Source organism: Streptomyces sp. NPDC050658 (genome assembly GCF_044457025.1).
In the GTDB taxonomy this organism is placed as follows: domain Bacteria; phylum Actinomycetota; class Actinomycetes; order Streptomycetales; family Streptomycetaceae; genus Streptomyces.
The window spans coordinates 1-104054 of record NZ_JBITGM010000008.1; the positions used below are offsets into that span (position 1 = coordinate 1).

A 104054-nucleotide genomic window follows, 5' to 3' on the forward strand; every position below is an offset into this window, starting at 1 on the left:
AAACGCCCGGTTACATTCCGAACCCGGAAGCTAAGCCTCACAGCGCCGATGGTACTGCAGGGGGGACCCTGTGGGAGAGTAGGACGCCGCCGAACAATTTTTGGAGGACCCTTGGTCCCAGCGTCCACGCTGGGACCAAGGGTCCTTTTTTATTTGTCGAAGCGCGCCGACTACCGGGCTGCGCGAGAATGACTGCGGTACCGAAGACTAGGAGTCACCGATGTCCACCAACTCTCCCGACGAGCGACCGGAGCGCGAGCAGCGCCGCCGGGACGGTGGCGACCGGGGCGGATACCGCGGTGGCGCGCCGCGCCGGGACAACGACCGTGGCGACCGCAGTGGCGGTGGGCGTCCCTCGTACCGCCGCGATGAGCGTCCCTCTTCCGGCGGACCGCGCCGTGACGATCGTGACCGCGACCGTGGTGCGCCGCGTCGCGACAACGACCGCGGCGGAGACCGTGGTGGCTTCCGCCGTGACGACCGCCGCGATGACCGTGGCGGTGACCGCGGTGGGTTCCGGCGCGACGACCGGCGTGACGGTGACCGTGGTGGCTTCCGTCGCGATGACCGCCGTGACGACCGACGTGACGACCGGGGTGGGCGTCCTCCCTTCCGTCGTGACGACCGTTCGACTTCCGGCTTCCCGCGTCGTGACGACCGCCGTGACGGGGAACGTCCCTCGTTCCGTCGTGACGACCGTTCGACCTCTGGCTTCCCGCGTCGCGACGACCGACGTGACGACCGCCGGGATGACCGCGGTGGCGACCGCGGCGGGTTCCGTGGGCGTGATGACCGCCGTGACGACCGTGGTGGCTTCCGTGGGCGGGACGACCGCGGTGGTGACCGTGGTGGCTTCCGTCGCGATGACCGTCGCGATGACCGGCGTGACGATCGCGGTGGTGACCGTGGCGGAGACCGTGGTGGGTTCCGTCGTGACGACCGGCTCCGTCGTGACGGCGACCGTCCTGCCTTCCGTCGGGACGACCGCCGCGATGATCGTCGGGATGACCGCCGCGACGACCGCGGCGGCTTCCGGCGCGATGATCGTCGGGACGACCGCCGTGACGACCGTCGCGATGACCGCGGTGGTGACCGTGGTGGGTTCCGTCGTGACGACCGGCCCCGTCGTGACGGCGACCGTCCCGGCTTCCGCCGGGATGACCGTGGCGGCGACCGCGGTGGATACCGCGGGCGTGACGACCGTGGGCCGCGCCGGGACGACCGCGGTGGGCGCCCCGGTGGGTTCCGTGGGCGGGACGACCGTGGCGGCGACCGCGGTGGATACCGCGGGCGTGACGACCGGGACCGCGAGCCCATCCGGCGGCTGCCGATTCCGGAGGACGTCACCGGGTACGAGATCGACAAGGACGTACAGCAGGAGCTGCAGAGCCTTCCCAAGGGGCTCGCTGAGGACGTCGCCAAAAACCTGGTGATGGTCGCCAAGCTCATCGACGAGGACCCCGAGCAGGCCTACGGGTACTCGCGGGTCGCCCTGCGGCTCGCGTCCCGTGTCGCCGCGGTGCGCGAGGCGGCGGGCTTCGCCGCGTACGCGACGCAGAAGTACAGCGAGGCCCTCGCCGAGTTCCGGGCGGCGCGGCGGATGACCGGCAGTGTCGAGCTGTGGCCCGTCATGGCGGACTGCGAGCGCGGTCTCGGCCGGCCGGAGAAGGCGCTGGACATGGCCGGTGCGCCCGAGGTGCAGAAGCTGGACAAGGCCGGCCAGGTCGAGATGCGTCTCGTGGCCGCCGGTGCCCGGCGTGACATGGGGCAGCTCGAGGCCGCCATCGTCACCCTGCAGAGCCCCGAGCTCGCGTCGAACTCCGTGCAGCCGTGGACCGCGCGCCTGCGGTACGCGTACGCCGACGCGCTGCTCGCGGCGGGGCGTGAGGACGAGGCACGTGAGTGGTTCGCGAAGGCCGTCGAGTCCGACAAGGACGGCAGCACCGACGCGTCGGACCGGCTCGCCGAGCTGGACGGCGTCGAGTTCGTCGACGCGGAGGAACTCGAAGAGGTCGACGGGTCCGACGAGGACGCCGACGGCAGCGAGGGCGACGAGGGCGACGAGGGTGAGCACCGGCAGGGCTGAGTGCTGACGTAGCTGGTCATGACAATGGGCGGGACCCCGGTGGGGTCCCGCCCATTGTCATATCCGCGTGTGCCCCTGTGTCAGACGTCGAGGCTGCGCAGGACCAACCCCGACGCGGGCTTGGGGCCGAAGGACGTGGACTTGCGGGGCATCGTGACCCCCTGGCGGGCCAGGTCGCGGACGACCTCCTCGCGGACCGGATGCATCAGGATCGCCGTGCCGCCGTCGCGCTCCGCCTTCTCCACCGTCGCCGCCGTGTCATGGATGTACGCGATGTGCTCGGGGGCGTCGGGGATCTGCCAGATGTGGTCGAGGAGCGTCGAGTGCAGGACCGTCGCGTCGAGGGTGCGCCAGGCCTCGGGGTGGTCGGCGGGGATCGTACGCGAGAGGAGGCCGGGGGAGGGGCGGTCGATGAGGTGGTACGCGCCGTCGCCCGCCAGGAGGAAGGCGTTGCCCTCGGCCGCGGCCCGGGCCAGTGCGTCCAGGGCGTGCGGCAGCGGGCCCTCCATGGTGCGTACGCGGAAGGAGTCCGCGAGGGCGGCCAGGGCGTCCGCGACCGGGAGCCGGTGCAGATAGCGGTGGATGGCGCGGACCCGCAGCGGGTAGCGCGCGGTGTCGACGAGAAGGACCAGGCCGTAGTCCCACGGGCTGGGGGACGGGTGCTCGGAGCGCAACCGGAGGTTGGTGGCCCAGCGGTGGTGGCCGTCCGCGATCAGTGCCTGATGGCGGGCGAGATCTGTCTGGATCTCGGCTAGGTCGGCGGGGTCGGTGACCGCCCACAGACGGTGGCTGAAGCCGTCCTCCGTGGTCGTCGACAGGAGGGGCTTGTTCAGTACGGTGCGTTCGATGACCGCCGTCGCGCCTGTGGCGTTGCCGTCGGAGCGGTAGGTCAGGAGCAGTGGTTCGAGGTTGGCGCTGGTCGCGCGCATCAGGGCCGCGCGGTCCTCGACGACATGGGGCATGACGCCCTCGTGCGGCAGGACGATGCCGTCCGCCGCCTCCGAGAGGCGCAGGGCGCCGATGACGCCGCGCTGCAGGAGGTCGCCGTCGCGTTGTTCGTAGACGTAGAGGCTGGGCTCCGGGTCGGGCGCGAGGATGCCTTCGGAGAGCCAGGTCCGCAGAGTGTCCGCCGCTTGGTCGTTGCGGGCGGCGGGCGTGGTCGCCTGCGGGAGGATCAGCCGGACGATGTTGTGCGGGTCGGCGGACTCCAGGTGGAGCAGCCCGTCGGGCCGTACGACTACGTCGTACGGCGGGGATGTCACGGCGGCGATGCTGCCGACCCGTTCGGGGACGTACCGCACGCCTCGGAACGGGATCAGGTCCAAGCCGTGGTCGTCCGTGTCACCCGCTGTGTTCATCCCCGCATCGTATGTGTGTCAGTGGCATGAGCGATGATCGGGGGAGTGGGATCGAGCGAGGAGCGATGGGTAATGAGCCAGACCGTCAGGGCACGGCCCGAAGGCAGCCGAAGTGTGCTGAGCGAGGCGTATGACACGGCGCTGCTCGACCTGGACGGGGTGGTGTACGCGGGCGGGCACGCGATCGCGCACGCCGTGGAGTCGCTCGGGACGGCCCGCGCGGGCGGCATGCACCTGGCGTATGTGACGAACAACGCGCTGCGGACGCCGGACGCGGTCGCGGAGCATCTGACGGAGCTGGGCATTCCGACCGGGCCGGCGGATGTGATCACGTCGGCGCAGGCGGCCGCCCGTCTGGTGAGCGAGCAAGTCCCGGCGGGGTCGCGGGTGTTGGTGGTCGGCGGGGACGGGCTGCGGGTCGCGCTGCGGGAGCGGGGCCTGGAGCCGGTGGAGTCGGCGGACGACGATCCGGTGGCGGTCGTGCAGGGGTACGGCGGTCCTGACCTGGCCTGGGGGCGGTTCGCCGAGGCCTGTTACGCGATCGCGCGCGGGGTGCCGTGGTTCGCGTCCAACACGGACCTGACGATTCCGAGTGCGCGGGGCATCGCGCCCGGCAACGGCGCGGCGGTCGAGGTCGTGCGGATCGCCACGGGCGCCGAGCCGCAGGTGGCGGGCAAGCCGTTGCCGCCGATGCACCGGGAGACGATCCTGCGGACCGGTGCGGAGCGGCCGCTGGTCGTGGGGGACCGGCTCGACACGGACATCGAGGGCGCGTTCAACGGGGAGGTGGACTCGCTGCTCGTGCTGACCGGAGTGACGGACGGCGCGCAGCTTCTGGCGGCCCCGCCCGAGCACCGGCCAACGTACGTGGACGCGGATCTGCGCGGCATGCTGACCGGACAGCCCGAAGTGGCCCCGGTGGACGGCGGATTCGGCTGCGGCGGGTGGACGGCGTCGGCGCGGGGGGTCGAGCTGGTGCTCGACGGCGAAGGCGAGGTCCTCGACGGGCTGCGGGCGCTGTGTGCCGTGGCGTGGACGGACGCGGGGAACGGGGTGTGCACGCTGGACGGGGGGAAGGCGCTGTCGCGGCTGGGGGTGTAGCGCGGGCGCAGGCGCGTGAGGCCCTGCGGCGGGAGTGCCCAGGAGAGTGCTCCGGGAGGCAGGCCCGCCGCAGGGGAGTGGCCTCAGGCCGTCTCGTTGCGGTCGATCAGCTCGTCCGTGGTGGTGCCCCTGCGCCAGTAGCCGGAGAACGACACCTTCTTGCGGTCGATGCCGCGTTCGCCGACGAGGTGGCGGCGGACCGCCTTGACCGTGGCGGACTCGCCCGTGACCCAGGCGTACGGCGTGCCCGAGGGCAGCTCGGCGGCGCGGATCGCGGACGGCGTCGTGCCGATTTCCGTGAGCCAGGTGATCCGGGCGTCCGCCTTCGTCGGCAGCTCCTGCTGGTCCGCCGGGTCGTGGACCTCGATCCAGACGTGGGTCTCGATGCCCGGCGGGAGCGTCTCCAGGATGCCCGCCACGGCCGGCAGCGCCGACTCGTCGGCGGTCAGCAGGATCCAGTCGGTGTCCTGCGGCGGCCTGAAGTCGTACGCGCCGTTCTCCTCCTCGATCGGGGCGAGTACGCCGATCCGGTCGCCGGGCCGGGCGGACCGCGCCCAGCTGGTGGCGGGACCGTCAAAGGGCGAGGGCTCGGAGCCGTGCACGGCGAAGTCGACGATCAACTCGTCAGGGTCGCGGCGCAGTTCACGCGTGGTGTACGTGCGCATGATGCCGCGTACGTCGGGGTCGAGGGCGCACCAGTCGGCGTACCAATGGGCCGCGTCGCCCTTGCTGGTGTCGGGCATGACCGGGGCGTCCTGGCCGGGGTGCGGCAGGAACACCTTGATGCGCTGGTCGCGTCCGGCCGAGGCCATCCGGGCCAGGTCGGCGCCGCCGAGGGCCACGCGGATCATGGCGGGCGTGATGTGCTCGGCGCGCAGTACCCGCACGTCGAAGAAGTGGTACGGGGAATCGGTCATGACTTGAGCCTCTTGGACTTCTCGATGGCGGCGGCGAGCTGTTCGAGCACGGGGGCGAAACCGGCGTAGCTGTAGCGCTCCTCCATCGACCAGGGCACGGTCTGGCCGGCCTTGACGGCGGGGAGCAGCTCCCAAGTGGGCTTCTTCGCCAGTTCCTTGGCCGGCATCGCGCTCTCGCGGTTGTCGATCATGATCAGGTCGGCGTGGTACTTGTCGGCGTTCTCCCAGCTGAGGAACTCCCAGAAGCCCCACTTGTCGACCTTCTTGCCCTCGACGAACTCGATGCCGAGGTCCTTGAAGTAGTTCAGGTCGCAGTAGGAGTCCGGTACGGCGACGTAGAACTGTTCGGCGTCGCCGGTCATCGCGAGGACCTTCAGGCCGGGGTTGTCCTTCGCGGCCTTGCGCAGCCGCCGTTCGGCCTTGTCGAAGCGGGACTTGGCGGCCCGCACCTTCTCCGCCTGCAGGTCCCCGCCGAGTGACTCGGCGAGCTCGGTGTAGCGCTTCAGCGGTTCGAGCAGGGAGACGCGGGCGCCCTTGATGCCGACGGTGGGGGCGAGCGCCTCGATCTTCTTGGTGCTGTCCTCGGGCAGGAACCAGAGCAGCGGCGGCGGGAACATGTTGCTGATCAGGAGGTCGGGCTTGAGGGCCGCGTACTTCTCGATGTTGAACTGGTTGAAGGACTCGCCGAGGCTGGTCAGTTTGTCGACATCGAGCTCGCCCGCCTGCGGGTTGGGCTTGCCGTTCACCGGCTTGGAGGGGCCGAAGACGCCGGTGCACTCGACTCCGTAGTCGTGCAGCGCGGCCGCCGTGCTGATGTAGGCGACGATGTTCTTCGGGGTGTGGTCGACCTCGGCGGTTCTGCCGCGGTCGTCCTTGAATCTCCAGGTCTTGGAGCCGGAGTCCTTCTTCGCCGACTTCTTCTCGTCGCCGCAGGCGGCCAGCAGGGCGGTGAGGCCGATGGCGCCGCCGGAGGCGAGCAGGCCGCGGCGCGAGAGGGGACGGCGCGAGAGGGGACGGTGCGATTTCATCAGACGGCCTTCTTCGACTTGTCGACGGCTGCCGCGAGCCGCTCGATGAGCGGGGCGTAGCCGGCGTGACTGAACTGGGCCTCGTTGGACCAGGAGATGACCTGGTCCGCCTCGACCGCGGGGAGTTTGGCCCAGGTCGGCTTGGTCTTCTTCAGCTCGGCGGGCTGGAGGTTGCCGGTCCGCCGGTCGACGAGGACGAGGTCCGCGTCGTATCTGTCGGCGTTCTCCCAGCCGAGTTCCTCGAAGAAGCCGCCCTTGGCCGTGTTCTGGGGCGTGACGAATTCGATGCCGAGGTCGGCGTAGTGGCGCAGGTCGGTGAAGTCGGCGGGGTTGCCGACGTACAGCAGGTCGGCCTGTGCCGAGACGGCCATGACCTTGATGCCGCCGCGCGCCTTCGCCGACTTGGCGGATTGACGGAGCGTCTCCGATGCCGCCTCGAAGCGCTTCTTCGCCGCGGCGACCTTCTGTGCCCCGAGGTCGGCGCCGAGGGATTCGGCGAGTGCGGCGAAGCGGCCGATCGCCTGCGTCAGCGAGGTCTTGCCGGTGAGGATGCCGACGGTCGGGGCGAGCGAGGTGATCTTCTCGGTGGATTCCTCGGGGACGTACCAGAGAGCCGGCGACACGTTCATGGTGCTGACGAGCAGCTCGGGCCGCAGCTTCGCGTACTTCTCGATGCTGAACTGGCCCCAGGCGTTGCCGATGATCGTCACTTTGTCGACATCGATGTCGGCGGCCTGTACGTCGGGTTCGCCGTTCTTCAGCTTCGTCGGCCCGAAGACTCCCGTGCATTCGACGCCGAAGTCGTGCAGGGCCGCCGCCGCTCCGATGTAGGCGACGATCCGGCGCGGGGTCCGGGCCGCCTTCGCGGTCGTGCCGCGGTCGTCCTTGAAGCGCCAGCCGTCGCCCGACGGTTTCGCGCCACCGTCCTCGCCGCCGCCGCACGCCGAAATCAGCCCACCGGCCCCGATGGCCGCACCGGCACCGAGCAGACCGCGACGGGTCAGAGCGGGAGGTATCGGGCGGCGAGCATGCATAGATGGTGCTTCTCTCGTCGAAGTCGAGTGCGAGGGTAGGCTAACCTAACCAGGTGTTGGTCGACAGTCCCCCCGAAGCCAGCGCGGAGACCGCCCCCGCGCCACCCAGCCGCCGCGTCGCGATCCGCGCTGCGGGGCTCGTCGTCTCGGTCTGTGTGCTCGCGCTCGTCGTCGTGGCGAGCATCGCGGTCGGCGCCAAATCGATGTCCCTGGACCATGTCTGGCACGGTCTCTTCCAGGACACCGGTACGTACGACGATGTCGTCGTCGGAGAGCGGCTCTCGCGCACGCTGCTCGGACTGCTCGTCGGTGTGGCGCTCGGCCTCTCCGGCGCCGTCCTCCAGGCGCTGACCCGCAATCCGCTGGCCGACCCCGGACTGCTCGGCATCAACCTCGGCGCCTCGGCGGCCGTCGTCACCGCCATCAGCTTTCTCGGTGTCACCTCGCTGAGCGGCTATGTGTGGTTCGCCTTCCTCGGCGCGGCCGTCGTCGGCGCCCTCGTCTACGCGCTCGGCGGCACCCGCAACGCGACACCGGTGCGCCTCGCGCTCGCCGGAACCGCGCTCAGCGCCGCGCTCTACGGCTATCTGCAGGCCGTGATGATCAACGACAACGCGGCACTCAACAAGATGCGCTTCTGGACGGTCGGTTCACTCGCCTCGGCCAAGAACGAGACCATCCTCCAGGTGCTGCCCTTCCTCGTGGTCGGCATCCTGCTCGCGCTCGGCCTCGCCCGGCCGCTGAACGCGATGGCCATGGGAGATGACACCGCCCGCGCCCTCGGCGCCCATCTGGGCCGCACCCGCGCCCTGTCGATGGCCGCCGCGACCCTGCTCTGCGGAGCGGCGACCGCCGCCTGCGGGCCCATCGTCTTCGTCGGCCTGATGGTGCCGCACGTCGTGCGCTCCTTCACCGGCCCCGACATGCGCTGGATCCTGCCGTACGCGGCGATTCTCTCGCCGGTGCTGCTGCTCGGCGCCGATGTCATCGGCCGTATCGTCGCCCGGCCCGCGGAGCTCCAGGTCGGCATCATCACCGCGTTGATCGGCGCCCCGGTCTTCATCTTTCTCGTACGACGGCGGAGGCTGACCCAGCTGTGAAGGCGATACGCACCAGGGGCGGGCTCAGCTTCCGCCTCGACGTCCGCACGGCCGTGGTCGTCGTCGCGCTCCTCGTGGCGGCGCTCGCCGCGAGCGTCGTACTGATCGGCACCGGCGACTTCGACATCCCCACCGCCGACGTCATCCGCACCCTGCTCGGCAACGGCGACGCCGGGCAGGAGTTCATCATCAACGACCTGCGGCTGCCCCGCGTCCTGGTCGGACTCCTGGTGGGGGCCGCGCTCGGGCTCGGCGGCGCCATCTTCCAGTCCATCTCGCGCAATCCGCTGGGCAGTCCGGACATCCTCGGCCTCGGACAGGGCTCCACCGCCGGGGCGCTCGTCATGATCGTCCTCTTCCAGGGCAGCGCGGTGCAGGTCGCGGGCGGCGCGCTCGTCGGCGGTCTGGTCACCGGCGCCGCGATCTATCTGCTCGCCTGGAAGCAGGGCGTGCACGGGTTCCGGCTGGTCCTGGTCGGCATCGGGGTCTCCGCGTTCCTCGTCGCCGTCAACGGCTATCTGCTCACCAAGGCGGACCTCGTCGACGCGGCGCGCGCCGTCGTCTGGATGACCGGCTCCCTCAACGGCCGCGACTGGGAGCAGGTCTGGCCGCTGTTCTGGCTCTGCGTGATCCTGGTGCCGCTCGTCATGGCGTACGCCCGTCCGCTGCGGATGCTGGAGATGGGCGACGACGTCGGGTACGCCCTCGGGGTGCCCGTCGAGCGGACCCGCCTCGTCCTGATGGGCTCGGCCGTGCTGCTCACCGCGGCCGCGACCGCCGCCGCCGGTCCGGTCAGCTTCGTCGCGCTCACCGCGCCGCAGCTCGCCAGGCGGCTCACCCGCTCGCCGGGACCGAACCTGATGCCGGCCATGTGCATGGGCGCCACCCTGCTGATCGTCGCCGACTGGGCCTCCCAGCGGGCGTTCGGCGCCGACCAGCTCCCCGTGGGCGTGGTCACCGGCGTGCTCGGCGGCGGCTATCTGCTCTGGCTGCTCGTCATCGAGCGCAAGGCGGGGCGGATATGAGCAGCCGGACGACCACCCATCCCGAAAGCACCGACAGGCAGGAGCGTGCCGCAGTGAACCGGCTCGTCGCGGACGACGTGACCCTTGGCTACGACCAGCGCGTCATCGCGGAGAAGTTGTCCGTGGAGATACCCGACAACTCCTTCACGGTGATCGTCGGCCCGAACGCCTGCGGCAAGTCCACCCTGCTGCGCGCCCTGTCCCGGATGCTCAAGCCGTCCGCCGGCCGGGTCCTGCTCGACGGGAACGTCATCCAGTCGATGCCCGCGAAGAAGGTCGCGCGGACGCTGGGCCTGCTGCCCCAGTCGTCCATCGCGCCCGACGGGATCACCGTGGGCGACCTCGTGGCGCGCGGCCGCTATCCGCACCAGGGACTCCTGCGGCAGTGGTCCGCCGAGGACGAGCGGATCGTCGGCGAGTCGATGGCGTCGACCGGCGTCGCCGAACTGGCCGACCGCTATGTCGACGAACTCTCCGGCGGTCAGCGCCAGCGTGTCTGGATCGCGATGGCGCTCGCCCAGCAGACCCCGCTGCTGCTGCTCGACGAGCCGACCACCTATCTCGACATCCAGCACCAGATCGACGTACTCGACCTCTGTGCCGACCTCCACGAGGAGCAGGGCCGCACCCTCGTCGCCGTCCTGCACGACCTCAACCACGCGGCCCGGTACGCCACCCACCTCATCGCCCTGCGCGACGGCGAGGTCGTCGCCGAGGGCGCGCCGTCCGACATCGTCACGGCGGAACTGGTGCGGGACACCTTCGGGATGGACTGCCAGATCATCGACGACCCGGAGACGGGGACGCCGCTGGTGGTGCCGGCGGCGCGGCGGGGGCGGGCGAAGGCGGCGTCGACAGCCGGAGTGACTAAAGCAGCGACCTGAGGCGGAGCAGATCGCGCAGGCCCGCCTCCAGCTTGACCCGGCCGGAGCCCCAGGCCTTCGCGAAGTTCAGCTCGCCGTCCACCATCGCGACCAGATCGTCGCCGGACATGGCAAGGCGGATCTCGGCCTTCTCGCGCGGCGGGCCGGGGTGCCGGTCGAGCACCAAGATCCGGCCGTTCTCGAGACGCCCCGTGAACGTGACGTCGAGATCGGTGATGCGGCAGCTCAGCGAGCGATCGAGCGTGGCTGCGCCGCGCACGCCGCCCTCCGCGCCCGCCAGGTTGTCCGAGAGTCTGTCGAGCGCCGCACGGCACTCCTCGATCGTCGCCATCGTGATCGACGGTACCCCAGTGCTTCGCGGTAGCGTCGTGGCATGAACGACTCGTTGCCGGGCCCCGAGCAGCAGCTCGCGGAGCCCGAGGCCGAAGTGGCGCGGGCTGCGGACACCCCGCCCGAGGCGTACGACCCCGCGGGCCCCGCGCCCCTCGGCGTGGAGCGCACGCCGACCGGTGACCCGGCGGTGGACGCCCAGCTCCAGCGCCTCGGCGACGCCGACCACCTCGCCACGGACGGCCACATCGAGGTGTACGAGGATGTGCACCGGGGCCTGCGCGACACGCTGACCGCGCTCGACGCACGCCCCGGGCCGCCGGCGCCCCCGCCGTCGTCCCCGCACACCCCCTCGTACAACAGGAGCTGAACAGAACGTGGCAGGAGTGGCACGCCGCCGACTCGACGCCGAGCTGGTCCGTCGCAAGCTGGCGCGCTCGCGCGAGCACGCCAGCCAGCTGATCGCCGCCGGCCGGGTGACCGTCGACCGGAACACCGCGACCAAGCCCGCGACGCAGGTGGAGACCGCCGCCGCGATCGTGGTCGCGGCCGACGACAGCGACCCCGACTACGTCTCGCGCGGCGGCCACAAGCTGGCGGGCGCGTTCGCCGCGTTCGTGCCGCAGGGACTGGTCGTCGAGGGGCGGCGGGCGCTGGACGCGGGCGCCTCCACCGGGGGATTCACCGATGTGCTGCTGCGCGCCGGGGCGTCCGGCGTCGTCGCCGTGGACGTCGGCTACGGACAGCTCGCCTGGTCGCTGCAGAGCGACGACCGGGTCACCGTCAAGGACCGTACGAACGTACGCGAATTGACGCTCGACCTCATCGACGGCGTCCCCGTCGACCTGGTCGTCGGCGATCTCTCCTTCATCCCGCTCGGCCTGGTGCTGCCCGCGCTCGTACGGTGCGCGGCGCCGGACGCCGACCTGGTGCTCATGGTCAAGCCGCAGTTCGAGGTCGGCAAGGAGCGGCTCGGCAGCGGCGGGGTCGTGCGCAGCGCGGAACTGCGGGCCGACGCGGTGCGCACGGTGGCCCGGCAGGCCTGGGGGCTCGGCCTCGGCGTGTGTGGCGTGACTGCGAGCCCACTGCCCGGCCCTTCCGGAAATGTCGAGTACTTTCTGTGGCTGCGCGCCGGGGCGCCCGAACTCGACCCGGCGGACGTTGACCGTGCCGTGGCGGAGGGGCCCCGTTGACCCAGACCCGAGTGACCCAGATCCGATCGACCCAGAACGACGTGGACCGCGACCGAGCGACCGACGACCCGGCTCGCACGGTCTTCCTGCTCGCGCACACCGGGCGGCCCGCCGCCATCCGCAGCGCCGAGCTCGTCGTCCTGGGACTGCTGCGCAGCGGCATCGGCGTACGGGTCCTGGAGTCGGAGGCGGCCGATCTGCCGCTGCCGCCCGAGGTCGGCCTGGTCAAGGAGGCCACCCCCGAGTGCCTCGACGGCTGTGAGCTGCTCGTCGTGCTCGGCGGCGACGGGACGCTGCTGCGCGGCGCCGAGTTCGCCCGGGCCTCCGGGGTGCCGATGCTCGGCGTGAACCTGGGCCGGGTCGGCTTTCTCGCCGAGGCCGAGCGCGACGACCTCGACAAGGTCGTCGACCGCGTCGTCACCAAGGCGTACGAGGTCGAGGAGCGGATGACCATCGACGTCGTCGTGCGCAGCAACGGTGATGTCGTGCACCGCGACTGGGCGCTCAACGAGGCCGCCGTACAGAAGATGTCCGCCGAGCGGATGCTCGAGGTCGTCCTGGAGATCGACGGCCGTCCCGTCACCGGCTTCGGCTGCGACGGCATCGTCTGCGCCACCCCGACCGGCTCCACCGCGTACGCCTTCTCCGCGGGCGGGCCCGTGGTCTGGCCGGAGGTGGAGGCACTCCTGATGGTGCCGATCAGCGCCCACGCCCTGTTCGCCAAGCCGCTGGTGACCTCGCCGGACTCGGTGCTCGCCGTCGAGGTCCAGCAGCACACGCCGCACGGGGTCCTGTGGTGCGACGGCCGGCGGACCGTGGAACTGCCCTCGGGGGCGCGCGTGGAGGTGCGCAGGGGAGAGGTGCCGGTGCGGCTCGCCCGGCTGCACCATGCCTCCTTCACGGATCGACTTGTCGCCAAGTTCGCGTTGCCGGTGTCTGGGTGGCGAGGGGCGCCTCACTAGCGTTCCGCTGGGGGCGGCGTTGTGGTGCCCTGCGGCGCCGTCTTTCGGCTGCGGCGCCGTCGTGGCTGGTCGCGCAGTCCCCCGCGCCCCTTCGGAGCGCCCCGCGGCGGAGCCGCAGATGTCACAGCCCCGCGCCCCTTTGGGGCGCGGCTTCCCGGCTACGTCGCCTTCACCACGGATATCGCCCGGCGCCGCATCACCGACGCCACCGGAATCCCCGTGGCCAGCAGCGTCAGCAGCAGCGTGCCCGCCGCTGTCCCCGTCGGTATGGCCCACGGCAGGTACGGCAGCGACGAGCCGAACGCCGTGTTGAGGATCGGGGCCAGCGTGCCCAACGCGATGGCGGTGCCCAGCAGCAGTGCGGTGCCCGCCACTACCACCGCCTCCCAGGCGGCCATGGCCTTCACCTGGGTGCGTCCGCTGCCCACCACCCGCAGCAGGGCGATGTCGCGGCGGCGTTCGAAGGAGATCATGGCGAGGGTGTTCGCCGCGGCTATCGCGGCGAAGCCCGCGTACAGACTCGTGCCCACATAGTCGAGCCAGACCTCGCCCCGGCTGCCCGCCGAGCCGGTGTGGTGCCGAGCCGTCGTATGCATGCCGATCTTGGTGAGGCCGAAGCCCACGACCAGGACGAGCGGTACGACGGCCGCGGAGAAGCGGCGGGGCTGCGAGCGGACGTTGAGCATGGCGAGGCGGGCGCTCGGGCCGAACCGGCCCACCAGGGCGGAGACCAGCCAGGCCGCGGGGCCGATGATGCGCGGACCGAGCAGCCCGGCGCCGACGCAGAACAGGATCAGTACGAGGAAGGCTCCCTCGGCCGCCTCGTCCGCGGGCTGACGCGACAGCAGTACGGAGACGGCGCAGGCCCCCGCGACGGCGATCACCCCGAGGGGTGCGCGGAGGATGCCGAGGCCCTTGCGCCCCGTCGCCGCCTCGCCCAGCGCGCGGGCCGGGCGCAGCAGCGAGAACCGCAGGGCCGAGAGGAGCGCGGCGAGCGCCGTCGTCACCACGGCGACGCCCAGGCATATCGGCAGCGCGACCCAGCCGAAGCGGAAGCCCGCCTCGGCGGGGAGCAGCCCGTGCGTGACCATGCCGGCGTGCCACCAGCCGGCGAGGAAGCCGCCGAGGGCGAAGCCGACGAGTGCGGCCGGGATCGAGGCGGCGAGGGCTTGGACCGCGACCGCGCGGCGGATCTGGCGGGGCTTGGCGCCGATGGCACGGACCATCGCCAGCTCGCGGTGCTGCTGTGCGACGGCCGTGCCCATCGTCGACATGACGACGAATATCGACATGTAGATCGAACCGATCAGGAGGACGACGGCCATGTCCCCGACGCCGTTCTCGGCGATCTGTGCGCGGGCCCGCGCCGAAAGCCCGTCCGTGCCCGTCGTGCCCAGCATCATCGTCGACGCGCTCACCACCGTCGCCGCGAAGAGCGCGGCCACCGCCGTGCCCACGAACGCCGGTCGGTGCGCGCGCAGTGCCGCCTGTGCAAGTCCCGTTCCCATACAGATCAGGGTGGGGTGCTGGGTCCCCCGTGCACCAGGAGGCTGGCAGGAAGATCATGCGGGGGTAATCCCCCACCGGAATTCCCCCGGCCCTCCGGAATTCCCCCGGAATCCCACCCCCTGCGGGTGACAGCGTCCGTTCGGTCCGCCTTTGCCACCTGCGCCTTCGCCGAAGGAGGGCGGAAGGAGGCCAGGGCCCGTCGCACACCCGGCCCCTGACCTCGTAAGGTCGTGTCCGTGTTGGAGGAGATGCGGATACGGTCGCTCGGAGTCATCGACGACGCGGTGGTCGAGCTGTCACCGGGGTTCACCGCCGTGACCGGTGAGACCGGTGCGGGCAAGACGATGGTGGTCACCAGCCTCGGCCTGTTGCTCGGCGGGCGCGCGGATCCCGCCCTGGTGCGGATCGGCGCGAAGTCGGCGGTCGTGGAGGGGCGGATCGCCGTGCCCGAAGGCGCCTCGGCGGCCGTGCGCGCGGAGGAGGCGGGGGCCGAACTCGACGAGGGCGCGCTGCTGATCAGCCGTACGGTCTCGGCGGAGGGCCGCTCGCGGGCGCACCTCGGCGGCCGGTCGGTGCCGGTGGGGCTGCTGTCCGAGCTCGCCGACGACCTCGTCGCGGTGCACGGCCAGACCGACCAGCAGGGGCTGCTCAAGCCTGCCCGGCAGCGCGGCGCGCTCGACCGGTACGCGGGCGACGCGGTCACGGTGCCGCTCGCCAAGTACACGGCCGCGTACCGCAGGCTGCGGGCCGTGACGACCGAGGTCGACGAGATCACCACGCGGGCGCGCGAGCGGGCCCAGGAGGCCGATCTGCTGCGCTTCGGCCTCGACGAGGTCGCGGCCGTCGAGCCGCGCGCGGGCGAGGACACCGAACTGGCCGCCGAGGCCGAGCGGCTCGGCCACGCGGAGGCGCTCGCCTCCGCCGCCACGGCCGCGCACGCCGCGCTCGCGGGCAACCCCGAGGACCCGGAGGGCGTCGACGCCACCACGCTCGTGGCGGGCGCGCACCGGGCCCTGGAGGCGGTGCGCTCCCATGACCCCGCGCTGGCCGCGCTCGCCGAGCGGATCGGCGAGATCGGCATTCTGCTCGGTGACGTGGCGGGAGAACTCGCCGGTTACGCCGATGACCTCGACGCCGATCCGCTGCGGCTCGCGGCAGTGGAGGAACGGCGCGCCGCGCTCACCCAGCTGACCCGGAAGTACGGCGCCGACATCGACGCCGTACTCGCCTGGGCCGAGGAGGGCGCCGCGCGGCTCACCGAACTCGAGGGCGACGACGACCGCCTCGAGGAGCTGACCGCCGAGCGGGACGCGTTGCGGGGCGAACTGGCGGGACTCGCGCAGGAGTTGACCTCCGCGCGCGAGGAGGCGGCGTCCCGGTTCGCCGCCGCCGTCACCGCGGAGCTGGCCTCGCTGGCGATGCCGCACGCGCGCGTGACGATCGACATCACCGCCACGGAGGTGCCGGAAGGGGCCGACGGGGTCGTGGTCGGTGAGCGCACCGTCGCGTACGGGCCCTCCGGGGTCGACGAGGTCGAGCTGCTGCTCGCACCGCATCCCGGCGCGCCGCCCCGGCCCATCGCCAAGGGGGCGTCCGGCGGTGAGCTGTCGCGCGTGATGCTCGCGGTGGAGGTCGTCTTCGCGGGCACGGACCCGGTGCCGACGTATCTCTTCGACGAGGTCGACGCCGGTGTCGGTGGCAAGGCGGCGGTCGAGATCGGCCGCCGGCTCGCCAGGCTCGCCAAGTCGGCGCAGGTCGTGGTCGTGACGCATCTGCCGCAGGTGGCGGCGTTCGCCGACCGGCAGCTGCTGGTCGAGAAGACGAACGACGGGAGCGTCACGCGGTCCGGCGTGCTGGTCCTCGAGGGCGAGGACCGGGTGCGGGAGCTTTCGCGGATGCTGGCCGGCCAGGAGGACTCGGAGACCGCGCGGGCCCATGCGGAGGAGCTGTTGGCCGCGGCTAGGAGTGACGGGTAGGACGGGTAGGGGGGAGCGGGGCCGGGGGCGCCTTCGGCGGGCTTGTTTCCCCAAGCCCGTCCCTTCCCGAAGATTCCGGCCTCGCCGGCCGTGCAGTTGCCGTCGTCACCGGCTTCGCCGGGTTCATCACCGGCTTCGCCGGGTTCGTCCTCAAACGCCGGACGGGCCGAAAGATGCCGGCAAGTGGAGTGCATGGGCCCCCGCGTAGCGTGGCCCGCATGATCGCCCCCCGAATCACCGCCCTCCTCATCTCCGCCGCCGTCACCAGCGCCGCCACCGCCGCGCTCCGCTCCCGCACCCCCGGCGGCCCCGCCCGTTGGGAGCGGAAGAACTACGCGGGGCGGACCGTGGAGTTGTACGGCGGGGTCGGCGCCGCGCTGGGGGCCGCGGCCGGGGGTGCCGTGCTCGCCGCGAAGCCTCGTGCCGCCGCCGGTCTTGCCGTGCTCGCCGCCGGTGCCTGTGGGGCGTACGACGACAGGGCGGGGGAGGGCGACCCCCGCCGTGGGTTCCGCGCGCACCTGACCGCGCTCCGCGGCGGCGAAGTCACCACCGGGGCCGTGAAGTTGTTCGGCATCTCCGCGGCGGGCCTCGCCGCCGGTGCGCTGCTCAAGGAGCGGCCACTGGACAAGGTCCTCGCGGGAGTCGTCGTCGCCGGCACCGCGCACCTCGTCAACCTCGTGGACGTACGCCCTGGAAGGGCCGCCGGAGCGGTGCTCGCGCTGGGGGCGCCCGGTCTGCTGCGGAAGGGCTCCGCAGGGGTGCTCGCCGCGGCTTCCATGGGCGCGGCCGCCGCCGTGCTCCCGGAGGACCTGGGGGAGCGCGCGATGATCGGCGACGCGGGGGCGCACGCCCTGGGCGCGGCGCTCGGCACGGCCATCGTCGCGGGCAACGGCCGCGCGGGGCTCGCGGCGCACGCGGCTGGGCTCGTCGCCGCCGCGGTCTACGGGGAGAAGGCCAGCGCGGCCGCGGCCCTCGGCGGCTAGCCACGCCGGGCCGGCCGAAAGCCTTCCGCCCGGTGCGGCTCCGCTGCGAAGATGCCTGCGGCACAGGCCGTCCGCTGTGCCGAACCCCCGTTCTCCTCACCCATGTGGGTGATCCGCTCCAGGGAGTTGCCTGCCCGTGCGCGGAAGTGACCTTTCGGCGGTGCCGGAACGTCCGTACGGACTGGCATTCTTGGCGCAGCCCCCCGACGCCGACTCAGGAGCCCCGGCCACGTGAGCCACGTGAGCAGCCACTCACCGCACGGCCAGACGCCGCTGCACACCGTGCAAGTCCTCGGCGGCGGCAGCGCGGGCAGCAGCGCCCACGTCAGGTCGCTGGCCGCCGGCCTCGCCGCGCGGGGCGTGCGGGTCACGGTCTGCGCTCCCGCGGAGGCGGCCGCTGTGTACGACCTGACGGGCACGGGCGCCCGCCATGTCCACGTGCCCCGCCGCGGCGACCCGGCGTCCGTCGCCGCCCTGCGCGTGGCCTGCGCCGACGCCGATCTCGTGCACGCCCACGGAATGCACGCGGCCCTGCGCGCCGCGCTCGCGCTCACCGGCCGCCGTGTCCCGCTCGTCGTCACCTGGCACACCCGCGCGCACGCGGAAGGGGCGCGCGCCCACGTCCTGCGCGTCCTGGAGCGGCGCGTGGCCAAGGCCGCGGCCGTGGTCCTCGGCACCTCGTCCGACCTCGTCGACCGCGCCCGCCGCAGGGGCGCGCGCGACGCCAGGCTCGCCCCTGTCACGCTCCCCGCGCCCCGCGCGAAGGCGGCGGACAGCGCGGAGCCCGACGGCCCGCACCACAAGGCGCGTGCCGAACTCGGCGCCGTGGACCGGCCGTTGATCGTGGCGGTCGGCACACTGGAGCGCCACCGGGGCTACGACGTCCTGCTGGACGCCGCCCGCGCCTGGCGGCACCTCGACCCGCCGCCGCTCCTCGTCATCGCCGGAGAAGGTCCCGAGCGGGCGGAACTGAAGCGGCGTATCGAGGACGAGGGGCTGCCCGCGCGGCTCGTCGGACGGCGTGACGACGTGCCCGAGCTGCTCGCGGCGGCCGACCTCGTGGTGCTCCCCAGCAGCTGGGAGTCCCGCTCCGTCCTCGCCCAGGAAGCCCTGCACGCGCGCGTGCCGCTCGTCGCGACCGCGGTCGGCGGCATGCCCGAACTCGTCGGCGACGCGGCCGAACTCGTCCCGTACGGCGACGCGGAGGCCCTCGCCACGGCCGTGTCCCGCCTCCTCGCGGACCCCGAGCGCCGGGAGCGGCTGAAGGAGAAGGGCGCGGCGCAGGCGGCGACATGGCCGACCGAGGACGAGACGGTCGCCCAAGTCCTCAGCGTCTACGACGAATTGACGCAGCCCAGGACCATGTAGCACCGGCGATCACACGTCTTACGGCACATGCCTCCGCGCCCGCAGCGCCAGGCTCAGCGCAAGCACCGTCTGCGGGTCGTCCAGGTCGGTCCCCAGGAGTTCGCTGATCCGGGCCAGGCGGTTGTACAGCGTCTGGCGGTTCAGATGGAGTTCGCGGGCCGTCTCCGCCTTGCGGCCCGCATGCGCCAGATACGTCTGCAGCGTCGGCAGCAGCGGTGGCTTCGAGCGGCGGTCGTGGGTGCGCAGGGGGCCGATCGCGCGGTCCACGAAGGCGGCGAGCGCCGAGTCGTCGTGGTTGTGCAGGCGCCAGAGCAGCAGGTCGATGTCCAGGCGGCGGGCGTCGTACCAGGGGCGGTCGGACAGGCCCTGCGCCGCCGTCGCCGTCTCCGCCGCGTGCCGCAGGCCCGCCGACGCCGCCGCCCAGCCGCCCGCGACCCCGACCACCACGACCGGCGGCTGCGCCCCCGCCCGCTGCATCCCCGCCCGCTCCACGCCGGCCCGCAGCGCGGCGGCGACCCGGTCGGCCACCGGGGTGCGCTCCGACTCCGAGCGCAGGCCCAGGAGCAGCGGGACGCGGCCCTCGACCGGACGTACGCCGAGCAGGACGGGAACGCCCACCGCCGCAAGCTCCTCCGCCACCGCACGCGCGAGGACCGCCCAGCCGCCGCCCGGCGGCAGTCCGTCCGCGAGCCGCATCACCACCGGAAGCAGCGGGCTCTCGCCGGGCTTGAAGCCGAGCACCCGCGCCTGGGCGGGCGCGTCCTCGGCGGTGATACGTCCCTCCGCGAGGTCGGTCAGGAAGTCGCCGCGGCCGCGTGCCGCGAGCTCCTCCTCCTGCCGGGCCTGCATCAGGACCACCGCGAGCGACCCCGCGGCCCGCTCCGCCGCGATCCGGTGCACCGGGAGCAGCGCCGACTCCACGGCGAGCAGCACGAGCCTGGCCCGCACCGAGCCGGTGCCGGGACCGCCGCCCGGCACGTCGACGAGGACCGCGCCCGCGGGCGGACCGTCCTTGTGGCTGCCCCGCAGCCCCTCCCACACCTGGAGCGGATCGGCGCACTCGGTGCCCGACCCCGCGGCGTACAGGAGCTGTCCGTCCGCCGTCTCCAGGAAGACCGGGTTGCCGCTGAAGTCCGCGAGGACGCCCAGCACCTGCGGCACCCCGCCCCCGCCGAGCAGCGCCTCCGTACAGCGGCGATGGACCTCCTCGGCGCGCTGGAGCAGCGCGTAGTGGCCGTTGACGATCTCCGTGTGCACCTCTTCGGTGACCGTCACGAACGGCACCTCGCGGTGCAGCTGCACCAGGGGGAGACCGGCCGCGCGTGCCGTCTCCACGATCGCGGCCGGAAGGCGCGTGAAGCGCGGGCCCAGCTCGACGACGAGTGCCGCGATGCCGCGCTCGGCGAGCTTGCGGACGAAGGCGCGCTGCTCGGCGGGGCGCGCGCCGAGGCCGAGGCCCGTGGTCAGGAGCAGCTCGCCGCCCTTGAGCAGCGAGGCGATGTTCGGCACCTCGCCCGCGTGCACCCATCGCACCGTGCGCTGCAGCCGTTCCGTGCCGGCGACCACTTCCGGCAGCCCGCCGCGCAGCCCCGGAAGCTCCAGGGCACGCTGCACCGTGATGCCGCCCTGAGTGCCCTGTGTGCCCTGACTTTCCATGGGGCGGACGCTACCTGCGCATACGTTCCGGGAACATCTCCGGCCGGTTACGGGAGCGATCTGGCCGCCCCGGGCCCGACAACTCGTCGTCCCCGCAAGCCAATTGTGCGACCTCCTGTCGCTTGTGGCGTACGTCACTCCACGGCAGGGTGCCCGCCATGCCAGAGCACACGTCAGAGAAACCGAGCACACCCGAGGTCCACCGACTCAAGGCGAACTCCGTCGGGATCGTCGGCGTCGTCTTCATGGCGGTCGCCACGGCGGCGCCCATCACGGCGATGACCGGCAACCTGCCCATCGCCGTCGGCGCGGGCAACGGCACCGGCGCCCCCGCGGGCTATCTCTTCGCGACCCTCGTCCTGACGGTGTTCTCCGTCGGCTATGTCGCCATGGCCAAGCGGATCACCGCCGCGGGCGCCTTCTACGGCTATATCTCGCACGGCCTCGGCCGGATCGCGGGCATGGCGTCCGGGATGCTCGCCGTCCTCGCGTACGTCGTCTTCGAGGCGTCGATCGTCGGCGTCTTCGCGTACTTCGCCAAGACCACCGTCCATGACCAGCTGGGCGCCGACCTGCCGTGGATCCTGTACGCGGCCGCGATGCTCGCCGTCACCGCCGTCCTGTCGTACTTCGACATCAACCTCACCGCGAAGGCGCTCGGCGTGATGCTGATCGCCGAGATCGCGGTGCTCTTCGCCGTCGCCACCGCCGTACTGATCCAGGGCGGCGGCCCCGACGGCATCCCCGTCGAGCCGGTCAACCCGAAGAACGCCTTCACCGGCACATCGGCGGGCCTCGGCCTCTTCTTCGCCTTCTGGTCATGGGTCGGCTTCGAGTCGACGGCCATGTACGGGGAGGAGTCCCGCAACCCGAAGAAGGTCATCCCGCGCGCGACCCTCATCTCCGTCGTCGGCGTCGGCCTCTTCTACATCTACGTCTCCTGGATGACCATCGCGGGCAACGGCCTGAGCGGCGCCGTGAAGGTCTCGCAGTCCACCAGCCCGCTCGACCTGTTCTTCGATCCGGCGCACTCCTTCATCGGGACCTGGGCCGTCGACGCCTTCCAATGGCTCCTGATCACCGGTTCGTTCGCCTGCGGCATGGCCTTCCACCAGTGCGCGTCGCGTTATCTGTACGCCATCGGACGCGAGGGATTCCTGCACCGGGGCCTCGGCCGCACCCACCCCACGCACGGATCGCCGTACATCGCCTCCTACGTCCAGTCGGTGATCGCCGTGGCCCTGGTCGCCGTGTTCTGGCTCAGCGGCCAGGACCCGTACATCCACCTCTACACGCTGCTCGCGATCCTCGGCACGATGGCGATCCTCATCGTGCAGACCCTCTGCTCCTTCGCCGTCATCGGCTACTTCCGCAGGAACCATCCCGAGGACCGGCACTGGTTCAAGACCTTCCTCGCCCCGCTGCTCGGCGGCATCGGCATGATCGCCGTCGTCGTCCTGCTCGTGATCAACATGGACACGGCGGCGGGCACCGCCGCCGACTCGCTCTTCTTCAAGGCCATTCCCTGGATCGTCGGCCTCGTCTTCTTCGGAGGCCTCGGACTCGGCCTCTATCTGCGGGCCAAACAGCCCAGCCGCTACGAGATCATCGGCCGGATCGTCCTGGAGGACGCGGCCGAGCGCACATCCGACACAGAGCCATCGTCCGTCACCACCGTCTGAGGGGATCCCCGTGTCTCGTACGCACCCCATGCACGCGCTGAAGCGACTGGCAGCAGAGCACGGAGAGGCCCACCGCCTCGGCATCCCGGTGGCCGAAGTCCGCGGTGCCGCCGCCGCGGCGCCCGGCCGAAGAACGGTCCTCAAAGGGGCGGCGGGCCTCGCGATCGGCGCCGCAGGCCTTGCGGCGGCTCCCCGCGCCAGAGCCGCGACCGGCAAGGGCGCGCCCCGCGTCGCCGTCGTGGGCGCGGGAATCTCCGGCCTGACCGCCGCCCTCACCCTGCACGACGCGGGCCTGAACTGCACGCTCTACGAGGCCAATCCCGACCGCGTGGGCGGCCGCATGTGGACGCAGCGCGACCACTGGGCGTACGGCCAGACCTCCGAGATCGGCGGCGAGCTGATCGACACCAGTCACAAGAAGATCCTGGAGCTGTGCCGCCGCTTCAACCTCCCCGTGGAGGACTTCCTGGGCGGCGGACCCAATGGCGCCGAGGAGATCCTCTGGTTCAACGGCGCCTACTACCCGCGCGCCCAGGCCGACGAGGACTTCAAGGAGGTCTACCAGCTCCTGCGCCGCGACCTGTCGGAGGCCGGCGAGGTCTTCTGGAACCAGACCACGCCCACCGGCACCGCCCTCGACAACATGTCGACATACGAATGGATCGAGTCACGCGTCCCCGGCGGGCACGGCTCCCCGCTCGGCCGCTGGTTCGACGTCGCCTACAACGTCGAGTACGGCGCCGACACCACCGAACAGTCCGCGCTCGCCCTCGTCCTGCTGATGGGCTACCAGACCAATCCGGGCCACTTCAACATCTGGGGCCTGTCCGACGAGCGCTACCACATCACCGGAGGCAACGACCAACTCCCGCGTGCCATCGCCGACTTCCTGCCCGACGGCACCCTGCGCCCCGGCTGCGCCCTGACCGCCGTACGCGCCAACGCCGACGGCACCCAGACCCTCACCTACACCGAGGCGGGCGCCACCCGCACCGCCACCGCCGACCACACCATCCTGTGCCTCCCGCTGCCGGTCCTGAAGCAACTCGACCTCACCAAGGCCGGGTTGGACACCCGCATGACGAATCTGCTGCGGGACGCCCGGATGGGCCACTGCTCCAAGCTCAACATGCAGTTCCGGAGCCGACCGTGGCGCGGCACCGGCCCCTGGCCCGGCGTCAGCGCGGGCGACTGCTTCACCGACGCCGACTTCCAGCAGACCTGGGACACCACCAAGGTCCAGCCCGGCACCGGCGGCATCCTCATCCAGTACGGCGGCGGCACCCTCGCCGAGCAGCTGTCACCGGCGGGACCGTTCAACTTCGAGTCGGACCCCTACGTACGCGATCTCGCCACCCGCTACCTGGGGCAGATCGACCGGGTCTTCCCCGGCACGAAGGCCGCCTGGACGGGCAGGGCCCAGCTCTCCGCCTGGCACAAGAACCCCTACGCGCTCGGCGCCTACTCCTGCTGGCCCGTCGGCTATCTGCACCGCTACGCCGGCTACGAAGGCACGCCGCAGGGCAACCTGCACATCGGCGGCGAGCACTGTTCGTACGACTTCCAGGGGTTCATGGAGGGCGGCGCGACCGAAGGGGAGCGCGCCGCCCGTGAGGTGATCGGGAAGCTGGTGTAACTAGCCTCCGTACGCCCCCGAAGCCGTCAGCCGCAGTGCCGTGTCGATCAGCGGCACGTGGCTGAAGGCCTGCGGGAAGTTGCCGACCTGCCGCTGCAGCCGCGGATCCCACTCCTCGGCGAGCAGCCCCAGGTCGTTGCGGAGCGCGAGCAGCTTCTCGAAGAGCTTGCGGGCCTCGTCGACCCGGCCGATCATCGCCAGGTCGTCCGCCATCCAGAACGAACAGGCCAGGAAGGCGCCCTCGTCACCCTCCAGACCGTCCACACCCGCGTCCTCGCCCGAGGTCGGGTAGCGCAGGATGAAGCCGTCCGACGTCGAGAGCTCCCGCTGGATCGCCTCGATCGTGCCGATGACCCGCTTGTCGTCGGGGGGCAGGAAGCCCATCTGCGGGATCAGGAGCAGCGAGGCGTCCAGCTCCTTGGAGCCGTACGACTGCGTGAACGTGTTCCGCTCCTTGTCGTAGCCCTTCTCGCAGACGTCCCGGTGGATGTCGTCGCGCAGGTCGCGCCACTTCTCCAGCGGGCCGTCCGCGTCGCCGGACTCGATGAGCTTGATCGTGCGGTCGACGGCGACCCAGCACATCACCTTGGAGTGCACGAAGTGGCGGCGCGGCCCGCGTACCTCCCAGATGCCCTCGTCCGGCTGGTCCCAGTGCGTCTCCAGGTAGCGGATCAGCTTGAGCTGGAGCAGCGAGGCGTAGTCGTTGCGGGCCAGGCCCGTCATGTGCGCCAGGTGCAGGGCCTCGGTGACCTCGCCGTACACGTCGAGCTGGAGCTGGTGCGCCGCGCCGTTGCCCGCCCGGACCGGCGCCGAGTTCTCGTAGCCGGGCAGCCAGTCCAGCTCCGCCTCGCCCAGCTCGCGCTCGCCCGCGATGCCGTACATGATCTGCAGGTTCTCGGGGTCGCCCGCGACCGCGCGCAGCAGCCACTCGCGCCAGGCGCGGGCCTCCTCGCGATATCCGGTGCGCAGCAGCGAGGACAGCGTGATCGCCGCGTCGCGCAGCCAGGTGTAGCGGTAGTCCCAGTTGCGGGAGCCGCCGATGTCCTCGGGCAGCGAGGTGGTGGGCGCCGCGACGATGCCGCCGGTCGGCGCGTACGTCAGCGCCTTCAGCGTGATCAGCGAGCGGACCACGGCCTCGCGGTACGGACCGTGGTACGTGCAGTGCCCCACCCACTCGCGCCAGAACTCCTCGGTCGCCGCGAGGGCGCCCTCCGGGTCGGGCAGCGCGGGCGGCTGTTTGTGCGAGGGCTGCCACGAGATGGTGAACGCGATCCGGTCACCCGGCGCGACCGTGAAGTCCGAGTACGTCGTGAGGTCCTTGCCGAAGGTCGACGCCGGGGTGTCGAGCCACACCGAGTCGGGTCCCGCGACGGCCACCGTGCGCCCGTCGACCTTGTGCACCCAGGGCACCACACGCCCGTAGCTGAAGCGCATCCGCAGCGCGGACCGCATCGGCACCCGGCCGCTGACGCCCTCGACGATCCGCACCAGCTGCGGGGCGTCGCTGTCGCGCGGCGGCATGAAGTCCGTCACGCGGACCGTGCCGCGCGGGGTGTCCCACTCGGACTCCAGGATCAGCGAGTCGCCTCTGTAGGTGCGGCGCGCGGCGGCCGACGGCTGTGCGTCGGGGGAGTGCGCCGGCCCAAGGCGCCAGAAGCCGTGCTCCTCCGTGCCGAGCAGCCCGGCGAAGACGGCGTGGGAGTCGAAGCGGGGCAGGCACAGCCAGTCGACTGTGCCGTCCCGGCAGACCAGGGCAGCGGTCTGCATGTCTCCGATGAGTGCGTAGTCCTCGATGCGCCCGGCCACGTGCATCTCCAGTCAAACGGCCACGTCGCCCTCGGGGGGCGTTCGCTCTACGGTCAGAGGTTCGCTGTAAAACGAACTGCGCGAGCCTCATGTTCCTGGAGAACGGGCGGGGGTGATGCCGTTGGTCGGACGGCTCGGCAGCAAGTGTCCGAGCAGGATACGACGCACCCCGCTGATCTGCGCGCCGCTCCGGACAACGATGCTGCGCCGAACGGGTGAGCGCCAGGTGAGGCAGCCGTGAAGGGAGTGTCGGAGCGTGGCCGGAAGCAGCCTCGCCCCGTCGCTGATACCCTGGTAGCCCGTGAGCCGGTGGTCATTGAACCCCCGAACCGCAGCGACGGCACCTCCCCCGAATCCCCGGTGAGGGCGCCGGTACGCACCCTTCAGACCGCGACCACGGGAGCCCCCTCTTGGCCATGCAGCCAAAGTCCACGACGACCAAGCACATCTTCGTCACCGGGGGTGTCGCCTCTTCCCTCGGCAAGGGTCTGACTGCCTCGAGCCTGGGTGCGCTCCTCAAGGCGCGCGGCCTGCGCGTCACCATGCAGAAGCTCGACCCGTACCTGAACGTCGACCCCGGCACGATGAACCCCTTCCAGCACGGCGAGGTGTTCGTCACCAACGACGGCGCCGAGACCGACCTGGACATCGGCCACTACGAGCGCTTCCTCGACGTCGACCTCGACGGCTCCGCGAACGTGACCACCGGCCAGGTCTACTCCCAGGTGATCGCCAAAGAGCGGCGCGGCGAGTACCTCGGCGACACCGTCCAGGTCATCCCGCACATCACCAACGAGATCAAGCACCGCATCCGCCGCATGGCCACCGACGACGTGGACGTCGTCATCACCGAGGTCGGCGGCACGGTCGGCGACATCGAGTCGCTGCCGTTCCTGGAGACCGTCCGCCAGGTCCGCCACGAGGTCGGCCGCGACAACGTCTTCGTCGTGCACATCTCGCTGCTCCCGTACATCGGCCCGTCCGGCGAGCTGAAGACCAAGCCGACCCAGCACTCGGTCGCCGCCCTGCGCAACATCGGCATCCAGCCCGACGCGATCGTGCTGCGCGCCGACCGCGAGGTGCCCACCGCCATCAAGCGCAAGATCTCGCTGATGTGCGACGTGGACGAGGCCGCCGTGGTCGCCGCCATCGACGCCAAGTCGATCTACGACATCCCGAAGGTGCTGCACACCGAGGGCCTGGACGCCTACGTCGTGCGCAAGCTCGACCTGCCGTTCCGCGACGTCGACTGGACCCAGTGGGACGACCTGCTCGACCGTGTGCACAACCCGAGGCACGAGGTCACCGTCGCGCTGGTCGGCAAGTACATCGACCTGCCCGACGCCTACCTCTCCATCACCGAGGCCATGCGCGCCGGCGGCTTCGCCAACAAGGCCCGCGTCAAGGTCAAGTGGGTCACCTCGGACGACTGCAAGACCCCGGCGGGCGCCAAGAAGCAGCTCGCCGACTGCGACGCGATCCTGATCCCCGGCGGCTTCGGCGACCGCGGTGTCTCCGGCAAGGTCGGCGCGATCCAGTACGCCCGTGAGAACAAGGTGCCGCTGCTCGGCATCTGCCTCGGCCTGCAGTGCATCGTCATCGAGGCCGCCCGCAACCTCGCGGACATCCCCGACGCCAACTCCACCGAGTTCGACGCCGCCACGGCCCACCCGGTGATCTCCACCATGGCCGAGCAGCTCGACATCGTCGCCGGCGAGGGCGACATGGGCGGCACGATGCGCCTGGGCATGTACCCGGCGAAGCTCGCCGAGGGATCCATCGCGCGCGAGGTGTACGACGGCAAGGAGTACGTCGAGGAGCGCCACCGTCACCGCTACGAGGTGAACAACGCCTACCGCGCCGAGCTGGAGAAGAAGGCCGGACTGCAGTTCTCCGGCACCTCCCCGGACGGCAAGCTCGTCGAGTACGTCGAGTACCCGCGTGACGTCCACCCCTACCTGGTCGCCACCCAGGCGCACCCGGAGCTGCGCTCCCGCCCGACCCGCCCGCACCCGCTCTTCGCGGGCCTGGTGAAGGCGGCCGTCGAGCGCCAGCAGGGCGCGAAGAAGGCCAAGTAACACTCGGGTTGTACGGTTGCCGGGGTGCGCGTCTTTCGAGGCGCGTGCCCCGGTTTCTGTTTGTGTGCGTGTGGGAGGACAGGGCGACATGACGATCAAGGACACCGCCGAGGAGTGGCAGGTCACGGCGACACAGACCCCGTTCGTCGGCAACAAGACCTCCGTCCGCACCGACGACGTGGTCATGCCCGACGGGGCCGTCGTCCGCCGCGACTACCAGGTGCACCCCGGCTCGGTCGCCGTCCTGGCCCTGGACGACGCCGGTCGCGTCCTGGTCCTGAGCCAGTACCGCCACCCCGTACGCCACAAGCTCTGGGAGATCCCGGCCGGGCTGCTCGACATCCCCGGCGAGAACCCGCTGCACGCCGCCCAGCGCGAGCTCTACGAAGAGGCGCACGTCAAGGCCGAGGACTGGCGCGTCCTCACCGACGTCTACACCACGCCCGGCGGCTGCGACGAGGCCGTGCGCATCTTCCTCGCCCGCGATCTCTCCGAGGCCGAGGGCGAGCGCTTCGAGGTCGCCGAGGAAGAGATGGACATGGAGCTGGCGCGCGTACCGCTCGAAGAGCTCGTACGCGGAGTGCTCGCCGGAGAGCTGCACAACAACTGCCTCGTCGTGGGCGCCCTTTCGCTCAGCGCCGCGCTGAACGGCGACGGCATCGACGCGCTGCGCCCCGCCGACGCCCCGTGGCCCGCGCGCCCGTTCGAGGCCTGAGGGCTCTTTGTCGCAGAGTTCCCCCGTTCCGGTACGACGATCTACTGATCCGATCGGGCGACTTGTGCGCGCCGTGCGACGGGGGACGCGCCACGGCCTGAACTAGGCTCTGGAAGCGTCCCGACCGGAGTCCCGGCGGGTTCGCGCGCAGGCGGACGGAGCATGCCCCGTGACGGATCAAGCGGTCGACTCGGCGCTGGCCGGAACTTCCGGCAGCGGTCAATTCGTCGGCCGCCGCCGGGAGTTGAAGGAACTCCGCGCCGACATCGACCGCGCGGGACTCGACACCATCTCGGGCCGCAAGGCACCCCGCGCCCGCGTCCTGCTCATCGCGGGCCGGCCGGGCTCCGGCCGCACCGCCCTCGCCGAGGAACTCGCCCGGCAGGTCGCGGACGCCTACCCGGACGGGGTGCTCCGCGCCCGGCTCACCGAGCCCGACGGCACCCGCGTCCCCACCGAACGCACCGCGCGTGAACTCCTGGACGCCCTCGCCGTCGCCGCGCCCGCCGGCGCCGACGAGGACGAGCTGACCCAGGTGCTCCGCGAGGCCCTGGCCGACCGCCGCTGTCTGCTGCTGCTCGACGACGCGGCCGACGCCGAGCAGGTCGACCCGCTGCTCCCGGACACGCCCGAGTGCCTGGCCGTCGCCGTCTCCGAGGGGCCGCTCACCGGGATCCCGGACGTGCGGCCGTGCACGCTCGGCGGCCTCGACACCACCGCCGGGGTCGAACTGCTCTCCCGCGCGGCGGGCCCCGTGCGCGTCACCGTCGACCCGCGCTCCGCGGAGAGCCTTGTCGAGGCCTGCGCCGCGCACCCGGCGGCGCTCGTCCTCGCCGGCGGCTGGCTCTCCGTACGGCCCAAGGCGGCCCTCGCCGACCTGGCCAAGCAGGTGTACGACCGCCCCGAGGAGGGGTCGGCCCTTGCCCGCGTCTTCCAGCACTCGTACGCCTCGCTGCCGGGCCCCGCCGCGCGGATACTGCGCTTCCTCTCGCTGGCCCCCGCGGGCCACGTCGACCCGCACACCGCGTCCGCCCTGGCCGGCTGCTCCGTCTCGGCCGCCCGCGCCACCCTGGACGACTTCGTCGAGCTGGGCCTGGTCAGGGCCGTGCGCTCGCCGCTGCCGCAGTACGAGGTGCCGGCCTGTCTGGTGCCGCTGCTGCGCGCGCTCAGCGAGAGCCGGGACCGCCCCGCCGAGGTGCAGCTCGCGCGGGCCCGGATGCTGGAGCGGACGGTCCGTCTCCTTCAGTCCTGCCGGGCGATCACCGAGCCGGACGGCTCGGCCGCCCGCAAGAAGCTCGCGGGGCTGCCGCGCGCCCTGCGCTTCCCGAACGCGGGCGCCGCCGCCGACTGGCTGCGCATCCGGCAGCCCGCGCTGCTCGCCGCGGCCCGCCTCGCGGTGGCCGACGGGGATCTCGACACCCTGGCGCGGCGCCTGATGGCGGCCCTGACGCGGGCCCTGGTCGCCCACCGGGGCCCGGAGGACGCGGCCCCGGAGCTGTACGGCATCCATCAGCTGGTCCTCGGCGTCGCCGAGCGCAGGGAGCTGCACCGCGAGCAGGCCGCGGCGCTGCTGAATCTCGCCGACCTGGACGCCCGGACGGGACGTACACAGGAGGCGCTGGTGCGGTTTCGGGCAGCTTTGGATGCCGGACGCAGAGCAAATGACCCGTACGCGACCGGTCGCGCAATGGAATCCGTAGGTGGCGCGTACCAGGAAATGGGCGATTGGTCGCGGGCCTCGGACTGGTTCGGGCGGGCCCTCGCGCAGCGGCTGGCGCGGGACGAGCGCGCCGATGCGGCCCGGCTCTACGGCCGCATCGCCACGGCGCACACCTATGCGGGGCGCTACGGGGAGGCGCTGCGCAACTGGAGCTCGGCCGTCACCGGGTACCGCAAGTGCGGTGATGTGGCGGGCCAGGCAAGGGCGTTGAGCGAGCTGGCGCGGGTGCAGGAGTACGCGGGGCGGCCCGAGGAGTCGTTGCGTACCTGCCAGGAGGCGGTGGAGTGGGCGCGGCAGGCGGGGGACGTGCGGCTGCAGGCGGCGCTGCAGCTCAGGCTCGCGGACACCCTGGACCGGCTCGGCGACCCGGCCGCGGCCCGGCTGCACCGCGCGGCCGCCGAGCGCATGCTGGGAGGAGAGCTCGAGGAGGTCACAGGGCTTGCATCGAAGGACGGACCAGCGGGTTCCGCCTACGAAATCCGTAGCGCTTCCGCTGAAGATTGATGCATTGAAAGGCTAGACAGCGAGAAGTCCTTCATTAGACTGGCTCCGCCGCGTACTTCCGTGGTGTCTTCCGATGCGCCCTCTTGTGTATCGGTATGTAGTTCATTGCCCGAAAGATCCCTGAGCCAAGAGGACCGTGATCGACGTGAAGGTCGGCATCCCCCGCGAGGTCAAGAACAACGAGTTCCGGGTGGCCATCACCCCCGCCGGTGTGCACGAGCTGGTGCGCCACGGCCACCAGGTAGTCATCGAGCGGAACGCCGGTGTCGGCTCCTCCATCACGGACGAGGAGTACGTCTCGGCGGGCGCCCAGATCCTGGACACCGCGGACGAGGTCTGGGCCACGGCCGACCTCCTCCTGAAGGTCAAGGAGCCCATCGCGGAGGAGTACCACCGCCTCCGCAAGGACCAGACCCTCTTCACCTACCTGCACCTGGCCGCCTCCAAGGAGTGCACGGACGCGCTCCTGGAGTCCGGCACCACCGCCATCGCCTACGAGACGGTCGAGACCGCCAATCGCGCGCTCCCGCTGCTCGCCCCGATGTCCGAGGTCGCGGGCCGCCTGGCCCCGCAGGTCGGCGCGTACCACCTGATGGCCGCCCAGGGCGGTCGCGGTGTGCTGCCCGGCGGTGTCCCGGGCGTGGCGGCCGGCAAGGCCGTCGTCATCGGCGGTGGCGTCTCCGGCTGGAACGCCGCGCAGATCGCCATCGGCATGGGCTTCCACGTGACCCTGCTCGACAAGGACATCAACAAGCTCAAGGAGGCGGACAAGATCTTCGGCACGAAGATCCAGACCGTCGTCTCCAACGCCTTCGAGCTGGAGAAGGCCTGCCTCGACGCCGACCTCGTCATCGGTGCCGTCCTCATCCCGGGCGCCAAGGCCCCGAAGCTCGTCACCAACGAGCTGGTCTCGCGGATGAAGCCGGGAAGTGTCCTTGTCGACATCGCGATCGACCAGGGCGGCTGCTTCGAGGACTCGCACGCGACCACGCACGCCGAGCCGACCTTCCCGGTCCACAACTCGGTGTTCTACTGCGTCGCCAACATGCCCGGCGCGGTGCCCAACACCTCGACGTACGCGCTGACCAACGCCACGCTGCCGTACATCGTCGAGCTGGCGAACCGCGGCTGGGTCGAGGCGCTGCGCCGCGACCACGCCCTCGCCCTGGGCCTCAACACCCATGACGGCAAGGTCGTTTACAAGGAGGTCGCCGAGGCGCACGGTCTCGAGCACCTTGAGCTGGAGACGCTCCTCGGCTGAACCCGGAGCCGAAGCTGACCGCTTTCGTCAACGAAAGTCGTCAATCTCACGCCAGCGGCCGGACCTTGAGAGGGGTCCGGCCGTATGCGTATGTCCGCGGACTTGGTCAACTCGCCGTGAACGTAACCCTTTAACCGATTCGCCCACCCCGGAAATGTCGCGATGGCGTACCGCACGCCCTTGACATGGGGGCGTTCGATTGCCGACACATCGGGCCGGGTCCGGCGGATTGTGTTGCTGCGGACCGGTGACACGCCATAGAGTCGCCAACCGTCGGCATGGTGCCACGCTGACCTATCTAGAAGTTTCCTGGTCACCAAGGAGGTAAGACGACTTGTGAATGAGTCGACATTTGCTCCCGGGGGTGGTCAACCAGGAACGTCTGCGCGGGGCCAAGGACCCGTGGGGCTCGAGGCTGTCGGCTCCGTCGCTGTCCGCACCTTCGAAGCCCGCCAGGGAACCCAGTCGACGCTGACGACACCGTCTGCACCCCAGAGCATGGATGGCCATCACGTGAACGCCATGGCCGGCGACCGGAGTGGCGAGAACACCACCCACACCCAACTCGCCGACTACGAGGAACTGCCCCAGGGGCACTTCTACGACCCTGACGCCGAGTACGAGCCCGATCCCGAGTACGCGGCCACGCTCGCCCCGGACGCTGCCCGTCAGCGCCGTGAGCGCATCGGTCCCACGGGACGCCCGCTGCCGTACTTCCCGATCCCGGGCCCGCTGACCGACCACGGCCCCGCGAAGATCATCGCGATGTGCAACCAGAAGGGCGGCGTGGGCAAGACGACGTCGACCATCAACCTGGGTGCCGCGCTCGCGGAGTACGGACGCCGGGTCCTGCTCGTCGACTTCGACCCGCAGGGCGCCCTCTCGGTCGGCCTCGGGGTGAACCCGATGGAGCTGGACCTGACGGTCTACAACCTGCTCATGGAGCGGGGCATGTCGGCCGACGAGGTCCTCCTGAAGACCGCGGTCCCGAACATGGACCTGCTGCCGAGCAACATCGACCTGTCCGCCGCCGAAGTGCAGTTGGTGAGCGAGGTCGCCCGAGAGTCCACGCTGCAGCGGGCGTTGAAGCCGCTGATGCAGGACTACGACTACATCGTGATCGACTGTCAGCCCTCGCTCGGCCTGCTCACCGTGAACGCCCTGACGGCGGCTCACAAGGTGATCGTGCCGCTCGAGTGCGAGTTCTTCGCGCTGCGCGGTGTGGCCCTCCTGACGGAGACCATCGAGAAGGTCCAGGAGCGGCTCAACCCCGACCTGGAGCTGGACGGCATCCTCGCCACGATGTACGACTCCCGCACGGTGCACAGCCGTGAGGTGCTCGCGCGCGTGGTCGAGGCCTTCGACGATCACGTGTACCACACGGTGATCGGGCGGACCGTGCGCTTCCCGGAGACCACGGTCGCCGGTGAGCCGATCACGACGTACGCATCGAACTCCGTCGGCGCCGCCGCCTACCGTCAGCTCGCCAGGGAGGTGCTCGCCCGGTGTCACGCCGAGTGAGTCTGCCGGGGGCCGACGAACTGTTCCGTACGACCGGGGGGATGGCGCTTCAGGCGTCGTCGCCGCGCCGCCAGACGAACGGCGAGGCACGGGTGCCGGGGCCCGCGGGGGAGAGCGACGAGACCGCGGCCGGTGACTCCGCGGGGGGCCCGGCCGACGCGGACGGTGAGGCCGCCGAACACGGCGCCGCCGACGCGGAGTCGGGGGCCGGGGAATCCCGTACGCGCTCGGCTCCCGCGGAGGGCGAGAAGGCGCAGGGCGGTGCCCGTCCGGCCAACTCCTCCACCGCGCAGGCGCGGCGGCGGGCCCGTGCGGCCAACCGCCGGCCGAGCGGGCGTGAGCGGCACGACGAGAAGATCACCGTGTATGTGTCGGCCGAGGAGCTGATGGACCTCGAGCACGCCAGGCTCGTCCTGAGGGGTGAGCACGGTCTCGCGGTCGACCGGGGGCGGATCGTGCGGGAGGCGGTCGCCGTCGTCCTCGCCGATCTTGAGTCGCGTGGGGACGCGAGCATTCTCGTACGACGGCTTCGTGGGCGGTAGGGGTAGCCTTCCCGCACCGTGATGCCTCCGTACGAAGACTCTGCCCCGTCACCTCCTGGCCGCCGCCGGACTCTGGGGCGGGGCCCCGGTGCAGCTCCCGCCGATGATCCGGCTGCGGACCGCGGGGGGTTGTGCCCACCCGTTCCGCCCTGCGCAACGCCTGTCCACAACCCCGAACCGGCGGAGCCGGAACCTGAGCCCGAGCCCGACGACGGGCGGTTCAAGGTTCGGTTGGCCAACTTTGAAGGCCCCTTCGATCTGCTGCTTCAGCTGATCTCCAAGCACAAGCTGGACGTCACCGAAGTCGCACTGTCGAAGGTCACCGACGAGTTCATGGCGCACATCCGCGCCATGGGGCCCGACTGGGACCTCGACCAGACCACCGAGTTCCTCGTGGTCGCCGCCACGCTGCTCGACCTCAAGGCGGCGCGGCTGCTGCCCGCCGCCGAGGTCGAGGACGAGGCGGATCTCGCGCTCCTCGAAGCGCGGGACCTGCTCTTCGCACGACTCCTTCAGTACCGCGCGTACAAACAGATCGCGGACATCTTCAGCGGGCGGCTCGACGACGAGGCGCGGCGCTATCCGCGGACCGTGGGCCTGGAAGCCCATCACGCGGAGCTGTTGCCGGAAGTCGTCATCAGCATCGGCGCCGAGGGGTTCGCGCGGCTCGCCGTGAAGGCGATGCAGCCGCGCGCGAAGCCCCAGGTGTACGTCGACCACATCCATGCCCCGCTGGTCTCCGTGCAGGAGCAGGCCGGGGTGGTCGTGGCCCGGCTGCGGGAGCGGGGCGAGGCGAGCTTCCAGGTGCTGGTCGAGGACGCGGGGGACACCCTCACGGTCGTCGCCCGCTTCCTCGCGCTCCTGGAGCTGTACCGGGAGAAGGCCGTGGCACTGGACCAGGAGGACGCCCTGGGCGAGCTGATGGTGCGGTGGACCGGCGGGGACGGCGACGCGCAGCCGACCGTGACCGATGAATTCGACCGGGCCCCACAGACGCCGGACGAGACGACGAGCGAGGAGCAGACGGCATGAGCAGTCCCGCGGGAGACCTGGCCGGCGCCGTCGCCGACCTGGAGCTGCGGCCCGCCCTGGAGGCCGTCCTCATGGTCGTCGACGAACCGGCCACCGAGGAGCACCTCGCCAAGGTGCTCGACCGGCCGCGACGGCAGGTCGCCGAAGCGCTGCGGGAGCTGGCCGACGAGTACACGATCCAGAGGCGGGGCTTCGAGCTGCGGCTCGTGGCGGGCGGCTGGCGGTTCTACACGCGCCCCGAGTACGCGGCGGCGGTGGAGCGCTTCGTGCTCGACGGGCAGCAGGCCCGGCTCACCCAGGCGGCCCTGGAGACCCTCGCGGTCGTCGCGTACCGCCAGCCGGTCAGCCGTTCCCGCGTCTCCGCCGTGCGCGGGGTGAACTGCGACGGCGTGATGCGCACGCTTCTCCAGAGGGGTCTGGTGGAGGAGGCGGGCGCGGAACCCGAAACAGGTGCGATCCTGTACAGGACGACGAACTACTTTCTGGAGCGGATGGGCCTGCGCGGCCTTGACGAGCTCCCGGAGCTGGCGCCCTTCCTCCCCGAGGCGGACGCCATCGAGTCCGAGACGCTGGAAGGTGTCCCGTCGTTCGACCCGGACGCACCCGATGCGCCGGGGTACGAGTCCCCCCGGGACACAGCCGACTAGACGGAAATTTGATGCGAAGCAGCAGCGGCAGGAACAGCAGCGGAAACAACGGCGGGAGCCGTGGTGGCAACAGCGGCGGCCGCGGCGGGAGCAGCGGTGGCCGCGGTAACTACCGCGGTGCCGGTAACAACCGCGACGACAAGCAGGGCGGCAGCGGCCGCCCGAAGAAGCCGCGTCCGGAGGAGCGTCGTTACGACGTAGGTCCCGGCGGCACCCAGGACGGCCCGAAGTCGGGCCGCGGAGCCTCCGCGCGCGGCGGTGCCAAGGGCGGCCCCAAGCGTGGTCAGCAGTCCGGCGGCCGGTCGACTCCCTCGCGTTCGCGTGAGTACGAGACGCGGGCCGAGGAGCGCAACCGCGAGCGGTACGCGGGCAAGCCGAAGGTGAACCTGCCCAAGACCTTCCCGGGCGCCGAGCAGGAGGGCGAGCGGCTGCAGAAGGTGCTCGCCCGCGCGGGCTACGGCTCGCGCCGTGCCTGCGAGGAGCTGGTCGACCAGGCCCGCGTCGAGGTCAACGGCGAGATCGTCATGGAGCAGGGGCTGCGTGTCGACACCGACAAGGACGAGATCAAGGTCGACGGCCTGACGGTGGCCACGCAGTCGTACCAGTTCTTCTCGCTGAACAAGCCCGCCGGTGTCGTCTCCACCATGGAGGACACCGAGGGCCGGCAGTGCCTCGGCGACTACGTGACCAACCGCGAGACGCGGCTCTTCCACGTCGGGCGGCTCGACACGGAGACCGAGGGCGTCATCCTGCTCACCAACCACGGCGAGCTGGCGCACCGCCTCACGCACCCGAAGTACGGCGTGAAGAAGGTCTACCTCGCGCACATCGTCGGCCCGATCCCGCGTGACCTGGGCAAGCAGCTCAAGGACGGGATCCAGCTGGAGGACGGGTACGCGCGTGCGGACCACTTCCGGGTCGTCGAGCAGACCGGCAAGAACTACCTGGTCGAGGTGACCCTGCACGAGGGCCGCAAGCACATCGTGCGACGCATGCTGGCCGAGGCCGGGTTCCCGGTCGACAAGCTGGTGCGGGTGGCCTTCGGGCCGATCACCCTCGGCGACCAGAAGTCGGGGTGGCTGCGCAGGCTCTCCAACACGGAGGTCGGGATGCTGATGCAGGAGGTCGACCTCTAGGCCTCGTCAGGGGTTGTGACTGCCCGTCCATTCTCTTTATAGTCGTCATGACTATTAAGGGGGTGGGCGGGCATGTCCGTGTCCGGGACCTACGACAAGCACGCCTTCGAGCCGTTCGCCGTCACCGTCGACGTCGCCGTCTTCACCGTCCGCGAGGGCCGGCTGCACGTGCTGCTCGTCGAGCGCGGCCAGGAGCCGTACGCCGGACGCTGGGCGCTGCCCGGCGGATTCGTTCTCCCCGAGGAGTCCGCCGAGACCGCCGCGGGGCGTGAGCTCGCCGAGGAGACCGGACTCACCGACGCCGCCGGGCTCCACCTGGAGCAGCTGCGCACCTACAGCGAACCGGACCGCGACCCCCGAATGCGGGTCGTCTCCGTCGCCTTCGCCGCACTCGTGCCCGATCCGCCCTCCCGTCTCCCACCACCACCCTCAACCGAGGCCCTCCGGGCCGCCCCCTCGCTCGCAGTGCGCGGCGGCAGCGACGCCGCCCGCGCCGCATGGCTGCCGTACGGATCCGCGTACGGGCCGCTCGCCTTCGACCACGAGCGGATCCTCGCCGACGCCCATGACCGGGTGCGCGCCAAGCTCGAGTACACCGGCCTCGCCACCGCCTTCTGCCCGCCCGAGTTCACCCTCGGCGAGCTGCGGCAGGTCTACGAGACGGTGTGGGGCGTCGAGCTCGACCCGGCCAACTTCCGCCGCAAGGTCCTCGCCAGCCCCGGCTTCGTCGAGCGGATCGCGGGCGCCGCGCGCCTCACCGGCGGGCGCGGAAAGCCCGCCGCCCTCTACCGGGCGGGCGGCGCCACCGAGCTGCACCCGCCCCTGCTCCGCCCCACGTCCATGTCACCGGAAGGAAAGACCTCATGAAGCGCGCCGCCACCGGATCCCTCATAGGGCTCGCCCTCGGGGACGCGCTGGGCTTCCCGACCGAGTTCAACGACGTACCCTCGATCCTCGCCAAGTGCGGTCCCTGGCGGGAGATGGAGCTGCCCAGGCCCGCGATCGTCACCGACGACACCCAGATGACGCTCGCGCTCGGCCGTGCGCTCAAGGCCGCGTCCGCGCGCGGGATCTGCGGGCCCGAGCGGTTCGCGCACCTCGCCCGCCGGGAGTTCGTCGCCTGGAACATCTCGCCGGACAACAACCGGGCCCCCGGCAACACCTGCATCCGCGCCTGCGAACTGCTCGCCGACGAGGAGCGGCCCTGGCGGGACGCCAGCCAGCTGCACTCCAAGGGCTGCGGCGCCAATATGCGGGTCGCGCCGCTCGGCCTGATGCCGTGGCTGAGCCAGGACATGCGGGCCGGCGCCGCGCAGACCCAGTCCGCGCTCACCCACGGGCACCCCACCGCCCTCGCGGCGAGCGATCTCACGGCGTACGCGGTGAGACTGCTCGCCGAGGGCGCGGAACCGATGGGCCTGGTCGGGCTGCTCCGGTCGTACGCCCTGGACAACCGCACCCGGTACCGCGAGAACTGGCTCGGCGACCTGTGGACCCGCTCCCAGGACCCGAGCCCCGAGCACTTCATCGCGCGCGGCTGGGACGAGTGCCTCGCGGTCCTGGAACGGCTCGGGGCGGCGCTGAAGGACGCCAACCCGGAGACCGACCCCTGCCTCGCCACCGGCGCCGGCTGGATCGCCGAAGAGGCGCTCGCCACCGGCCTGCTGTGCTTCCTGATGTTCCCCGACGAGCCGCTCACCGCCCTGCGCCGGGCCGCCTGCAGCTCGGGCGACTCCGACTCGATCGCCTGCCTCGCCGGGGCGTTCGCGGGCGCCCACCTGGGCGCGGACGCGTGGCCGGCGCAGTGGGCGGAGCGGATCGAGTACCGGGAGGAGCTGCTGGAGCTCGGGGCGCTGTGGGACGGGAAGGCCGCCTAGGGGGCGGCTAGCCCAGCGTGATCGAATCCCCGGTGACCGTGATGTCCTGCGGGGGCAGCGGGCGCGGCGCCGGGCCGCCTGCCACCGAGGCGTCCGCGATGCGGTACTTGCTGCCGTGGCAGGGGCAGTTGATCGTGCCGTCCGCGACCTCGCCGACCGTGCAGCCCTGATGGGTGCAGACCGCGGAGAAGGCCTTGAAGTCGCCCTTCTCGGGCTGGGTCACGACGACCTTCTCGTCCTTGAAGACCTTGCCGCCGCCCACCGGGATCTCGGACGTCTTGGCCAGCTCGTCGGCCGCGGGCGGCTTCGGGGACTCCTCGCCGCCCGACTTCGACGCCGAGGCGGACGGCTGCTCCGACTTCGGCTCGCTCGACTCACTCGGCTCCGGCTCGGATCCCTCGTCGCCGTACTTGCTGCATCCGGCGGCCAGCGCGACCGCGCCGCCGGTGGCGAGGAGAGTGCGCCGGGTGGGGCGGGGGTCGCTCATGTCGTCACTCCGAACGTACGGAAGAACCACAGGGCCGACGTCAGCCAGATCACCGTGAGGACCGCGAAGACCAGGCCGCCGATCAGCGGGAGCAGCCAGTTTGGCAGTCGCTCCGAGCGGAGCAGCAGCATCTTCGCGCTGAACGCGCCGAAGAAGAAGCAGCCCAGGGCCGAATGCCACATCACCCGCGTCGAGTACGTCTGATAGCCGAGCGCGTAGAGGCAGTGCACCGCCACCGGCACCGACACCAGGAACGCGATCCGGCCCGACCAGCGGTGCAGGGCCGCCGACCAGGACGGGCCCGGCAGCCTTCCGTACACCATGGCCGCCGAGACGACCTGGACCAGCGCGAAGGCGAACGCCGTCGTGCCCAGCCAGGCCTTGACCGCGCTGGTGCTGCTGAACCCGGCGAGATTGAACGCCGTGCCCTCCGGGTCATGGGTCTTCCCGTACACCCCGAGGCCGACCGCGACCGCCGCGGCGACCAGGGCGGGCACGAGATAGCGGGCGGGGTGCGGGCGGCGGTGGTCGCCCGCCGCGGGGGGCGGGCCGAAGCCGCCGCCCTGGGTGGCGGCGTTCGGATCGACGCTCATGGCGGCTCCCTGGTCAGGGCAGTACGGGCCGGGCGGTGAGGCGTCCGCCGTCGAACGGCACGGCGCCGGTCTCCGGGTCCAGACGCGGGGCGGGACGCGGCTTTCCGTCGCTCTTGAGGATGCCGACCTGCTGTCCGTCGGGCAGGACGATCCAACCGCCGTCGATCTTCGCGCCGCGCACTTCGGTGGTCGCGCGGTACAGGCCCGACGGCTTGGTGGCCTTCTTCGCGGTGAAGTCCCAGGTCCGCTTGTCGATGTCGACGGTGCCGCGGACCTGGTCGCCGTCGAGGTCGCCGTCCAGCTTCGCGCCGTGCTTGCCGGTGAGCCGCATGGAGCCGTCGTCCTCGACGTCGCCCTTCAGCCAGGACTCGGTGTTCTTCCCGTCGCAGAAGTACGCGATGGCCTTGCCGTCCCGGACCGAGATGGAGACCGCGGAGGTGTCGTCGTCCGTGCGGCCCGCGTACTCGGCCTTGGCGGGCGGCTTCTCGGCGGGCTCCTTCGGCGTCGGCTCCTTGGAGGGGCTCGCGGCGGGCTCACTCGTGGCGGGCGCCGGGGAGGTGCTGCCGGACGAGCCCTCTCCGTACGACGTACTACCCGTACCCGTGGTCGCGTTGAGCGACAGCATGAACAGGGCGAGCAGCAGCCCCCCGAGAAGCGTGTAGAGCGGTCCCGAGCGCTTCATATGAGCCTCCCCCGAGGCGTGGGCCGTCCGGCTCCTCCATGCAAGCGGACCCGCGCCGCCCGCGTCCAGGGCTGAACGGTCACGGATCGGTCCAAGTGGCGACAGGGGGCGATTAGGGCGACATTGGCAGGGTCCGAGGCCCCGCCTCTCCACGGCGCGGGCCCGGCCACTCACTCGAAAGGCGCGACGATGGCGGGCAACGATCTGGGCAGCCTGCTCGGCGGACTGCTGGGCGGCGGACAGGGCGGTTCGGCCGGAGGCGGAGGCGGGGGCGGCAACATCCTCGGCTCGCTGCTGGGCGGACTGCTCGGCGGCGGCGGAAGCGGCGGTCAGGGCGGCAGTCCGCTGGGCGGCCTCCTGGACATGATCACGAAGTCGGGCATGGTCAGCCAGGACCAGCTCGACTCCTGGGTCGGGACGGGCGAGAACCGGCCACTGAGCCCGGACCAGGTCAAGCAGGCCGTACCCGACGCGACCCTGGACAAGGTCGCGGCCGACGCGGGTGTCAGCCGCGACGAGGCCGCCGACCAGATCGCGCAGCAGCTTCCCCAGGCCGTCGACAGGCTGACGCCCGAGGGCCAGGTCCCGACGGAATCGCTGGAGGACCTGATCAGGCAGCAGCAGCTCTGATCCCCCAGGCTCCCGGCAGAGCACGCGGCGTCCGTCTCGGCAGGCGGGCGCCGCGCACTCGTCCCCGGGGCCCTGACTACGCTTGTCCGTACAGCGGACGTACAGAACACGAGCGAGGAGCAGCACTGTGGCGGTACGAGCGGTCCGGGGCGCCGTCCAACTGGAGCGGGACGCGGCCGACCACATGGACGAGCAGGTCAGCGCGCTGCTCACCGCCATCCTCGAGCGCAACGGGCTCGGCCAGGAGGACCTGATCAGCATCTGGTTCACGGCGACGCCCGATCTGCACAGCGACTTCCCCGCCGCGGCGGCCCGCAAGCTGGGCATCGTGGACGTCCCGCTGATCTGCGCGCAGGAGCTGGAGATCGACGGTGCGATGCGCCGTGTCGTCCGGGTCCTCGCGCACATAGAGACCGACAAGCCCCGTTCCGAGATCACGCACGTCTACCTCGGTGCCGCGGCCGCCCTTCGCAAGGACATCGCCCAGTGAGAACCGCCCTCGTCATCGGCACCGGCCTGATCGGCACCTCCGCCGCGCTCGCCCTCGTCTCGCGCGGGGTCACCGTGCACCTCGCCGACCACGACGCCGGCCAGGCCCGCACGGCCGCCGCGCTCGGCGCCGGCACGGACGAGGAGCCGGAGGGCCGCGTCGACCTGTGCGTCGTCGCCGTGCCGCCGGCGCATGTCGCCCCGACCCTGGCCGACGCCATGGGCCGCGGGGTGGCGCGCGGCTACCTCGACGTGGCCAGCGTCAAGGGCGGCCCGCGCCGCGAGCTGGAGGCGCTCGGCCTCGACCTCACGCCGTACATCGGTACGCATCCCATGTCGGGCCGGGAGCGCAGCGGCCCCCTGGCGGCCACCGCGGACCTCTTCGAGGGGCGGCCGTGGGTGCTGACCCCGACGCGGGACACCGACACCGAGGTCCTCAACCTCGCCCTGGAGCTGGTCGCCCTCTGCCGCGCGGTGCCGGTCGTCATGGACGCCGACGCGCACGACCGGGCGGTCGCGCTCGTCTCGCACATGCCGCACCTGGTGTCCAGCATGGTCGCGGCGCGGCTGGAGGACGCGGAGGAGGCCGCGGTGCGGCTGTGCGGGCAGGGGATCCGTGACGTCACGCGGATCGCCGCGTCCGACCCCGGGATGTGGATCGACATCCTGTCCGCGAATCCGGGCCCGGTGGCCGATCTGCTGGCCGCGGTCGCCACGGACCTCGACGAGACGGTGACGGCGCTGCGGGCGCTGCAGTCCGCGGACGAGGCCAAGCGCCGGGAGGGCGCGGTGGGCGTCGAGGGGATGCTGCGGCGGGGCAACGCGGGGCAGGTGCGGGTGCCGGGCAAGCACGGGGCCGCGCCGACCGCGTACGAGGTGGTCGCGGTGCTGATCAACGACCAGCCCGGCCAGCTGGCCCGCATCTTCGCCGACGCGGACCGGGCCGGGGTGAACATCGAGGACGTACGCATCGAGCACGCGACGGGGCAGCAGGCGGGCCTGATGCAGCTCATGGTCGAACCGAAGGCGGCACCGGTGCTGAGCGCGGCCCTGAGGGAGCGGGGCTGGTCCATCCGGCAGTGACCGCGGGCGCGGGGACGGCAGTAAGAGGCACTCGCCGGAGCCAGTAACCTTGTGCGGGGGCGCATGCGCCCCCGCTTCTTGCCCTGTGCCCACAGAAAGGCCCCCACACCGTGGAAACCGCCGCCCCGGCAGCAGTCATCGTCGCCATCGACGGACCCTCCGGCACGGGCAAGTCGAGCACCTCGAAGGCCGTCGCCGCCCAGCTCGGCCTCAGCTACCTGGACACCGGCGCCCAGTACCGGGCGATCACCTGGTGGATGGTGAGCAACGGCATCGAGCTCACGGACCCGAGCGCCATCGCCGCGGCCGCCCAGAAGCCCGAGATCATCTCCGGCACCGACCCGCTCGCCCCGACCATCACGGTCGACGGTACGGACGTCGCGGGCCCGATCCGCACCACTGAGGTCACCTCGAAGGTCAGCGCCGTCAGCGCCGTACCCGAGGTGCGCGCCCGCATCACGGACCTGCAGCGCTCCATCGCCGCGTCCGCCGAGAAGGGCATCGTCGTCGAGGGCCGCGACATCGGTACGACCGTGCTGCCCGACGCCGACCTCAAGATCTTCCTGACCGCGTCGCCCGAGGCCCGTGCCGCCCGCCGCTCCGGCGAGCTGAAGGGCGCCGACGTGAAGGCGACCCAGGAGGCCCTGATCAAGCGGGACGCGGCCGACTCCAGCCGCAAGACGTCCCCGCTGGCGAAGGCGGACGACGCCGTCGAGGTCGACACCACCGAACTCACCCTCCAGCAGGTCATCGAGTGCGTCGTCACCCTCGTCGAGGAGAAGCGGGCCTCGAAGTGAGCTCAGTCCCATCCGAGCGCGGCGCCGAGGTCGGCCGCCGCATCGGCGTCGGCCTCATGTACGGGCTGTGGAAGCCCCGCGTCCTCGGCGCCTGGCGGGTCCCCGCGACCGGCCCGGCGATCCTGGCCGTGAACCACTCGCACAACGTCGACGGTCCGATGGTGATGGGGACGGCCCCGCGGCCGACGCACTTCCTCATCAAGAAGGAAGCGTTCGTCGGCCCGCTCGACCCCTTCCTGCGCGGCATCGGGCAGCTGAAGGTGGACCGTGAGATCGCCGACCGCACGGCGATCACCCGCGCCCTCGGCGTCCTGGAGGACGGCGGCGTCCTCGGGATCTTCCCCGAGGGCACGCGCGGCGAGGGCGACTTCGCCTCGCTCCGCGCCGGCCTCGCCTACTTCGCCGTCCGCAGCGGAGCCCCGATCGTGCCGGTCGCCGTGCTGGGAAGCACCGAGAAGCGCGGACGGTTGATAAAGGGGCTGCCCCCGCTGCGCAGCCGGGTCGACGTCGTCTTCGGAGACCCCTTCGAAGCGGGCGACGGCAGCGGACGGCGTACGCGCAAGGCGCTGGACGAGGCGACCGTGCGCATCCAGGAGCGGCTTACCGCCCACCTGGAAAACGCCAGGCGCCTCACCGGGCGCTGAGCGAGACTTATCGAGTAGTGGCCCGTCCTCGGACGAGCGACGGTCCACCGATCACCACGATGAACGACGAGGTACGGACTTCATGAACGACCAGATCCAGCCCGAGGGCTCGGCTGAGCACGAGCACGGGGCGCTTGGCGACGCCGAGTACGCGGAGTTCATGGAGCTCGCCGCGGAGGAGGGCTTCGACGTCGACGACGTCGAGGGCGCGCTCGAGGAGGCGGGCCACGGCCCGCTGCCCGTCCTCGCCGTCATCGGCCGGCCCAATGTCGGCAAGTCGACCCTCGTCAACCGCATCATCGGCCGCCGCGAGGCCGTCGTCGAGGACCGCCCCGGCGTGACCCGCGACCGCGTCACGTACGAGGCCGAGTGGGCGGGCCGCCGCTTCAAGCTCGTCGACACCGGCGGCTGGGAGCAGGACGTGCTCGGCATCGACGCGTCCGTCGCCGCCCAGGCCGAGTACGCGATCGAGGCGGCCGACGCGGTCGTCTTCGTCGTGGACGCCACGGTCGGCGCGACCGACACGGACGAGGCCGTCGTCCGGCTGCTCCGCAAGTCGGGCAAGCCCGTCGTCCTGTGCGCCAACAAGGTCGACGGCCCGTCCGGCGAGGCCGACGCCACCGCCCTGTGGTCCCTCGGCCTCGGCGAGCCGCACCCGGTCTCCGCGCTGCACGGCCGCGGCACCGGCGACATGCTGGACGCCGTCCTGGACGCGCTGCCCGAGGCGCCCGCCCAGAGCTTCGGCACCGCCATCGGCGGCCCGCGCCGCATCGCGCTCATCGGCCGTCCGAACGTCGGCAAGTCCTCGCTGCTCAACAAGGTGGCGAACGAGGACCGCGTGGTCGTCAACGAGCTCGCGGGCACCACTCGCGACCCGGTCGACGAACTCATCGAACTCGGCGGCGTCACCTGGAAGTTCGTCGACACGGCCGGCATCCGCAAGCGCGTCCACCTCCAGCAGGGCGCCGACTACTACGCCTCGCTGCGCACCGCGGCCGCCGTCGAGAAGGCGGAGGTCGCGGTCATCCTGATCGACGCCAGCGAGTCGATCAGCGTCCAGGACCAGCGCATCGTGACGATGGCCGTCGAGGCGGGCCGCGCCATCGTCGTCGCGTACAACAAGTGGGACACCCTCGACGAGGAGCGCCGCTACTACCTGGAGCGGGAGATCGAGACCGAGCTCCAGCAGGTCGCCTGGGCGCCCCGCGTCAATGTGTCCGCGGCGACCGGCCGGCACATGGAGAAGCTCGTCCCGGCGATCGAGACGGCCCTCGCGGGCTGGGAGGAGCGGGTGCCGACGGGCCGGCTGAACGCGTTCCTCGGCGAGCTGGTGGCCTCCCACCCGCACCCGGTCCGGGGCGGCAAGCAGCCCCGCATCCTCTTCGGCACCCAGGCGGGCACGAAGCCGCCGCGGTTCGTCCTCTTCTCCTCCGGCTTCATCGAGCACGGCTACCGGCGCTTCGTGGAGCGCAGGCTGCGCGAGGAGTTCGGCTTCGAGGGCACGCCGATCCACATCTCGGTGCGGGTGCGCGAGAAGCGCGGCCGCAAGAAGTAGCCGGCGACGAAGACAGCGGATACGGGTGAGGGCCCGCCTTCTTTAAAAGAAGGCGGGCCCTCACCCGTATGAGATGCCTCAGTGCTGCTCCCTGCGCGGCCCCGGCGGCAGCGCCGCCGGGAACTGCAGATGGCCCGTGCCGTGCTGCTCCTGGCCGTAGCGGCTCACGTGCAGCTGGCTGAGGGTGTTGTGCCGAGGGTCGAGCCGGTCGACGCCGCGGTGCACCCCGTAGGACGTGGGGCCGAAAGCCGTGAAGCCCAGCGCCTCCTCGCCGGTCCGGTCGCCCGGCAGGGCCTTGAACGACCTGCGGTACTCCGAGTACAGCGCGTCGTAGATCGGCGTGGCCGAGTGCGTGCCCCCGGTGTCCTGCGCCGCGCGCATGGACGGGATGGGGTTCTGGTACGCGGGCCGGTGGCGGGAGGGGTCGTATGTGTGCACGTATGTGCCAACGACCCCATTCGCGTACGGATGCGGGGGCCGCGCCGCTTTCCTGCGGCGCCGGGAGTGTGACCGGCGCATTCGCGGCTCGGGCGCGGCCTTCGCGGCTCCGTCAGGTGCCGGCCAGCGGCATCGCGGCCGCCACCAGACGGCCGTGCGCCGCGGCCTTGTCCAGGGCGTCGCGCATCAGGTCCTCGCGGGGCTGGCGGCCGATGGAGCCGACCGGCGCGGCGAACAGGAGCACCGTCTGCAGCTTGTTGGCCGCGGCCCGCCAGGCGTCGGTGACCTGGAGCGGGTGGTGCGCCTGCCACCAGGCGACGGGGGACCCGCCGCCCGTGCCGGGCTGCAGCACGGCGTGCAGCTGGCCCATGGCGAGCAGCACGGACCAGCCGTGCAGCACGCCCGGCGCGGTGTCCAGCGAGGTGACCGGCATGAAGCCCTGCTCGATCAGGAGCGGCAGGAAGTCGTCGCCGCCGCCCGGCGCGGCGCCGGGACGGGCGATGGCGCCGGTCGGTTCGACGACGAGCGCCGGGTGCAGCTCGCCCTCGATGAGGACGAGACCGCTGGTCACGCCGAGGACGGCCTGGTCGGGCACGCCGTCGGCGGCCGGGGCCGCTCCGGTGGGGGCGAGGCCGTCCTCGCCGGTGATCGAGCGGACGGCGCCCTGGAGCTGCTCCTCGGAGACCTGGACGATCTGCGAGGGCAGGCAGGTGGCGTGGGCGAAGGCGAGTACGGCCGTCTCGTCGCCGATGAACAGGACGGTGCTGGTGCGTTCCTGCTCCGAGTCGCCCGGGGTGCGGCAGGACGTGCAGTCGTAACTGCCCGGGGCGTTCTCTCCGGCGAGCAGCCGGTCGGCTTCTTCGTCGCCGATCTCGGCGCGTACGTCGTCGCCGACGTCGAGCATGCGCGGCACGGGTGGCTCCTCGGATTCGATGCGTGGGAGCCGGCGGTGTCCGGCTCATAAGGAGACAACGGGCGATCAGTGGCGCAAGTCACGCGCGAAGGCGAACGGAATCGAACCATCCACAGCGGAGGGTGAGTTGTCCGGCGGAATCCGTCACTCCGCGCCAACGCCTTTCGTCTACAGGGAAGTTGAGATGGTGAGGTGGGTCACAGATCACCATGGTGACAGGTCGACAAATACTGAAATCAGTGAATTAAGTGGCTGGCCGAAAATTGCTGATACTGCGGGTAACGGCCAACTGGCCTGGAATGACAAGGAGTCGGTTGATATCGGGGCGAGCGCGCTCCTAGATTCCAGCCTCGTGTGCAGCGAGCACCGCTCAGGTACGTCCGTCGGCCGCACCAGCCAGCTCGAGCACAGCGGCACGAGAGTGCCGACTCCGGCGGACGGGGTGGGGTGGACCTCCGGCGTCAGACGCGCGGGGAGGGTCACGGCACCTGGGGGAGCCTGGGTCCTTCGAGAGGGATTTACATGTCCGCACGTCCCAAGTGCGTTCGCAGGACGGCAGTGATCGGCGGAGCGGCGTTGCTCGCCCCGCTGGGACTGCTCACCGCCACCGGCCAGGCCGGAGCGGCGGACAGCGGAGTGTGGGATCGCATAGCTCAGTGCGAGAGCGGCGGAAACTGGCACATCAACACCGGCAACGGCTACTACGGAGGACTGCAGTTCTCCGGGAGCACATGGCGCGCGTACGGCGGAGGGGCCTACGCGGCGACCGCCGACAAGGCGTCCAAGGCGCAGCAGATCGCTGTCGCCACCAAGGTGCAGCGGGCTCAGGGGTGGGGCGCGTGGCCGACGTGTTCGGCGCGGGCCGGGGCGTACGGGAGTGCGCCGGGGGCGGCAGCGGCCCCGGCGGCTCCCAAGGCCGCCAAGCAGCGGCCCGCTCCGAAGGCGGACCGTACGCCGAGCCACACCGACCGTGGCTCGGGGCGCGGTGACTACACCGTCCGGCGAGGAGACACCCTCAGCCGGATCGCGGCGGAGCACGGAGTCGGCTGGCGTCAGGTGTACGCCGCCAACAAGGCGGTCATCGGCGGCGATCCGAACATGATCGTGCCGGGGCAGCGGCTCGACCTGTGAGCCGGGCCTGAGCGGGCACGGTCCTGTCCGATAGTCCGACCGGGTGGGGCCGTGTCCGCGGCGGCGCGGCACGGCTCCGCGCCGCCTGGGGGCTGCCTAGCGTGGCCGGATGTACCCGATGCGGATGTACCCGGTGCGGATGTGTCAGAAGCCGATCGCGCGGCTCCGGTCGCTGTGGTCCGCCGCCGTGCTCGCCGCCGCGGTGTCCCTGCCGGGGACGGCCGTGCCGGCGGCAGCGGTGCCGCCGCCTCCGCTGCCGGGGCCCGGGCCCGCCTCCGCGGCGTACGACTGCTCGCGCACCGAGGGGCCGTGGACCTGCCTCGCCCAGTGCGAGAGCAGCGGCCGGTGGCATGTGAACACCGGGAACGGCTACTACGGGGGGCTGCAGTTCTGGCAGCCCACCTGGGAGGAGCACGGCGGGCTCAAGTACGCGCCGCGTGCGGATCTCGCCACCCGCGAGGAGCAGATCAAGGTCGCCGAGAAGGTGCTGCGGACCCAGGGGTGGGGCGCCTGGCCCGTGTGCTCGAAGAAGATCCCCAAGGAGATCAGGGACGGGCACGGCAGGGTCCATGTGGTGAAGAAGGGCGAGACGTTGAGCTCGATCGCCCGGCGTCACGAGGTCAAGGGCGGATGGCAGGCGCTGTACAAGTCCAACCGGAAGGTGGTCGGGAGCAGGCCCGATGTGCTGGACGTCGGCGTGGAGCTGATCATCCCCCGCAGAAAGGCCTGAGGCTATCCCTCGGCGGGCGGGCTGTCTCTCTTCTCTGCCGCCTCGCCGCTGAACACGACCTCGCCCCTGCGCAGTTCGTGCACGATCACCGCCGTCCGGCTCGCCTGTTCGCGTACGCCGGGCGGCAGCCGCTGCTCCGCGGTGACCACGCAGGTGCCCAGGGCCATGAGGAGTTCGTACGTCCGCGATGCCACCGCCGGTGACATGCCCTGGGCGGGTTCGTCCACGAGGATCACGCGGGCCGGGGCCAGCAGGGCGCGGGAGAGGGCCAGCATGCGTTGCTCGCCGCCGGAGAGGGTGCCCGCGCGGCGGGCCAGCAGGGGGCGCAGCTCGGGGTACGCGTCCAGAGCGCGGGTGAAGTCGCCCTTCGGGGTGGACAGTCCGAGGTTCTCGCGGACCGTGAGGGTGGCGTAGGTCGCCTGCCGGTCCGGTACGAAGCAGAGGCCTCGCCGTGCCCGTTCGTGCGGGGTGAGGCGGGTGACGTCCCTGCCGTCCCAGGTGACGGAGCCCGCGGAGAGGGGGGCCGTGCCGGCCAGGGCACGCAGGGCCGTGGTGCGGCCGGAGCCGTTGCGGCCCAGGAGGACGGTCAGGCCGGTGGGGTGGGCGGCGAGCGTCACTCCGTGGAGGGCTTCCAGGGGGCCGTAGCGGACGTGGGCCCGTCGGAGCGCGATGCCGGTTCTCATGGCGCCGCCCTGTGGAGCACTTCCGCCGGCGGGCCCGAGGCGACGACGCGGCCCGCCGTCATGACGTACACGGTGTCGGCGAGATCCGCGACGAGGTCCATGTCGTGCTCGACGACCAGCAGCGCCATGCCGTCGGCGGCGAGGGCCCGCAGGAGGCGGGTCAGCGCCGCCGCTTCCGCGGTGTCCAGGCCCGCCGCCGGTTCGTCCAGGAGGAGGGTGTGCGGATTGCCCGCGAGCGCTCGGGCCAGCTCCACGCGGCGGAGGGTGCCGGTGGGGAGGTCCGCGGCGGGGCGCCGCCGGTTCTCGCCGTCGAGGGAGAGCAGCCGCAGGGCCCGGTCGGCAGCGGCGGGGTCGGCCGCTCGGCTCTGCTCGGCGCCCACCCGAACGTTCTCCTCGATGCTGAGCGAGGGGAAGACGGACAACTGCTGGAAGGTACGGGCGATGCCGAGGCGGGTGCGGGCATGGGCGGGGGTCCGGGTGATGTCGTGACCGCCGAGGGTGATGCGGCCCTTGTCGGGCCGGAGGGTTCCGGCGAGGCAGTGGAAGAGGGTGCTCTTTCCGGCGCCGTTCGGCCCGACCACGGCGGTGATGCGGCCGGGCGGCACCTGGAGCGTGACGCGGTCCAGGGCGGTGAATCCGTTGTAGGTGGCGGTGATGTGGTGGGCGGTCAGGGGGGTGTCGGGTGGGGCGTGACGGGGGGCTGGGGGCAGGTCGTCTTGGCGGCGCCGGCTTGTGGGGTGGGGCGCCTGCTCTTCCGGGGGAGGCGGGGCCGCGCCGGTGCCTCCGTACTCGCCGTCCCCGTCCGGGCGTAGGGCGGCGCGGGCCCGGAGGCCCGCCTGGGTCAGGGCCGCGCGGCGGGGGAGGGTTGCTGTGGCGGTGCGCAGGGCCTCGTACGCGCCGCCGGGGAAGCGGCCCGCCAGTACCGCCAGGATGCCGATCAGGGCTGCCGCCACCCCGCCCCGCGCCCCCGCGTCGAGACCCACGAGCAGCGCGGCCGCCAGCAGTGCGCCCAGGAGGCTGTCCGCCCCCAGGACCACCACCGCCGCGAACCAGAGCAGACCTCGTACGGGGTCGTACGCCGCTGGGTCGAAGGCCCGCAGCCCCATCCCCAGCATTCCGCCGCCGAGCGCGGCCAGCGCCGCCCCGGAGACGAACGCCGTGAGCTTCAGGGTGCGTACGGGGACGCCGGACGCAGCCGCCCCCGCCTCGTGGTCCCGCATCGCGGCCAGCGCGCGCCCCATGCGGCCCCGCCGGAGCGTCACGGTGAACAGCAGCGCCGCCGCCAGGAGCAGCATTTCCAGTACGTAGTACGCGCGGTCCCCCGCGAAGCCCGCAGGGCGGTCCAGGTTCAGGCCCGATGTCGCGTACGGCTGCGCGAAGACGAACCGGCTCACCCCGACGCCCACCGCGAACGTCGCGAGGGCCAGCGCCAGGCCGTGGCGGCTGATCGCCGGCCACCCCGTGAGGAGGCCGAGCGGCGCCACCAGGAGGACCGCCACGGCCAGGGCCGGGAGGTGGGGGAGTTCCGGCAGGCCCGGGAAGCGGCCCGCCACGAGGAGCGCGGTGAACAGGGCGCCCAGGCCCGCGTACGCCGCCTGGCCCAGCGAGATCTGGCCGCCCCGGCCCGTGACGATCACCAAGGAGAGGAGGATCACGCCCAGCGCCGGTACCTGCACCGACGTCGTCAGGTCCGAGCCCGCGAAGCCCAGGGGGATCAGGAAGAGGACCAGCGTCACTATCCACGCGCCCGGCGGGTCCGGTACGCGGGCCGTCGGCGTTCGCGGTGGTGTCGTTCCCGAGCCGATCCCCGGCAGCACCAGCGCCGCGACCAGCAGCGCCACCACGAAGAGATTCGCGCCGACCGCCTGCAGCAGCGGCTCCGCCCAGCCCGACGGGTGAAAGCGCGTCAGCTGGCTCTGGGCCACGCCGATGCCGAGCGCCACCGGCACCGCGATCAGCAGGCTGCGCATCCGGGCCGCCACCGCCACCGCCACGACCTCCATCACGAGGAGCGGCATGCCGTACGGGTCGAGTCGTACGAAAGGAGCGAGGAGTACGCCCGTCAGGCCCGCCGTGAACGCGCCGAACGCCCAGCCCGTCGCCGCGACCCGGTCCGCGTCGATGCCGCCGAGGACGGCGAGCCGCCGGTTGTCCACCACCGCACGGAGTTCGCCGCCGAACCGGGTCCAGCGCGTGACCGCCCAGACGGTCAGGGCCAGTGCCACCGTCACCGCCAGCTGGGCCCAGGGCTGCGAAGACACGAGGACCGGAGCGTCGGACCTGGCACCCGGGCCCCAGATCAGCGCGGCGCCCCCGACCAGGAGGACGAAGACGCCGATCGACGCCACCAGGGTCTGGACGGGATCGCTGCCCAGGACCGACAAGGGGCGGAAGACGGCTCTCTCGAGGATCAGGCCGATCGCCGGGGCGACGACGAGGAGGGTGACGGCTGTTGCCAGCCAAAGTGGCCAGTGCCACTCCACTGTCAGTTGGCGCAGAACGTACGCGCAGACCATCGCGATCGCGCCGTGCGCGAAGTTGAGCACGCCCGTCGCCCGGTACGTGACGATCAGGCCGATGCCGGTGAGGGCCGCCGCGCTGCCGACCGCGAGCCCGGCGAGGGTCAGGTCGTAGCTGAGGGACGCCACCGGGTCAGCTCTCCGGGGACGGCGCGGCGGGCGGTTCCGGTTCGCAGATGGGGCAGGGGCCGAGGTCGCCGGTGGCGAGGATGCGGGCGTCGGCTGGGACGGCTTCCGGTTTGCCCGCGACCAGCGGGCAGTCCGCCCGGTGCCAGAGCGTGCCGCCGGGCACCATCAGGAGATCCCCGCTGCTCGGCGCTGCGGCCGGCCGCTCGGCGCCGGGATCGGCCGTCCCCGCCGTCACGAGGAGCCCGTACAGCTCCTCCACGCGGGCCGTGGCCAGGGTGGACCTGCCGTGGGTGTAGAGCACGGCACCGGCGATGATCAGGGCCGCCCCCGGCACCGTGCACGACGCCAGATACGGCAGCTGCCGCTCGGCGAAGCGTTCGCCCGACATGCCGTACCAGCCGATCACGCTGAGCACCGCCCCGGTGGCGAGCGCGGCGAACGCCGCCCAGAGGACCGGGCGTACGGCACGCAGCCGTACGGCACGAGCTGACCCGACCGGTCGCGTCTGTTGAGCCGCCCGCATTCAGACCCCCTGGGACACGTCGGTCACGTCGATGGGCTGTCCATGTCAGTCGATGGCTTGCACTATGCCTTCTGGAAGCTGACCCTGAAAGCACCGGGCCCTGATGGCCCGGACCGACACTCGGCGGTGAGCCAGATGGTGCTCTGGACCAGCCCCAGGCGGGGGACCGATCGCGGGCGGGGAAGGGCGCGGAGCGCGGTGACGGCGGCCGCCGCGGTCCTGTTGATCGCCCCGGCCGCCGTGGCATGCGGCGACGACAGCGGAGGCGGCGGCGAGAGCGCCCCGCCCAAGCCGTCCGTCGAGAAGACGAGCGAGGCGCCCGCGGACGACGCGACGGCCCCGGCGGATCCCGCGGCGGCCGAGAAGCAGGTCAAGGAGAACTGGGAGAAGTTCTTCGACCCGGCGGTCTCGATGAAGGAGAAGGAGGCCGTCCTGGAGAACGGCGCGAAGATGCGGGCCGTCCTGGAGAGCTTCAGCGGCGACGAGCGCGGCAAGCAGGTCGGCGCGAAGGTCAGCAAGGTCGAGTTCACCTCGGCGACCGAGGCCGACGTGTCGTACGCGCTGACCCTGAAGGGCGCCACCGCGCTGCCCGACGCCTCGGGGACCGCCGTCAACCAGGACGACACCTGGAAGGTGTCGGTCAAGACCCTCTGCGCCCTGGTGAAGCTGAGCGGCAATGAGTCGCCCGGTCCGGGCTGTTGAGGTCCTCGCCGTATCCGCGCTGCTCGTCGTGGTGGCCGGGTGCGGCAGCCGGCTGCCCGAGAGCGACTTCGAGGACCGGGCCACGGCCCCCGCCCCCTCGGGCGGCGCCCCGATCCCGGTCGGCATCATCACCAGCGCGACCAGCCCGGTCGGCGGCTCCGCGTTCACCGGGCCGCGCGACGGGGCCAAGGCCTACTTCGAGCGGCTGAACGCGCGCGGCGGCATCGACGGGCGTGAGGTCGAGGTGCACACCTGTGACGACGGCGGCAGCGGCGTCGGCAACAACGAGTGCGTGCACAAGCTCGTCGACGAGCAGAAGGTCGTCGCGCTCGTCGCCACCAGCGCCATGGAGTACGCGGGCGCCTCCCGTGTCTCCGGCGCCCGCGTGCCCGACATCGGCGGGCAGCCGATCGGGTCCGCGTACGACACCTATCAGCATCTGTACGGGATCTACGGCAGCCTCGCGCCGCGCGACGGGAAGCCGGGCTGGGACGGAAAGCTCTACGGCGGCACCGAGGTCTACCGCTACTTCAAGCGGGAGCAGGGGGCGCGCACCGCGGCCGTCGTCTCCTACAACCAGTCCGCGTCCGCCGCGTACGCCCGGCTCGTTTCCCGCGGTCTGAAGGCCGAGGGCTACGAGGTGGTCACCGAGCAGGTCGACTTCGCGCTGCCCAACTTCCGCGCGGCGGCGGCCGACCTGAAGGAGCAGGGCGCCGACCTGGTCTTCGACGCGATGGACACGCACGGCAACGTCCAGCTGTGCGAGGCGATGGACGACGTCGGCGCGAAGGTCACCGCCAAGGTGACCAACGTGCAGAACTGGACATCTTCGGTGGCCGAGGACTACAAGGACGCGCCGCGCTGCCGCAACGCCCTGTGGGCCACCGGTGCCAGCCGCAACTACGAGGACTACGAGGGCGCGGACAACGCCGAGGTGCGCGCGTTCCGTGCCGCCCTGAAGGGGGAGGCGCTCTCCCAGTGGCACCTGGAGGGCTGGGCCGCCGCCCTGTGGTTCACGGACGCGGCGAAGTCCTGCGGGGGAGACGTCACGCGCGCGTGCGTCGACCGCTTCATGAACCGGGGCGAGCCGTACGACGCGCGCGGGCTGCTGCTCCCGGTGACGTACGAGGAGCGGTCCGAGCCGCCGAAGACCCGCCATACATGTGTATCGGTGGCCCGCTGGAAGGACAGTGAGGGCTGGGTCACACAAGGGGACATGAACGAGAACTGCTTCGAGGTGCCCCAGCTCTCCTACCAGCCATGATGCATGCGCCTGCCAAGAAGTTCCCGAAGGCGACTATCGATGGCGCAACTCTTGGAGAACAAGATGATGATGAAACCCAACCCTCTGGCCGGATTCCCCGTCTAACCCTGCGGTAGGCGGACGAGACGGGCTGTCCGCGAGGAACTGGGGGATTCGGGGACGCATGCACATCTCTTTCCTGATTCACAACGCGTACGGAATCGGCGGCACGATCCGGACGACGTACAACTTGGCGAACACGTTCGCCGAGCAGCACGACGTCGAGATCGTCTCCGTCTTCCGGCACCGGGACGAACCCGTCTTCGCCCCGGACCCGCGCGTGCGGCTCAGCCACCTCGTGGACATGCGGAAGGACACCCCCGGATTCGAGGGCCAGGACGCCGAAGCCCTGCTGCCCGCGCGGACGTTCCCGAGTGCGGAGGGGCGCTACGACCAGTACAGCGCCCTCACCGACCGGCGCATCGCCGCGCATCTGGCCTCCGTCAGCGCCGACGTCGTGGTCGGCACCCGGCCCGGACTCAATGTGCACATCGCCCGCGAGACCGCCCGCGGACCGCTGCGGGTCGGCCAGGAACACCTCACGCTCGACAGCCACTCCAAGGAACTCCGCCGCCAGCTGCGCAGCGTCTACCCCCGCCTCGACGTCCTGACCACGACGACCGAGGCCGACGCCCACGCCTACCGCAGGAAGATGCGGCTGCCCGGCGTCCATGTCCAGGCCGTGCCCAACCCCGTGCCCGCGCCCGGCATCGAGCCCGCCGACGGCTCCCACAAATGGGTCGTAGCCGCCGGGCGGCTCGCGCCCGTCAAGCGGTACGACCTGCTGATCCGGGCCTTCGACAAGGTGCGGCGCGAACGCCCCGACTGGCGCCTTCGGATCTACGGCGGCGGCAAGCAGAAGGAGAAGCTGCGCGCCCTCATCGACGAACTGGGCCTCTACAACCACGTGTTCCTGATGGGCCCCGCCCACCCCATCGAGCCCGAGTGGGCCAAGGGCTCCATCGCGGCCGTCACCTCCAGCCTGGAGTCCTTCGGCATGACGATCGTGGAGGCGATGCGCTGCGGTCTCCCCGTGGTGGCCACCGACTGTCCGCACGGGCCCGGCGAGATCATCGACAACGGTGTCGACGGGCGGCTCGTCGAGGTCGGCAACACCGACGCCATCGCGGGCGGACTGCTCGAACTGATCAACAACGACGCGCTGCGGCAGCGGATGGCGGACGCGGCGCTCCACGACTCCGAACGCTTCGACCCGGCCCGGATAGCCGCGCGCTACGACGCGATGTTCAGCGGAATGCTCGCCCGCGGCGGCTCGTTCAGCGGCCGGATGCGCGGCTCGCTGCACCGCACCCGCGGGGCGCTGCTCGGCGGTGCGTACGCCGTTCGTGACCTCGGACGCGGCATACAGACGAAGGGATCAACCGCATGACGGCCCTGGCCACCTCGGACGCCTCGATGCCCTGCGACACCGGGAGCGAGCAGCAGGACGTGGCCGCGGCACCGCGCGCCGACTGCATAGCCGACTCCGCGGGCGGACTGACCTTCGACGTCACCGACCCCGGTGGGGCCGGTGCGGCCCATCTGCTGCTGCGCCGCCGCGACGCCGCGTCCGCCGACGAGGACGTGTGGCTGCCGCTGTCCCCGGCCGCCGACGGCCGGCTGCGGGCCGCGCTGCCCAGCAGCGTCGAACTGGCCGAGGGCCGCTGGAACGCCTACGCGCAGGTCGACGGGGGCGCGCCGCGCCGCCTCGCGCCCGGCGTCAACGACCTGCGCTCCCTGGTCGACCGCGCCCCGAGCGGCGCCCGCGGCCACATCGCCGTCCGCATCCCCTACGCGACCAAGCAGGGCAACCTCTCCGTACGCAGCTGGCTGCGCGCCCCGCACGCCGAGATCGGCGAGATCGAGATCGACGGTGCCGCGCTGACCGTGCGGGGGCGGGTCTACGGCACCGGCGTGACGGCCGCCGGATACGCCGAGGTGTCCCGCCGCGCCGAGCCCGACCGCGTCGAGCGCTGCGAACTGGACCTGGAGGAGCCGGAGTTCAGCTTCGGGCTGCGCTGCGACGTGCTCGCCGGGAGCGGCGTCGGGCCGTGGGACCTCTGGCTGCGCCCGGCGGGGGAGAGCGGGCCCCGGATCCGCCTCGCGCGGCTCCTGGACGACGTCGCGGACAAGAAGCCGATCTTCACCTACCCGGTGGCGCGCATCGAGACGGCGGAGCACGGGGTGCTGGAGGCGGGCCCGTACTACACGAACGACAACGACCTCTCGGTACGGATCCGCGAGGCGAGCGCCGCCGAAGGCTGAGCCCCTCGAGGACAGCGGCTGTCCGCGACGCCGGGCACAATCACCCGCATGTTGGAGACCTCCGCACGACTGCTCCGCCTGCTCTCGCTGCTGCAGGCCCACCGCGACTGGTCCGGCGCGGACCTCGCCGAGCGGCTCGGCGTCACCCCGCGCACCGTCCGCCGCGACGTGGACCGGCTGCGCGAGCTTGGCTACCCCGTCAACGCGAGCCCCGGCACGGGCGGCGGCTACCAGCTGGGTGCGGGCGCCGAGTTGCCGCCGCTGCTCCTGGACGACGACGAGGCGGTCGCGGTGGCGGTGGGCCTGCGCACCGCAGCCGGGCAGGGCATCGAGGGCATCGGTGAGACCTCCGTACGCGCCCTGGCCAAGCTGGAGCAGGTGCTGCCCGGCCGGCTGCGACGGCGGGTCGGCGCCCTGAACGCCTTCACGGTGCCGATGCTCAGGACCCCGCAGCAGGCCGTCGACCCCGCCGTCCTCACCGAACTCGCCCACGCCTGCCGGGACGCGGAGCGGCTGCGCTTCGACTACCGGGACCACGAAGGCAGTTCCAGCCGCCGCACCGTCGAACCGCACCGCCTCGTCTGCAGCGAGCGCCGCTGGTATCTGGTCGCCTGGGACGTGGACCGCGGCGACTGGCGCACCTTCCGCGCGGACCGCGTCGAGCCGAGGCCCCCGCACGGCCCCCGCTTCACCCCGCGCACCCCACCGGCCGACGACCTCGCCGCGTACGTCTCCCGTGGCGTCTCCACGACGGCGTACGCCGCACACGCCGTGATCCGGCTCCTGGTGCCCCTGGAGGAGGCGGCCGGGCGGATCACCCCGTCGGACGGCACGCTGGAGGCCGAGACGGAGACGAGCTGTCTGCTGCGCACCGGGGCCGTCAGCCTCGACGTGATGGTGATCCATGTGCTGTTGATGGGCATCGAGTTCGAGGTCGTCGAGCCCGTGGACCTCGTCGGCCGGCTCAGCTCGGCCCGGGACCTGCTGAGCCGGGCTCTTGAGCGGGCTTCCGCGCCGGCTGGGCGGGCAGCGCCGCGAACTCCGGATGGTGCAGGTCGAACGCCGGGGACTCCGAGCGGATCCGGGGCAGCGTGACGAAGTTGTGGCGGGGCACCGGGCACGGGGTCGCCCACTCCAGGGAGCGGCCGTAGCCCCAGGGGTCGTCGACGTCGACCTGCGCGCCGTACTTGGCGGTCTTCCAGACGTTGTAGAGGAACGGCAGCGTGGACATGCCGAGCAGGAACGACCCGATGGACGAGATCGTGTTGAGCGCCGTGAAGCCGTCCGCCGACAGATAGTCGGCGTAGCGGCGCGGCATGCCCTCGGCGCCCAGCCAGTGCTGGACCAGGAACGTCGTGTGGAAGCCCACGAAGAGCGTCCAGAAGTGGATCTTCCCGAGGCGTTCGTCGAGCAGCTTCCCGGTGAACTTCGGCCACCAGAAGTAGAAGCCGCCGAAGGTCGCGAAGACGACGGTGCCGAAGACGACGTAGTGGAAGTGCGCCACCACGAAGTACGAGTCGGTGACGTGGAAGTCCAGCGGCGGCGAGGCCAGGATGACGCCGGTCAGTCCGCCGAACAGGAACGACACCAGGAAGCCGATCGCCCACAGCATCGGCGTCTCGAAGGAGAGCGAGCCCTTCAGCATCGTCCCGGTCCAGTTGAAGAACTTCACGCCCGTGGGCACCGCGATCAGGAAGGACATGAAGGAGAAGAAGGGCAGAAGCACCGCCCCCGTCGCGAACATGTGGTGCGCCCATACGACGACGGAGAGCCCCGTGATGGCCATCGTCGCGCCGACCAGCGGCACATAGCCGAAGACCGGCTTCCGGCTGAAGACCGGGATGATCTCCGTGATGATGCCGAAGAACGGCAGCGCGATGATGTAGACCTCGGGATGCCCGAAGAACCAGAAGAGGTGCTGCCACAGCAGCGCGCCCCCGTTCTCCGAGGCGAAGACCATGGAGTGGAAGCGCCGGTCGGCCTCCAGGACGAGCAGCGCGGCGGCGAGCACCGGGAACGCGAGCAGGACCAGGATCGACGTGAAGAGGACGTTCCAGGTGAAGATGGGCATCCGGAACATCGTCATGCCGGGAGCGCGCATCCCGATGATGGTCGTCAGGAAGTTCACCGAGCCGAGGATCGTGCCGAAGCCGGAGAGCGCGAGCCCCATGATCCACAGGTCGGCGCCGATCCCCGGTGACCGCTCCAGGCTGTTGAGCGGGGCGTAGGCGAACCAGCCGAAGTTGGCGGGGCCGCTGGGCACCAGGAGCGAGCCGAGCACCATCAGGCCGCCGAACAGGAACAGCCAGTACGAGAGCATGTTGAGCCGCGGGAAGGCGACGTCGGGGGCGCCGATCTGGAGCGGCATGATCTCGTTGGCGAAGCCCGCGAAGGTCGGGGTCGCGAAGAGCAGCAGCATGATCGTGCCGTGCATGGTGAACATCTGGTTGAACTCGTTGTTGGACATCAGCTGCAGTCCGGGGCGGGCGAGTTCGGCCCGCATCAGCAGCGCCATCAGGCCCGCGATCAGGAAGAACGCGAACGACGTGATCAGGTACAGATGACCGATCCTCTTGTGGTCGGTGGTCGTGAGCCAGCTCACGAGAACCCGGCCCGGACTCTTCTGCCGGACCGGCGGTGCCACCGCCTGTGCGGTCTCAGTACCCATCGCTCGCCCCTTCGCCGTCGCGCCCTGGGCCTGCCGGAAGCACCCGCCATCATGCTCGCGTCACACCCCGCTCCGACAGGGGGCGTACCGGCCCGCCGTGCTGGAACCATGAATTCCCTATGCGGCGTCACATCCTCGCCGGCGCCCATGATTCGGAAATTCGGACGGAGTGCGGAGACAACTCGGCGGCCTTTTCTTTGGCGCATTTCAGTCGTATCCGAAGCGTCTCGGGGAGCCCGTGAGAAATCCATGAATGGCATCGGGACGCGTACGGAACCGCCCGTACGTGTGACGGAGTTCGGGTGAAACGGGCGTCGTGATCCTGTGACAAAAGCGTGACCGGGGTGGGATAGGTGACGCATGGTGTACGGCCCCGGCCTTCCCCGGCGGGGCCGCGCCGCCTAACGTGGCGGCCATGGCACCTATTCCGACCCCGCCCGCAGACCCGCAGGACACTTTGGACGACTATGTCGGCCTCGACGCCGAGGGCGCCGAGCGGCAGGCCCGCGAGCGCGGGTGGTCCAAGGTCAGGGCGCTGGCGCCGGGCGCGATCATCACCATGGAGTTCCTCGCGGGACGGCTCAACTTCGAGGTCAAGGAAGGCGTCGTGACGCGCTGCTGGAAGGGCTGACGGCCGCTTCTGGCGAGAGTGCGCACAAGGCGAAGGCCCCGGCTCCTGTGAGGGAACCGGGGCCTTCGCCGTGCGGGGTGGGTGTGTGCGTACCGTCCCCGCTGCTCGTGGGCCGGGTCAGCCGCCCGCCACCGGGCGGGCCGACGAGGCGCGGGTGCCGCGCTCGGAGTGCGGCGGGCGGCGGGGGCCCACCGGGGTGATCGGGCTGCGCTCGGAGCGCGGTGTGTGCGGTCCCGGCGCGAGATAGGCCGGGTTGCGGGCGTGCCGGGACGCGCCGATCGGCTCGCGGACCGGCGGCTCTCCGGCCGGTGCGCCGGGACCCGGCAGCGGCAGGGTGACCGGGATGTCCGCGGGGGCCGCGGCGCCGGCGCGGCGCTGCCGCCAGCTCTCCCTGCGCTCGAAGATCCAGCCCTCGATGCGGGCGATCGGACCCTCCACCCAGGGCAGCGCGAGCAGGATCAGCAGGCCGGCGGCCCAGCCGAGCAGCACATCGCTCAGCCAGTGCGTGCCGAGGTAGACGGTGGTGAGGCCCACGCTCAGGGAGACCACGGCCGAGAGCGCCGACAGATAGCGGCGGGTGACCGGGGTCGAGGCCAGATAGGCCAGGATTCCCCAGGTCACCACGGCGTTCGCGGTGTGGCCGCTGGGGAATATATCGCCGCCGAGCCACATCTCGTTGGCGCCGATCGTGGTGGCGTAGTGCGGGCCGAGGCGGCCCATGCCGATCTTGGCGGCGCCGACCGTGACATTGAGCAGCAGCAGGGAGGCGCCGAACATCAGGAGCGGGCGGATGGTGTGCTGCCGCCAGGAGCGCCAGCCCAGCCAGGCCGCGACCATCACGGCGGTCGGGCCGCGCTGGCCGAGGACCACCCAGTAGTCGAGGAAGGCGTGGATCTCGGGCCACTGCTGATAGGGCCGGAAGAACATGACCTGCCAGTCGAACCGCACCAGCCATGAAGTGGTCAGCACGGCGACCACGATGGCGAGATAGAAGGCCAGGGTCGCGCTGAAGAGCACGATCCGGTGCCTGCTCATCCTCGGCTCATCGAGGCCGGCCGGTCGTTCCGGCTCACGGTCTAGTCGGGCGAAGACCCGATCCAGACGGGTGAGGTTTCGTTCGGTACGCACCCAATCGACGTTACAGCGAGTGAGTGCATGACTAGGCCGAATCAGTGGCTTTGTGATGACGATGTGATGTGGCATTGATCTCAGACGGAGGTTTATTCCCCGGGTTTCCCTATTCTGCGATGAGCCCCTTACCCAATTCGTTGATCGTTATCGTCGCTGTTTTATGGCGCTTATTAATTCGTTCACCGCGGCCTGGTGCGGAATTTCCCCTTCGATCACCGGGCGGGCCACTAAACGATCATGGAGGGCCGGAGCCGTTGAGCCAGAACGCCCCGTACACCGCGCCCGCCGCCGCCACCGCCCCGAGGATCGCCGCTGACCTGGCCGGACGCAGCCGGGCGAGGGCCACCGCGAGCGGCAGGAGCAGGGGGAAGGCGGGCAGCAGGAGGCGCGGTTTCGAGCCGAAGTAGCCCGCCGCGCACAGGGCGAGCGCGACGACGATGCCGCTGTAGACGAGCAGCGGCAGCGGCTGGCCCTTCCGTACGCCGACGACGTACAGCCAGATCAGCAGGGCGACCCCGATGATCAGGCCGATTCCGGCCAGCGCCGCCGGGAAGCCGGTGAACTTGTCGCCGATGAAGCGGGCGAAGGCGTAGCCGAAGTCGAATCCGTTGCCCCAGCCCGCCTGGACGTCGAGATAGCCGAAGAGCCCGTCGCCGGTGCGCCGGCCCACCCACAGCACATAGCCCGCGGCGCCCAGCGGGGCCAGGGCGACGCCGAGGAGCATGCGCCGGTCCGCCCGCCGCTCCCGGTACAGCTGAACGGCCGCCGTCACCCAGATCGCGGCGACCACCGCCGCGCCCACCGGCCGGGTCAGGCCCGCGAGGGAGGCGAACACGCCCGCCCACACCCAGCGCCCCCTGAGCACCGAGTACAGCGACCAGGCCGCGAGCGCCGTGAACAGCGACTCGCTGTACGCCATCGACTGCACGATGCCGACCGGGAGCACCGCCCACAGCGCGACCGCGCAGACCCCGGCCCGCCGTCCGTACAAGTGATCGGCGATCGCGAAGATCCCCCCGGCCGCGCAGAGCGAGGCGAGCCAGCTCACCACCAGACCGGCATCGGCGTACGAGAGCGGGGTGATCGCCGAGACGAGCCGCTCCAGCCAGGGGAGCAGCGGGAAGAATGCCAGGTTGGAGTGGACGCTGCCGTCCGGGAGCCGCACCTCCCAGCCGTAGCCGAACTCGGCGACGCGGGTGTACCAGAGCGAGTCCCAGCGGGCGGAGAGCAGCGTGTGCGGGCTCTTGCCCGCCGCCGCGCTCCATGCCGCGAGCACCGCGAGCCCCAGGGCGCGCACCCCCGCGTACACCAGGAGCGCGGGTGCGGCGCGGCGCAGCGCGGCCCCCGCGCGGGCGCCGTACGAGGGCCGCGACGGGCATTGATCAAGGTCGGTCACGGGCTCGATTATCGGCGCAGTCAGGAACCGCGTGGCCGCTCGGGTGCGTGGTCCATGGGTGGGCGGCGTGGCGTATGCCACATGGTCTGCGCGCAACCGTGAGAGGTCCGCCACGCGCCACAGCCGTGAACTCGCGTACGCTGACGGCTCACTCGCCTTTCGCCGCCGCCAGCTGGGAGATCACGTCCCGCGGGCCGCCGATGCGAGGGATCACTGGGAGGTATCGCACATGTCGGGGACAACCACGGCCACTGCTCCCTCCGGCCGTCGGGTGCCCAGGTCGCAGGAGGGCGCCAACCGCTGGCTGGTGCTCGTCGTCCTCTGCGTCAGCCTGCTGCTCGTCGCCGTCGACGCCACGGTGCTGCATGTCGCGGTGCCGGCCGTCACGGAGGACCTGAAGCCCGGCGGCATCGAGCTGCTGTGGATCGTCGACGTCTATCCGCTGGTCTGCGCCTCGCTCCTCATCCTCTTCGGCACCCTCGGCGACCGGGTCGGCCGCAGACGGGTGCTCCTTCTCGGGTACGCGCTCTTCGGCGTCGCCTCGGCGATCGCGGCGACGGCGGACAACGCGCAGATCCTGATCGCGGCCCGCGCCCTGCTCGGCATCGGCGGCGCGATGATCATGCCCGCGACCCTTTCGATCCTCCGGCAGGTCTTCCCCGACCGGCGTGAGCGCGCCGTCGCCATCGGCGTGTGGAGCGCGGTGGCGGGCATCGGTGCGGCGGGCGGACCGCTGCTCGGCGGGTTCCTCCTGGAGCACTTCTGGTGGGGCTCGGTCTTCCTCATAAACATCCCGTTGATGCTGGTCAGCCTGCCCATCGGGCGCTGGCTCCTTCCCGAGTCCACGGGCGACCGCAACGGCCCCTGGGATGTCGTCGGCGCGCTGATGGCGGCCGCCGGGCTCTTCGGACTCGTCCTCGCGGTGAAGCGGGCGGGCGGCGGCGAGTCGCCGTTCGGCATGACGACACTGCTCTCGTTCTTCCTCGGGGCCGCGCTCCTGGTCGGCTTCGTCCGCAGGCAGCGGCGGCGCGAGCATCCGCTCATCGATCTGTCGATGTTCTCCAGGCCCGCGTTCTCCACCTCGCTCGGCTGCATCGTGCTCGCGATGCTCGCCCTGGTCGGCCTGGAACTGGTCGCCGCGCAGTATCTGCAGCTGGTGCTCGGCCTCTCCCCGCTGGAGACGGGCATGCGGCTCGTGCCGCTCACCGTCGCCGCTATGGCCGCGGGCCTCGCCGGATCGAAGCTGCTTCACCGCTTCGGGCCGCGCACGATGGTCGCCTGCGGATTCACCCTCACCGCCGTGGCCGTGGTGGTGCTCACCGGCATGGGCGACAAGGCGAACGACCCGCTGCTGCTCACCAGCTTCGTGCTGCTCGGCCTCGGCCTGCAGACCACGCTCTTCGGTTCGTACGAGTCGATGCTCAGCGAGGCGCCGCAGTCGCAGGCCGGCGGGGCCGCCGCGATCGGCGAGACCTCCTACCAGCTGGGCGCGGGCATCGGCATCGCGCTGCTCGGCAGCGTCATGAACGCGGCGTACGCGCCGGGCCTCTCGTCCGTGCCGGGCGTGCCGGACAAGGCGAGCTCCGAGGCGAGCCACTCGCTCGGCGAGGCGTACGAGGTCGCGGGGCAGCTCGGCGGCGGCGCGGGCAGCGCGCTGCGGGACGCGGCCAGGGAGTCCTTCGTGCACGGGCTGCATGTGACGCTCCTGGTCAGCGCGGGGCTGCTGCTGCTCGGCGCGCTGATGGCGCTGCGGCTGCCGCGGACGATGGAGTGCGGGGCCGCCGCGGAGGACCAGGACCAGGACCAGGAGCAGGGCGCGTGCGCGGACGCCGGGATACCCGCACCGCGTGACGCGACGGCCGTCCCCGCGCAGTCCGTCCGCTGAGCGGAGCGGGACACCGCTGCACCCCGGGCAGGACACCGCTGCACCCCGGGCGGGACACTCTGGACGTCCGCGACACCGCGTCGTAACGTCAGCGCGAGCCGTAAGTAACTACCACTGCTAGTTTTTGCGCCGCCGGAGGCCCGTCATGTCCGCAAGCAGCCGCACCCTGCCGCCCTTCGACCCCACCGACCCGCTCGGCATCGACGACCTCCTCGACCCGGAGGACCTCGCGATCCGCGACACCGTCCGCACCTGGGCCGCCGACCGGGTCCTGCCGCACATCGCCGACTGGTACGAGAAGGGCGAGCTGCCCGGCATCCGCGATCTCGCCCGCGAGCTCGGCTCGATCGGCGCGCTCGGCATGTCCCTTCAGGGCTACGGCTGCGCGGGCGCCACCGCCGTCCAGTACGGACTCGCCTGTCTGGAGCTGGAGGCCGCCGACTCCGGCATCCGCTCGCTGGTCTCCGTGCAGGGCTCCCTCGCCATGTACGCCATCCACCGCTTCGGCTCCGAGGAGCAGAAGCAGCGCTGGCTGCCGGGCATGGCGGCGGGCGAGATCATCGGCTGCTTCGGCCTGACCGAGCCCGACCACGGCTCCGACCCGGCGTCCATGCGCACCTTCGCGAAGAAGGACGGCACCGACTGGGTGCTCTCCGGGCGCAAGATGTGGATCACGAACGGCTCGGTCGCCGGTGTCGCGGTCGTCTGGGCGCACACCGACGACGGGATCAGGGGATTCGTCGTCCCCACCGACGCCCCCGGCTTCTCGGCGCCCGAGATCAAGCACAAGTGGTCGCTGCGCGCGAGCGTCACCAGCGAGCTGGTGATGGACGAGGTGCGGCTGCCCGAGGACGCCGTTCTCCCCGAGGTCACCGGCCTCAAGGGCCCGCTGAGCTGTCTCTCCCACGCCCGCTACGGCATCGTCTGGGGCGCCATGGGCGCCGCCCGCTCCTGCTTCGAGGCGGCCGTCGAGTACTCCAGGACCCGCGAGCAGTTCGGCAGGCCCATCGGCGGCTTCCAGCTCACCCAGGCCAAGCTCGCCGACATGGCGGTCGAGCTGCACAAGGGCATCCTGCTCGCACACCACCTCGGCCGGCGTCTGGACGCGGGCAGGCTCCGTCCCGAGCAGGTCAGCTTCGGCAAGCTCAACAACGTACGGGAAGCGATCGAGATCTGCCGTACGTCACGGACGATCCTCGGTGCCAACGGGATCTCCCTGGAGTACCCCGTGATGCGGCACGCGACGAACCTCGAGTCGGTGCTCACCTACGAGGGCACCGTCGAGATGCATCAGCTCGTCCTGGGCAAGGCGCTCACCGGCATCGACGCGTTCCGGTGAGCGGCCTCGCCCGCTAGCTCTGGTTGAAGAAGCCGTCCGACGGGCGGCTCGCGGCCTCCCCGTTGACGATCTGCGTGTCGGCGGGGGTGAGCAGGAAGACCCGCGTCGCCACGCGCTCGATGGAACCGCGCAGGCCGAAGGTGAGGCCCGCCGCGAAGTCCACGACGCGCTTGGCGTCGCCGGGCTCCATCGACGTGAGGTTCACGATGACCGGGACGCCGTCCCGGAACATCTCGCCGATGCCGCGCGCGTCCCGGAAGCTGTCCGGGGTCACGGTGCCGATCCGGCGGCCCTGCTCCTCGGCCGACTCGGTCGCCACCCGGACCCGCGGGTCGGTGACCCAGGCCTCGCCCGGCCCCTCGGCCCCGTCATCGTCGTAGCCGTCGTAGTAACGCTCGTCATTGTTGTCGTCGACGAGGCCAAGCCAGGCACTCGCCTTGCGCACCGATCCCATGGACGCCTCCTCTCACAGCGGGCTTTCTGCGTTCCGCATCCCCATGTTCGTCCATGATGCGGATGGTGCGCCAAGTGGATAGTCGCCGCGCGGGGTTTTCGTGACGGTACTGGTGCACAGTCAACTGCCCGAAGCACGTGATTCCTCAAGGGTCTTGCTGTGCACGGCTGCTGACAGTGAGTGAAATATGATTCTTCACGGCGTTCGGGTGACGGGCGGTGCGTCCGGGTGAACGGACCCCTCGCTACGATGCCGGAGTTGATCGTCGGCAGACTCACGGGGGAGTCGTCTTGTTCGGAATCGTCAGGCCCTGCAGCCACCGTCTCGGCGAGGGACTGAAGACCCAGTGGATGGCGCATTTGTGCGGTCTCTGCCTCGCGCTGCGCGGCGACCACGGGCAGTTCGCCCGGGTCGTGACCAACTACGACGGCCTGATCATCTCGGTTCTGACGGAGGCTCAGGCCGCCAAGTCGACCGGCTGGCGGCGCACCGCGGGGCCCTGTCCGCTGCGCGGCATGCGGACCGCCTCCGTCGCGCAGGGCGAGGGCGCGCGGCTCGCCGCCGCGGTCTCGCTGGTCCTCGCATCGGCGAAGGTGCGGGACCACGTCGTCGACGGGGACGGCCTCTTGGCACGCAGGCCGGTGGCCGCCGCCGCGCGGAAGGTCGCGCGCAGCTGGGACAAGGCGGGCGCGCGCACCGGCGCCGATGTGGGCTTCGACACGGCGGTCCTGGTGGACGCCGTCGAACGGCAGGTCGGCATCGAGGGCTTGGCGGGCCCCGGCACCTCGCTCCTGACGGTCACCGAACCCACCGAGACCGCGACGGCCGCCGCCTTCGCGCACACCGCCGTCATAGCGGGCAGGCCGGACAACGCCGGGCCGCTCGCCGAGGCCGGCCGGCTCTTCGGCAGGCTCGCGCACCTCCTGGACGCCGTGGAGGACAAGGAAGCTGACGCCGCGTCGGGTGCGTGGAATCCCCTGACGGCCACGGGCACGGACCTCACCGAGGCCCGGCGGCTCGCCGACGACGCCCTGCACGGCATCCGGCTGGCGCTGCGGGACGCCGAGTTCACCGACGGCAAGCTGGCGCATGTGCTGCTCGCGCATGAGCTGGGGCGCTCGGTGGACCGGGCCTTCGGGACCGAGGCATGCGGGCACAGCCATCAGGTGACGGCTCATCAGGGGGGTTCGTTCGGGCCGCCGCAGGGGGGTGATCCCTATGGTCAGCAGGGTGGGCCGTACGGAGGTCCGTACGGGGGCACGCAGAATCCGTACGGCGGTGGCAACCCGTACGGCGGCGGCGCGCCCGGAGCCCCCGGTGGTCCTGGTGGTCCCGGTGGCTTCGGCGGTGGGCCCGCGTTCGAGCCACAGCCGCCGAAGCCGGAGAAGCGGGGGTTCTGGGCCGGGTGCGCCGTCGCCATCGGCCTCTGCTGCACCTGCAAGGTGTGCTGCGCGGATTCGTACGAGGGACCGTGGTCCCGCAAGCGGCGTGAGGGCTGCTGCAACAACTGCGGTGACAGTGGGTGCTGCTCCTGCTGCGAGTGCTGCTCTTGCTGTGACTGCGGGCTTTAGGTACGCGGGGTCTCTTCTTCGTCTGCGGGGCTGTGGGGGCTGGTCGCGCAGTTCCCCGCGCCCTTTGGGACGCTACCCCTGACCGGGAGTCAGTCCTTGATCTCCGGTGGGGAGATCCGGGACTTCTCGATGGCCGAGCCCTGCGTGTCCCACTTCTTCAGGATGCGTTCATACGTGCCGTCGGCAATCAGCCCGTTCACCGCCGCCCGGAAGGCGCCCGCCAGCTTCGTCCCCTTCTTGAAGGCGAAGCCCACGTCCAGGCGGTGGTACTCGCCCAGGAACTTCAGGCCCTCCTGGTGGGCCACCGCGTAGCGCAGGCCGTTGATGGTCGACATCACCACATCGCTGCGGCCCTGCTGGAGCGAGCCCCAGATCGCGCCCGGTTCGGCGTACGTCTTCACGCTGTACGGCTTCTTGCCCGCGTCCCCGCAGACGTGCTTGTTGTCCTCCAGGGTGACCTCGAAGGTGGTGCCCGCGCCGGTCGCCACGTTCAGTCCGCAGAGCTGCTCGAAGTCGGTGACCTTCGTCAGCTCGCTGTCGTCGCGGACGGCGAAGCCCTGCCCGTCGTTGATGTACGTCACGAAGTCGATCGTCTTGCGGCGTTCCTCGGTCACGCCGAAGTTGCCGGTGCCCAGGTCGTACTTGCCGCTGTCCAGGGCGGGCAGGATCGCCTCGAAGCTCGCGGCCTCGCGCTTCAGCTTCAGGCCCAGCGCCTTCGCGACGGCCTCAGCGAAGTCGGCGTCCTGGCCGACGATCGTCTTCCCGTCCTCCAGATATGTGTTGCCGGGCGGGCTGCCGCCGACGGCGGTCGCGAGACTGAGCGTGCCCCGCTCGCGCACGTCGGCCGGCAGCAGCTTCGCCGCCGCCTCGTTCTTCTTGACCGAGGAGACCACGTCCTGCGTGGGGATCTTGTCGCTCTTGCCCGCGGGCGCCGCCCCGCCCGCGGTGTCGGCGGAGCCGCCGGAACCGCAGGCGGTGAGCGTCAGCGTGACGGCGGTGATCAGGGCGAAGGCCGCCGGGATGCGGCGGGAATGCGGAAGCGTGCTCATGGCGTGACGTTCTCCATCGGGCGGCAAGGCAAGGCAAGGCAAGGCGCAAGGCGAGGCGAGGCGAGGCAGGGCGAAGCGGACGTGCGAGGGGAGGGGCCGCTGCTCAGGTGCTCATGGGCAGTCCAGCAGCGGTGTACGCGTGTGAAGGCGGGGTCGGCGGCGCGCGGGCGCACGGCAGATGCGACAGAAGGGAGCCTTTGGGGGCTCAGCGCGCAGGGGGTCGACTCAGAGAGTCGTCGAAGCTCAGAGGGTCGACGAACAAGACGCCGACCACACTCGACCGAAGTCGATGTGGGAGCGCGTGACCAGCCACTGCTGCGGATGCATGGGCCAAGTGGAGCAGGCATCCGTTTCCACGTCAACTGCGGTGAGACGTACGGCTCATATCCTGGACGCCCTTGACAGTGCGCGTGATCCGCCCCGTACTCTCAAGGCGGACCGTGCTGAGGGGCTCGGTCCGTGTGAAGGCTTCATCCCGTATCCACGGAGCCTTCGCCATGTCTTCCGACACGCTCGCCAAAGTCGCGACCGCCCCTCCCCAGGAACCCCCGCCCGACGTCCCGCGCATCGTGCCGCGCCGCCGCGTCGGCCAATGGGTCGCCGCAGCCGTGGTCCTCGTGCTGCTCGCACTCACCGTCAACTCCGTCGTCCGCAACGACGCGTTCCAGTGGGACGTGGTCGGCGACTACTTCACCTCCGCGTCCGTGCTGCGCGGCCTGTGGCTCACGCTCTGGCTGACCGCCGTCGTGATGGCGCTCGGCTTCGCGCTCGGGACGCTGCTGGCCCTGGGCAGGCTGTCCGCCAACCCCGTGCTGCGGAGCGTCAGTTGGGGGTACGTCTGGCTCTTCAGGTCGATGCCGATCCTGGTGCAGCTGCTGTTCTGGTTCAACATCGGGGCGCTGTACCCGTACCTCTTCGGCATGAAGACGGTGAACCTGCTCGGCCCCGTCACCATCGCCGTCATCGGGCTCACCCTGCACGAGGCCGCGTACGCCGCCGAAGTGGTGCGCGGCGGTGTGCTCTCCGTCGACCGGGGGCAGATCGAGGCCGCGCAGGCGCTCGGGCTCAGCCGGTGGCGCCGACTGCGGCGGATCGTGCTTCCGCAGGCCATGCGGTCCATCGTGCCGCCGGCCGGGAACATGCTGATCGGCACGCTCAAGGGCACCTCGATCGTCAGCGTGATCGCCGTGCAGGACCTGCTGTACTCCGTGCAGCTCGTCTACCACCGCACTTACCAGGTCATCCCGCTGCTCCTGGTCGCCACCGTCTGGTACGTCGTCATCACCTCGCTGCTCAGCGTCGGCCAGTACTACGTGGAGCGACACTACGCGCGCGGTTCGGAGCGCACCCGATGAGCGTGACGGAGTCCGGGGTGGCCACTGAAGTCGCTGCTGCCAAAGAGGACTTGGGTGCGATGAAGGTCGTTCCCGTACGTCATCCCTGGCGCTGGGCGGCCGTCGTCGCGACGGCGGTGCTCGTGGCCCAGTTCGCCCATGGGCTCGCCACCAACCCCGGCTGGGAATGGGAGGTGTTCGCCGAGTTCTTCACCGCCGACGTGATCCTCAAGGCGGTCTGGGTCACCCTCCAACTCACCTTCTACGGCACGGTCGTCGGCTTCGCGCTCGGCATCGTGATCGCCTTCATGCGGCTGTCCGCCAGTCCCTTCCTCAAGGCCGTCGCCTTCGCCTACATCTGGGCGTTCCGGTCGATCCCGCTCATCGTGCAGCTGCTGTTCTGGTTCAACCTTGCCTATCTCTACAAGGAGTTGCAGTTTGGGATCCCGTTCGGACCCGGCTTCTTCTCCTTCGACACGATGGGTCTCGTCGGCGCGATGAGCGCGGCCGTCCTTGGACTCGCCCTGCACCAGGCCGCGTACGCCGCCGAGATCGTGCGGGCCGGCGTACTGGCCGTCGACGGCGGACAGTTGGAGGCGGCGGCCGCGCTCGGCATCCCCCGGCTGCGGCAGATCCGCCGGATCGTCCTGCCGCAGGCGATGCGCTCGATCCTGCCCAACGCGGCCAACGAGATCATCTCCCTCTTCAAGGGCACCTCGATCGTCTCCGTCATGGCGATCGGCGAGCTCTTCTACCAGGTGCAGGTCATCTATGGCCGCAACGGCCGCGTCGTGCCGCTCCTGATGGTCGCCACCGCCTGGTACGTGCTGCTCACCACCGCCCTCTCCGTCCTCCAGCACTACGTCGAACGCCACTTCTCGAAGGGGGCATCGCGATGACCGCGATGGTCGAAATCCGCTCCGTACACAAGTCCTTCGGCTCCCTGGAGGTCCTGAAGGGCCTCGACCTGGAGGTGCGGACGGGCGAGGTCACCGTCATCCTCGGCCCCTCCGGATCGGGCAAGTCCACGCTCCTGCGCACCATCAACCACCTGGAGAAGGTCGACCAGGGGTGGATCAGCGTCGACGGCGCGCTCGTCGGCTACCGGCGCTCCGGCGACAAGCTGTACGAGCTGCGCGAACGCGACGTACTCAAACAGCGCACCCAGATCGGCTTCGTCTTCCAGAACTTCAACCTCTTCCCGCACCTCACCGTCCTGGAGAACATCGTCGAGGCGCCGGTCTCCGCGCTGAAACGGCCGCGCAAGGACGCCGTCACGGCCGCCGAGGCACTCCTGGCCCGCGTCGGGCTCGCCGACAAGGCCGACGCCTATCCCAAGCAGCTCTCCGGCGGCCAGCAGCAGCGCGTCGCCATCGCCCGAGCGCTCGCCCTGGAGCCGAAGCTGCTGCTCTTCGACGAGCCGACCTCCGCGCTCGACCCGGAGCTGGTCGGTGAAGTCCTCGACGTCATCAAGGACTTGGCCGGACAGGGCACCACGATGATCGTCGTCACCCACGAGATCGGCTTCGCGCGCGAGGTCGCCGACACGGTCGTCTTCATGGACGACGGACTCATCGTCGAGCAGGGCACGCCGGGTGACGTACTCGATCGGCCGCGGCATGACCGTACCCGCGCGTTTCTTTCCAAGGTCCTCTAGGAGCTTCCACATGCCTTTCCCTTCCCGACGTCTCCTCTCCGCCTCCGTCGCCGCGCTGGTCCTCGCACCCCTGCTCGCCGCCTGCGGAGGAGACAGCGACGCCGCGACCGGCGGTGGCAAGCCCGGCACCAAGAAGGTCGGCGACATCAACATCGGGCCCGACCAGAACCGCGTACGCGGCAAGAAGGTCGACGCCATCGCCGCACTCGTTCCCGAAGAGGTGCGCAAGCGGGGGACGTTGCGGCTCGGCGGTGGCGCCGACTCGACCGCGCCGCTCGGCTTCTACGCCACCGACGACAAGACCCGCATCGGCTCCGAGGTCGACATCGCGATCCTGGTCGCCGACACGCTCGGCCTGAAGCCGAAGTTCGAGCAGGTGTCCTGGGAGAACCTCTTCGTCGGCCTCGACAGCGGGAAGTTCGACGGGGTCTTCGGCAATGTGACGGTGACCGAGGAGCGCAAGGAGAAGTACGATTTCGCGACGTACCGCCTCGACAACATCGCCTTCGAGGCGCGGGACGACGTCGACTGGACGGTGCAGGGCCCGAAGGACGTGGCGGGCAAGTCGGTCGCCGTCTCCTCCGGCACCAACCAGGAGAAGATCCTCGTCGACTGGAGCAAGGAGAACGAGAAGGCCGGGCGTGCGCCGGTGGACATCAAGTACTTCCAGAAGGACTCCGACTACTACCTCGCCCTCCAGTCGGGGCGTATCGACGCGTATCTCGGGCCCAATCCGTCTGCCGCCTATCACGTTGCCTCTGCCGGGCAGACGAAGATCGTCGGCACGTTGTCCGGCGGGGGCGCCTCGATTCAGGGGGAGATCGCCGCGACCACCCGGCGGGGGAGCGGGCTGGTTGACGCGTATGCCGCTGCGCTGAACCACGTGATTCGGGACGGGAGTTATAAGGCCGTCCTGAAGCGATGGGGGCTTTCCGGTGAGGCTGTTCGGAAGTCTCGGATCAATCCGCCGGGGTTGCCGAAGCCGAAGCCGTAGACGTGTCGACTGCGGGAGCGTCGTGGCTTGTCGCGCCCACGCGGCGGAGCCGCATATCGGCACAGCCCCGCGCCCCTTTGGGGCGCTCCCACTCCCCCCTGCTTGAAAGGCTCAACCCATGTCCCCGCTCCATCTTGCCGCTGCCATCGATCTACCAGGGATCTATGGAGCCGGTCCCTTCGCCGAGTTGGCCTTGCTCGCCGAACGTGGCGCTCTCGACTTCGTCACCCTCGAAGACTCCTTCGGGCGGTCCGGGCCCGACGCGCTCGGCGTGCTCGCTCGGGTCGCGCCCCGCACCGCGCGGGTCGGGCTCGTGCCCACCGTGACCACCACCCATACCGAGCCCTTCCATGTGCAGGCCGCCGTGGCGACCCTGGACTGGGTCAGTCACGGGCGGGCCGGCTGGTGCCTCGACGTGTCGGCGAGCGAGGCGGAGGCCCGGCTCTTCGGGCGGCGGCACGCCGCGCCGCGCGCGGAGCTGTGGCGGGAGGCCGGTGAAGTCGCCGACGTGGCCGCCCGGTTGTGGGACAGCTGGGAGGACGACGCGGAGATACGTGACGTGGCGACCGGCCGCTTCATCGACCGGGACAAGCTGCATTACGTCGACTTCACGGCCGGCACCTTCTCTGTCCGAGGCCCTTCCATCGTGCCCCGTCCGCCGCAGGGCCACCCGGTGACCGTCGTCGACGCCACCGCCCCGCACGCCCGCGACACCGCGGCGCGGTACGCGGATGTCGCGCTGGTGCGCACCACCGGACTCGCCGAGGCGGACGCCGCGCGCGCCGAACTGCGGGCGGCGGCAGCGGGGTTCGGGCGTGACCCGGACTCGCTGCGGGTCCTCGCCGACCGCACCGTCGACCTGGGCGAGGGCGAGCGGGTCGTCGATCTCGCCGAACTCATCGCCTCCTGGCACGCGTCCGGCGCCGTGGACGGGTTCCATCTGCGGTTCGCCGAGCCGCGCCGCGATCTGGAGCGGCTCGTCAACGGCACCGTGGAACTGCTCAAGCACCGCGGCCTGTTCCGCACCTTCTATCCGGGCGGCACCCTGCGGGACCACCTGGGCCTCGCCCGGCCCGCCAACCGTTACGCCGCCCGCACGGGGGACCCGTCATGAGTGAACGTACAGAGAAGAAGCAGCTGCATCTCGCCGCGCATTTTCCCGGCGTCAACAACACCACCGTCTGGGCCGATCCGCGGTCCCGCTCGCAGATCGAGTTCGGCTCCTTCGAGCATCTGGCACGGACCGCCGAGCGCGGGCTCTTCGACTTCTTCTTCCTCGCGGAGGGGCTGCGGCTGCGCGAGCACAAGGGGCGCATCCACGACCTGGACGTCGTCGGGCGGCCCGAGTCCCTCACCGTGCTGACCGCGCTCGCCGCCGTCACCGAACGGCTCGGCCTGGCCGGCACGGTCAACGCGACCTTCAACGAGCCCTTCGAACTGGCCCGCAGGCTCAGCTCGTTGGACCACCTCAGCGCGGGCCGCGCCGCCTGGAACGTCGTCACGTCACCGGACGCCTTCACCGGCGAGAACTTCCGGCGCGGCGGCTATCTCGACCGGGCCGACCGCTACACCCGCGCCGCCGAGTTCGTCGCGACCGCGCGCGAGCTGTGGGACTCCTGGACGCCGCAAGGTGAGTCGCGGCCCTTCGCGCATCGGGGGCAACACTTCGACATCGAGGGGGAGTTCACCCTGCCACGCTCGCCGCAGGGGCATCCCGTCGTCATCCAGGCGGGGGACTCTCCGGAGGGCCGGGAGTTCGCCGCGTCCACGGCCGATGTCGTCTTCACACGGCACGGCACGCCGGAGGCCGGCCGCGCCTTCTACGCCGACGTGAAGGGCCGTCTCGCCAGGTACGGCCGCGACCCCGACGACCTGAAGATCATGCCCGGCGTCACCTTCGTCCTCGGCGACACCGCCGCCGACGCCCAGGAGCGCGCCGCCGAGATCCGCCGGCAGCAGGTCTCCCCGCAGAACGCGATCCTCGCCCTGGAGCAGGTCTGGGGCGTGGACCTGTCGGCGTACGACCCGGAAGGGCCGCTCCCCGACTTCGACCCGGACCCCGGATCGTCCCTGGTCCAGGGCCGGGTGAAGATCACCAACGCCCTGGAGACCGCCGAGAGGTGGCGCGCGCTCTCCCGCGAGAAGGGGCTCTCCATCCGGCAGACCGTCATCGAGACGACGACACGCCAGTCGTTCGTCGGCACCCCGGATTCGGTCGCCGCCGACCTCGCGGAGTTCGTGACGGCCGACGCCGCCGACGGCTTCATCCTCGTCCCGCATCTCACCCCCGGCGGTCTCGACGAGTTCGTCGACCGGGTGGTGCCGCTGCTCCAGGAGCGGGGCGTGTACCGCACGGAATACCAGGGCGCGACGCTGCGCTCGCATCTCGGGCTGCGCGAGCCCGTATGGAAGGGTTGATCATCATGAGCACCGAAACGAGCACTGAAGCGAGCGCCGCGGACAGCGCCGCGAGCAGTGACGCCGTACGCGACTGGAAGCACTGGCACGAGCAGCGGACGGAGACGGTCTCGGCGCCCTACGGCCCGCTCTCCCTCACCAGCACGCACTGGCTCGCGGACTATCCGGATGGTCGACTTCCGGACATCCCCGGGCGCTGGACGCAGGCGGCGGAAGCGGGCGACGAGATCGTCCTGACCGCCGATGCGGGCGACGGACTCACCCTCGACGGGCGGCCCTTCAGCGGCGAGACCCGGCTTGCCGCCGACCCCGGCCCGGTGGGCGCGGCCCGCGTCGCACAGGGCGGGCGCCGGTTCGTCGTGCTGCGCCGCGAGGGGCTCTGGGCGGTCCGCGACTTCGACCCTCAGTCCGCCACGCGCCGCGCCTTTGGGGGCATCGAGGCCACCGGGTACGACGCGCGCTGGGCGGTGGAGGGGCGCTTCACGCCGTACGACGCCGAGAGCGCCGACAGTCCCGGCAGCGGCGTGCGCACCGTCCGCGTGGCCAACGCCGACGGGGTCGAGCGGGGCCTGGGCCTGGGCGGTGAGCTGGCCTTCGACCTGGCCGGAAAGCAGCACACGCTCCAGGTGTCGGTGGAGGGCGATGGCTCGTTGTGGGCGGTGTTCGCCGACGCGAGCAGCGGGGGCTCCAGCTACCGGTTCCGCTTCCTGCGGCCCGCCGCGCCCGACGCCGAGGGACGTACGACGGTCGACTTCAACCGCGCTCTCCTCCCGCCCTGCGCCTTCGCCGACCACTTCATCTGCCCCTTCCCGCCCCCGGGCAACACCCTTGCCGCCGAGATCGCCGCCGGAGAGCGGAACCTACTCGGCCGGTCACTCGTCTGACCCAGAGCCGATGACCCAGAGCCCCGGTGGCGTACGTGAGGTACGACAGCCACCGGGGCCGGTCGACGTGTATCCGGCTGACGGCCGAAAGGTGCCCTTGTGCGGGCCGCGCCTGGCCCGAATACTCCCGAGCAGCGCTTGTCAGGGGCACGGCGTATCCGGAATCCGGGCCGCCTCTTGCTCTTTGGCTGCGCCTCACGGGCTCCCAACCCACGCGGGCCCACTGACTTCCCCTCGGGAGGAACAACAAGTGAGGATCAAGCGCACCACCCCCCGCAGTGGCATAGCGAGACACACACGTCTGCTCGCCGTGGCCACCGGACTCGTGGCCGTCGGCGCGCTCGCCGTCCCCGCCGCGAACGCGAACGACGTCACCACCTTCAGCTCGGCGCAGCTCACCAAGGCGGGCGACGCGGTGCTCGACGCGGATGTCGCGGGCACCGCCTGGGCCGTCGACAAGGCGACCAACCGCCTTGTCGTCACCGCGGACAGCACCGTCTCCCAGGCCGAGATCGCGAAGATCAAGAAGGCGGCGGGCGGCAACGCGGGCGCCCTCAAGATCGAGCGCACTCCCGGCAAGTTCAACAAGCTGATCTCCGGCGGCGACGCCATCTACGCGTCCAGCTGGCGCTGCTCGCTCGGCTTCAACGTCCGCAGCGGCAGCACCTACTACTTCCTGACCGCCGGTCACTGCACAGACGGCGCGACCACCTGGTGGTCCAACTCGGGGCACACGACGACGCTCGGGTCCACGACGGGTTCCAGCTTCCCGACGAACGACTACGGCATCGTCAAGTACTCCAACACGTCGATCACCAAGTCCGGCACGGTCGGCAGCCAGGACATCACCAGCGCGGGCAACCCCACCGTGGGCCAGGCCGTCAAGCGGCGCGGCTCCACGACCGGTACCCACAGCGGCTCGGTCACCGGTCTCAACGCGACCGTCAACTACGGCGGCGGCGACATCGTCTACGGCATGATCAAGACCAACGTCTGCGCCGAGCCCGGCGACAGCGGCGGTCCGCTCTACGCGGGCACCAAGGCGCTCGGCCTCACCTCGGGCGGCAGCGGAAACTGCTCCACGGGCGGCACGACGTTCTTCCAGCCGGTCACCGAGGCGCTGAGCCGGTACGGCGTGAGCGTGTACTGATCCTCGTACGAGCGTGTACTGATCCTCGTACGACAGAGCGGCAGCCAGCAGCAGACGAACCCCCGTCCGTGGTCAGGGCGGGGGTTCACCCCTGTCTCCCGTCTCCCTTTGCGCGCCGTGCGGGGTTACCTTCGAAGGACACGCCCAACATGCCCAATTCGGACCCTGGGGGGCCGGCATGGTCGAGGAGCTGGTGGCAGCGGGAGTGACCGTCGGGGCTGTCGGGGCGGTCTATGTGATGGCGGCGGCGCGCGTCGTCAAGCAGTACGAGCGAGGCGTGGTGCTCCGGCTCGGACGGCTGCAACGCTCGGTGCGCGAGCCGGGGTTCACGATGATCGTGCCGTTGGTGGACCGGCTGCGTAAGGTCAACATGCAGATCGTGACGATGCCGGTGCCCGCGCAGGACGGCATCACGCGGGACAACGTCACGGTGCGGGTGGACGCGGTCATCTACTTCAAGGTGGTCGACGCCGCCGAGGCCGTCGTCCAGGTCGAGGACTACCGCTTCGCCGTCTCGCAGATGGCGCAGACCTCCCTGCGCTCGATCATCGGCAAGAGCGATCTCGACGACCTGCTCTCCAACCGCGAGAAGCTCAACCAGGGTCTGGAGCTGATGATCGACTCGCCGGCCATCGGGTGGGGCGTGCAGATCGACCGCGTGGAGATCAAGGACGTATCCCTGCCCGAGACGATGAAACGGTCCATGGCCCGGCAGGCCGAGGCCGACCGTGAGCGCCGAGCCCGCGTCATCAACGCCGACGCCGAGCTGCAGGCCTCCAAGAAACTCGCCGAGGCCGCGCACGAGATGGCCGAGGAACCCGCCGCCCTCCAGCTCCGCCTCCTGCAGACGGTCGTGGCCGTCGCCGCCGAGAAGAACTCGACCCTCGTCCTGCCCTTCCCCGTCGAACTGCTCCGCTTCCTGGAACGCGCACAACAGGCCCAGGAGCAGCCCCGGCAGCGGCCCGAGGAGCGGCCCCAGGCCCTGCCGGAATCCGGTGCGCAGGATTCGGAAGCCGGAGATCAGGTGGCGCGCGGAGAGTCGAAAACCGGACAGGACTAGTCCTCACCCGCTGCCGACCGCCCGCTCGCACGCGGTGTTTGCAACGGGAACCGACGTGGCGCGACCGGGTCCCGTGAAGGGGGAGGGGGCGCACGGTGTCTGTCGCGTGCGCGTCCTGAAGTAGACCTTGTGTGCTACCGGACGGTCTCGGAATAGTGGGCCGCGCCCTTTGGCATGGACGCGGCTATCTCAGCGTGTGCGACTCCGTGCCGGTACGCCTTCCGGCCCATAGGTCCCCCCACACCGAACGGGCCGACCCCCCACAGGAGGACGTGAGTTGAAGCACCGACGCATACCCAAGGGACGCGCGGCCGCGGCAGGAGCCGGCGTGGTCGCGCTCATCGCCGCCGGAGTGACCTTCCAGACTGCGAACGCCAGTGAGAGTGCCCCGACCCCCACGCCGGACACCCTCACGGTCGCGAAGGCCGGAAACCTCGCCTCGTCCATCGTCAAGGACCTCGGCGTGGACGCCGCCGGCACGTACTACGACGCCAAGAGCAAGAACCTCGTCGTGAACGTCCTCGACGAGACGGCGGCGAAGACGGCCGAGGCGGCCGGCGCCAAGGCGAGAATCGTCGAGAACTCGCTGGCCGAGCTGAAGAGCGCCCGCACCACGCTGAGCGACAAGGCGTCCATCCCCGGCACCTCGTGGGCCGTCGACCCGGCGACCAACAAGGTCGTCGTCACGGCTGACCGCACGGTCAAGGGCGCCGAGATGGACAAGCTGACCGCCGTGGTCAAGAAGCTCGGCCCGAAGGCCGAACTCCAGCACAGCAAGGGGGAGTTCAAGCCCTTCATCGCAGGTGGCGACGCCATCTGGGGCGACGGCGGCCGCTGCTCGCTCGGCTTCAACGTGGTCAAGGACGGCGCACCGCACTTCCTGACCGCGGGCCACTGCACGGAGGGGATCACCAGCTGGTCCGAGGAGCAGGGCGGCCCGGTCATCGGCGAGAACACCGACTCCAGCTTCCCCGACAACGACTACGGCCTGGTCAAGTACACCGGCGACACCGCACACCCGAGCGAGGTGAACCTCTACAACGGCTCGACCCAGGCGATCACCAAGGCGGGCGAGGCGACCGTGGGCCAGAAGGTGCAGCGCAGCGGTTCCACGACCCAGCTGCACGACGGCTCGGTCACCGGTCTGGACGCCACCGTGAACTACGGCAACGGCGACATCGTCAACGGGCTCATCCAGACCGACGTCTGCGCCGAGCCCGGCGACAGCGGCGGCGCGCTCTTCGCGGGCGACACCGCGCTCGGCCTGACCTCGGGCGGCAGCGGCGACTGCACCTCCGGCGGGGAGACGTTCTTCCAGCCGGTGCCGGAGGCGCTGACCGCGCTCGGTGCGGAAATCGGCTGACCTGCGGCAAATCCGCGGAGTCCGCGGAGTCCTGAGTCCCACCCCCGCCGCGGCGGGGGTGGGACTTTTTCGGTACGCGGCGGGACCTTCGGCCCCTGGAACGAGGCCCTTTTCGGTGCGGCGGGCGACCGGTACGGATGTCGAATGGAGGTATCAGCGCAGCACAGCAGCGAAAAGGTCGCACTGAAGGAGCCCTGCCATGCGGGCCAAGGAGATGCTGGACGGACCGGCCACCGGGACGACTGACGAGATGGTGGACGGACTGGTCAAGGGGGCGCTGACCGCGCTCGGCGAGTTCGCGTCGTACGACCAGGAGCAGGTCGACCACATCGTCAAGAAGGCCTCCCTCGCCGCGCTGAGCCGGCACGGGGAGCTGGCGCGGCAGGCGGTGGAGGAGACCGGCCGCGGCCTCTTCGAGGACAAGGCCGTCAAGAACCTCTTCGCCTGCGAGCACGTCGTGAACTCGATGCGCGGACTGAAGACCGCGGGCGTCATCTCCCGCGACGAGCTGAACGGCATCACCGAGATCGCCGAACCGGTCGGCGTCGTCTGCGCGATGACCCCGGTGACCAACCCGACGTCGACCACGCTCTTCAAGGCCCTCATCGCCCTGAAGACCCGCAACCCGATCGTCTTCGCCTTCCACCCGAGCGCGCAGCACTGCTCGGCGGAGGCCGCCAGGATCGTGCGGGACGCCGCGGTCGAGGCGGGCGCGCCCGAGAACTGCGTGCAGTGGATCGAGGAGCCCTCGATGGCGGCCACCGGCCTTCTCATGAACCACGAGGGCGTCTCCACCATCCTCGCCACCGGCGGCAACGCGATGGTCAGGGCCGCCTACTCCTGCGGCAAGCCCGCGCTCGGCGTCGGCGCCGGAAACGTACCCGCGTACGTTCCATGTCGCCCACGGCCGCACCAACGCGTTGCTGCTGCCGCATGTCATCCGGCACAACGGGACCGTCTCCGGGAAGGCGACGCCGTGGCCGAAGGCCGAGGTGTACCGGGCGCCGGAGCGGTTCCAGGAGATCGCCCGGATGCTGGGGCTGCCGGCGGCTTCCGCGGAGGAGGGGGTTGAGGCCTACGCCCTCGCGGTGGAGGAGCTGCGGGCCAGGTGTGGGATTCCCGGCTCCTTCCAGGAGGAAGGCGTCGACGAGGCGGCCTTCATGGAGGCGCTTCCGCAGCAGGCGATGAACGCGTACGCGGATCAGTGTGCGCCCGCCAATCCGCGGATGCCGATGCTCTCCGAGATGGCGGGGTTGATGCGGCGGGCGTATTACGGAGACAGGGTGGGGGGCTGATCTGGTTCGCCGACCGCGAGCCGTTTGTGGCTGGTCGCGCAGTTCCCCGCGCCCCTCAGGGAGCGCGGGTCTCGCCCGGCCGGCGGTCTCCTCGCAGAGCTGACATGACCAACGTGACGGCCGTGCCCACCACCGCCCAAGCCGCCAGTACCAGCAGCGGCCCCGTGACCGCGTTGCCCTCGAAGTACGCGATCGAGCGGGCCACCCAGGTGCCCGCTCCCGGTGGCAGCCAGGGGCCGATCGCCTCCCAGAACGGGGGCAGCATCGGCAGGGGGAAGGCGCCGCCCGCGCTCGGGTTGCCCGCGATCACGACGACGAGGACGGCCAGGCCGATGCCCACGATGCCGGTCAGCGACTGCAGGGCGAGGGTGATCATGCCGACCGCGAAGACGATCAGGGCACCCAGGCCCCACAGGCCCATGATGCTGCCGGGCAGGGCGCCGAGGACCGGGCCGATGATGAGTGCGCCGCCGAGCCCGCCCACGACGGAGTAGAGCGCCATGGCCCCGGTCCTGATCAGGGCGCGCGGGCCGTTCGCGGCGCGGGAGCCCGCGCTGATCGCCAGGATCGAGGCGCACAGGTAGCCGCCGACGCACCAGCCGACGACCAGGTAGAAGGACGAGAGCCCGTTGAAGTCCTGGCCCGATGCGGGGGCCACGTCGACGGTCCGCACCGTGCGCTTCTCGGCCGCCTCGACCTGGGTGGTGATCCGGTCCAGCGCGGTGGCGAGCGCGGTGCCGCCGCCGGAGGCGACCAGGAGGGTGTCGGTGGTGCCGCGGGGGTCGATGACCAGGGCGCCGTCGATGTCCCGGTCCATGATCTTTTTGCGGGCCGCGGCCTCGCTCTCGACCACCCGCGGGTCGAGCGGATCACCGGGGAGCTTCCCGAGCCGCGCCGACGCCTCCTCGGCCGCGGGTCCCGGGGCGACGACCCCGAAGGGCACGTCCCTCGGCTTCGGGTCGTGCAGCGCCCCCACGTAGGAGGCGATGAAGAGCAGCTGCAGGGCGAGTACGCCGATGACCAGCAGGGCTGCTCGCGGGGTGACGGCGCTCTTCAACTCATCGGTGAAACTCATGCCCCCACGCTCCGTGGCCCGTGTCGTTCCCGCAGGTGGGCGGGGCCGAACGGGCGACGCGGGGGCTGCGGGGGAGCGTCAGAGGAGTGCGCTGCCGCACGTGTCGTACATGCGTTCGAAACTTGGTCTATGGTGGAGGCGGGGGATGTGAGGTCGGATCGGTTCAGGGTTTCAGGAGGTGCGTGTGCCAGGGTTCACGCATCTGCGCACCGTCTCCGGATTCTCCCTGCGGTACGGGGCCTCGCATCCGGAGCGGCTGGCCGAGCGCGCCGCCGAGCGGGGGATGGACGCCCTCGCGCTCACCGACCGGGACACCCTCGCGGGAGCCGTCCGGTTCGCCAAGGCCTGCGCGAAGGCGGGGGTGCGGCCGCTGTTCGGGGCCGAGCTCGCGGCGGGGGAGCCGGTGCCGGCGCGGGGCGAGCGGCGGCGGGCCCCCGTGCGCGGAGGAGCCTTTGTCGATGAGTCGACCCCGCGGGTGACGTACCTCGCACGGGACGGCGCCCCGGGCTGGGCCGCGCTGTGCCGGCTGGTCAGCGCCGCGCACCGGGGCGGCGGGCAGCCCGTCCTGCCGTGGGAGGAGAACCACGGCGAGGGCCTGACCGTGCTGCTCGGGCCCGACTCCGACGTGGGGCGCGCGCTCGCCGCGGGGCGCCCCGACCGGGCCGCCCGGCTGCTCGCCCCCTGGCGCGAGCGCTACGGCGACGCGCTGCGCCTGGAGTCCGTCTGGTACGGCCGCGAGGGCACCGGGCCCGGCTCGCTGCGCCTGGCCGCCCGCACCGTCGGCTTCGCCGCCGAGCAGGGTGTGCGCCCCGTCCTGAGCAACGCCGTCCGCTACGCCGACGCCGGCATGGGCCCGGTCGCCGACGTGCTTGACGCGGCCCGCCGCCTCGTCCCCGTCGACCCGAGCAAGGAACTCGACGGCGGGCAGCGGTGGTTGAAGGGCGCGGGCGACATGCTGCACGTCGCCGAGCGCGTCGTCGAGTCCGCGGGCTTCCGCCGCGACACCGCCCACCGGCTGCTCGAGCAGACCCGGGCGACCGCCGCCGAGTGCCTCGTCGACCCCGAGGACGACATCGGCATCGGCTCCGTGCGCTTCCCCGAACCGCGTCTCGTCGGCGCGGGCCGCCGCACCGCGCAGCGGGTCCTCGCCTCGCGGGCGGCGGCCGGAATGGTGCTGCGGGGGTACGACTCCCGGCGCGACCGGCGCGTCTACTGGGAGCGGATGCACCACGAGCTGGACATCATCGCCTACCACGGCTTCGCCTCCTACTTCCTCACCGTGGCCCAAGTCGTCGACGACGTACGAGACTTGGGGATCCGGGTCGCGGCGCGCGGCTCCGGCGCGGGGTCGCTGGTCAACCATCTCATCGGCATCGCGCACGCCGACCCCGTCGAGCACGGGCTGCTCATGGAGCGGTTCCTGTCCACGCGGCGGTCCGTCCTGCCGGACATCGACATCGACGTGGAGTCGGCCCGCCGTCTGGAGGTCTACCGCGCGATCATCGGCCGCTTCGGCACCGAACGGGTCGCCACCGTCGCCATGCCCGAGACCTACCGGGTCCGGCACGCCGTACGCGACGTGGGCGCTGCCCTCTCCATGGACCCGGCCGAGATCGACAAGGTCGCCAAGGCCTTCCCGCACATCCGCGCCCGCGACGCCCGCTCCGCGATGGAGGAGCTGCCCGAACTGCGGCAGATCGCCGAGGAGTTGGGCGATCGCAAGCGCATGTGGGAGCTGGTCGAGGCGCTCGACGCGCTGCCCCGCGGCATCGCCATGCACCCGTGCGGGGTACTGCTCTCCGACGCCTCGCTCCTCTCGCGTACGCCGGTCATGCCGACCAGCGGCGAGGGATTCCCCATGTCCCAGTTCGACAAGGAGGACGTCGAGGACCTCGGCCTGCTCAAACTGGACGTGCTCGGCGTGCGGATGCAGTCGGCGATGGCGCACGCGGTGGCGGAAGTCGAACGGGCCACGGGCGAGCGGGTGGACGTGGACGCGGTGCCGCCGGGTGATCCGGCGACGTACCAACTCATCAGGTCCGCCGAGACGTTGGGCTGCTTCCAGATCGAGTCGCCCGGCCAGCGGGACCTGGTCGGGCGGCTTCAGCCCGCCACCTTCCACGACCTCGTCGTCGACATCTCGCTCTTCCGGCCCGGACCGGTCGCCGCCGACATGGTGCGGCCCTTCATCGAGGCCCGGCACGGCCGCGCGCCCGTCCGCTACCCGCACCCGGACCTCAAGGGCCCGCTGGAGGAGACGTACGGAGTCGTCGTCTTCCACGAGCAGATCATCGAGATCGTCGACATCATGACCGGCTGCGGCCGCGACGAGGCGGACCGGGTGCGGCGCGGGCTCTCCGACCCCGACTCGCAGGGGCGGATCCGGTTCTGGTTCGCCCAGCAGGCGGCGGCGAAGGGGTACGACGCCGAGACGATCGGGCGGACGTGGGAGATCGTCGAGGCCTTCGGTTCGTACGGCTTCTGCAAGGCGCACGCGGTGGCCTTCGCCGTGCCGACGTACCAGTCGGCGTGGCTGAAGGCCCATCACCCGGCCGCGTTCTACGCCGGGTTGCTCACGCACGACCCCGGGATGTACCCGAAGCGGCTGCTGCTCGCGGACGCGCGGCGGCGCGGGGTGCCGATCCTGCCGCTGGACGTGAACCGGTCGGCGGTCGCTCACCGTATCGAACTGGTGTCTGATAACTCTGGGTCCCGGGAGGCTTGGGGGCTGCGGCTCGCGCTCTGTGACGTCCACGGCATCAGCGAGGCCGAGGCCGCCCGGATCGCCGACGCCCAGCCCTATGCCTCGCTCCTGGACTTCTGGGAGCGGGCCAGGCCCTCGAAGCCGGTCGCGCAGCGGCTCGCGCAGGTCGGGGCGCTCGACGCGTTCGGCGCCAACCGCCGCGACCTGCAGCTGCACCTGGCGGAGCTGCGGCGGGGCTCGCGCGGTTCCGCCGGGGCTCAGCTGCCGCTGTCGGGCGGGCGGCGGACGGCACCCGCCGGACTCCCCGACCTGGACGACGCGGAGCGCCTCAGCGCCGAGCTCGGCGTCCTCGGCATGGACTCCTCGCGCCATCTCATGGGCGACCACGCCGAATTCCTCCGGGAGCTCGGCGTGCTGACGGCCCGTCGGCTCCGGGAGGCCGAACACGGCGCGACCGTGCTGGTCGCGGGCGCGAAGGCGGCCACCCAGACCCCGCCGATCCGCTCCGGCAAACGCGTCATCTTCACGACCCTGGACGACGGCACCGGCCTGGTCGACCTGGCCTTCTTCGACGACGCCCACGAACGGTGCGCGCACACCGTCTTCCACTCCTGGCTGCTCCTTGTGCGCGGTGTGGTGCAGCGCCGCGGACCGCGCAGCCTCAGCGTGGTCGGCGCGGCGGCCTGGAACCTGGCGGAACTGGTGGAACTGCGCGCGGAAGGAGGCCTCGACGCGGTGGCGGAGCGACTGACCGAGCAGCCTGCCGAGCAGTCGGCCGAGCGGTCGGCGGAGCGGTCCGGCAGCGGCACCGACCGGCGCATCAAGATGTCCACGGGGTACGAGATGCACCCCTGGGCCGACCTCCGGCCGCCCGGTGAACGGGCGGCCACAGGACGGAAGTTGTGGCACCAGAGTCCGGGGAGCGCGGGATGAGTACTCTCTGCATACGTTTTCTGCTGCCGCCCATGTACGAGGCGATGCTGCCCCGGCTGATCGCGCTGGTCGGCGAGTTCAGCCCGGTCGTCGAGGCGCTGCCGCCCGACGGCGCCCTCGTCGACGTGACGGGAGCCGTGCGCTACTTCGGCCGGGACGCCGTCGAGCTCGCCGCGGTCATCCGGGTGCGGGCGCTCGCCCGGTACGGGTTCGACTGCGTGATCGGCGCCGGTCCTGGACCGATGCTTGCGCGCATGGCGGTACGGGAGGCCGTGCCCGGGCTGCCCCGCGTCGTGGGTCAGGACCCGGACGCCGTCACGGAGTTCCTCGGCCCGAAGCCGGTCGCCGAACTGCCGGGAGTCGGCCGCGCCACCGCCCGCACCCTCTGCTCGTACGGACTCGACTCCGTCGGCAAGGCCGCCGCGGCGCCGCTGTCCACGCTGCAGCGGCTGATCGGCGCCCGCGCGGGCCGCGAACTGCACGAGAAGGCGCACGGCGTCGACCGCACACGGGTCGTGCCGAACGCCGCCTCCCGCTCGCTCGCCGCCGAACGGCCCTTCACCATCGACGAGTTGGACCCCGACCGGCACCGGCGCGCGCTGCTCTCGATCACCGAGGAGCTGGGCGTCAGGATGCGCGGCGACGGCCAGGTCTGCCGCTCCCTGACCCTCACCGTGCGGTACGCGGACCGCACCGGCTACTCGACGATCACCCGCACCCGTACGCTGCCCGAGCCGACCGCCCACTCCGGCGCGCTGACCGCGACCGCCTACCGGATGTACGAGTCGCTCGGCCTGCAGCGGGCCAGGGTGCGCGGCATCTCGCTGCGCGCCGAAGGGCTCGGCCCCGCCGAACAGGCCGCCCATCAGCTGATGTTCGACCCGGCGGACGACCGGGCGCGCCGCATCGAGGAGGTCGCCGACCGGGCACGGGCCAAGTTCGGACCCGGCGCGATCGTGCCGGGGACGCTGGCGGCGTAACGGGAACGGTAGCCCGTGGGCGTACGACCGCGGGCCAATACCCCTGTGCCGGACGGGCACATACGATCGGCGCATGGACATCAAGGCAGGTCAGGCGCCGCCGGAGGCAGGCCGGGACAGCTCCGCGCCCCGGCGCGTGTGGCCGGCCGTACGCACGGGTCTGGAGTGGAGCGGGGCCGTCGTCTACCCCGCCGTCACCTACATCACCTTCGACCACGGGCAGCAGGGCTTCGACCTCCTGATGGTCCTCGCGACGATCGCGCTCACCGCCGTCGTCGCCTCGCTGCTCCGGCGCAGGCCGCTGCCCGCGCTGGCCCTCCTGCTGCTCGCCGGGGTGGCGGCGACGATGGAGATGCGCAAGACCGAGGTCAGCTATCTGCAGACGCTGGCCGGGGTCTGCGCCGTCGGCTATCTCGCCGCCGCCCGCTCGCGCCGCGTCTCCGTCCCCGCCGCCCTGATGACGTTCACGACGCAGGTGGTCGGCCTCTTCGCCTTCCCGCCCGACGAGGAGTGTTTCCCCGGCGGGTATCCGGCGAACGGCTGCCAGTCCTCCGGGTGGGCGGGCGACGACGTCGAGACCGTCGGGTTCATCGCGGTCGCGCTGATCGCCGCCTGGATGGTGGGCAGTTCGGCCCGCGAGCGCCGTGCGCACGCCGAGGCGCTGCGGAGCCAGGCGACGGCCCGCGCCATCACCGCCGAACGGCTGCGCATCGCCCGCGAGTTGCACGACATGATCGCGCACAGCATCGGCGTCATCGCCATCCAGGCGGGCGTCGGCAGCCGGGTCATCGACACCCAGCCCGCCGAGGCGCGGGGCGCACTCACCACGATCGAGGCGACCAGCAGGGAGACGCTCGCGAGCCTGCGCCGGACGCTGGTCGCGCTGCGCAAGCCGGAGACGGCGGCCGAAGGGGCGGCCGGCGCCGCTGACTTGACGCCCCGTGAGCCGGCGCCCGGACTCGCCGACCTCGACCGCCTTGTCGCGTCCGCGCTGGACGCCGGGGTCCGGGTGGCGGTGCGGTGGACGGGCGAGCGGAGGCCGCTGCCCGCCGACATCGACCTGGCCGCGTTCCGCATCCTCCAGGAGGCGCTGACCAACGTCATCCGGCACGCGGGCACGGACAGCTGCCGCGTACGGGTCGAACTGGCGGCGGCGGAGCTGTCCGTAGAGGTCGAGGACGACGGGCGGGGCGGTCTGTCCGCCGGGACCGGGCTCGGCCTGGTCGGCATGCGCGAGCGCGTCGCCCTGCTGCACGGGCGGTTCACCGCGGGGCCGCGCCCCGAGGGCGGCTTCCGGGTGGCGGCGGTGCTGCCGGTGCCGGTGCCGGTGCCGGAGGGGGAGCGGTGACGGAGCCCGTGGTGCGTGTCGTCCTCGCCGACGACCAGCCTCTCGTCCGCGCGGGGCTGCGCGTGCTGATGGCAGACAGCCCCGGACTCGACGTCGTGGGCGAGGCGGGAGACGGCGCGGAGGCCGTCCGTCTCGCCGCCGAACTGAGCCCGGACGTCGTGGTGATGGACATCCGCATGCCCGGCATGGACGGCATCGAGGCGACCCGGCTGATCACGGAGAGCGAAGCGGCCGAGGCGACCCGCGTCCTCGTCCTGACCACCTTCGACGACGACGATTACGTGTACGGGGCGCTGCGCGCGGGCGCGAGCGGGTTCCTCGTCAAGGACATGGCCCTCGACGACATCCTCGCGGCGATCCGGGTGGTGGCGGCGGGCGACGGACTGATCGCGCCGGGGGTCACGCGGCGGTTGATCGCGGAGTTCGCGGCGCGGCCGGAGCCTGAGTCCGCGGCGCGGGAGCGGCGGTCGGTCGAGGGGGTCACGGAGCGGGAGCGCGAGGTGCTGACCCTGGTGGGGCGGGGGCTGTCCAACTCCGAGATCGCGGGGGAGCTGTACATCACCGTGGCGACGGTGAAGGCGCATGTGGCGCGGCTGTTCACGAAGCTGGGGGCCCGGGATCGGGTGCAGTTGGTCATCATCGCGTACGAGTTGGGGCTGGTTGCGCCGCCTCGAAGGTGAGGGGTCGCGGCGGCCGGGGCGACGACTCTGCCAGTGATCGCTGGAAGTTTTTACTGACGCGTAACTTCACACTTTTACTACTCGCCCGTAATTTGGCGTGTGCACGGCATCCTCGTGATCCGGATCACAGGGCTCACTCATCGTCACTTCCTTGAGCAACTCCCTTGAGCCGCAAGGAGATCACCCGATGCTGCCCTGGAGAAGAGCGCTCAGAGCGCTTGCCGCCGCCCTGCTCATGACGGGCGCGCTCACCCTCACCCCGGCCTCCGCCGCATCCGCGTCCGCGAACTCGACCTCGAACTCGACCTCGTCGAGCGGCTGGAACGACTACGACTGCGAGCCGTCCGCCGCCCACCCCCGCCCGGTCGTCCTCGTGCACGGCACCTTCGGCAACTCCATCGACAACTGGGTCGTCCTGGCGCCCTACTTGGTGAAGCGCGGCTACTGCGTCTTCTCCCTGGACTACGGCCAGCTGCCCGGCGTGCCGTTCTTCAACGGGCTCGGCCCGATCGACAAGTCGGCCGAGCAGCTCGACGCCTTCGTCGACAAGGTGCTCGCCGCGACGGGCGCCCCGAAGGCGGACCTCGTCGGCCACTCGCAGGGCGGCATGATGCCCCGCCACTACCTGAAGTTCCTCGGCGGCGCCCAGAAGGTGAACGCCCTGATCGGCCTCGCGCCCGACAACCACGGCACCACCCTGCTCGGCCTGACCAAGCTGCTGCCCTACTTCCCCGGCATCGAGGACCTGCTCACCACCAAGACGCCGAGCCTCGCCGACCAGATCGCCGGATCGCCGTTCCTGACCAGGCTCAACGCGGGCGGCGACACCGTGCCCGGGGTGCGCTACACCGTCATCGCCACCAGGTACGACCAGGTGGTCACCCCGTACCGGACACAGTTCCTCGACGGTCCGAACGTACGCAATGTGACCGTCCAGGACCTGTGCCCCGTCGACGTCTCCGAGCATGTCGCGATCGGGATCCTGGACCGGGTCGCCCACCACGAGGTCGCCAACGCGCTGGATCCGGCGCACGCGACGCCGACGAACTGCTTCTCGTGACGCACAGAGCCGCCGCCGACTGGGCTCGGCGGCGGCTCTGCGGACCGGGTGACCCGGCGGCTCAGCGGCTCAGCGGCCGTGTCGTGCCGTCCGGCGGCGGGCCGTGGCGAACATGGCCGCGGCGCCGACGGCGAGGGCGGCGGCGCCGCCGATCGCGATGTACGGGGTGTTGCTGTCGCCGCCGGTCTCGGCGAGGTTCTCGTTCGCGGCGGCCGCGGGCTTCTCGGCGGCGCCGTTCACCTCGGGCTCGTTGGCGGCGGTGTCGTCGGCGGGCGCGGCCTCGGTGGCCTCGGCGCCCGTCTTGGCATCGTCGTCACCGTGGCCCTGGTGCTCGACGGTGGACTTCTCGGCACCGGCCGCGATGTCCTTCTCGGAGGGCGCGGAGGCGGTCGGGGCCGGGGCGGTGGCGCCGCTGTCCTTGCCGAAGACGACGTCCGAGCAGGTGTAGAAGGCCTCGGGGGAGTCCGAGCGCTGCCAGATCGAGTAGATCAAGTGGCGGCCCGACTTGGCGGGGACCTTGCCGTCGAAGACGTAGTCGCCGTTCTCCATCTTCGGGTCGGTGACCTTGACGAAGGGCTTCTCCTCCAGGTCCGACCACTTCAGGGGCTTGGTCGGGTCGTACGAGTCCTTCGTGACGTACAGCTCGAAGGAGCCCTTGTGCGGGGCGGTGCCCTTGTAGCGGAACGTGTGGTTTCCGGCGGCGAGCTTGCTGGACGGCCAGTCGGCGCGCGGCAGGTCGAGGCCCTTGTACTTGTCGTTGCCGGCGCTGCACAGCTTGCCGTCGGGGATGATCTCCTTCGACTTGCCCGCGGCGTTGGCGATGTTCACGCCGTTCCAGTCGTAGAAGGCCTGCGTGCCGCTGGCGGCGACGGCGGCCTTGCAGGCGGCCGACTTCGGGGACTCAGGGCCCTCCTGGAAGCAGGCGGAGACCCGGCTGACCGGGTCCGTCATCGAGCCGTGCGCGGCGGCGGGCGTGACCGAGAGGGCGGTCAGCGCGAGCGGGGCGATGCCCGCGGCGGCGACGGCGGCGACCTTGCGACGTGCGGTCATGGGTGGTTCTCCTCAGCGGCGGATCTGGGGGGTGGGGGACACGAGACGGTCGCGAACGGCCGGTGCCGCCCCCCGAGTCACGTGCGGCGCCGACGGTTCGTGACCGGCCCGGCGAGCAGAAAGCTAGCCGCTGAAATCCCCGGATTCGCCTGCTGAGGGCGGGTGAAGGCGATCTTTATGGTGCGGTTAAGGAAGCCCTCAGGCTCCGCTCAGGTCACGCCCGTTTTGCCCTCACCGCACCCACCGATACCTTCGCTCCGGCCGCCCCGTCCCCCCGTACCGCAGCGTCACCTCGACCCGCCCCGTGTCCGCGAAGAACTCCAGATAGCGGCGGGCGCTGACCCGCGAGAGTGCGCCCTCCTGCGCGCACTCCGAGGCGGAGAGGCCGTCCGGATGCCGGCGCAGGGTCTGCTCGACCAGGTCGGCGGTGTGCGCGGCGAGGCCCTTCGGCAGCTCCCGCGAGCCGGGCGGGCGCGTCCCGAAGATCTGGTCGACGTCCTCCTGGCGCGCCTCGTCCAGACCGTCGAGGCGGGCCCGCAGCGCCGCCACATGCCGCAACTGCTCGCTCAGCGCCGCCTGGTTGAACGGTTTGATGAGGTAGTGCAGCGCTCCCGCCCGCAGCGCCGCCCGCACGATCCCCGCGTCCCGCGCCGCCGTGATGAACAGCGCGTCCACCGGCTGTCGCGCCCGGTCCCGCTCCTCCACGGCCCGCAGCTCCCGGAGTACCGCGATGCCGTCCATGTCGGGCAGATACACATCAAGGAGTACGAGATCGGGGCGCAGCCGCTCGGCGGCCGCCAGCGCCTCCGCGCCGCTGTGCGCCACCCCCACCACCGAGAATCCGTCCACCGCGGACACATAACGGCTGTGCAGCTTGGCGACCATGAAGTCGTCGTCCACGACCAGCACCCTTGTCATCGCCGCAGGCTATGGGCGCGACCACAACGACCACAACGTCCGTTGATTCCGGAAGAGAGACAGCTTCTTAACGTGCGGGCAACATGTGGGCCACCTCACAGGCTTATCGCGCCTTTATCCGCATTCGACGTACCGACAGGTGGTGGCACACGTGCGTCTGCGCACACCCCTCGCCCTGCTCGGGGCCGCGCTGCTCGTGCTCGCGGGGCCGCCGCTGCTCACGACCGGCAGCGGCGCCGAGACCGGCACCCAGATCCCCGGACTGCGCTTCATGGTCCCCAATACGCCGGGCGGCGGCTACGACATCACCGCCCGCACCGCGGCGAAGAACGCCGAGGACGCCGGACTCACCCACAACATCGAGGTGTTCAACCTGCCCGGCGCGGGCGGCACCGTGGGCCTGACCCGCCTCGTCGGCGAGCACGGCAACGGCAAGCTCGCCATGTCCATGGGGCTTGGAGTCGTGGGTGCCGCGCGCTCCAACGACTCGCCCAAGACCCTCGCCGACACCACCCCCATCGCCCGCCTCACCGAAGAGCCGGACGTCGTCGTGGTCGCCAAGGACTCGCCATACAAGGACATCAGGCAGCTGATCACCGCCTGGAAGAAGAACCCGGGCAAACTCCCCGTCGGCGGCGGCTCTTCGCCCGGCGGCCCCGACCACCTCGCCCCGATGCTGATGGCGCGGGCCGCCGGGATCGCCCCGAAGAAGGTCAACTACGTTCCCTTCGACGGCGGCGGCGAACTCCTCGCCTCGATCCTCGGCAAGAAGGTCGCCTTCGGCGTCTCGGGCGTCGGCGAGTACCTGGACCAGATCAAGTCGGGCGAGCTGCGGCTGCTGGCGGTGACCGGGCCGGAGCGCGTCGACGGCCTGGACGGACCCACCCTCAAGGAGTCCGGCTACGACGTGGACTTCACCAACTGGCGCGGCATCGTCGCCCCGCCGGGACTCTCCGAAGCCGAGCGCAAGAAACTCACCGGGCTGATCCGCGAGCTCCACGACTCCCCGGAGTGGCAGAAGTCCCTCAAGACCAACGGCTGGGACGACGCCTTCCTCACCGGCGACAAGTTCGGCGACTTCCTGGACGCCCAGGACAAGCGCGTGGTGTCCGTCCTGAAGGAGCTGGGACTGTGATGACGACGACCACCGAAACTCCGCCGGAGGAGCGCGGAAACGCCCGCCGCTCCTGGCTGCGCGAGCACTCCGAACTCGGCGTGTGCGTCATGCTGTTGGCCCTCGGCGTGCTCGTCCTCACCGACGCGCTCACCATGGACGTCGACATCGCCCAGCGCGGCCCCATCGGCCCCAAGACCGTACCGATCGTCGTGGGCATCGGACTCCTGGTGATCGCCGTCGCCCTCGCGGTGGACGTGCTGCGCGGCGGCCGCGGCGAGGCCGAGGGCGGCGAGGACATCGACCTGTCCGAACCCGCGGACTGGCGCACCGTGCTGTTGCTCGCCGGAGTCTTCCTCGGCGCCGCCGTCCTCATCGAGCCGCTCGGCTTCCCCGTCGCGGGAGCGCTGCTCTTCTGGGGCGCCGCGTACGCGCTGGGCAGCCGCCACCTGGACCGCGATCCGCTGATCGCGGCGGGGCTCTCCCTTGTCACGTACGTCGTCTTCAACAACCTGCTCGGAGTCCCGCTGCCCGGCGGCCCGCTGATGGGAGTGCTCTGACATGAACGCCCTCAACTCCCTGATGGACGGCTTCGGTACGGCCCTCACCCCCATGAACATGCTCTGGGCGGCCGTCGGCGTGCTCCTGGGCACCGCGATCGGCGTGCTGCCCGGCATCGGCCCCGCGATGGCGGTGGCGCTGCTGCTTCCCGTGACGTACGGCCTGGAGCCGACCGGCGCGTTCATCATGTTCGCCGGCATCTACTACGGGGCGATGTTCGGCGGCTCGACCACGTCCATCCTCCTGAACACGCCCGGCGAGAGCGCCGCGGTCGTGGCGGCCATGGAAGGCAACCCGATGGCCAAGGCGGGGCGGGGCGCGCAGGCGCTCGCCGCCGCGGCCATCGGCCACTTCGCGGGCGGCATGATCGGCACGATCCTCCTGGTCGCCCTCGCCCCCACGGTCGCCGACCTCGCGGTCGACATCGGGGCGCCCGACTACTTCGCCATCATGGTCCTCGCGTTCATCGCGGTGACGTCGGTCCTCGGCTCGTCCCGCATCCGGGGCCTGGCCTCCCTCCTGATCGGTCTCACCATCGGTCTGGTCGGCCTCGACCAGATGACCGGGCAGCAGCGGCTGACCTTCGGCTCGCTGCAACTCGCCGACGGCATCGACGTGGTGATCGTCGCGGTGGGGCTCTTCGCGATCGGCGAGGCGCTGTGGGTCGCGGCCCATCTGCGCCGCACCAGCGGCGAGGCGATCCCGGTGGGCCGCCCGTGGCTCGGCAAGTCGGACGTGAAGCGCACCTGGAAGTCCTGGCTGCGCGGCCCGCTCATCGGCTTCCCGTTCGGCGCGATCCCCGCGGGCGGCGCCGAGATTCCCACCTTCCTCTCCTATGTCACCGAGAAGCGCCTGTCCAAGCACAAGGAGGAGTGGGGCAAGGGCGCGATCGAGGGGGTCGCGGGCCCCGAGTCGGCGTCGTCGGCGTCGGCGGCGGGCACCCTGGTCTCCATGCTGACGCTGGGCCTGCCGACGACGGCGGTGGCGGCCGTGATGCTGGCCGCCTTCCAGCAGTACGGAATCCAGCCTGGCCCGCTGCTCTTCGAACGCGAGCCGGACCTGGTCTGGGGCCTGATCGCGTCCCTGTTCGTGGGCATGGTCCTGCTGCTGGCCCTGAACCTCCCGCTGGCCCCGGTCTGGGCGAAGCTGCTCCGCATCCCGAGGCCGTACCTCTACGCGGGCATCCTGTTCTTCGCGGCGGTGGGCGCGTACGCGGTCGGCGGCGAATCCCTCGACCTGGTGATCCTCCTGGTCATCGGCCTGATCGGCTTCGGGATGCGGCGCTACGGACTGCCGGTGCTGCCCGCCGTGATCGGCGTCATCCTCGGCCCGAACGCCGAGCAACAGCTGCGGCGTGCGCTGCAGATCAGCGACGGCAGCGTGAGCGGGCTCGTGAACACGCCCTTCTCGGTGACCGTGTACGTGATCATCGCGCTGATCGTGCTGTGGCCGCTGCTCAAGAAGGCAGTGGTGCGGGGGCGTGCCCGTGACGTAGACGTAGACGCATGACAGACGACATCCGCCCCGCCACCACCACCGACGTCCCCGCCGTGAAGACGGTGACGGACGCCGCGTACCACCACTACATCGAGCGCATCGGTGTGGTGCCCGCCCCCATGGAGGCGGATCACGCGGCGGAGGTGGCGGCGGGGCGGGTGTTCGTCACCGGGGACCCGGTCGTGGGCGTCCTGGTCCTCGTCCCGCACGAGGACCATCTCTTCCTGGACAGCATCGCGGTCCACCCCGACGCGGCGGGCCAGGGCGTGGGCCGCCGGCTCCTGGCGTTCGCGGACGCACGCGCGCGTGCCCTCGGTCTCCCCGAGATCCGCCTCTACACGAACGCGATGATGTGGGAGAACCAGAAGATCTACCCGCGCTACGGATACGAGATGGTGGAGCGCAGGGTGGACGGCCCCTACGACCGCTACCACTACCGCAAGGGCGTCTGACGCTCCGGGCCCGTCCGGCCCTACCGGGCGGGTCTCATCCGTCCGGCCACCAGGTCCGCTGGATGTCCTTGCGGACTTCGGGGCGTTCACGGGGCCGGTCCTCGGCCTCGTACTTCTCGCGGATCTGTCGGGTGGTGGGCTTACCGACGGTCTTGTGCACGGTCACACGGCGCATGGCTGCCTCCCTGTACCTACCGATGTCCAAGGCGGTACGGCTGTAGACCTCTGCCGGGAGGGTTTCTCATCGGAGGGGGATTGTCAGTGGCGGATGTCACGCTCGGGGGAAGGCGATCGACCGACCTGTCGCCCAGGAGAAGCGGTCAGAGCACCACGCGGTAGTGGGTCGTCAGGCGGTTGGTGTTGTCCAGGACGTGGAACGCCAGGGCGGGGGGCTGCGTGCGGTCCGCGGGGGACGGGCCCTCCCAGGGGAGGCGGAGCGTCCAGGTCACCGCCGGCCCGACGATCAGGGGGCGATCGGCGAAGGTCGAGGTGGCCGCCGTGTGGGCGTGGCCCGTGATCACTGCCGTGACCTGGGGGTGCTTCGCCATGAGCGCCGCCAGCTGCTCCGGGTGCTCCAGGCGGTGGGCGTCCGGAAGCGGGTGGTGGAGTGCCACCGGGGGCTGGTGGAAGGCGAGCAGGGCCGGGGTCTTCGGCGGCAGGGCGTCCAGGGTCCCGGTGATCCAGTCGTACGTCTCGGGGGCCAGGCGACCCTCGTCCCTGCCGGGGATCGTGGAGTCGCACATGAGGATCGCCGCGCGGCCGACCCGGTGTACGCGGTTGATCGGCCCCTCGGCCGGCTCCTCGCCGAGGAGGGCCTCGCGGTACGCGGTCCGTACGTCGTGGTTGCCGGGGCACGTCAGTACGGGGAACGGGGCCTTCAGGAGCTCGGCGGCCTCCTCGTACTCGGCGGGGGTGCCGTGGTCGGCGATGTCGCCGGTGACCAGGAGCGCGTCCACCGGCTGCGGAAGCTCCCCGAGGTAGTCCATGACGCGAGCGGCGCGTTCCGTGGACCGCTCGCTGCCGTCCAGGTGCAGATCGCTGATCTGGGCCAGCAGGATCGTCATCGCCCGATCCCCTCCCTAATGGTTGGCGGCTTCTTATGCGTTAGGGAATGTAAGGTGTGAGGGCGTACGTGATCAAGTGGTTCGGGAAGGGAACTCGTGGGGCGCTACCTGGCCTTGGAGCTGGCGAGCACGATCCGGCACGACGGGGACGGTGGTGTCGCCGATGATCTGGAGTCCGTGCCGGGGGCGCGGCGTTGGCTCCGGGAGCAGGAGGAGCTGCTGCCCGACGGAGTCGACGAGGGCACGCTCGTCGTCGACGAGGGGCTCCGGGAGGAAGTGGTCGGCCTGCGGCAGGCCGTGCGGGCCCTGTTCGCCCAGGCCGTGTATCCCGCTCCCGCCAGCTCCGCCGACGCGCACGGCCTGATCACCGTGGATCAGGCCGTGGCCCGGCTCAACGCCGGCGCCGCCGAGGAGCCCGTCGTGCCGCGACTGGCCTGGCACGACGAGGCGCCCCCCGAGGCGCAACTGCTGCCCGCCGCCGGGCGCGACGCCCGCTCACGGCTCACCGCCGCACTCGCCCGCGCCGCCATCGACTTCCTGACGGGACCGGAGCGCGAGCGGCTGCGCGCCTGCGCCGCGCCCCGGTGCGTGCGCTACTTCGTCAAACGGCACGGCAGGCAGGAGTGGTGCAAACCCTCCTGCGGCAACCGGGCCAGGGTCGCCCGCCACTACCGGCGTCAGCGCGAGGCGCCCTGACCGGCGGGCGGCAGGACCGGCAACCCGCCCTCGCGCGCCAGCTTCTCCAGTACGTCCAGCGCCCAGACCGCCGCTGCCGCCGCCTCCGGGTCGCTCTCGGCGAGCCCGCTCTCCGCGAACTCGTCCTCGTCCAGGCGTACGACCGTCCCGCCGTCCGCCGAGCACCACAGGTCGAGGTCCAGGTCCTCGACCGTCAGCGCCGCCCCGTCCCGCACCGCGGGCCGCGTCACATCGCAGTACCAGCCCTTCAGCTCCCCGCTCCCCGTACGGACCTCCTTCACCGCGTACCAGCGGTCACGCCAGTAGTGCTCGGTGAAGACATCACCCGGCTCGAAGCGTACGAAGCCGAAGTCCCGTACGCCGTCGGCCGCCCAGGGCGCGCGGACCGTCACCCGCACGCCGTCGTCCGCCACCACCTCCGCCGGGTAGCGGATCTTGACCCGGCCCGCCTTCACCAGGGTCACCTCTATGGTGTCCGGGCCGCCGCCCTCAGCCGAGCTCGCGGACATGCCGCACCTCCGTCGCACAGATCTCGTATCCGAACCACTTGTTGATCGCGAGCATCGGCTCGTTGCCGGCGTCGTTGCCCGTGAACGCCTCCGTGCAGCCCGCGGCGCGCGCCCGGTGCAGGGAGTCGTTCTTGGCGAGCTTCGCCAGACCCCGGCCGCGGAACGCGCGCGCCGTGCCGGTCATGCCGCTCGCATAGCGCCCCGCGCCGTCCGTGCGGGCCAGGCTGAACGCGGCCGGGCGGCCGTCCACCACGGCCACGGTCGTCAGCTCGCGGTCGACCAGGGGGTGGTTCCAGGTCTCGGCGAGCCAGTGCCCGTAGTCGGTGAACTCCGCGGCCACGTCGCTCGGTTCGTCCGCCACGGTCTCCGCGTCCAGCGCGAACAGCTCCCGCGGGTCGTCCCCGAAGTCCGCTCCCGTACGCAACTCCACGCCCTCCGGGGTCTCCTGACGCGGCGGCAGCTTGCCGCCCGCCAGGTCGAGGCGGAGGAAGTGGGCGGACCGGCTCGCGCGATAGCCCCGCTTGGCGGCGAAGTCGAGGTTCGCGGGCTCGTCTAGGACCCAGGAGAAGACGGTCGTGGCGCCCTCGCCCGCCAGATGCTCCTGTGCCGTCCGCAGGATCAGCGAACCCGCGCCGAGGCCCCGCCGGTCGGGATGGACGTACACATTCGCGTAGCCCTGGCCCGGCTCGGGGCTGTCGTACGCGATGCCGACCTGCGCCGTGCCGATGATCTCGCCGTCGGACTCGGCGACCAACTGGCGGTAGTGGGAGTCCGGATGGGCGTGCGCCAGGTCGAAGGCGACCGAGTCGGCGGTGGCGAGCATCGCCGGGACGCAGACGCGGCGGACCGCCGCGAAGGCCGCGGCGTCCGGAGTGTGATGGGGGCGCAGGGCGCGTACCAGGACGGTGGGGACGGTCATGGGGCCGCACGCTACGCGTGGCGCGCGCCGGGGTGCCTCTCATTTTCCGCCGGTGCGGGACAATCGCCGCGTGACTTTGAAGATCGAGATCGAGAGTGGCGGCGACGCGGGCGGCGGTGTGCCGCCGTACGAGCAGGTGCGGGCGCAGGTCGCCGAGCAGGCGCGGAGCGGGTCGCTGCCGGTGGGGTACAAGTTGCCCACCGTGCGGGGGCTTGCGCAGGAGTTGGGGCTGGCCGCCAATACCGTCGCCAAGGCGTATCGGGCCCTTGAGGCGGATGGGGTGATCGAGACTCGGGGGCGGCATGGGACGTTTGTGGCCGCTGCGGGGGATGCGGCTGTGCGGGAGGCTTCTGCGGCGGCGCAGGGCTTTGCCGAGCGGGTGCGCAGGCTTGGCCTCTCCGAGGCCGACGCGCTGTCCGCTGCGCGGGAGGCTCTGCGGGCGGCTTATGGGGACTCGGGGTAGGGGTAAGGCTCCTGGGCTTCACACCCGCTGCTTCGGCACCCGGCGTTGGCGTTGTGCCCACCCGTTCCGCCCTGCGGAACGCCTGCCCACAACGGGAGCGGGTAGCTTGCCCGCGACGGGAACGGCCGGGTCGCGGGCGGGTGGTGGTGCTGGGTGATCGGGTGGGTGGGTGGGAGATATCGCCGCGCAGCGGCGCCTAGACCCCCAGCACATCCAGCATCGCGGCCGTCGCCGGGCTCGGGTTGAAGCTGCTCCAGGACAAGTACTCGACGCGGCGGGGGCCGTTCAGTACGGGGACCAGGGCGAGGGCCGGGTCCGCTTCTGCCACGGGGCGGATGAAGGCCGACGGGAGCAGGGCCACGCAGAGCCCGCGGGCGATCAGCCGGGTCATCATGGCCACGCGGGCCTCGTAGGCGACATCGCGGACCAGACCCGCGGCGGCGAACGCCCGGTCCGGCTGGGCGCGGGCGGGTGACCCGGCCATGAAGTCCACGAAGGTCTCCCCGGCGATCTCCTCCAGCGTGACCTGCCGCGCCCCCGCGAGCCGATGCCCCGCCGGCACCACCAGCACATGCTCGTCGTGATCCAGGACCAGCGTCTCCACCCCTGACGGCAGCTCGTCCTCCGCCCCGCCGAGAAAGGCGATGTCCAGCTCGCCCGCCCGGATCGACGCCACCAGGTCGTCGCTGCGGCCCCCGCGCAGCACGACGCGGACGTCCGGATGCCGGGCCCGGTACCGCTGCAGCAGCTCGGGCACGTCCACCGCCGCCGTCGTCACGATCACCCCCACCGCGAGCCGCCCGCGCACCACCCCGGCCGCGGCCGCCGCGTCCACGGCCGCCCGCTCGGCGGCGGCGAGCGCCTCGCGCGCCCCGACGAGGAACGCCTCGCCCGCGCTGGTCAGCTCGACCCGGCGGCTTGACCGGGCGAACAGCCGGACGCCCAGCTCCCGTTCGAGCCCGGCGATCCGGTGACTGAGCGACGACTGCACCACGGCACACCGCTCGGCGGCCCGCGTGAAGTTCTGGGTTTCGGCGACGGCCACGACGTACCGCATCTGCTGGAGATCCACGGCAGCATCGTTCTTGTTCATGGCTGGCATCGCAACCATGCTTTGGATTCATCGCGGAGCCCGGCCGAGACTCCCTCGTATGCAGCACACGCACCGCACGCGGCACACACCGCAAGCCCTGACCGTCGCCCTCACCGCCCTCGCCCCCGCCTCCTGGGGCACCACCTACGCCGTCACCACCGAGCTGCTGCCGCCCGGACACCCGCTGTTCGCCGGGCTGCTGCGCGCCCTGCCCGCCGGGCTGATCCTGCTGGCGGTCACCCGCGTCCTGCCGCGCGGGGACTGGTGGTGGAAGGCCGCCGTCCTCGGCGTACTCAACATCGGCGCCCTGTTCCCCCTGCTGTTCGTCGCGGCCGAGCGGCTCCCCGGCGGGGTCGCCGCCACCCTCAGCGCCGCCCAGCCGCTGATGGTCGCGGGCCTGGCCGTCGGGGTTCTCCACGAACGGCCGACCGGCCGGCGCCTGGCCTGGGGCGTGCTCGGTGTGGTCGGGGTCGGCTGCGTCGTGCTCGGACCGGCGGCGCGCCTCGACCTCGTCGGGATCGCCGCGGGCCTCGGCGGCACGGCCGGCATGGCGGTCGGCGTCGTCCTCACCAAGCGCTGGGGACGTCCGCCCGGCGCGGGCCCGCTGACCGTGGCGGGCTGGCAACTGACCGTGGGCGGCCTGGTGCTGCTGCCGCTGACCCTCGCGGCCGAGGGCGCGCCGCCGCACGTCGACGCCGGAGCGCTCGGCGGCTATCTCTGGCTCGGCAGCATGGGCGGGCTCATCTCGTTCCCGCTCTGGTTCCGCGGCGTCGGCAAGCTGCCCGTCGGCGCGTCCGCACCGCTGGTGCTGCTGTCCCCGCTGGTCGCGGCCGTCGTCGGCATCGCGCTCGGCGAGTCCCTGAACCCGCTGCAGTCCGCCGGGTTCGCCCTCGCCCTCGCAGCCCTGCTCGCCGCGCAGCTCACCCCGGCTACAGGTAGAGCCCCGAGTCCGCCCCGTCCCGCGGATCCGGCACCGACGTCGGCGACGATCCCCGCCGCAGCGCGTACAGCTCCGCCAGCGTCGCGCCCTCACGGGAGATCCCCTCGGGAGAGCCGAGCCACGACACCGCCTCCGGGTGGGTGAGCCCGCCCACCTCGATCCGGGCGAGACAGCGGCCGGGGCGGACGACCGCCGGGTGCAGGCGCTCCAGGTCCTCGTTGGTGGTGACACCGACGAGGACGTTGCGGCCCTGGCCGAGCAGTCCGTCCGTGAGGTTGAGCAGACGGGACAGCGCCTGGCCCGCCGTGTGCTTCGCCTCGCCCCTGATCAGCTCGTCGCAGTCCTCCAGGAGCAGCAGCCGCCAGCGGCCCTTCGCGGTGCCGTCGTCCTCACCGATCGCGATGTCCATCAGATAGCCGACGTCGCTGAACAGCCGCTCCGGGTCCAGGACGCAGTCCACCTGGCACCAGTCCCGCCAGGACCGGGCCAGCGTCCGCAGGGCCGACGTCTTGCCCGTGCCCGGCGGTCCGTGCAGCAGCAGGAGCCGGCCCGAGATGTCCTCCGGAGTGGTCTTCATCAGGGTGTCCATCGCCTCGGCGACCGGCGCCGTGTAGTTCTCCCGCACCTCCTCCCACGTACCGGCGGAGATCTGTCGCGTGGTGCGGTGCGGGCCGCGCCGCGGCGACACGTACCAGAAGCCCATCGTCACGTTGTCCGGCTGCGGTTCGGGCTCGTCCTGCGCGCCGTCCGTCGCCTGCCCCAGGACCTTCTCCGCGAGCTCGGCGGTCGTCGCCGTCACCGTGACGTCCGCGCCGCGGTTCCAGCGGGAGATCAGCAGCGTCCAGCCTTCGCCCTCGGCGAGCGTCGCGCTGCGGTCGTCGTCGCGGGCCGCCCGCAGCACCTTCGCGTCCGGCGGAAGCAGCGTGGAACCCGACTTGACGCGGTCGATGTTGGCGCTGTGCGAGAACGGCTGCTCGCCGGTGGCGAAGCGGCCGAGAAAGAGGGCGTCCACGACATCCGACGGGGAGTCGCTGTCGTCGACGTTGAGCCGGATCGGCAGGGCGTCCTGTGGGTTCGCAGACATGCCGCCATGATCCGGCACGCATGCGCCCTTGTGCATCCCGGTTTACGTACTCCGTGCCGACGTACGCCGTCGCCCGCCGGGCCCGTTACAGAGCTGTGGTACGGAATCTGTGCTACCGGCAACTCGCGCCGTTACTCTTGCCCCTGATGGGACGTCATGGGTGGAATTCGGGGGCACTGCGGTGGCGGCTCACCGCGTTGCTCGGCGTTGGTGTGGCCGCACTGGCCCTGGTCCTGACCGTCATCACCACGCTCCCCGATGACGGCGACGGCACCAAGGGCACCACGCGCGACGGCGACAAGGTGCACGGCACCCCCGCCGTCCCGCCCGGCGACGCCAAGCCGGACGTCGGCTGGGGCTTCACGCACACGCAGTACAGCGCCGACGAGGGCGAGGACGCCGCCGTGCAGCGCGCCGAGTCGACGCTCGCCGGACTGCCGCGCCCGCTCCCGCAGATCCAGCACATCATGGGCTGGGGAGCCAGTAACCCCGAGCCCGTCAAGGGCCGTTACGACTTTTCCGAGATGGACCGGCGGATGGACTTCATCCGCGCCACCGACGGCACGCCCGTGGTGACCCTGTGCTGCGCCCCGGACTGGATGAAGGGCGGCGAGCCCGGCGCGGACAACACCGACTGGAGCGAGGCGGCCCTGGAGACCGCGCCGGACCGCGCCCACTACAAGGACTTCGCCCGGCTCGCCGCGACGGTCGCCAAGCGCTATCCGGACGTACGCCACTTCATCGTCTGGAACGAGTTCAAGGGCTTCTGGAACAACGAGAAGGCCCGCTGGGACTACGAGGGCTACACCGAGCTCTACAACCTCGTCTACAAGGAGCTCAAGAAGGTCAACAAGGACATCATGGTGGGCGGCCCCTACCTGGTGATGGACAGCGTCGACCCGCGCCAGACGGAGGACGCGTCGGACACGGTCAAGGGCCCCTGGGGCCGCATGGACCAGCGGGTCCTCGACGCCTTCGACTACTGGAACAAGAACAAGGCGGGCGCCGACTTCGTGGTCGTCGACGGCTCCAGCTACACCGCCGACGACGAGATGCTCCCCGACGAGTTCAAGGCCACACAGAAACTCACGGCGGTCGGCGAGTGGGTCCGCAAGCGCACCGGTGACCTGCCGCTGTGGTGGGCCGAGTACTACGTGGAGCCGGGCGACAGCAACGACGACCGCGACGACTGGTCCGAGGCGCACCGCGTCGCCGTGCAGGCCACCGGCCTGATGGCGATGGTCCGCGGCGGCGCGAGCAGCGGCTTCTACTGGAACCCGCAGAACAAGGGCGCCAGTTGCGCGGGCTGTCTGTGGCGCTCGACGCGGCTCGAGGACGGCGGCACGGCGCTGCCGATGCTGAAGATGCTCTCCCGGTTCAGCGACGCCTTCCCGCCCGGCACCGAGTACGAGAAGGTCTCCGTCGCCGCCGACGACGTACCGAATGTGAGCGTCCTCGCCGACGACAGGACGGTGCTCGTCGTGAACCACCTGGACCGGACGATCAACGCGAAGGTCGACGGGAAGCGGTTCGAGATGCGGGGGTACGAGGTGAAGTGGGGGGGGGGGGGGGGCGCGGGGGCCCCCCCCCCCCCCCCCCACCCCCCCCCCCCCACACCCCCGCCCCCCCCCCCCCGGCCCCCCCCGCCCCCGGCCCCCCCGCCCCCCCACCC

General features: G+C 71.4%; 94 protein-coding genes, 1 rRNA gene and 3 pseudogenes. 68 read left to right on the forward strand and 30 right to left on the reverse strand.

Going from position 1 to position 104054, the window contains the following annotated elements; translation table 11 throughout:
- The 3 genes from rrf to ACIBKX_RS26045 form a co-directional block, all read left to right on the forward strand.
- Positions 1–95: ribosomal RNA gene (gene rrf / locus ACIBKX_RS26035) — 5S ribosomal RNA — on the forward strand; the annotation flags it as partial.
- A 231-nt stretch (positions 96–326) separates the two neighbouring features.
- Entirely contained in the window at positions 327–1433 is a 1107-nt protein-coding gene (locus tag ACIBKX_RS26040; RefSeq protein ID WP_399376302.1) for a hypothetical protein, read from the forward strand.
- On the forward strand, positions 1325–2086 hold the full coding sequence (locus ACIBKX_RS26045) for a tetratricopeptide repeat protein (protein WP_363276642.1): 762 nt from the start codon (positions 1325–1327) through the stop codon (positions 2084–2086). The genes ACIBKX_RS26040 and ACIBKX_RS26045 overlap by 109 nt, the downstream gene beginning before the upstream one ends.
- Positions 2087–2166: 80 nt before the next feature.
- Here the strand turns inward: ACIBKX_RS26045 and ACIBKX_RS26050 are convergent, their stop codons facing one another.
- Positions 2167–3444: a DUF1015 domain-containing protein gene (locus tag ACIBKX_RS26050; RefSeq protein ID WP_363276635.1), complete on the reverse strand. Its 1278-nt coding sequence runs from the start codon at positions 3442–3444 to the stop codon at positions 2167–2169.
- A gap of 72 nt (positions 3445–3516) precedes the next feature.
- Here ACIBKX_RS26050 and ACIBKX_RS26055 point away from each other — a divergent pair, with 72 nt between their 5' ends.
- Positions 3517–4545 (forward strand): HAD hydrolase-like protein, encoded by a 1029-nt coding sequence (locus ACIBKX_RS26055; protein WP_363276634.1) that lies wholly within the window; start codon positions 3517–3519, stop codon positions 4543–4545.
- A gap of 83 nt (positions 4546–4628) precedes the next feature.
- Here the strand turns inward: ACIBKX_RS26055 and ACIBKX_RS26060 are convergent, their stop codons facing one another.
- From ACIBKX_RS26060 to ACIBKX_RS26070, 3 genes are read right to left on the reverse strand one after another with little or no spacing between them, the layout of a single operon-like run.
- Entirely contained in the window at positions 4629–5462 is an 834-nt protein-coding gene (locus tag ACIBKX_RS26060; RefSeq protein WP_363276633.1) for a siderophore-interacting protein, read from the reverse strand.
- Complete coding sequence (locus ACIBKX_RS26065) at positions 5459–6490, reverse strand: ABC transporter substrate-binding protein (protein WP_363276632.1); 1032 nt, start codon at positions 6488–6490, stop codon at positions 5459–5461. Before ACIBKX_RS26065 ends, ACIBKX_RS26060 begins: the two co-directional genes overlap by 4 nt.
- Positions 6490–7524 (reverse strand): ABC transporter substrate-binding protein, encoded by a 1035-nt coding sequence (locus tag ACIBKX_RS26070; protein ID WP_363276631.1) that lies wholly within the window; start codon positions 7522–7524, stop codon positions 6490–6492. Before ACIBKX_RS26070 ends, ACIBKX_RS26065 begins: the two co-directional genes overlap by 1 nt.
- A gap of 53 nt (positions 7525–7577) precedes the next feature.
- Here ACIBKX_RS26070 and ACIBKX_RS26075 point away from each other — a divergent pair, with 53 nt between their 5' ends.
- Genes ACIBKX_RS26075 through ACIBKX_RS26085 form a run of 3 tightly spaced genes read left to right on the forward strand, consistent with a single transcriptional unit; the run spans position 7578 to position 10533 of the window.
- Entirely contained in the window at positions 7578–8624 is a 1047-nt protein-coding gene (locus ACIBKX_RS26075; RefSeq protein WP_363276630.1) for an iron chelate uptake ABC transporter family permease subunit, read from the forward strand.
- Positions 8621–9649: an iron chelate uptake ABC transporter family permease subunit gene (locus tag ACIBKX_RS26080; protein WP_363276629.1), complete on the forward strand. Its 1029-nt coding sequence runs from the start codon at positions 8621–8623 to the stop codon at positions 9647–9649. Before ACIBKX_RS26075 ends, ACIBKX_RS26080 begins: the two co-directional genes overlap by 4 nt.
- Positions 9646–10533 carry an ABC transporter ATP-binding protein gene (locus ACIBKX_RS26085; protein ID WP_363276628.1) on the forward strand — a complete coding sequence of 296 codons (888 nt, stop codon included), beginning with the start codon at positions 9646–9648 and terminating at the stop codon, positions 10531–10533. Before ACIBKX_RS26080 ends, ACIBKX_RS26085 begins: the two co-directional genes overlap by 4 nt.
- On the opposite strand, the gene ACIBKX_RS26090 is transcribed toward ACIBKX_RS26085, so the two are convergent.
- Positions 10517–10864, reverse strand: a complete 348-nt coding sequence (locus ACIBKX_RS26090) for an SCP2 sterol-binding domain-containing protein (protein ID WP_363276627.1) — start codon at positions 10862–10864, stop codon at positions 10517–10519. The genes ACIBKX_RS26085 and ACIBKX_RS26090 overlap by 17 nt on opposite strands.
- Positions 10865–10906: 42 nt before the next feature.
- Between ACIBKX_RS26090 and ACIBKX_RS26095 the strand changes: the two genes are divergently transcribed.
- From ACIBKX_RS26095 to ACIBKX_RS26105, 3 genes are read left to right on the forward strand one after another with little or no spacing between them, the layout of a single operon-like run.
- Positions 10907–11233, forward strand: a complete 327-nt coding sequence (locus tag ACIBKX_RS26095) for a hypothetical protein (RefSeq protein WP_363276626.1) — start codon at positions 10907–10909, stop codon at positions 11231–11233.
- Between the two features lie 7 nt (positions 11234–11240).
- Positions 11241–12056, forward strand: coding sequence for a TlyA family RNA methyltransferase (locus ACIBKX_RS26100; RefSeq protein WP_363276625.1), 816 nt, complete (start codon positions 11241–11243; stop codon positions 12054–12056).
- Positions 12057–12097: 41 nt separating this feature from the next.
- Entirely contained in the window at positions 12098–13018 is a 921-nt protein-coding gene (locus ACIBKX_RS26105) for an NAD kinase (RefSeq protein WP_363276641.1), read from the forward strand.
- Between the two features lie 158 nt (positions 13019–13176).
- On the opposite strand, the gene ACIBKX_RS26110 is transcribed toward ACIBKX_RS26105, so the two are convergent.
- Positions 13177–14526 carry an FtsX-like permease family protein gene (locus ACIBKX_RS26110; protein ID WP_363276624.1) on the reverse strand — a complete coding sequence of 450 codons (1350 nt, stop codon included), beginning with the start codon at positions 14524–14526 and terminating at the stop codon, positions 13177–13179.
- 249 nt (positions 14527–14775) lie between these two features.
- On the opposite strand from ACIBKX_RS26110, the gene recN reads away from it, so the two are divergent.
- From recN to ACIBKX_RS26125, 3 genes are all read left to right on the forward strand, one after another.
- Entirely contained in the window at positions 14776–16503 is a 1728-nt protein-coding gene (gene recN, locus ACIBKX_RS26115) for a DNA repair protein RecN (protein ID WP_363276640.1), read from the forward strand.
- Positions 16504–16721: 218 nt separating this feature from the next.
- Positions 16722–17486, forward strand: a complete 765-nt coding sequence (locus ACIBKX_RS26120) for a hypothetical protein (RefSeq protein ID WP_363276623.1) — start codon at positions 16722–16724, stop codon at positions 17484–17486.
- Between the two features lie 231 nt (positions 17487–17717).
- Positions 17718–18854, forward strand: a complete 1137-nt coding sequence (locus ACIBKX_RS26125) for a glycosyltransferase family 4 protein (RefSeq protein WP_363276622.1) — start codon at positions 17718–17720, stop codon at positions 18852–18854.
- Positions 18855–18872: 18 nt separating this feature from the next.
- On the opposite strand, the gene ACIBKX_RS26130 is transcribed toward ACIBKX_RS26125, so the two are convergent.
- Positions 18873–20510 (reverse strand): PucR family transcriptional regulator, encoded by a 1638-nt coding sequence (locus ACIBKX_RS26130; RefSeq protein WP_363276621.1) that lies wholly within the window; start codon positions 20508–20510, stop codon positions 18873–18875.
- 158 nt (positions 20511–20668) lie between these two features.
- On the opposite strand from ACIBKX_RS26130, the gene ACIBKX_RS26135 reads away from it, so the two are divergent.
- Together ACIBKX_RS26135 and ACIBKX_RS26140 are read left to right on the forward strand one after the other, a co-directional pair.
- On the forward strand, positions 20669–22192 hold the full coding sequence (locus tag ACIBKX_RS26135) for an APC family permease (RefSeq protein ID WP_363276620.1): 1524 nt from the start codon (positions 20669–20671) through the stop codon (positions 22190–22192).
- Positions 22193–22202: 10 nt separating this feature from the next.
- Positions 22203–23828 carry an NAD(P)/FAD-dependent oxidoreductase gene (locus ACIBKX_RS26140; protein ID WP_363276619.1) on the forward strand — a complete coding sequence of 542 codons (1626 nt, stop codon included), beginning with the start codon at positions 22203–22205 and terminating at the stop codon, positions 23826–23828.
- On the opposite strand, the gene ACIBKX_RS26145 is transcribed toward ACIBKX_RS26140, so the two are convergent.
- The gene (locus ACIBKX_RS26145) at positions 23829–25640 is read right to left on the reverse strand and encodes a glycoside hydrolase family 15 protein (RefSeq protein WP_363276618.1); all 1812 of its coding nucleotides are present in this window, start codon (positions 25638–25640) and stop codon (positions 23829–23831) included.
- Between the two features lie 410 nt (positions 25641–26050).
- Between ACIBKX_RS26145 and ACIBKX_RS26150 the strand changes: the two genes are divergently transcribed.
- The 11 genes from ACIBKX_RS26150 to ACIBKX_RS26200 all read left to right on the forward strand — a co-directional run bounded on the left by ACIBKX_RS26150 (position 26051) and on the right by ACIBKX_RS26200 (position 38667).
- On the forward strand, positions 26051–27712 hold the full coding sequence (locus ACIBKX_RS26150) for a CTP synthase (RefSeq protein ID WP_363276639.1): 1662 nt from the start codon (positions 26051–26053) through the stop codon (positions 27710–27712).
- A gap of 88 nt (positions 27713–27800) precedes the next feature.
- Positions 27801–28427, forward strand: a complete 627-nt coding sequence (locus tag ACIBKX_RS26155; protein ID WP_363276617.1) for an NUDIX hydrolase — start codon at positions 27801–27803, stop codon at positions 28425–28427.
- 169 nt (positions 28428–28596) lie between these two features.
- A complete protein-coding gene (locus tag ACIBKX_RS26160) occupies positions 28597–30651 on the forward strand; it encodes a tetratricopeptide repeat protein (RefSeq protein ID WP_363276616.1) in 2055 nt (684 codons plus the stop codon).
- A gap of 145 nt (positions 30652–30796) precedes the next feature.
- Positions 30797–31912: an alanine dehydrogenase gene (gene ald / locus ACIBKX_RS26165; protein ID WP_363276638.1), complete on the forward strand. Its 1116-nt coding sequence runs from the start codon at positions 30797–30799 to the stop codon at positions 31910–31912.
- Positions 31913–32248: 336 nt separating this feature from the next.
- Complete coding sequence (locus ACIBKX_RS26170) at positions 32249–33433, forward strand: ParA family protein (RefSeq protein ID WP_363276615.1); 1185 nt, start codon at positions 32249–32251, stop codon at positions 33431–33433.
- On the forward strand, positions 33418–33975 hold the full coding sequence (locus ACIBKX_RS26175) for a hypothetical protein (RefSeq protein ID WP_363276614.1): 558 nt from the start codon (positions 33418–33420) through the stop codon (positions 33973–33975). The genes ACIBKX_RS26170 and ACIBKX_RS26175 overlap by 16 nt, the downstream gene beginning before the upstream one ends.
- Before the next feature lie 21 nt (positions 33976–33996).
- A complete protein-coding gene (locus ACIBKX_RS26180; RefSeq protein WP_363276613.1) occupies positions 33997–35007 on the forward strand; it encodes a segregation/condensation protein A in 1011 nt (336 codons plus the stop codon).
- Entirely contained in the window at positions 35004–35654 is a 651-nt protein-coding gene (scpB, locus tag ACIBKX_RS26185; protein WP_363276612.1) for an SMC-Scp complex subunit ScpB, read from the forward strand. Before ACIBKX_RS26180 ends, scpB begins: the two co-directional genes overlap by 4 nt.
- Before the next feature lie 11 nt (positions 35655–35665).
- Positions 35666–36790 (forward strand): pseudouridine synthase, encoded by a 1125-nt coding sequence (locus ACIBKX_RS26190; protein WP_363276611.1) that lies wholly within the window; start codon positions 35666–35668, stop codon positions 36788–36790.
- 72 nt (positions 36791–36862) lie between these two features.
- Positions 36863–37657, forward strand: coding sequence for an NUDIX domain-containing protein (locus ACIBKX_RS26195; RefSeq protein WP_363276610.1), 795 nt, complete (start codon positions 36863–36865; stop codon positions 37655–37657).
- The gene (locus ACIBKX_RS26200) at positions 37654–38667 is read left to right on the forward strand and encodes an ADP-ribosylglycohydrolase family protein (RefSeq protein WP_363276609.1); all 1014 of its coding nucleotides are present in this window, start codon (positions 37654–37656) and stop codon (positions 38665–38667) included. The genes ACIBKX_RS26195 and ACIBKX_RS26200 overlap by 4 nt, the downstream gene beginning before the upstream one ends.
- A 7-nt stretch (positions 38668–38674) precedes the next feature.
- Here ACIBKX_RS26200 and ACIBKX_RS26205 read toward each other — a convergent pair whose 3' ends face one another.
- Genes ACIBKX_RS26205 through ACIBKX_RS26215 form a run of 3 tightly spaced genes read right to left on the reverse strand, consistent with a single transcriptional unit; the run spans position 38675 to position 40429 of the window.
- Positions 38675–39154, reverse strand: coding sequence for a Rieske (2Fe-2S) protein (locus ACIBKX_RS26205; RefSeq protein ID WP_363276608.1), 480 nt, complete (start codon positions 39152–39154; stop codon positions 38675–38677).
- Complete coding sequence (locus ACIBKX_RS26210; protein ID WP_363276607.1) at positions 39151–39747, reverse strand: DUF6529 family protein; 597 nt, start codon at positions 39745–39747, stop codon at positions 39151–39153. Before ACIBKX_RS26210 ends, ACIBKX_RS26205 begins: the two co-directional genes overlap by 4 nt.
- Positions 39748–39760: 13 nt before the next feature.
- Positions 39761–40429, reverse strand: coding sequence for a hypothetical protein (locus tag ACIBKX_RS26215; protein ID WP_363276606.1), 669 nt, complete (start codon positions 40427–40429; stop codon positions 39761–39763).
- A gap of 189 nt (positions 40430–40618) precedes the next feature.
- Here ACIBKX_RS26215 and ACIBKX_RS26220 point away from each other — a divergent pair, with 189 nt between their 5' ends.
- The 6 genes from ACIBKX_RS26220 (at position 40619) to der (ending at position 45627) form a co-directional block, all read left to right on the forward strand.
- Positions 40619–41059: a YidB family protein gene (locus ACIBKX_RS26220; protein ID WP_363276605.1), complete on the forward strand. Its 441-nt coding sequence runs from the start codon at positions 40619–40621 to the stop codon at positions 41057–41059.
- 127 nt (positions 41060–41186) lie between these two features.
- Positions 41187–41549: a chorismate mutase gene (gene aroH, locus ACIBKX_RS26225; protein ID WP_363276604.1), complete on the forward strand. Its 363-nt coding sequence runs from the start codon at positions 41187–41189 to the stop codon at positions 41547–41549.
- Entirely contained in the window at positions 41546–42631 is a 1086-nt protein-coding gene (locus ACIBKX_RS26230; RefSeq protein ID WP_363276603.1) for a prephenate dehydrogenase, read from the forward strand. Before aroH ends, ACIBKX_RS26230 begins: the two co-directional genes overlap by 4 nt.
- Before the next feature lie 110 nt (positions 42632–42741).
- Positions 42742–43428, forward strand: a complete 687-nt coding sequence (gene cmk / locus ACIBKX_RS26235; protein WP_363276602.1) for a (d)CMP kinase — start codon at positions 42742–42744, stop codon at positions 43426–43428.
- The gene (locus ACIBKX_RS26240) at positions 43386–44072 is read left to right on the forward strand and encodes a lysophospholipid acyltransferase family protein (protein WP_399376171.1); all 687 of its coding nucleotides are present in this window, start codon (positions 43386–43388) and stop codon (positions 44070–44072) included. Before cmk ends, ACIBKX_RS26240 begins: the two co-directional genes overlap by 43 nt.
- An 82-nt stretch (positions 44073–44154) precedes the next feature.
- Entirely contained in the window at positions 44155–45627 is a 1473-nt protein-coding gene (gene der / locus ACIBKX_RS26245; RefSeq protein WP_363276601.1) for a ribosome biogenesis GTPase Der, read from the forward strand.
- A 78-nt stretch (positions 45628–45705) separates the two neighbouring features.
- On the opposite strand, the gene ACIBKX_RS26250 is transcribed toward der, so the two are convergent.
- Together ACIBKX_RS26250 and ACIBKX_RS26255 are read right to left on the reverse strand one after the other, a co-directional pair.
- Positions 45706–46008 (reverse strand): hypothetical protein, encoded by a 303-nt coding sequence (locus ACIBKX_RS26250; RefSeq protein ID WP_399376173.1) that lies wholly within the window; start codon positions 46006–46008, stop codon positions 45706–45708.
- Between the two features lie 169 nt (positions 46009–46177).
- Entirely contained in the window at positions 46178–46978 is an 801-nt protein-coding gene (locus ACIBKX_RS26255; RefSeq protein ID WP_363276599.1) for a hypothetical protein, read from the reverse strand.
- A gap of 522 nt (positions 46979–47500) precedes the next feature.
- On the opposite strand from ACIBKX_RS26255, the gene ACIBKX_RS26260 reads away from it, so the two are divergent.
- Both ACIBKX_RS26260 and ACIBKX_RS26265 read left to right on the forward strand, forming a co-directional pair.
- Complete coding sequence (locus tag ACIBKX_RS26260; RefSeq protein WP_363276598.1) at positions 47501–48109, forward strand: transglycosylase family protein; 609 nt, start codon at positions 47501–47503, stop codon at positions 48107–48109.
- Positions 48110–48218: 109 nt separating this feature from the next.
- Positions 48219–48839, forward strand: coding sequence for a transglycosylase family protein (locus ACIBKX_RS26265; protein WP_363276597.1), 621 nt, complete (start codon positions 48219–48221; stop codon positions 48837–48839).
- 2 nt (positions 48840–48841) lie between these two features.
- Here the strand turns inward: ACIBKX_RS26265 and ACIBKX_RS26270 are convergent, their stop codons facing one another.
- Genes ACIBKX_RS26270 through ACIBKX_RS26280 form a run of 3 tightly spaced genes read right to left on the reverse strand, consistent with a single transcriptional unit; the run spans position 48842 to position 52693 of the window.
- The gene (locus ACIBKX_RS26270; protein WP_363276596.1) at positions 48842–49522 is read right to left on the reverse strand and encodes an ATP-binding cassette domain-containing protein; all 681 of its coding nucleotides are present in this window, start codon (positions 49520–49522) and stop codon (positions 48842–48844) included.
- Positions 49519–52170: a branched-chain amino acid ABC transporter permease/ATP-binding protein gene (locus ACIBKX_RS26275; protein ID WP_363276595.1), complete on the reverse strand. Its 2652-nt coding sequence runs from the start codon at positions 52168–52170 to the stop codon at positions 49519–49521. The genes ACIBKX_RS26270 and ACIBKX_RS26275 overlap by 4 nt, the downstream gene beginning before the upstream one ends.
- Before the next feature lie 4 nt (positions 52171–52174).
- Complete coding sequence (locus ACIBKX_RS26280) at positions 52175–52693, reverse strand: hypothetical protein (RefSeq protein WP_363276594.1); 519 nt, start codon at positions 52691–52693, stop codon at positions 52175–52177.
- 135 nt (positions 52694–52828) lie between these two features.
- Between ACIBKX_RS26280 and ACIBKX_RS26285 the strand changes: the two genes are divergently transcribed.
- The 5 genes from ACIBKX_RS26285 (at position 52829) to ACIBKX_RS26305 (ending at position 58058) form a co-directional block, all read left to right on the forward strand.
- Positions 52829–53395 (forward strand): hypothetical protein, encoded by a 567-nt coding sequence (locus ACIBKX_RS26285; RefSeq protein ID WP_363276593.1) that lies wholly within the window; start codon positions 52829–52831, stop codon positions 53393–53395.
- Positions 53370–54659, forward strand: coding sequence for an ABC transporter substrate-binding protein (locus tag ACIBKX_RS26290; RefSeq protein ID WP_363276592.1), 1290 nt, complete (start codon positions 53370–53372; stop codon positions 54657–54659). The genes ACIBKX_RS26285 and ACIBKX_RS26290 overlap by 26 nt, the downstream gene beginning before the upstream one ends.
- 163 nt (positions 54660–54822) lie before the next feature.
- Positions 54823–56088 carry a glycosyltransferase family 4 protein gene (locus tag ACIBKX_RS26295; RefSeq protein WP_363276591.1) on the forward strand — a complete coding sequence of 422 codons (1266 nt, stop codon included), beginning with the start codon at positions 54823–54825 and terminating at the stop codon, positions 56086–56088.
- 26 nt (positions 56089–56114) lie between these two features.
- Positions 56115–56963: a hypothetical protein gene (locus ACIBKX_RS26300; RefSeq protein WP_363276636.1), complete on the forward strand. Its 849-nt coding sequence runs from the start codon at positions 56115–56117 to the stop codon at positions 56961–56963.
- A 48-nt stretch (positions 56964–57011) separates the two neighbouring features.
- A complete protein-coding gene (locus ACIBKX_RS26305) occupies positions 57012–58058 on the forward strand; it encodes a YafY family protein (protein WP_363276590.1) in 1047 nt (348 codons plus the stop codon).
- 46 nt (positions 58059–58104) lie between these two features.
- On the opposite strand, the pseudogene ACIBKX_RS26310 reads toward ACIBKX_RS26305, so the two are convergent.
- Positions 58105–59631 (reverse strand): annotated as a pseudogene (locus ACIBKX_RS26310) (cbb3-type cytochrome c oxidase subunit I); the annotation flags it as partial.
- Between the two features lie 415 nt (positions 59632–60046).
- Here ACIBKX_RS26310 and ACIBKX_RS26315 point away from each other — a divergent pair.
- A complete protein-coding gene (locus tag ACIBKX_RS26315) occupies positions 60047–60262 on the forward strand; it encodes an I78 family peptidase inhibitor (protein ID WP_363276589.1) in 216 nt (71 codons plus the stop codon).
- A 117-nt stretch (positions 60263–60379) separates the two neighbouring features.
- Here the strand turns inward: ACIBKX_RS26315 and ACIBKX_RS26320 are convergent, their stop codons facing one another.
- Both ACIBKX_RS26320 and ACIBKX_RS26325 read right to left on the reverse strand, forming a co-directional pair.
- Positions 60380–61390, reverse strand: coding sequence for a phosphatase PAP2 family protein (locus tag ACIBKX_RS26320; RefSeq protein ID WP_363276588.1), 1011 nt, complete (start codon positions 61388–61390; stop codon positions 60380–60382).
- 238 nt (positions 61391–61628) lie between these two features.
- Complete coding sequence (locus tag ACIBKX_RS26325) at positions 61629–62789, reverse strand: glycosyltransferase family 39 protein (RefSeq protein WP_363276587.1); 1161 nt, start codon at positions 62787–62789, stop codon at positions 61629–61631.
- 229 nt (positions 62790–63018) lie between these two features.
- Between ACIBKX_RS26325 and ACIBKX_RS26330 the strand changes: the two genes are divergently transcribed.
- Both ACIBKX_RS26330 and ACIBKX_RS26335 read left to right on the forward strand, forming a co-directional pair.
- Entirely contained in the window at positions 63019–64674 is a 1656-nt protein-coding gene (locus ACIBKX_RS26330; RefSeq protein WP_363276586.1) for an MFS transporter, read from the forward strand.
- 145 nt (positions 64675–64819) lie between these two features.
- Positions 64820–66013 carry an acyl-CoA dehydrogenase family protein gene (locus tag ACIBKX_RS26335; protein ID WP_363276585.1) on the forward strand — a complete coding sequence of 398 codons (1194 nt, stop codon included), beginning with the start codon at positions 64820–64822 and terminating at the stop codon, positions 66011–66013.
- A 13-nt stretch (positions 66014–66026) separates the two neighbouring features.
- Here the strand turns inward: ACIBKX_RS26335 and ACIBKX_RS26340 are convergent, their stop codons facing one another.
- Positions 66027–66467: a cell division protein SepF gene (locus ACIBKX_RS26340; RefSeq protein ID WP_363276584.1), complete on the reverse strand. Its 441-nt coding sequence runs from the start codon at positions 66465–66467 to the stop codon at positions 66027–66029.
- 290 nt (positions 66468–66757) lie between these two features.
- Between ACIBKX_RS26340 and ACIBKX_RS26345 the strand changes: the two genes are divergently transcribed.
- Positions 66758–68038: a DUF5685 family protein gene (locus ACIBKX_RS26345; RefSeq protein ID WP_363276583.1), complete on the forward strand. Its 1281-nt coding sequence runs from the start codon at positions 66758–66760 to the stop codon at positions 68036–68038.
- A gap of 89 nt (positions 68039–68127) precedes the next feature.
- On the opposite strand, the gene ACIBKX_RS26350 is transcribed toward ACIBKX_RS26345, so the two are convergent.
- Complete coding sequence (locus ACIBKX_RS26350; RefSeq protein WP_363276582.1) at positions 68128–69087, reverse strand: ABC transporter substrate-binding protein; 960 nt, start codon at positions 69085–69087, stop codon at positions 68128–68130.
- Positions 69088–69584: 497 nt separating this feature from the next.
- On the opposite strand from ACIBKX_RS26350, the gene ACIBKX_RS26355 reads away from it, so the two are divergent.
- The 12 genes and pseudogenes from ACIBKX_RS26355 (at position 69585) to ACIBKX_RS26410 (ending at position 81242) form a co-directional block, all read left to right on the forward strand.
- The gene (locus ACIBKX_RS26355) at positions 69585–70442 is read left to right on the forward strand and encodes an amino acid ABC transporter permease (protein WP_363276581.1); all 858 of its coding nucleotides are present in this window, start codon (positions 69585–69587) and stop codon (positions 70440–70442) included.
- Complete coding sequence (locus tag ACIBKX_RS26360; protein ID WP_363276580.1) at positions 70439–71320, forward strand: amino acid ABC transporter permease; 882 nt, start codon at positions 70439–70441, stop codon at positions 71318–71320. The genes ACIBKX_RS26355 and ACIBKX_RS26360 overlap by 4 nt, the downstream gene beginning before the upstream one ends.
- On the forward strand, positions 71317–72078 hold the full coding sequence (locus tag ACIBKX_RS26365) for an amino acid ABC transporter ATP-binding protein (protein WP_363276579.1): 762 nt from the start codon (positions 71317–71319) through the stop codon (positions 72076–72078). The genes ACIBKX_RS26360 and ACIBKX_RS26365 overlap by 4 nt, the downstream gene beginning before the upstream one ends.
- A gap of 10 nt (positions 72079–72088) precedes the next feature.
- A complete protein-coding gene (locus ACIBKX_RS26370; RefSeq protein WP_363276578.1) occupies positions 72089–73072 on the forward strand; it encodes an ABC transporter substrate-binding protein in 984 nt (327 codons plus the stop codon).
- Positions 73073–73190: 118 nt separating this feature from the next.
- Positions 73191–74186: an LLM class flavin-dependent oxidoreductase gene (locus ACIBKX_RS26375; protein WP_363276577.1), complete on the forward strand. Its 996-nt coding sequence runs from the start codon at positions 73191–73193 to the stop codon at positions 74184–74186.
- Positions 74183–75490, forward strand: coding sequence for an NtaA/DmoA family FMN-dependent monooxygenase (locus ACIBKX_RS26380; RefSeq protein ID WP_363276576.1), 1308 nt, complete (start codon positions 74183–74185; stop codon positions 75488–75490). Before ACIBKX_RS26375 ends, ACIBKX_RS26380 begins: the two co-directional genes overlap by 4 nt.
- Before the next feature lie 5 nt (positions 75491–75495).
- The gene (locus tag ACIBKX_RS26385) at positions 75496–76374 is read left to right on the forward strand and encodes a DUF1684 domain-containing protein (RefSeq protein WP_363276575.1); all 879 of its coding nucleotides are present in this window, start codon (positions 75496–75498) and stop codon (positions 76372–76374) included.
- Between the two features lie 250 nt (positions 76375–76624).
- Positions 76625–77524: a S1 family peptidase gene (locus ACIBKX_RS26390; RefSeq protein ID WP_363276574.1), complete on the forward strand. Its 900-nt coding sequence runs from the start codon at positions 76625–76627 to the stop codon at positions 77522–77524.
- A gap of 178 nt (positions 77525–77702) precedes the next feature.
- The gene (locus ACIBKX_RS26395) at positions 77703–78584 is read left to right on the forward strand and encodes a slipin family protein (RefSeq protein WP_399376183.1); all 882 of its coding nucleotides are present in this window, start codon (positions 77703–77705) and stop codon (positions 78582–78584) included.
- A gap of 277 nt (positions 78585–78861) precedes the next feature.
- Complete coding sequence (locus tag ACIBKX_RS26400; protein ID WP_363275043.1) at positions 78862–79947, forward strand: S1 family peptidase; 1086 nt, start codon at positions 78862–78864, stop codon at positions 79945–79947.
- Positions 79948–80146: 199 nt separating this feature from the next.
- Positions 80147–80839: pseudogene (locus tag ACIBKX_RS26405) on the forward strand (aldehyde dehydrogenase family protein); the annotation flags it as partial.
- A 28-nt stretch (positions 80840–80867) separates the two neighbouring features.
- The gene (locus tag ACIBKX_RS26410) at positions 80868–81242 is read left to right on the forward strand and encodes an iron-containing alcohol dehydrogenase (protein WP_363275042.1); all 375 of its coding nucleotides are present in this window, start codon (positions 80868–80870) and stop codon (positions 81240–81242) included.
- A gap of 55 nt (positions 81243–81297) precedes the next feature.
- On the opposite strand, the gene ACIBKX_RS26415 is transcribed toward ACIBKX_RS26410, so the two are convergent.
- Positions 81298–82317 (reverse strand): DUF3533 domain-containing protein, encoded by a 1020-nt coding sequence (locus tag ACIBKX_RS26415; RefSeq protein WP_363275040.1) that lies wholly within the window; start codon positions 82315–82317, stop codon positions 81298–81300.
- A gap of 184 nt (positions 82318–82501) precedes the next feature.
- Between ACIBKX_RS26415 and ACIBKX_RS26420 the strand changes: the two genes are divergently transcribed.
- From ACIBKX_RS26420 to ACIBKX_RS26440, 5 genes are all read left to right on the forward strand, one after another.
- Positions 82502–85954 (forward strand): DNA polymerase III subunit alpha, encoded by a 3453-nt coding sequence (locus tag ACIBKX_RS26420; RefSeq protein ID WP_363275038.1) that lies wholly within the window; start codon positions 82502–82504, stop codon positions 85952–85954.
- The gene (locus ACIBKX_RS26425) at positions 85951–86934 is read left to right on the forward strand and encodes a DNA polymerase thumb domain-containing protein (RefSeq protein WP_363275037.1); all 984 of its coding nucleotides are present in this window, start codon (positions 85951–85953) and stop codon (positions 86932–86934) included. Before ACIBKX_RS26420 ends, ACIBKX_RS26425 begins: the two co-directional genes overlap by 4 nt.
- Positions 86935–87007: 73 nt before the next feature.
- Positions 87008–88282: a histidine kinase gene (locus ACIBKX_RS26430; protein ID WP_363275036.1), complete on the forward strand. Its 1275-nt coding sequence runs from the start codon at positions 87008–87010 to the stop codon at positions 88280–88282.
- The gene (locus ACIBKX_RS26435; RefSeq protein WP_363275034.1) at positions 88279–88962 is read left to right on the forward strand and encodes a response regulator transcription factor; all 684 of its coding nucleotides are present in this window, start codon (positions 88279–88281) and stop codon (positions 88960–88962) included. Before ACIBKX_RS26430 ends, ACIBKX_RS26435 begins: the two co-directional genes overlap by 4 nt.
- A gap of 187 nt (positions 88963–89149) precedes the next feature.
- A complete protein-coding gene (locus tag ACIBKX_RS26440) occupies positions 89150–90022 on the forward strand; it encodes an alpha/beta fold hydrolase (protein ID WP_363275052.1) in 873 nt (290 codons plus the stop codon).
- A 69-nt stretch (positions 90023–90091) separates the two neighbouring features.
- Here ACIBKX_RS26440 and ACIBKX_RS26445 read toward each other — a convergent pair whose 3' ends face one another.
- The gene (locus ACIBKX_RS26445) at positions 90092–91072 is read right to left on the reverse strand and encodes a lytic polysaccharide monooxygenase (protein ID WP_363275033.1); all 981 of its coding nucleotides are present in this window, start codon (positions 91070–91072) and stop codon (positions 90092–90094) included.
- A 231-nt stretch (positions 91073–91303) separates the two neighbouring features.
- The gene (locus ACIBKX_RS26450; protein WP_363275032.1) at positions 91304–91990 is read right to left on the reverse strand and encodes a response regulator; all 687 of its coding nucleotides are present in this window, start codon (positions 91988–91990) and stop codon (positions 91304–91306) included.
- 151 nt (positions 91991–92141) lie between these two features.
- Here ACIBKX_RS26450 and ACIBKX_RS26455 point away from each other — a divergent pair, with 151 nt between their 5' ends.
- From ACIBKX_RS26455 to ACIBKX_RS26470, 4 genes are read left to right on the forward strand one after another with little or no spacing between them, the layout of a single operon-like run.
- Positions 92142–93125 (forward strand): tripartite tricarboxylate transporter substrate binding protein, encoded by a 984-nt coding sequence (locus tag ACIBKX_RS26455; RefSeq protein WP_363275051.1) that lies wholly within the window; start codon positions 92142–92144, stop codon positions 93123–93125.
- Positions 93125–93664, forward strand: a complete 540-nt coding sequence (locus ACIBKX_RS26460) for a tripartite tricarboxylate transporter TctB family protein (protein ID WP_363275030.1) — start codon at positions 93125–93127, stop codon at positions 93662–93664. The genes ACIBKX_RS26455 and ACIBKX_RS26460 overlap by 1 nt, the downstream gene beginning before the upstream one ends.
- A gap of 1 nt (position 93665) precedes the next feature.
- Positions 93666–95174, forward strand: a complete 1509-nt coding sequence (locus ACIBKX_RS26465) for a tripartite tricarboxylate transporter permease (RefSeq protein WP_363275029.1) — start codon at positions 93666–93668, stop codon at positions 95172–95174.
- Positions 95171–95614 carry a GNAT family N-acetyltransferase gene (locus ACIBKX_RS26470; protein WP_363275028.1) on the forward strand — a complete coding sequence of 148 codons (444 nt, stop codon included), beginning with the start codon at positions 95171–95173 and terminating at the stop codon, positions 95612–95614. Before ACIBKX_RS26465 ends, ACIBKX_RS26470 begins: the two co-directional genes overlap by 4 nt.
- 34 nt (positions 95615–95648) lie before the next feature.
- Here ACIBKX_RS26470 and ACIBKX_RS26475 read toward each other — a convergent pair whose 3' ends face one another.
- Positions 95649–95789, reverse strand: coding sequence for a hypothetical protein (locus ACIBKX_RS26475; RefSeq protein WP_363275027.1), 141 nt, complete (start codon positions 95787–95789; stop codon positions 95649–95651).
- A 145-nt stretch (positions 95790–95934) separates the two neighbouring features.
- Positions 95935–96678, reverse strand: a complete 744-nt coding sequence (locus ACIBKX_RS26480; protein WP_363275025.1) for a metallophosphoesterase — start codon at positions 96676–96678, stop codon at positions 95935–95937.
- Positions 96679–96774: 96 nt separating this feature from the next.
- Between ACIBKX_RS26480 and ACIBKX_RS26485 the strand changes: the two genes are divergently transcribed.
- Positions 96775–97374, forward strand: coding sequence for an ABATE domain-containing protein (locus tag ACIBKX_RS26485; protein ID WP_363275024.1), 600 nt, complete (start codon positions 96775–96777; stop codon positions 97372–97374).
- Here ACIBKX_RS26485 and ACIBKX_RS26490 read toward each other — a convergent pair.
- Both ACIBKX_RS26490 and ACIBKX_RS26495 read right to left on the reverse strand, forming a co-directional pair.
- A complete protein-coding gene (locus tag ACIBKX_RS26490) occupies positions 97356–97883 on the reverse strand; it encodes a DUF402 domain-containing protein (RefSeq protein WP_363275023.1) in 528 nt (175 codons plus the stop codon). The genes ACIBKX_RS26485 and ACIBKX_RS26490 overlap by 19 nt on opposite strands.
- The gene (locus ACIBKX_RS26495) at positions 97864–98802 is read right to left on the reverse strand and encodes a GNAT family N-acetyltransferase (protein WP_363275022.1); all 939 of its coding nucleotides are present in this window, start codon (positions 98800–98802) and stop codon (positions 97864–97866) included. The genes ACIBKX_RS26490 and ACIBKX_RS26495 overlap by 20 nt, the downstream gene beginning before the upstream one ends.
- A 70-nt stretch (positions 98803–98872) precedes the next feature.
- Between ACIBKX_RS26495 and ACIBKX_RS26500 the strand changes: the two genes are divergently transcribed.
- Positions 98873–99265 (forward strand): GntR family transcriptional regulator, encoded by a 393-nt coding sequence (locus ACIBKX_RS26500; protein WP_363275021.1) that lies wholly within the window; start codon positions 98873–98875, stop codon positions 99263–99265.
- 196 nt (positions 99266–99461) lie between these two features.
- Here ACIBKX_RS26500 and ACIBKX_RS26505 read toward each other — a convergent pair whose 3' ends face one another.
- Positions 99462–100337, reverse strand: coding sequence for a LysR family transcriptional regulator (locus tag ACIBKX_RS26505; RefSeq protein WP_363275050.1), 876 nt, complete (start codon positions 100335–100337; stop codon positions 99462–99464).
- A gap of 79 nt (positions 100338–100416) precedes the next feature.
- On the opposite strand from ACIBKX_RS26505, the pseudogene ACIBKX_RS26510 reads away from it, so the two are divergent.
- Positions 100417–101286: pseudogene (locus ACIBKX_RS26510) on the forward strand (EamA family transporter); the annotation flags it as partial.
- Position 101287: 1 nt separating this feature from the next.
- Here ACIBKX_RS26510 and ACIBKX_RS26515 read toward each other — a convergent pair.
- Positions 101288–102382 (reverse strand): DUF5925 domain-containing protein, encoded by a 1095-nt coding sequence (locus tag ACIBKX_RS26515; protein ID WP_363275020.1) that lies wholly within the window; start codon positions 102380–102382, stop codon positions 101288–101290.
- A 146-nt stretch (positions 102383–102528) separates the two neighbouring features.
- Between ACIBKX_RS26515 and ACIBKX_RS26520 the strand changes: the two genes are divergently transcribed.
- Positions 102529–104054 (forward strand): hypothetical protein (locus tag ACIBKX_RS26520; RefSeq protein WP_399376192.1); only part of this gene is annotated, 1526 nt, incomplete at its 3' end.

What these genes read in the sequence shown, in the direction of transcription:
- ACIBKX_RS26050 (WP_363276635.1), bottom strand. Translation starts at nt 3,444, where the DNA reads ATGAACACAGCGGGTGACACGGACGACCACGGCTTGGACCTGATCCCG.
- ACIBKX_RS26055 (WP_363276634.1), top strand. Translation starts at nt 3,517, where the DNA reads ATGAGCCAGACCGTCAGGGCACGGCCCGAAGGCAGCCGAAGTGTGCTG.
- ACIBKX_RS26060 (WP_363276633.1), bottom strand. Translation starts at nt 5,462, where the DNA reads ATGACCGATTCCCCGTACCACTTCTTCGACGTGCGGGTACTGCGCGCC.
- ACIBKX_RS26065 (WP_363276632.1), bottom strand. Translation starts at nt 6,490, where the DNA reads ATGAAATCGCACCGTCCCCTCTCGCGCCGTCCCCTCTCGCGCCGCGGC.
- ACIBKX_RS26070 (WP_363276631.1), bottom strand. Translation starts at nt 7,524, where the DNA reads ATGCATGCTCGCCGCCCGATACCTCCCGCTCTGACCCGTCGCGGTCTG.
- ACIBKX_RS26085 (WP_363276628.1), top strand. Translation starts at nt 9,646, where the DNA reads ATGAGCAGCCGGACGACCACCCATCCCGAAAGCACCGACAGGCAGGAG.
- ACIBKX_RS26090 (WP_363276627.1), bottom strand. Translation starts at nt 10,864, where the DNA reads ATGGCGACGATCGAGGAGTGCCGTGCGGCGCTCGACAGACTCTCGGAC.
- ACIBKX_RS26095 (WP_363276626.1), top strand. Translation starts at nt 10,907, where the DNA reads ATGAACGACTCGTTGCCGGGCCCCGAGCAGCAGCTCGCGGAGCCCGAG.
- ACIBKX_RS26110 (WP_363276624.1), bottom strand. Translation starts at nt 14,526, where the DNA reads ATGGGAACGGGACTTGCACAGGCGGCACTGCGCGCGCACCGACCGGCG.
- recN (WP_363276640.1), top strand. Translation starts at nt 14,776, where the DNA reads ATGCGGATACGGTCGCTCGGAGTCATCGACGACGCGGTGGTCGAGCTG.
- ACIBKX_RS26120 (WP_363276623.1), top strand. Translation starts at nt 16,722, where the DNA reads ATGATCGCCCCCCGAATCACCGCCCTCCTCATCTCCGCCGCCGTCACC.
- ACIBKX_RS26130 (WP_363276621.1), bottom strand. Translation starts at nt 20,510, where the DNA reads ATGGAAAGTCAGGGCACACAGGGCACTCAGGGCGGCATCACGGTGCAG.
- ACIBKX_RS26135 (WP_363276620.1), top strand. Translation starts at nt 20,669, where the DNA reads ATGCCAGAGCACACGTCAGAGAAACCGAGCACACCCGAGGTCCACCGA.
- ACIBKX_RS26145 (WP_363276618.1), bottom strand. Translation starts at nt 25,640, where the DNA reads ATGCACGTGGCCGGGCGCATCGAGGACTACGCACTCATCGGAGACATG.
- ACIBKX_RS26150 (WP_363276639.1), top strand. Translation starts at nt 26,051, where the DNA reads ATGCAGCCAAAGTCCACGACGACCAAGCACATCTTCGTCACCGGGGGT.
- ACIBKX_RS26155 (WP_363276617.1), top strand. Translation starts at nt 27,801, where the DNA reads ATGACGATCAAGGACACCGCCGAGGAGTGGCAGGTCACGGCGACACAG.
- ACIBKX_RS26180 (WP_363276613.1), top strand. Translation starts at nt 33,997, where the DNA reads ATGCCTCCGTACGAAGACTCTGCCCCGTCACCTCCTGGCCGCCGCCGG.
- scpB (WP_363276612.1), top strand. Translation starts at nt 35,004, where the DNA reads ATGAGCAGTCCCGCGGGAGACCTGGCCGGCGCCGTCGCCGACCTGGAG.
- ACIBKX_RS26190 (WP_363276611.1), top strand. Translation starts at nt 35,666, where the DNA reads ATGCGAAGCAGCAGCGGCAGGAACAGCAGCGGAAACAACGGCGGGAGC.
- ACIBKX_RS26195 (WP_363276610.1), top strand. Translation starts at nt 36,863, where the DNA reads ATGTCCGTGTCCGGGACCTACGACAAGCACGCCTTCGAGCCGTTCGCC.
- ACIBKX_RS26200 (WP_363276609.1), top strand. Translation starts at nt 37,654, where the DNA reads ATGAAGCGCGCCGCCACCGGATCCCTCATAGGGCTCGCCCTCGGGGAC.
- ACIBKX_RS26205 (WP_363276608.1), bottom strand. Translation starts at nt 39,154, where the DNA reads ATGAGCGACCCCCGCCCCACCCGGCGCACTCTCCTCGCCACCGGCGGC.
- ACIBKX_RS26210 (WP_363276607.1), bottom strand. Translation starts at nt 39,747, where the DNA reads ATGAGCGTCGATCCGAACGCCGCCACCCAGGGCGGCGGCTTCGGCCCG.
- ACIBKX_RS26215 (WP_363276606.1), bottom strand. Translation starts at nt 40,429, where the DNA reads ATGAAGCGCTCGGGACCGCTCTACACGCTTCTCGGGGGGCTGCTGCTC.
- ACIBKX_RS26220 (WP_363276605.1), top strand. Translation starts at nt 40,619, where the DNA reads ATGGCGGGCAACGATCTGGGCAGCCTGCTCGGCGGACTGCTGGGCGGC.
- der (WP_363276601.1), top strand. Translation starts at nt 44,155, where the DNA reads ATGAACGACCAGATCCAGCCCGAGGGCTCGGCTGAGCACGAGCACGGG.
- ACIBKX_RS26250 (WP_399376173.1), bottom strand. Translation starts at nt 46,008, where the DNA reads ATGCGCGCGGCGCAGGACACCGGGGGCACGCACTCGGCCACGCCGATC.
- ACIBKX_RS26260 (WP_363276598.1), top strand. Translation starts at nt 47,501, where the DNA reads ATGTCCGCACGTCCCAAGTGCGTTCGCAGGACGGCAGTGATCGGCGGA.
- ACIBKX_RS26265 (WP_363276597.1), top strand. Translation starts at nt 48,219, where the DNA reads ATGTACCCGATGCGGATGTACCCGGTGCGGATGTGTCAGAAGCCGATC.
- ACIBKX_RS26270 (WP_363276596.1), bottom strand. Translation starts at nt 49,522, where the DNA reads ATGAGAACCGGCATCGCGCTCCGACGGGCCCACGTCCGCTACGGCCCC.
- ACIBKX_RS26280 (WP_363276594.1), bottom strand. Translation starts at nt 52,693, where the DNA reads ATGCGGGCGGCTCAACAGACGCGACCGGTCGGGTCAGCTCGTGCCGTA.
- ACIBKX_RS26285 (WP_363276593.1), top strand. Translation starts at nt 52,829, where the DNA reads ATGGTGCTCTGGACCAGCCCCAGGCGGGGGACCGATCGCGGGCGGGGA.
- ACIBKX_RS26290 (WP_363276592.1), top strand. Translation starts at nt 53,370, where the DNA reads ATGAGTCGCCCGGTCCGGGCTGTTGAGGTCCTCGCCGTATCCGCGCTG.
- ACIBKX_RS26295 (WP_363276591.1), top strand. Translation starts at nt 54,823, where the DNA reads ATGCACATCTCTTTCCTGATTCACAACGCGTACGGAATCGGCGGCACG.
- ACIBKX_RS26300 (WP_363276636.1), top strand. Translation starts at nt 56,115, where the DNA reads ATGCCCTGCGACACCGGGAGCGAGCAGCAGGACGTGGCCGCGGCACCG.
- ACIBKX_RS26305 (WP_363276590.1), top strand. Translation starts at nt 57,012, where the DNA reads ATGTTGGAGACCTCCGCACGACTGCTCCGCCTGCTCTCGCTGCTGCAG.
- ACIBKX_RS26315 (WP_363276589.1), top strand. Translation starts at nt 60,047, where the DNA reads ATGGCACCTATTCCGACCCCGCCCGCAGACCCGCAGGACACTTTGGAC.
- ACIBKX_RS26330 (WP_363276586.1), top strand. Translation starts at nt 63,019, where the DNA reads ATGTCGGGGACAACCACGGCCACTGCTCCCTCCGGCCGTCGGGTGCCC.
- ACIBKX_RS26335 (WP_363276585.1), top strand. Translation starts at nt 64,820, where the DNA reads ATGTCCGCAAGCAGCCGCACCCTGCCGCCCTTCGACCCCACCGACCCG.
- ACIBKX_RS26340 (WP_363276584.1), bottom strand. Translation starts at nt 66,467, where the DNA reads ATGGGATCGGTGCGCAAGGCGAGTGCCTGGCTTGGCCTCGTCGACGAC.
- ACIBKX_RS26350 (WP_363276582.1), bottom strand. Translation starts at nt 69,087, where the DNA reads ATGAGCACGCTTCCGCATTCCCGCCGCATCCCGGCGGCCTTCGCCCTG.
- ACIBKX_RS26355 (WP_363276581.1), top strand. Translation starts at nt 69,585, where the DNA reads ATGTCTTCCGACACGCTCGCCAAAGTCGCGACCGCCCCTCCCCAGGAA.
- ACIBKX_RS26360 (WP_363276580.1), top strand. Translation starts at nt 70,439, where the DNA reads ATGAGCGTGACGGAGTCCGGGGTGGCCACTGAAGTCGCTGCTGCCAAA.
- ACIBKX_RS26365 (WP_363276579.1), top strand. Translation starts at nt 71,317, where the DNA reads ATGACCGCGATGGTCGAAATCCGCTCCGTACACAAGTCCTTCGGCTCC.
- ACIBKX_RS26370 (WP_363276578.1), top strand. Translation starts at nt 72,089, where the DNA reads ATGCCTTTCCCTTCCCGACGTCTCCTCTCCGCCTCCGTCGCCGCGCTG.
- ACIBKX_RS26375 (WP_363276577.1), top strand. Translation starts at nt 73,191, where the DNA reads ATGTCCCCGCTCCATCTTGCCGCTGCCATCGATCTACCAGGGATCTAT.
- ACIBKX_RS26380 (WP_363276576.1), top strand. Translation starts at nt 74,183, where the DNA reads ATGAGTGAACGTACAGAGAAGAAGCAGCTGCATCTCGCCGCGCATTTT.
- ACIBKX_RS26385 (WP_363276575.1), top strand. Translation starts at nt 75,496, where the DNA reads ATGAGCACCGAAACGAGCACTGAAGCGAGCGCCGCGGACAGCGCCGCG.
- ACIBKX_RS26395 (WP_399376183.1), top strand. Translation starts at nt 77,703, where the DNA reads ATGGTCGAGGAGCTGGTGGCAGCGGGAGTGACCGTCGGGGCTGTCGGG.
- ACIBKX_RS26415 (WP_363275040.1), bottom strand. Translation starts at nt 82,317, where the DNA reads ATGAGTTTCACCGATGAGTTGAAGAGCGCCGTCACCCCGCGAGCAGCC.
- ACIBKX_RS26425 (WP_363275037.1), top strand. Translation starts at nt 85,951, where the DNA reads ATGAGTACTCTCTGCATACGTTTTCTGCTGCCGCCCATGTACGAGGCG.
- ACIBKX_RS26430 (WP_363275036.1), top strand. Translation starts at nt 87,008, where the DNA reads ATGGACATCAAGGCAGGTCAGGCGCCGCCGGAGGCAGGCCGGGACAGC.
- ACIBKX_RS26440 (WP_363275052.1), top strand. Translation starts at nt 89,150, where the DNA reads ATGCTGCCCTGGAGAAGAGCGCTCAGAGCGCTTGCCGCCGCCCTGCTC.
- ACIBKX_RS26445 (WP_363275033.1), bottom strand. Translation starts at nt 91,072, where the DNA reads ATGACCGCACGTCGCAAGGTCGCCGCCGTCGCCGCCGCGGGCATCGCC.
- ACIBKX_RS26450 (WP_363275032.1), bottom strand. Translation starts at nt 91,990, where the DNA reads ATGACAAGGGTGCTGGTCGTGGACGACGACTTCATGGTCGCCAAGCTG.
- ACIBKX_RS26460 (WP_363275030.1), top strand. Translation starts at nt 93,125, where the DNA reads ATGACGACGACCACCGAAACTCCGCCGGAGGAGCGCGGAAACGCCCGC.
- ACIBKX_RS26465 (WP_363275029.1), top strand. Translation starts at nt 93,666, where the DNA reads ATGAACGCCCTCAACTCCCTGATGGACGGCTTCGGTACGGCCCTCACC.
- ACIBKX_RS26470 (WP_363275028.1), top strand. Translation starts at nt 95,171, where the DNA reads ATGACAGACGACATCCGCCCCGCCACCACCACCGACGTCCCCGCCGTG.
- ACIBKX_RS26475 (WP_363275027.1), bottom strand. Translation starts at nt 95,789, where the DNA reads ATGCGCCGTGTGACCGTGCACAAGACCGTCGGTAAGCCCACCACCCGA.
- ACIBKX_RS26480 (WP_363275025.1), bottom strand. Translation starts at nt 96,678, where the DNA reads ATGACGATCCTGCTGGCCCAGATCAGCGATCTGCACCTGGACGGCAGC.
- ACIBKX_RS26490 (WP_363275023.1), bottom strand. Translation starts at nt 97,883, where the DNA reads ATGTCCGCGAGCTCGGCTGAGGGCGGCGGCCCGGACACCATAGAGGTG.
- ACIBKX_RS26495 (WP_363275022.1), bottom strand. Translation starts at nt 98,802, where the DNA reads ATGACCGTCCCCACCGTCCTGGTACGCGCCCTGCGCCCCCATCACACT.
- ACIBKX_RS26515 (WP_363275020.1), bottom strand. Translation starts at nt 102,382, where the DNA reads ATGTCTGCGAACCCACAGGACGCCCTGCCGATCCGGCTCAACGTCGAC.